The following is a 99,246-nucleotide window of genomic DNA, read 5'->3' as shown; positions in this document are numbered from 1 at the left end:
TGCGAAACATCCTATATTTCTTTTTCGCGAGCATTTAATAATTTAAGTATGCGGCGGACCGAAGTCCGCCGGCACCATCATCAAATGCCCACATTTATCGACTGTTAATTTTTAAAGAACTTGCTCTGTGCTGCTGCGGCTTGGCGACAAAGCGTTTTGTTTGTCAGCCGCGAAGAAGAAAGAGTATGAAGCGTTTCGCTTGTTTCGTCAACCCCTGCTTTTTACCGCGCTTCCATTCTGATCGGCATCCAGTGCCTCTCGTCAGGGAGGCGCACTATAGCCAAACACCCGCCACCTTGGCAAGACCTTTCTGGTGTCAGCGACGGATATCGGTGTGCTATCGTAGCGACGGCTCCACTCCATCCTATTTCGCTCTCTTATGACTATCCCACACATCACTCCGACCCGCGACGACGCCCTGGCAACCCTGCTTGATAAGGCCATCAACAACAAGACCAAGCCGCTCGGCAGTCTGGGCGTGCTGGAAACGGTAGCCAAGCAGATAGGTCTGATCCAGAAGACGGCCCAGGTGGAATTGGCGCAACCGGCCATTCTGGTCTTCGCCGCCGACCACGGCGTTGTCGCCGAAGGCATTTCAGCCTACCCGCAAAGCGTGACCTGGCAGATGGTGGAGAACTTCCTGGCCAAGGGCGCAGCGATCAATGTGTTTGCGCGCCAGAACGATTGCGCCTTATATATAGTAGATGCGGGCGTGAACCACGAATTCGGCCCGCGCGACGGCTTGCTGAGCCGGAAAATCGGCCCGGGCACGCGCAATTTCGCGGCGGAGCCGGCGATGACGGCGGAACAGTGCGGCGCCGCCATCGACGCCGGCATGGCCCTGGTGGCGGAGCTGGACGGCGACGTGATCGGCTTTGGCGAAATGGGCATCGGCAACACCACGGCCGCGGCCGCGCTGATGCACAAGTTGACCGGCATTCCCGTGGCCGAGTGCGTCGGCGCCGGCACCGGACTGACGGCCGACGGCATTTTGCACAAGCAACATGTGATCGAAGCGGCCGTGGCCCGCCACGCCGGCGCCACCGAGCCGCTGGACGTGCTGGCCACCTTCGGCGGCTTCGAAATTGCGATGATAGCCGGGGCCATGCTGCAGGCGGCCGAACGGCGCATGGTGCTGCTGATCGACGGCTTTATCGTCACCAGCGCATTGCTGGTGGCGGCGCGTCTGCAACCGGCGATTCTGGACTACTGCATTTTCTCCCACTGCTCGGACGAGAGCGGCCATCAGCGTCTGCTCGACAATCTGCACGCCCGCCCGCTGCTGCGCCTCGATCTGCGTTTGGGCGAAGGCACCGGTTCGGCGCTGGCCTTGCCGCTGCTGCACGCGGCCGTGAATTTCCTGCGCGAGATGGCCACGTTCGAGTCGGCCCAGGTCAGCGAAAAGTCGGCATAAGGTCCGCCGCATGCCGCGTCCGTTCGCCGCCGTCCTGCATCAGTGCCGCCTGTTCTTTATTGCGCTGCAGTTTTTCACGCGCTTGCCGATTCCCCGCTGGGTCGGGTTCGAGGCCGCCTGGCTGCACCACGCGTCGCGCTATTTCCCGCTCGTCGGCGTCGTCGTGGCAGCCATCGCCGGCGCCGTGTACGCGCTGGCCGCCTGCCTGTGGCCGGCGCCGGTCGCCGCGCTGCTCGCGACGGCGGCCGGCATCTACGCCACCGGCGCCTTCCACGAGGACGGCTTCGCCGATATGTGCGACGGCTTCGGCGGCGGCATGACGCGCGAGCGCGTGCTGGAGATCATGAAGGATTCGCGCATCGGCGCCTATGGCGCGATCGGCATCGGCTGCCTGCTCGCGCTGAAGTGCCTGGTGCTGTCGCTGCTGCCGCCGGCGGCCATGTGCGGCGCGCTGTTCCTGGCCCACCCGCTGTCGCGCCTGGCCGCCTGCGCGCTGATCTGGCGCCTCGACTATGCCCGCGCCGAGGGCAAGGCCAAGCCGCTGGCCGAAGACATGACGACGCCGGAGTTTGCCGTCGCCGCGCTGGGCGCCGCCCTGCCCGCCGCCGTGCTCGGCCTGGCCGGCTTGCTGCCCTGGACGGCAATCCTGGGCGGCGCGCTGGCGGCGGCGCTGGCGGCGCTCTGGCTGGCCCGCAAAATTGTCCGCCGGCTGGGCGGCTACACGGGCGATTGCCTGGGCGCCGTGCAGCAAGTCACGGAGGTCGTGCTGTACCTGGCCGTGCTGGCCGCCCTCGGCCGCGGTGCCTGGCACTGACATGCGCCTGATCCTGGTGCGCCACCCCAAGCCGCTGGTCGCACCCGGCCTGTGCTACGGCCGCACCGACCTGGCCGTCGCGCCGGACGAGCTGGCGCGCGCGCGGGATGCCCTGGCGGCCACCCTGGCGCCCGGACTGCCGCTATTTTCCAGCCCGCTGCGGCGCTGCGCCGAGCTCGCCGCGCAACTGCCCTGCGCCTCGCTCAGCGTCGACGCGCGCCTGGCCGAAATCGACTTCGGCAACTGGGAAATGCGCAGCTGGGACGACATTCCCCGCGCCGAGGTCGACGCCTGGGCCGCCGACGTCGCCCACTACCGGCCAGGCGGCGGCGAAAGCGTGCTGCAGATGGCGGCCCGCGTGGCCGCCTTCCACGACGAGCTGGCGCAACGGCAAACCGCCGCCGCCCTCGTCGTCTGCCACGCCGGCACCATGCGCCTGCTGGCGGCGCGCCACGCCGGTCTGCCGCTGCGGGCGATGGCGCAACAGGCGGCCGGAGCACCGCACCAGATCGCTTACGGCCAATGCCTGATTCTCGATTCCTGAGCCGCGCCCGGCGCCGCCGGCGCTTGCCGCACCGGCGCGAAGCCGTATAATGGCGGGGTTTTGGTGCCCGCGCCCATGTCCATGGACGCAGTTAAACGGGAAACGCGATGCCATTTTTTCCGGCAAACGTGTGCTGCCCCCGCAACGGTAAACAAGTGTCGCCCACGGGCGGCGAGCTGCCTCTGACAACCACTGTGCATCGCATGGGAAGGTGGGGCGGTCCGACTTGTCAGCCCGGATACCGGCCAAAACAGGTGGAAGTGCGGGGCCGCAGCGGCATCGTCCCTTCCGTTGAATCTGACTTGCGGGGACGCAGGCCGGATGTTTTTTCCGATGAAACGACTAACATGACTGCTTCCGTACTGCCCCGCCGCGCCCCGGCAATGACTCCGCGCGCGTGCGCTTCCGCTATTTCCCTGTGCTTCATCGCGGCCGCGCCGGCCCTGGCCCAAGACGCGCCCCGGAGCCAAACCCTGGCCCCGGTCGTCGTCACCGGCGCCCGCTTTACCAGCGATCCGGCCATGTTGCCGATCGGCGCCACCGTCATCACGGCCGACGAAATCCGCCGCGCCGGCGCCGGCAGCGTCGGCGAGGCGATCAACAAAATCGGCGGCGTCTTCGGCCGCAAAAGCCTGACCGGCAGTTCCGACTACGTCTTCGACATGCGCGGCTTCGGCAGCAACAGCAGCAACAACATGGTGGTCGTGGTGGACGGCGTACGCATGTCGGAAAATGAACTGTCCGAGGCTGCGCTGTCGACCATTCAAATCGACAGCGTCGAACGCATCGAGATCACCCGCGGCGGCAGCAGCGTGCTGTACGGCGACGGCGCCACCGGCGGCATCATCAACATCGTCACCAAACACCCGGGCAAACAAGGCGGCCGCGGCACCGTGTACGCCGAAGTGGGCCAGCTCGGCCAGCGCGAACTGCGCGCTTCGGCGACGCAGTCGTGGAACGGTTTCTCGCTCGACGCCGGCATCGGCGCTCAGCGCAGCGACAACTACCGCGACAACAACAAATTCGAGCAAAACAACTACCACATCGGCGCGCAGTGGGCGCTGCAGAACGGCCGCGTCGGCGTGCGCCTCGACCGTGCCAACCAGGACTACCGCCTGGCCGGCGGCTTGTCGTTGGCGGAATTCCATGCCACACCGCGCAAGACCAATTCGCCGAACGATTTTGCCTCGTACGACAGCGACCGCCTGACGGCCTTCATCGAACGCCGCATCGGCGCCTTCGACCTGGCGGCAGAGCTGTCGCACCGCGAAAAGACCGCCAAGTCGACCTATTACCGCAGCAACGGCCCATCGAACTCCGTCTACGAAAGCAAACAGACCCAGTTCTCGCCGCGCCTGCGCCACTTGGGGCAATTCGGCGACCTGCTCAACGAAATGGTGGCAGGTATCGACCTGATCCGCTGGAACCGCACCACCAGCTGGATGGACGACTCGTCGCAGAAATCGCAGGCAATCTATCTGCGCGACGAAATCAAGTTCGACGGCCCTCACCGCGCCCGCGTCGCTGCCGGCGTGCGCCACGAGACGTTCGACAAGGATTCCTTCACGCGCGGGCAGTTTGCGCGCACCAACTACGACTTGAAGCAGAGCCTGAACGCCTGGGACCTGCAGGGCAGCTACGACGTGGCGCCGCTGGTGAACCTGCACGCCAAGGTGGGCCAGAGCTACCGCATCGCCACATCCGACGAGAACGGCTCGACGTCGACCGGCGCGCCGCTGTTGCCGCAAAAATCGCGCGACCTGGAACTCGGCGCCACCGTCGGCGACAGCGCGCACAGCCTGACGGCGCGCTTGTTCCGCCATCGGCTGACGAACGAGATCTACTACGATCCGACCCTGATGCAATATGGCGCCAACACCAACCTGGCCCCGACCAGGCGCGAAGGCATTGAAATCGAAGGCAAAGCCCAACTGGCCGCCAACTGGCGCCTGAGTGGCCACCTGCAGCACGTCAAGGCGACCTTCAGCGAAGGCCCGCACGCCGGAAAAACCATGGTGCTGGTGCCGAAAAACACCGTCTCGATGCGCCTGTCGTGGCTGCCGAACGACGGCCAGAGCGCCGACGTCGGCGTGCAATGGGTCGACAGCCAGCGCTACGGCGGCGACTTCAGCAATACCTGCTCCGGCCAGATTCCCTCATTCACCACGGTCGACGCCCGCTACGCCAGAAAACTGGGCGCCTGGGAATTCGCCCTGAGCGGAAAAAACCTGAGCGACAAAAAGTACTTCAGCAACGCCTACGCCTGCAACGGCGGCATCTATCCTAGCGATGGACGCCAGCTGAAAGTCTCGGCCCGCTACGATTTCTAAGCCGGCCTGAGCCAGGGGAGCGCGGCGCCGCGCCGCGTTCCCCTGCATAATGCAATTCCCAATTCGCCATAAGGCCGTGCATGCATCCTTTTTTCCGCAACATGCGCCACCGGGCCGGCATCCTCCTCGTCGCCCTGCTCGCCCTCGCCCTCGCCAGCCTGATCTTCTCCGGCATGACCGGCTCGATCGCCCTGCCGCTCGCCGACCTGCCCGGCGCCCTCGCCGAGATAGCCAGGGGCCAGAGCGGCTCGCTCGCCGCCACCCTGCTGGAGCTGCGCCTGGGCCGCGCGCTGACCGCCTTCGTCACCGGCGCCGCGCTGTCGCTGGCCGGCGTGATGATGCAGGCGCTGCTGCGCAATCCGCTCGCCGAACCCTACGTGCTGGGCGTCTCGACCGGCGCCTCCGTGGGCGCCCTGGCGGCGCTCATGTTCATGGGCGCGCTGTGGGTGGTCGACGCGGCCGCCTTCGGCGGCGCCGTCGCCGTCTCGACGCTGCTCTACCTGTTCGCCCGCGGCGACCTGCGCGGCGGCCGCGCCGCCGAGGGTGGCGCCGCGCTGCTGTTGCTGACCGGCGCGATCCTGTCGGCGGCCTGCATGGCCGTCGTCACGCTGATGCTGTCGATCGCGCCGGAAAGCCGCCTGCGCAGCATGGTGTTCTGGATGATAGGCGACCTGTCCGGCGCGCCGCTGCGCCTGACCCCGTGGCTGGTGCTGGCGGCGGCGCTGCTGTTCGCGCTGCGCAGCGCGCGCTCGCTGAACGTGCTGGCCCTGCACGCGGACGCCGCCGCCACGCTGGGCATCCGCGTCGGCGCGCTGCGCAAGGGCCTGTTCTTCTGCTCCGGCCTGCTCACCGCCAGCGCCGTCACCAGCGCCGGCAGCATCGGCTTCGTCGGCCTGATCGTGCCGCACGCGCTGCGCTTCGCCTGCGGCCCCGACCACCGCCTGCTGATCCCCGCCGCCACCCTCGCCGGGGGCACCTTCCTGGTGCTGGCCGACACGCTGGCGCGCACCGTGCTGGCGCCGCAGCAATTGCCGGTCGGCGTGGTCACCGCGCTGGTGGGCACGCCGGTCTTCCTCTACCAGTTGCACAGACTGCGGCGCATATGATGCTACAAACCCGACAACTGCGCCTGCAAATCGGCGCGCGCATCCTGGTCGACGGCCTCGACTGGCAGGTCGGCGCCGGCGAGTGCTGGAGCGTCATCGGCCGCAACGGCGCCGGCAAGAGCACGCTGCTGCACACCCTGGCCGGCCTGCGCCAGGCCGATGCCGGCAGCGTCGCCATCCAGGGCCGCGCGCTGGCCGACTGGCCGCTCGACGAACTGGCGCGCCAACGCGCCTTCCTGGCGCAGTCGCGCAGCGACGCCTTTGCCTACCGCGCCATCGAAACGGTGCTGGCGGCGCGCCACCCCTACCACGCCAACCATTATTGGGAGGGCAGCGACGACCACCGCATCGCCCTCGCCGCGCTGGACTCGATGCAGGTGGTCGAACTGGCCGAGCGCGACGTGCGCACGCTGTCCGGCGGCGAGCGCCAGCGCGTCGCCATCGCCGCCATGCTGGCGCAGGACACGCCGCTGCTGCTGCTCGACGAGCCGGCCAACGCCCTCGACCTGGCGCACCAGGTCGGCGTCATGGCCGTGCTGGCGCGCCTGTGCCGCGAACAGGGCAAGAGCGCCGTCATGATCGGCCACGACCTGAACCTGGCCTACAGCGTCTCCAGCCACGCGCTGCTGCTGATGGGCGACGGCCGCTGGCTGGCCGGCCCGGCCGCCGAGGTGATGCAGGCGTCCGTGCTGAGCGACTACCTGGGCCATCCGATCGACATCATCGAACACGGCAAACGCCGGATTTTCATTGCAAAGGAGGAAATAGCATGAGCGATACCAAGGACAACAGCGCCGAAACCCAGGCCATCAACGAGCGCCACCGCGCGCGCATGGAGCGCAAGAAGGCCGTCATCGACTCGAAGATCGCCGAGGCGCAAAAGGAAATCGGCATCATCATCGTCAACACCGGCAACGGCAAGGGCAAGAGTTCCAGCGGCCTGGGCATGGTGATCCGCGCCATGGGCCACGGCATGAAGGTCGGCGTGGTGCAGTTCATCAAGGGCGCGATGTCGACCGGCGAGGAGAAATTCCTGCGCCGCTTCCCCGACGAGGTCAGCTTCCACGCGATGGGCGAAGGCTACACCTGGGACACCCAGGACCGCGAGCGCGACACGGAAAAAGCGCTGCTGGCGTGGCAGCAGGCGAAAGCCTTCATGGCCGATCCCGGCATCGGCCTGGTGCTGCTGGACGAACTCAACATCGCCCTGAAGTACCGCTACCTGGACGTGCACATGGTGATCGCCGACCTGCTGGAGCGGCCCGACATGCAGCACGTCGTCATCACCGGCCGCGGCGCGCCGGCCGAGCTGGTCGCCATCGCCGACACCGTCACCGACATGACCGTCGTCAAGCACGCCTTCAACGCCGGCATCGCCGCGCAGGCCGGCACCGAATGGTAATGGCGCGGCACATCGACGTGCCGGTGCTGCTGGTGGCGGCCGTGTCCTCTGGCCAGGGCAAGACCACGGTGACGGCGGCGCTGGCGCGCAAGCTGGCCAGGCGCGGCCAGCGCGTGCGCGTCTTCAAATGCGGCCCCGACTTCATCGACCCGATGCTGCTGGAACGGGCCAGCGGCGCGCCGGTCAAGTCGCTCGACCTGTGGATGGTCGGCGCCGAGCACTGCCGCAGCCAGCTGGCGCGCGCCGCGCAGGAGGCCGACGTCATCCTGATCGAGGGCGTGATGGGCCTGTACGACGGCACGCCCTCGTCGGCCGATCTGGCGCGCGCCTTCGGCTTCCCGGTGATGGCCGTGATCGATGCCTCGGCGATGGCGCAGACGGCCGGCGCGCTGGTGCACGGCCTGCGCGACTACGGTCCGGTCGAGATGGCTGGCGTCATCGCCAACCGCGTCGCCAGCCCGACCCACGCCGCCATGGTGGCCGCTTCGCTGCGCGATATTCCACTGTTCGCGACCATGCCGCGGCAAAGCCGCTCGATGCCCGAGCGCCACCTCGGCCTGGTGCTGCCGGGCGAGGTGAACGACCTCGACGCCATGCTCGACGAGCTGGCCGAACAACTGGCCTTCGACGAGGCCGCCTGGAGCAGCCTGCGCGGCACGCGCATCGAGGTGCCGCCGGCGGCGCCGGCCCCAGCCGCCGCGCTGCGCGGCAAAACCATCGCCATCGCCCGCGACGCCGCCTTCGCCTTCCTGTATCCGGCCAACCTGGAGACGCTGCGCGAACTGGGCGCGACGCTGCAGTTCTTCTCGCCGCTGGCCGACGAGCCGGTGCCGGACGGCGCCGACGCCGTCTACCTGCCGGGCGGCTATCCGGAACTGCACGCGCAGACGCTGGCGCGGGCGGAGCGCTGGCGGGCCTCGATCCGCGCCGCCCACGCCGCCGACCTGCCCATCGTCGCCGAATGCGGCGGCATGATGGCCCTGGCCGATACGTTGACGGACCAGAAAGGCGAAAGCTGGGCGATGGCCGGCCTGCTGCCGGGGCGCATCGTCATGCAGGCGCGCCTGGCCGGCCTCGGCTCGCAGGGGCTGGCGACGCCGCACGGCACGCTGCGCGGCCACACCTTCCATTATTCGCGCCTCGAAACGGCGCTGGCCCCGGCCGCCCACACCGTCAAGCATCCGTCCGGCGCCGCCGGCGAGGCGCTGTACCGCGCCGGCTCGCTGACGGCCTCGTATTTCCACGCCTACTTCCCGTCCAACCCGGCCGCCGCGGCGGCCCTGTTCCTGCCGGCGGCGGTATGACGCGCACCCTCGTCTTCGGCGGCGCGCGCTCCGGCAAAAGCGCCTATGCGGAAAGGCTCGCCATCGCCTCCGGCAAGGAAGTGGTCTACATCGCCACCGCGCGCGCCGGCGACGATGAAATGGCCACGCGCATCCGCCACCACCGCCAGCAGCGCCCGGCCGAGTGGACCACCGTGGAGGAAACGCTGGCCCTGGCCGACGCCGTGCTGCGCCACTGCGCGCCGACGCGCCTGGTGCTGGTCGACTGTCTGACGCTGTGGTTGTCGAACCTGATGTTTTCCGGCGGCGCCGACTACCCCGACGTCGGCGACATCGCGCTGCCGGCGCAGTTCCACGAGCAGCGCCAGCAATTCCTGGCGGCGCTGGACCAGGTCGCCGGCGACCTGGTGCTGGTGTCGAACGAGGTCGGCATGGGCATCGTTCCCTACGGCGCCATCTCGCGCAGCTTCAGCGACGAGTCCGGCCGCCTCAACCAGGCCGTCGCCGCCGCCTGCGACCGCGCCGTCTTCGTCGCCGCCGGCCTGCCAATGGTGCTGAAGGGCGCGCCATGCTGAGCGGCCTGTCGCTGCCCGCCGTCGCCCTGCTGCTGCTGGCCGGCGTGCTGCTCGACCTGCTGTTCGGCGAGGTGCGCCGCTGGCACCCGCTGGTCGGCTTCGGCAACTGCGCCAACGCGCTCGAACGCCGCCTCAACCGCGGCCGCCGGCGCCTCGGACGCGGCGCGCTGGCCTGGATCGCGGCCGTCGTTCCGCTGACGGCGCTAAGCGCCTGGACCTGCGGCGCGCTCGGACTGGCTGCGCACGCCGTCATGCTGTACTTCTGCATCGGCCTGCGCAGCCTGCGCGAGCACAACCTGCCGATTGCGCAGGCGCTGGCGCAGGGCGAGCTGGCGCGGGCGCGCCTGCTGACGGCGCGCATCGTCAGCCGCGACACCGCGCAGGCCGACGCCGCCGACCTGGCCAAGGCCAGCGCCGAGTCGCTGCTGGAAAACGGCAACGACGCCGTCTTCGGCACGCTGTTCTGGTTCGCCGTCGCCGGCGGCCCCGGCGCCGTGCTGTTCCGGCTGGCGAACACGCTCGACGCCATGTGGGGCTACCGCAACGCCCGCTTCGACTGGTTCGGCTGCTGCGCCGCCCGCATCGACGACGCCCTCAACTATATTCCGGCGCGCCTGACGGCGCTGTCCTATGTCGCGCTGGGCGCGACGCTGGCCGACAAGCGCCGCGCCTGGCGCTGCTGGCGCACGCAGGCGCCGACCTGGGACAGCCCGAACGCCGGCCCGGTGATGTCCAGCGGCGCCGGCGCGCTGGGACTGGCGCTGGGCGGCGCCGCCACCTACGACGGTGTCGTCGAACAGCGCCCCGTGCTGGGCGGCGGACGGCGCGCCGGGGCGGCCGACATCGGCCGCGCCTGGCGCCTGGTCGCCAACACGACGGCGCTGTGGCTGGCCGGCGCCGCGCTGGCGGCAGCCTTCCATTACCTGATCAGGAGTCCACATGCTTGAACACGGCGGCAATTTGCGCGACGCGGCGGCCCGCTTCGGCCGCGCGCCGGAAGACTGGCTCGACCTGTCGACCGGCATCAACCCGCACGGCTATCGGCCGCCCGCGCTGGCCGCCGACGCCTGGCACCGGCTGCCGGAAACCGACCCGGCGCTGGCGCGGGCCGCCGCCGCCTTCTACGGCGCGCCGCTGATGCTGCCGGTGGCCGGCACCCAGGCCGCCATCCAGGCCCTGCCGCGCCTGCGCGCGCCGTCGCGCGTGGTCGTCGCCGCGCCATCCTACGCCGAGCATGCCCACCACTGGGCGCTGCACGGCCACAGCATGCGCCAGGTGGCTTACGCCGACCTCGACGCGGCGGTCGGCGACTGCGACGTGATGGTGGTCTGCAACCCGAACAACCCGACCGGCGCGACGCTAGCGCCGGAGCGCCTGCTGCAATGGGCCGGCCAGTTGGCCGCGCGCGGCGGCTGGCTGGTGGTCGACGAAGCCTTCGGCGACACCGCGCCCCGGCACAACGTGGCCGCGCACAGCGGCCAGCCCGGTTTGATCGTACTGCGCTCGGTCGGCAAATTTTTCGGCCTAGCCGGCGTACGCCTGGGTTTCGTCGCTGCCCACCCGGACCTGCTGCGCGCGCTGGCCGAGCTGCTCGGCCCCTGGGCCGTCAGCGGCCCGGCGCAGCAGATCGCCCTCGCCGCGCTGGGCGACCAGGTCTGGCAGGAGCACACCCGCGAACAGTTGCTGGCCGCCGGCGCGCGCCTGCAGCGGCTGCTGAAACAGCACCGCATCGACGCCAGCGGCAGCGCGCTGTTCCAGTGGTGGCCGGAAGCGCAGCCGGAGGCGTTCTGGCAGCACATGGCCGAACGCGGCATCTGGGTGCGCCTGTTCCGGCACGCCGCGCGCGGCATCCGCCTCGGCCTGCCGCCCGACGAAGCCGGCTGGCGGCGCCTGGAACGGGCATTGGACGAATGGAGCAAGGACCAACAATGAACAAAATCTTATGCGCACTGGCCTGCGCCAGCGCCTGCCAGGCCGGCGCCGCCATCACTGTGCATGACGACGACGGCGCCGCCGTCACGCTGCAAAAACCGGCGCAACGCATCATGGCGCTGGCGCCGCACGTGACGGAACTGCTGTTTGCGGCCGGCGGCGGCGGGCGCATCGTCGGCACCGTCAACTTCAGCGACTATCCAGAGGCGGCCAAGCGCATTCCGCTGGTTGGCGACAACCGCGAGGTCGACATCGAGCGCGTGATCGCCATGAAGCCGGACCTGCTGGTGGTCTGGCGGCACGGCGCCGCGCCGCGCCAGATCGAGATACTGCGCCAGCTCGGCATTCCGATGTTCCACAGCCAGCCGAAAACCCTGGACGGCATCGCCGACAACCTGGTGCAACTGGGCCGCCTGATGGGCACCGACCGCGTGGCGCAGGCGGCCGCGGCCGACCTGCGGCGGCAACTGGCGGCCCTGGCCGCCAGGTACGAGAAGCGTTCGCCGGTGCGCATGTTCTACCAGGTCTGGGACAAGCCGCTGTACACGCTCAACGGCGCGCATATCGTCAGCGACGCGATCCGCCTGTGCGGCGGCGAGAACGTCTTCGCCGCGCTGAAAACCACCGCGCCCGTGCTCAGCCCCGAGGGCGTGCTGCAGGAAGACCCGGAGGCGATCGTCGGCAGCGCCGAAAAAACCGTCTCGGCGGGCGGCGTCAACATGTGGCGCCAGTATCCGTCGATGACGGCTGTGCGCAACGACAACCTGTTCGCGCTCAACGTCGACCTGCTCAACCGCGCCGGCCCGCGCATGATCCCCGGCGCCGCCGCCCTGTGCGAAAAACTGGAGCTGGCGCGCCAGCACCGCAAGAATGGAGCGCCGCCGTGAGCTTCCCCTATTCCACGCTGATGGTGCAGGGCACCACCTCCGACGCCGGCAAGACGACGGTGGTGGCCGCCCTGTGCCGCCTGCTGCAACGCCAGGGCGTGGCGGTGGCGCCGTTCAAGCCGCAGAACATGGCGCTCAACAGCGCCGTCACCGCCGACGGCGGCGAAATCGGCCGCGCCCAGGCGCTGCAAGCCATCGCCGCCGGCCTGGCGCCGCACACCGACATGAACCCGGTGCTGCTGAAGCCCTCCTCCAACACGGGCGCGCAAGTCATCATCCACGGCAAGGTGCGCGCCGAGATGAACGCCCGCGACTACCAGCAGTACAAGAGCGTGGCCATGCAGGCCGTGCTGGAATCGTACCGGCGCCTGGGCCGGCAATACGCGGCCATCATCGTCGAGGGCGCCGGCAGCCCGGCCGAAATCAATCTGCGCGAGCGCGACATCGCCAACATGGGCTTTGCCGAGGCCGTCGACTGCCCGGTGATCCTGGTGGCCGACATCGACCGCGGCGGCGTCTTCGCCCACATCGTCGGCACACTGGCCTGCCTGTCCGACAGCGAGCGCGCGCGCATCGCCGGCTTCGTCATTAACCGCTTCCGCGGCGACCTCTCGCTGCTCGACTCCGGCCTGGAATGGCTGGAGCGGCAAACCGGCAAGCCGGTGCTGGCGGTGCTGCCGTATCTGCAGGGGCTGTTTCTCGACGCCGAGGACGCGGTCGAGTCGACGCAGGCGGCGCGCGGCGCCTTCCGCGTCGTGGTGCCGAAACTGCCGCGCATGAGCAACCACACCGACTTCGACGCGCTGCGCGCGCACCCCGACGTCGACCTGCGCTTCATCGGCCAGGGCGAGGCGATTCCGCCGGCCGATCTGGTGATACTGCCCGGCAGTAAAAACACGCGCGGCGACCTGCAATGGCTGCTGGCCCAGGGCTGGCGCGAACAGCTGTCGAAGCATTTGCGCTACGGCGGCAAGGTCATCGGCATCTGCGGCGGCTTCCAGATGCTGGGGAACAGCGTCGCCGACCCGCACGGCGTAGAGGGCGCGGCGGGCGACTCGCCGGCCCTCGGCCTGCTCGACATGCGCACCGAGCTGACCATGGCAAAGCGTTTGCTGCAGGTCAGCGGGACTTGCACTTTCGCCGACGCCACCGTCAGCGGCTATGAAATCCATATGGGGACGTCGAGCGGCGCCGCGCTGGCGCTGCCGGCGTTCCGCATCGACGGCCGGGCGGAGGGCGCGCGCTCGGCCGACGGGCAGATTCTCGGCACCTATCTGCATGGGCTGTTCGACACGCCGCCGGCCTGCGCCGCGCTGCTGCAATGGGCGGGGCTGGCTTCCGAGGTGCGCATCGACACCGCGCAACTGCGCGAGGACAGCCTGAACCGCATCGCCGACGCCGCCCAGCCGCTGCTGGACGCGCTGCTGCGCCTGCGCCCGCCGGCGGCATAGTCAAGGGCGGAACCGCGCTTGCCGCCGGCGGCAGCCGTGCCTCCGTTTGCCTGGCGTCCTGAGTTTCATGAATAGGGCGAATCTGCGACTCAGGACTGGCACTCGACGATCTTGCGGTTGCCGGCGCCGGCCAGCGTGCGCAGGCTGCGCTCGGTGGCGGCGCTGAACTGGCGGCTGTGCACCGTGTCGACGAAGCGCCAGTCGCAGCGCACCTCGTCACCGCTCGCCGTGACGATCATGTAGCCGCGCTTGCTGGTCTGCGCATAGTACAGGGGCTCGATCAACTGCTCCATCATGCGCGCCACGTCGTCCGGATGGCGCTCCGGGTAGCTGCATTCCAGGCCGGGCGAGGATACCGACGCGGTGGCGAATTCGACGCCGACCTGGCGGCCGCCGCCGTCGCGCAGGTCGCTGGCCCAGGCGTTGTGGGTGTCGCCGGCCAGCACCACCAGATTCTTGCGCTGGCGCTGCATGATGCCGAACAGCTGCTCGCGGTCGTTCTGGTAGCCGTCCCAGGAGTCGAGGTAGCACGGCAGCGTCGGCGCCGCCAGGCAGGCCCGCTCGCTGGCGCTGATGCTGGCCGGGTCGCTACGCGCGCGCGCCTTCAGCGCCACATAGTCGGCACGGCTGATCTTCCCCATGACGACCGGCGCCGGATACTCCATGCGCGCCATCAAGACCTGCTGCCCCAGCACCTGCCAGCGCGCGCGCGAGCCGGCCACCTGCCGCTCCAGCCAGTCGAGCTGCTCGCGTCCCATCATCTGGCGCCGCGGCGACGCCACGTCGTGGCGGTACTTGTCGGCGTCGAAGCTGTCGCCGGCGTCGAAATACGAGGCCACCATCAGTTGCTGATCGCGGCCGATGACGCGGGTGTCGAGCATGTGCAGCGACAGCAGCCGGCCAAAGTCGAAGGAGCGGTAGATGCGCTCGGGCCGCGCCGGCTCGGGCGCGCGGATCGGCAGCCACTCGTGGTAGGCGCGGATGGCCGCGGCCTTGCGCAGCGAAAACGGGCCGGAGCGGCTGCCCTTGTGCTCGGCCGCGCCGTCGCGCCAGGTGTCGTCGGCGATCTCGTGGTCGTCCCAGACGGTGATGAAGGGCAGGCTGGCGTGCAGCGCCTGCAAGTCAGGATCGGAGCGGTATTGGGCGTAGCGGCGGCGGTAGTCGCCCAGCGCCATCAGTTGCTCGCGCGGTTCCGACACCCGCCCCAGCGCGACGGCGTCGGCGCAGGCGTAGCCGGTGCTCTCGTACTCGTAGATGTAGTCGCCGATGTGCAGGGCCGCGTCGAGATCGTGCTGGCGGGCGGCATCGGCGTACACATTGAAATAGCCGGCCGGATAATTCGCGCACGAGAACACCGCCAGCCTGACCTGGCGCACGTCCGCCTTCGGCAGCGTTCGGGTGCGGCCCAGCGGCGACTTCGCCCCCGCCGTGCTGAAACGGTAGAAATACACCTGGCCGGGCAGCAGGCCGCCGGCGTCCACTTTCACCGTGTAGTCCTGCTCCGGGCCGGTGGCGACGCTGCCGCTGGCGAGCAGCTGGCGCATCTCCGGGTCGCCCGCCAGTTGCCACTGCACGGCGACGTCGCGCGTCTCCTGGGCGTTGCGCGGCGTCACGCGGGTCCACAGCACGACGCGGTCGGCCAGCGGATCGCCGCTGGCCACGCCGTGCAGGAAATTGACGTCGTGCCCGTCCGCCATGCCGGCGCCGGTGCTGCTGCAGGCGGTCGCGCCCAGGCCCGTCGCCCCCAGCAGGGCCGTCGAGCACAATTGCCGCATGAAACGGCGCCGCGGCGGCGCGCCGCCATCATTTACCAGCCCCGGAAAAAACGTTTTCATACGCCCGCCGCCTTCCTTCGCCATGCCGATGGCTGCAACTTACCCTGCCTTGATGACGGCAATATGACCTGCGCCAAAAATGCGACAGAAAGGGCGGGCGGCGCCACCCGGGCCGCGAAGCCGGCTCAGGGCATGGCGAAAAACCGCCATGTCTAGACCTGACCCCAATCTTGCCGCAGGGCGGCAGCTTGCACGGACGGGGCGCTTGCCTTAGAATCCCTAGCTCTTGGGCCGCGCGCCGCGCGACCAAGCCCCTCTGGACCGGCGCCGTTTGCAGCGCCCACCAGTTTCCCCACGTAGTTTTCTTGACGGTGACCCCTTGGATACCGTGCCGTTTTGGGCGCAATTGCTGGCGCTCGCACTGCTGATTTTATGTTCGGCGTTCTTCGCCATGGCCGAGACGGCCCTGATGGCCGCTAACCGTCACCGCCTGCGCCATTTGTCACAGCGCGGCAGCCGGCGCGCCACCACCACGCTGTGGCTGCTCGAACGCACCGATAAATTGCTCTCGCTGGTGCTCATCGCTAATACGCTGATCAATGCGATGGCCGCCGCCCTCGTCACGGCGATCGCCATCGCCACCTTCGGCCTCGGCGAGAACGTCGTCGTCGCCTCGACCGGCGCCATCGCCTTCCTGCTGATCGTCTGCGCCGAGATTGCGCCGAAGCTCATCGGCGCCGCCTATCCGGAAAAGATTTCGCTGGCCGCCAGCGTCGTGCTGAAGCCGCTGATGGCGGCCGCCAGGCCGGTGATCTGGTTCGTCAATCTCTTCGTCACGCTGCTGCTCAAGCTGTTCCGCGTCGAGCGCGGCGGCAACCGCCACGACGCCCGCCTGTCGCCCGAGGAGTTGCATGCGATGGTGCTGGAGGGCGGCAATTTCATCCCGCAAAAGCACAAGAGCATCCTGCTCAATCTGTTCGACCTGGAAACCATCTCGGTCGAGGACATCATGACGCCGCGCTCGCAGATCGAGGCCCTGAACCTGGCCGCCGACGTCGCCGACATCCGCCGCCAGCTCACCACCTGCTACCACAACAAGCTGCCCGTGTACGAGGGCGAGATCAACCGCATCGTCGGCATTTTGCACGTGCGCAAGGCGATGGCCCTGCTCAGCCACGAGGACGCGTTGACGGCCGCGCATTTCCGCGCCCTGCTCAGCGAGCCCTATTTCATCCCCCAGGACACGGGCGTGTTCACGCAGTTGCAGTATTTCCAGGAAAACCGCGAGCGTCTCGGCATCATCGTCGACGAGTACGGCGAGGTGCAGGGCCTGGTCACGCTCGACGATATCATCGAGGAAATGATCGGCGAGTTCACGACGTCGACGCCGGGCGCCGCCCGCGCCGACTCCTTCGGCTGGGACGAACACGGCGAGTGCCTGCTCGAAGGCGCCACGGCCTTGCGCGACATCAACAAGCGCCTGGGCCTGGGCTTCCCGCTGGACGGGCCGAAAACCGTCAACGGCATGCTGCTCGAATTGCTGCAGGACATACCCGAGGCCCCCATCAGCATCAAGGTGGGCGGCTGCGTGATCGAGGTCATCCAGACCCAGAACCAGGCCATCAAGGTGGTCAAGCTGCGCCGCCCGGCGCCCGCCCCGGCCGCCTGAGGGATGGGCCGGGCGGCCCTTGCACTTGATCAAACGCCAGCTTTGCCGCTTAGGCAATTGCGTTGTTTCACCGCGTCCCGGGCGCGACAAACCCTTTACAAACATGATACCCGGAGGCATGATCGGGAGCATCTGCGGTCGCCGCGTGTTCTGCACCGGCGCGCCTTTTCGAAACGTCGTTTTCATGACAGCGCTCCCATGGCAGCAGCTCTTCCCAACTCGACCGCAGCGACGTCCATGTCGGGCCTGGCGCGGGCGCTGCTGCAAGCGGGACGCCTGAGCGCGCCCCAGGCCGAGGCGCTGCACAAGAAAGCCGGCGCCGAGAAGCTGCCCTTCATCGACGCCCTGCTGGCCAGCGGCGCCATCGACGCGCCGGGGCTGGCCCTGTTCTGCGCCGAAACCTTCGGCTATCCCTTGCTGGATTTACACAGCGTCGACCTGGAGATGCTGCCGCCGAAAAGCATAGACGGCAAGCTGATGCAGAGTCAGCGCGTGGTCGCCCTGGCGCGCCGCGGCAACAAGATGTCGGTCGCCCTGTCCGACCCGACCAACACCCAGGCCCTGGACCAGATCAAGTTCCAGACCGAGTCCTCGGTCGAGCCCGTGATCGTCCAGCACGATGCCTTGCTGCAACTTCTCGCCAGCCTGAACAAGAGCGCCGAGCAAAGCATCAGCGACATGATAGGCGACGAACAGGAAATCCAGTTCGCCGAGGAGGAAAGCAGCGCCGCGCCTGAGCCGGGCGCGAACGAGATCGAAGACGCGCCCATCGTCAAATTCCTCAACAAGATCCTGATGGACGCCGTCAACATGGGCGCCTCCGACATCCATTTCGAGCCCTTCGAAAAATTCTATCGGATCCGCCTGCGCGTCGACGGCGTGCTGCGCGAGCACGCCCAGCCGCCCGTGTCGATCAAGGAAAAGCTGGTGTCGCGCATCAAGGTGCTGGCGCGCCTGGACATTTCCGAAAAGCGCGTGCCGCAGGACGGCCGCATGCGCCTGATCCTGTCGCCGACGAAGACCATCGACTTCCGCGTCAGCACCCTGCCCACGCTGTTCGGCGAAAAAACCGTGATGCGCATCCTCGACGCCAGCCAGGCGCAGATGGGCATCGACGCGCTCGGCTACGACCCGGAGCAGAAGGAGTTGCTGCTCAACGCCATCGAACGCCCCTACGGCATGGTGCTGGTGACGGGGCCCACCGGCTCGGGCAAGACGGTGTCGCTGTACACCTGCCTGAACGTCATCAACAAGCCCGGCATCAATATTTCGACGGCCGAGGACCCGGCCGAGATCAACCTGCCCGGCGTCAACCAGGTCAACGTCAACGACCGCGCCGGCCTGACCTTCCCCGTGGCCCTGAAGTCCTTCCTGCGCCAGGACCCGGACGTGATCATGGTCGGCGAGATCCGCGACCTGGAGACGGCCGACATCGCGATCAAGGCGGCGCAGACGGGCCATATGGTGTTTTCGACGCTGCACACGAACGACGCGCCGTCGACGCTGACACGGCTGATGAATATGGGCGTGGCGCCGTTCAACATCGCCTCGTCGGTGATCCTGATCACGGCGCAGCGCCTGACGCGCCGCCTGTGCACCTGCAAGCAGCCGGTCGCCATCCTCGACGCCATCCTGCTCAAGGCCGGCTTCCTGGCCGAGGAGCTCGACGGCAGCTGGCAGCCTTACGGCCCGGTCGGCTGCGAACGCTGCAACGGCGGCGGCTACAAGGGCCGGGTGGGGATTTACCAGATCATGCCGATCACCGAGGCGATCGAGAAAATCATCCTGGCGCACGGCAATTCGCTGGAAATCGCCCGCCAGTCCGAGGCCGAGGGCGTCAAGTCGCTGCGCCGCTCCGGCCTGGTCAAGGTGCGCCAGGGGCTGACCAGCCTGGAAGAAGTGTTAGGTTGTACCAACGAATAGGACACGCATCATGGCCACATCTAGCGGCGCCGGCGGGACCCAGGTGAAGGAATCGATCTTCGCCTGGGAGGGCAAGGACAAGTCGGGCAAGACGGTGCGCGGCGAATTGCGCGCCGGCGGCGAGGCCATCGTCAACGTGACGTTGCGGCGCCAGGGCATCATGGTGACCAAGGTCAAGAAGAAAGCCTACCGCAGCGGCAAGAAGATCACCGACAAGGACATTTCCCTGTTCACGCGCCAGCTGGCGACGATGATGAAGGCTGGCGTGCCGCTGCTGCAGTCCTTCGACATCGTCGGCAAGGGACATGCGAATCCCTCCGTGTCGAAGCTGGTGATGGACTTGCGCGCCGACATAGAGACGGGCACCAGCCTGAACCAGGCTTTCCGCAAGTACCCGCTGTACTTCGACCCGCTGTTCTGCAACCTGGTCGGCGCCGGCGAACAGGCCGGCATCCTGGAGGACCTGCTGACGCGGCTCGCCGTCTACAAGGAAAAGACGCTGGCCATCAAGGCCAAGATCAAGTCGGCGCTGATGTATCCCGTGTCCATCCTGGCGATCGCCTTCATCGTCACGGCCGTCATCATGATCTGGGTGGTGCCGGCCTTCAAGGAGGTGTTCCGCAGCTTCGGCGCGGCGCTGCCGGCGCCGACGCTGTTCGTGATGGCGATGTCGGAGTTTTTCGTGCAGTGGTGGTATCTGATCTTCGGCGGCCTGTTCGCCACCATCTACTTCTTTTTCCAGTCGTGGCGGCGCTCGCTGAAGATGCAGCGCTTCATGGACGTGGCCCTGCTCAAGGCGCCCGTGTTCGGCGACGTCATCCGCAAGGCGACGATCGCCCGCTGGACGCGCACGCTGGCCACCATGTTCGCCGCCGGCGTGCCCCTGGTCGAATCGCTGGACTCGGTCGGCGGCGCGGCCGGCAACGCCGTCTACCTGGACGCCACGCGGCGCATCCAGAACGAGGTCAGCACCGGCACCAGCCTGACGGTGGCGATGCAGAACGCCGACGTCTTCCCCAACCTGGTCACGCAGATGGTGTCCATCGGCGAGGAGTCCGGCTCGCTCGACGCGATGCTGGGCAAGGTGGCCGACTTCTACGAGGAGGAGGTCGACGAGGCCGTCTCCGCCCTGTCCTCGCTGATGGAGCCGATGATCATGGTGATCCTGGGCGTGCTCATCGGCGGCCTGGTGATCGCCATGTACCTGCCCATCTTCAAGCTCGGCTCGGTGGTGTGACGCAACAAACTGGATATACTTTACAAACTTGACAAAGCAAGGGGCGCCGCTAGACTATCCATATCCGCTGTCATCGCCGGAGGGGCCGATCATGATGAAACTGGACGAGGAAACAAGCGGCATCACGCGCGCCGACCTGCGGCGCTTCGAGGCGGTCGCGACCATCGACGATCTGGACGGTTTCCGCGACGTCCTGGCCGAGTTTATACGACGGCACGGCGAACGCCATGGCATGGCGCAAACGCCGGCCGGCGGCGGCGAGGTGCTTGCCACGCTGCAAACCAAGGCGGCCGCCCTGTCGCGCGCCACGCCGTGGCAGATGGACCAGGGCGACATCCAGCGCGGCCGGACCCTGATGCTGAAACAGTTTGCCGCGCCCGGCAACCTCAGCGTCGCCCATTTCGCCACCCTGGCCGGCAAATCGCGGGCGCAAATCTATCAGGACATCAAGGCGCGGCGCTATCTGGCGCTCAGCGTGGGCGGACGGGGCTTGCGGCTTCCCGATTTCCAGCTCGACCCGAGCGTGCGGCGCATTGTCCTGGCCTTGCTGGACAGCGCCCCCGACGTGGAGCCGTGGACCATTTACGCGCTGATGAGCGACGCCAACGACGCCCTCGGCGGCAACAGCCCCGCGCAAACCCGCAACAAGCACGACGCCGACCACGTCATCGCCATCCTGCTGGCCCAACTCGGCTGGCATGGCCCGGCGTGACTGAAGCGGGCATTTCCGTCCGCACGATCCGCGCCGCCATCCGATTGCGGCGCCACAGGCGGACCGCCCGGCGCGGCGCAAGCTTTTTTCGCGAAATGCCGCTTAGCACCTCGACGCCGGCGCCGCTCCGATGTTCTAATAGGCGGGGTGCGCAGCCGCCCGACCAACGATCCACCAACCGCAGCGGAAAAAGAAGATGCCCCAAGATACATTGTTGTTTGCCGCCCCCGCGAACCTGGTGGTGAGCCTGGCGGCCGCGCTGTTCGGCCTGCTGTTCGGCAGCTTCCTGAACGTCGTCATCTACCGGGTGCCGAAGATGATGCAGCGCGAATCGGACAATTACGTGGCCGAGGAAAGCGGCAAGGCGCTGCCCCACACGGACCGCTTCAACCTGATGACGCCGCGCTCGTGCTGCCCGCACTGCGGCCACCGCATCACGGCGCTGGAAAACATCCCCGTCCTCAGCTATCTGGCCCTGCGCGGCAAGTGCGGCGCCTGCAAGGCGCCGATCTCGGCGCGCTACCCGGCCATCGAGCTGCTCAGCGCCGTCCTGTCCTTCGTGCTGGTCTGGCATTTCGGCAGCGGCTGGGCCGGCCTGGCCACCCTGTATTTCGCCTACTCGCTGGTGGCCATGACCTTCATCGACGCCGACACCCAGTTGCTGCCCGACGACCTGAGCTATCCGCTGCTGTGGGCCGGCCTGCTGATGAACCTGAACGGCACCTTCGTGCCGCTGCACGATGCCGTCATCGGCGCCGCCGCCGGCTATCTGGCGCTGTGGGCCGTCTACTGGGGCTTCAAGCTGGCGACAGGCAAGGAGGGAATGGGGTATGGTGACTTCAAATTGCTCGCGGCCCTGGGCGCGTGGCTGGGCTGGGCGATGCTGCCGACGATTATCCTGCTGTCCTCGGTGGTCGGCGCGCTGGTCGGCATCGGCCTGATCGTCCTGGCCAAACGCGGGCGCGACAAACCCATCCCCTTCGGCCCCTACCTGGCGGCGGCGGGTCTGATCGCGCTGCTGTACGGCACGCCGATTTCGCATTTCACGCTCGCCCTGCTGGGCTGAGCGGCCGCACCAGGAAGCCCATGGAACAAGCAGCAGCGCACGCCCCCTATTTCAGCGTCGGCCTGACCGGCGGCATCGGTTGCGGCAAAAGCACCGTGGCCGAGCTGTTCGCCGCGCGCGGCGCCAGCATCGTCGACACCGATCTGATCGCCCACAGCCTGACGGCCGCCGGCGGCGCCGCGATGCCGGCCCTGCTGGCCGAATTCGGCGGCGCCTTTGCCGGCGTCGACGGCGCCCTCGACCGCGCCAGGATGCGCGCGCTGGTGTTCGACGACGCCGACGCCAAGCGCCGCCTCGAAGCGATACTGCATCCGCGCATCCGCGCCGCCACGCTGGCCGCGGCGGCGGCCGCCGGCGGCAGTTATGTCATCTTCGCCGTGCCCCTGCTGGTCGAGTCGGGCGGCTGGCGCGAACGGGTCGACCGCGTGCTGGCCATCGACTGCCCGGAAAGCCTGCAAGTCTCCCGCGTCATGGCGCGCAACGGCTTGCCAGAAGCCCAGGTGAAGGCCATCATGGCGACACAGGCGAGCCGCCAGGCGCGCCTGGCGGCGGCCGACGACGTCATCGTCAACGACGGCGACATTGCCGCTCTGGCGCCGCAAGTGGAGCGATTACACAGTATTTACTTGGCATTTTCCAAAAGAATGGCAACAATACCATCGCAACGTTTGTAATTTGCCGACGCTTGGTTCAGAATCACGGGATTCTTTGCCGGTCCATATTTAAAGGGATGTTATTTTGATTGTCTACGAATACCCTTTCAACGAGCGCATACGGACTTTGTTGCGGCTGGAAGACCTGTACGACAAATTCAAGTTCTTTGTCCAACAAGAACATCCAATGCAACACCACGTCGCCCTGGCCACCATTTTCGACATGCTCGAAGTGGCCGGACGCGCCGACCTGAAATCGGACCTGCTGCAAGAGCTGGAACGCCAGCGCCAAAGCCTGCTGGGCTACCGCTCCAACCCCAACGTCGCCGCCGAGATGCTCGACGCGATATTGGCCGAGCTGGACACGGTCAGCGGCGCCCTCGTGGCGGCGCAGGGCAAGACCGGGCAAAACATCCGCGACAATGAATGGCTGATGAGCATACGCGGCCGCACCATCATCCCCGGCGGCGCCTGCGAATTCGACCTGCCCTCGTATTTCGCCTGGCAAAAACGCAGCGCGCAGCAGCGTTACGCCGACATCTCCGCCTGGTTCGCGCCGCTGGCGCCGCTGTTCGACGCGCTGGCGCTGGTACTGCGCCTGCTGCGCGACTCCGGCGGCCCCGTCAAGATGATCGCCAGCGCCGGCAGCTACCAGCAAATGTTGCAGGGCAAGGTCTACCAGATGCTGCGCCTGACGCTGGACCAGGCCCAGGGCGCGATCCCGGAGATTTCCGCCAATAAGTACATGTTGTGGGTGCGTTTCACCAGCCAGGGCGGCGACCTGAAGCCCAAGCCGCTGGAAGACGACGTTCCCTTCGAGCTCACGCTCTGTAATTTTTAACTGTATCGCATGCCATGACCGTCGTAAATTGCCCTACCTGCTCCGCCAAAGTCGAGTGGACCGAAAAAAACAAATTCCGCCCATTTTGCTCGGAGCGCTGCAAACAGATCGACCTGGGCGCCTGGGCCGAGGAAAAATACACCATCCCCGCCGCGAACCCGATCGACGACGCGCTCGACGACGACAGCGCCGCCTAACAGGCTTCGCGCCGCACCACGTCCAGCCATTCCAGTAGCGGAATGGTGGCCGGCAGCAGCGGCTCGACGCCGACCTCGCCCTGCCACGCAAATGCCTGGCCCTCCAGGCTTTGCGGCTCGCCATGCCATTCGCGGCTGATGTAGAAATGCAGGCGCACGTGCGCGTGCGGATAAACGTATTCCACGCCGCACCACGGCTCGGCGCTGACGATGTGCAAACCCAGCTCCTCGACGAATTCGCGCTTCAGCGCGTCGAGAATCGCCTCGCCCGCCTCCACTTTTCCGCCGGGAAACTCCCAGTAACCGTCATAGGGCTTGCCCGCCGGGCGCTGGCCCAGCAGCACGTCGCCGTTCGGCTTCATCAGAATGCCGACGGCGACGTCGACCGGCGTCACCTTAACTTGGCTCATGCGGCATCTTTCCGGCGTAATCCTTGGCGAACTGCCAGGCCACGCGCCCCGAGCGCGAGCCGCGCTGCAAGGCCCAGCGCAACGCGTCGGCGCGGGCCGCGGCGATCTGCGCGGCGCCGCAGCCGAACGAGGCCAGCCAGTGGCCGACGATGTCGAGGTAGTCGTCCTGCTTGAACGGGTAGAAGGACAGCCACAGGCCGAAGCGCTCCGACAGCGAAATCTTCTCCTCCACCGTCTCGCCCGGATGCAGGTCGCCGTCTTCGCCGTGCTGGTAGCCGCTGTTGTCCGACATGCGCTCCGGCAGCAGGTGGCGCCGGTTCGACGTCGCGTAGATGAGCACATTGTCCGACTGCGCCGAAATGCTGCCGTCCAGCGCCACTTTCAGGGCCTTATAGCCGCTCTCGCCCTCCTCGAACGACAGGTCGTCGCAAAAGATGATGAAGCGCTCGGGCCGCCCGGCGACCAGGTCGACGATGTCCGGCAGCTCGGCCAGGTCGGCCTTGTCGACTTCGATCAGGCGCAGGCCGTCCGGGGCGAACTGGTTCAGGCAAGCCTTGATCAGCGAGGACTTGCCGGTGCCGCGCGCGCCCGTCAGCAGCACGTTGTTGGCCGGACGGCCGTCGACGAACTGGCGCGTGTTGCGCTCGATCTGCAGCTTTTGCGGCGCGATATTGTGCAGGTCCGACAGCGCGATCTGCGATGCGTGCGCGACCGCCTGCAGGTAGCTGGCGCCGCCGCTGCGCTTGCGCCAGCGGTAGGCGTAACCGAGCTTCCAGTCCGGCTCGCGCGGCGCCAGCGGCAGCATCGCCTCGACGCGCTGCAGCAGCGCTTCGGCGCGCACCAGGAATTGCTCAAGCGGCGTCATGAGCGGTAGTCGGCGTTGATGCTGACGTAGTCGTGCGACAGGTCGCAGGTCCACAAGGTGGCCGTGGCGTCGCCGCGGGCCAGGTTGACGCGTATCGTGATCTCGCTTTGCTGCATCACGCGCTGGCCGTCCTGCTCCTGGTAGTCGGGATTGCGGCCGCCGTTCTTGGCCACCCAGACGTCGTCCAGGTACAGGTTCAGCGTGCCGACGTTGAGGTCGTCCACGCCGGCGTAACCGATCGCCGCCAGGATGCGGCCCAGGTTGGGGTCGGAGGCGAAGAAGGCCGTTTTGACCAGCGGCGAATGGGCGATCGAGTAGGCGATCTTGCGGCACTCCTCGCTGTTGCGGCCCGCTTCCACGGTGACCGTCATGAACTTGGTGGCGCCCTCGCCGTCGCGCACGATCGCCTGCGCCAGGAAGGTCGACAATTCGGTCACGGCGGCGGCCAGCGCCGCGTACTGCGGCGAGTCGACGGCGTCCACGCGCAGCGTGCCGGCGCCGGTCGCCACGACCATGAAGGAGTCGTTGGTCGAGGTGTCGCCATCGATGGTGATGCAGTTGAACGACTTGTCGGCGGCCTGCTTGACCAGCTGGTCCAGCACCGGCTGGGCGACGCTGGCGTCGAAGGCGAGGAAGCCCAGCATGGTCGCCATGTTCGGCTTGATCATGCCGGCGCCCTTGCTGATGCCGGTCAGCGTCACCGTGTGGCCGTCGATGACGACCGTGCGCGAGGCCGCCTTCGGCTGCGTGTCGGTGGTCATGATGGCCTCGGCGGCGCCGAACCAGTTGTCGGCGGTCAGCGCGGATACGGCTTGCGGCAGGCCGGCCACCAGGCGCTGCAGCGGCAGCGGTTCGAGGATCACGCCGGTCGAAAACGGCAGGATCTGGCCCGGCGCGCAGCCGAGCAGCTGGGCCAGCGCGGCGCAACTGGCCTGGGCGTCGGCCAGGCCGGACTCGCCGGTGCCGGCGTTGGCGTTGCCGGTGTTGACCAGCAGCGCGCGGATAGGCGCGGCGCCGGCCGTCACGGCCGCCAGGTTGGTCTTGCACACTTGCACGGGCGCGGCGCAGAAGCGGTTCAGCGTGAACACGCCCGACACGGTCGCCGTCGGCGCCAGTTTCAACACCAGCAAATCCTTGCGGTTCGGTTTCTTGATACCGGCTTCGGCGACGCCGATGTCGATGCCGGCGACGGCTTTCAAGTCTGCGGCGACGGGTTTGGGGGAGTTGACGGCCATATGTGAATTCTTCTGGTAGGGAAATAGGAGCCGCTATTGTAATCCCTCCGGGCGCGGCGCGAACGGGGCCGCGGCCAAAAAGCGCCGGGCCGGGCGCGCCAAAAACGACTCAAAAAAGCCACAGTTCATTTTGATGTGCATCAACTTCAATATTTACTTCCATGCTACGGAAATTCGCGTTATGTTACGGAACTATCAATTGCGAAGTGACAACTTACGCAAATGAAAGACATCCGATGACGAGAGCACGATGAGACAACGATTCCTGGCGCTGCTGGCGGCCTGCCTGCCAGCCCTGGCCTGGGCCGGCGACGGGCCGGCCGACGGCAAACTGAACCTGAGCGGCTTCGCCACCCTGGGCGTGGCGCGCAGCAATAGCGACGCCGCGCAATTTGTCCGCTACAACCAGGCCGGCGGCGTCGGCACGGCATATGGCACGGGCACCGACAGCAATCTCGGCCTGCAGGCCAGTTATCCATTCAACGCCGACCTGTCGGCGACCGTGCAGTTACTCACCCGCAAGTACACGAGCCCCCACTACACGACCGAACTCAGCTGGGCCTTCCTGAAGGGCCGCCTGGCCGAAGGCGTCAGCGTGCGCGCCGGCCGCATCGTCGTCCCCAGCTTCATGACCTCCGACTACCAGAACGTCGGCTACGCCAACACGATGCTGCGCCCGCCCATTGAAATGTACGGCCAGGCGGCCATCGAAAACGTCGACGGCGCCGACCTGACGGTGCAGCGCTCTTTCGGCGCCAGCACGGTGACGGCCCAGTTGCTTGCAGGGGTCAGCCGCGGCAAGCTGTTCGTCGCCGGCGGCGGCGGCTCCATCGCCACCTACCGCGCGCCGCTGTACGCGTTCAACCTGGCGCTGGAGAACGGCCCCCTGATGCTGCGCCTGAGCCACCTGCGCGCCGAACTCGCCAGCGACGACTTCCGCCTGCTGAATGCCATGACGGCGCGGCTGCAGCGGGCCGGCTTCGCCCAACTGGGGCGCGAACTGACGCTGGTGGGCGGCAAGACCATGGACTTCACCTCGCTCGGCATGACGCTGGACTGGCGCAATCTGGTGCTGCAGGGAGAATACGGCCGGCGCCGCGCCGCCGAGCCGGTCTACATCCCCGACACCGACGCCTACTACCTGATGGCCGGCTACCGCCTCGGCGCCTTCCTGCCCTACTACGCCCACGCATCCATGCGCCAGGCCGGCCGTTCGGTGACGCTGCCGCCCGGCTTTCCCCGCGGCGGGCCGCTGGCGCACGCCGTCGACATGGGCTTCCTGACGTCGGCCGAGCAGCACGCCGACCTGGCCGGCGTGCGCTGGAATGTCGCCCGGGGCTGCGCGCTCAAGGTGCAGGTCGACCGCGTCAGGCCCACCCGCAAGTCCGGCGAGCTGATCTTCGGTCCGCCCGGCGGCCTGCGCCACCCCATCACCGTCGTCGGCCTCGCCCTCGACGCCGTGTTCTGAAGGGGCCGCCATGAGACTGCCCCACATCCAGGCCCTGGCGCCGCTGCTGCTGGCCGCGCTGCTGCCGGCGCCGTGCTGCGCCGCCACCGCCGTCATCGTCAGCCCGCGCAACACCGTCACGCACATGCTGACGGAGCAGGCGGCGCAAATCTTCCTCGGCAAGTCGACGCAACTGACGCCGGTCGACCTGGCCGACAACTCGGCCACGCGCAATGACTTTTACTTGAAACTCGTCGGCAAGGACCAGCACCAGGTGCGCGCGATCTGGTCGAAAATCGTCTTCACGGGACGCGGCTTTCCGCCGCGCGAATACAGCAGCACCGCCGAAGTCAAAAAAGCCATCGCCGCCGACGCCGGCGCCATCGGCTACATCGACAAGGCTGCCGTCGACGACACCGTCAGGGTCATCCTGATCTTGCAGTAGAAGGCAGGGAAAGCCATGTTCAATCTGTCGCTGCGGGCGAAATTCCTGATACTCAGCGCTTTCGTCCAGGCGCTGGTCGTCGGCCTGCTGATCTGGAACAATATGCGCATCATGGACCAGGCCGTCAGCAACAATGCCGACCGCGTCGCCCACGAATACGCCGTGACGCTGAACCTGTCGCTGGGCGCCTACGCCAGCAAGGGGAGGCTGGCCGAGCTGCAATCCTACCTCAACGAGATGCTGTCCGACCCGGCCGACAGCTTCGTGCGCTACATCGTCATCCTCGACCGCGACGAGCGCCCCGTCATCAGCGCCGGCGCGGCGCCGGCCGCGCCGGCCGCGCTGCTGCAACAGGCCGGCGTGCGCACCAACCAGGGCGTGAAGACGGTGCTGGTCGGCGCGATGCTGCACGCGCGCGCGCCGCTGCTCCTCAACGACAACCAGGTCGGCTCGCTCAATTTCGGCCTGTCGACCTCCGACCTGGCGCAGGCGCGCGACGAGGTGCTCAGCCAGGGCAGCCTGATCTCCATCGCCGGCTTCGGCATCGGCCTGCTGCTGTTCTACGCCTTCACGCTGGGCATAGGACGCCGCCTGGACGGCCTGAACGCGCAATCGCAGCGCCTCGTGCAGGGCGACTACGGCACGCTGCTGCCGGAACACGGCGGCGACGAAATCGAGGTGGTGTCGCGCTCGCTGAACACCATGAACCTGGCGCTGCGCGCCCGCATCGCCCAGCTCGAACAAGCCGAGCGCCGCCTGTCGGAGTCGGAGGCGCGCTTCAAGATCCTCTTCGACGTGGCGCCGGTGCCGCTCAGCGTGACCGACCACGACGGCCACATCATCGCCGCCAACCTGGCGCTGGAGCGCACCTTCAACGGCGGCGCCGGCGCCATCGTCGGCAGGAACGCGGCCGACATCGGCTTCTGGGAAGACGCCGGCGAGCCGCACCGCGTCATGGCGCTGCACGCGCGCAACGGCACCGTGCAGGGCGAGATCGCCAAGGTGCGCCTGGCCGACGGCCGCACCGGCAGCGTGGCCATCTGGACCTCCTCGCTGTCGCTGGACGGCGCCAGCGCCATCATCTGGGCCCTGCTCGACCTGACGGAGGAACTCGACGCGAAGGGCGCGCTGAAGGAACTCAACACCTCGCTGGAGAGCCGGGTGCGCGAGCGCTCGGCCGCGCTGGAACGCGCCAACGGCGACTTGAGCGAGGCGCTCGACTCGCTGCAAAAGACCCAGCACGACCTGCTGGCGGCCGAGAAAATGGCCGCGCTGGGCTCCCTCGTGGCCGGCATCGCGCACGAACTCAACACGCCGATCGGCAACAGCCTGCTGGTGTCGACGACGCTGTCGGACCGGGTCGCCGAATTCGACCGGCTCGTCGACGGCGGCGCCCTGAAACGCTCGGCCCTGCTGGCCCACCTGGACGAGGTCAGGCAGGCGGCCGGCCTGATCTCCGGCTCGCTGCAAAAGGCCGCCAATTTGATCGCCTCGTTCAAGCAGGTGGCCGTCGACCAGACCAACGACCAGCGCCGCCGCTACGACCTGCTGCACGTGCTGCAGGACACGCTGGCGACCTATTTGCCGCGGCTGCGCCAGGCCCACTGCGCGGCGCGGCTGGACATGCCGTCCGGGCTGACGATGGACTCCTACCCCGGCAGCCTGTACCAGGTGGTCAACAACCTGATCAACAACGCCCTGATGCACGCCTTCGATGGCCGCGCCGGCGGCACCATCACGCTACGCGCCAGCGACCTCGGCGACGGCATGATCGCGCTGCAATTCAGCGACGACGGCAACGGCATGGACGAGGACGTGCTGCGGCAAGTCTTCGACCCCTTCTTCACCACCAAGATGGGGCGCGGCGGCACCGGCCTGGGCATGAACATCGTCTACAACATCGTCACCGGCGTGCTGGGCGGACGCATCCACATCACCACGGCGCCGGGCCAGGGCACGACGATACGCATCGTCATGCCGAGCGTGGCGCCGCTGCGCGAGGGCGGCAAGAAGAGCCTGCCCGCCGCGCTGGAACACTCCGCCGCCATATAAAAAAAGGGCGGAGAATCCGGATTCTCCGCCCTTCTGTCCAGCTGAGCCGGCGTTTAAGCCAGTTTGCCGTGGCAAGCCTTGAATTTTTTGCCGCTGCCGCAAGGGCAAGGGTCGTTGCGGCCGACCTTCATGCCCGGCGCCGCTTGCGCGTCGCCGCCGGCGGCGGCCGTCGGCGCCAGCAATTCTTCCGGCGCCGCGTTCGGGTTGAAGTCGGCGTGCTGGTAGTGGACGTTTTCCACGTGCGACTGCTGCATCGCCCGCTCGGCCGCGTCGATTTCCTCGCGCGACTGGATGCGCACGGTCATGACCAGCTTCACCACTTCGTTCTTGATCATGTCGAGCATCTGGCCGAACAGTTCGAACGCTTCGCGCTTGTATTCCTGTTTCGGGTTCTTCTGGGCGTAGCCGCGCAGGTGGATACCCTGGCGCAGGTGGTCCAGCGCCGCCAGATGTTCGCGCCAGTGGCTGTCTACGCTTTGCAGCATGACGTTGCGTTCGAAGCCGCCAAACGATTCCTTGCCGACGATGTCGATCTTCGACTGATAGACGGCGTCGGCCGCGCCGACTACGCGTTCGAGCAAGTCTTCGTCGCTCAGATTGGTTTCCGCTTCCATCATCGCCCGCAGCGGCAAGTCGATCTGCCACTCGGCGGACAGGGTCGCTTCCAGCGCCTTGACGTCCCACTGCTCTTCGACCGATTCCTCCGGCACGTTAACGCGCACCAGGTCGGTGAACACGCCGTGGCGCAGCGAGGCGATCAGCTCGGAAATGTCGGTCGTCTCGAGCAGCTCGTTACGCTGCTGGTAGATCACCTTGCGCTGGTCGTTGGCGACGTCGTCGTATTCGAGCAGCTGTTTGCGGATGTCGAAGTTGCGCGCCTCGACCTTGCGCTGGGCCGATTCGATCGAGCGCGAAACGATGCCCGCCTCGATCGGTTCGCCTTCCGGCATTTTCAGGCGGTCCATGATGGCGCGCACGCGGTCGCCGGCGAAGATGCGCAGCAGCGCGTCGTCGAGCGACAGGTAGAAGCGCGACGAACCCGGGTCGCCCTGGCGGCCGGCGCGGCCGCGCAACTGATTGTCGACGCGGCGCGACTCGTGGCGTTCGGTGCCGATGATGTGCAGGCCGCCCGCGCCGACCACGTGGTCGTGCAGCGACTGCCATTCATCGCGCAAGGTCTGCGACTGGGCCGCCTTGTCGGCGTCGCTCAGCCCGGCGTTCGCCTCGATGACCTTGATCTGGTTCTCGACGTTGCCGCCCAAAACGATGTCGGTGCCGCGGCCGGCCATGTTGGTGGCGATGGTGATCGCCTTCGGCCGGCCCGCCTGGGCGATGATTTCCGCTTCGCGCGCATGCTGCTTGGCGTTGAGCACGTTGTGCGGCAGTTTCGCCTTGTCGAGTATGCCCGCCAACAGCTCGGAGTTCTCGATCGACGTCGTGCCGACCAGCACGGGCTGGCCGCGCTCGTAGCAGTCGCGTATATCGTTGAGCATCGCGCCGTATTTCTCGTCGGCCGATTTGTAGACCTGGTCCTGGCGGTCCTTGCGCTGCAAGGGACGGTTTTGCGGAATCACGACCGTTTCCAGGCCGTAGATTTCCTGGAACTCGTACGCTTCCGTGTCGGCCGTGCCGGTCATGCCGGCCAGCTTGCCGTACATGCGGAAGTAGTTCTGGAAAGTGATCGAGGCCAGCGTCTGGTTCTCGTTCTGGATCTTCACGCCCTCTTTCGCCTCGACGGCCTGGTGCAGGCCGTCCGACCAGCGCCGGCCCGTCATCAGGCGGCCGGTGAATTCGTCGACGATCACCACTTCATTGTTCTGCACCACGTAGTGCTGGTCCTTGAAGTACAGCGCGTGCGCGCGCAGCGCCGCGTACAGGTGGTGCACCAGCGTGATGTTGGCCGAGTCGTACAGCGAGGCGCCCTCGGGCAGCAGGCCCATCTTGGTCAGGATGGCCTCGGCCTTTTCGTGGCCGGCTTCCGTCAGCAGCACCTGGTGCGCCTTTTCATCCTTCGTGTAGTCGCCCGGCACCTCGATCTTGCCCTTGCCGTCAGGCGTTTCCTCGCCAAGCTGCAAGGTCAGCATGCGCGGCACTTCATTGATCTTGTGGTACAGGTCGGTGTGGTTCTCCGCCTGGCCGGAAATGATCAGCGGCGTGCGCGCCTCGTCGATCAGGATCGAGTCGACTTCATCGACGATGCCGAAGTTGAGCGCGCGCTGGACGCGGTCGCGCGCCTCGAACACCATATTGTCGCGCAGGTAGTCGAAGCCGAATTCATTGTTGGTGCCGTAGGTGATGTCGGACGCGTAGGCCACTTGCTTGGCGTCGTGCTCCATCTGCGACAGGTTGACGCCCGTCGTCAGGCCCAGCCAGCCGTACAGGCGGCCCATGGTGTCGGCGTCGCGCTGCGCCAGGTAGTCATTGACGGTGACGATGTGCACGCCCTTGCCGGACAAGGCGTTCAGGTAGGCGGCCAGGGTCGCCATCAGCGTTTTGCCCTCGCCCGTGCCCATTTCCGCGATCTTGCCATAATGCAGCACCATGCCGCCGATCAGCTGGACGTCGAAGTGGCGCATGCGCAGCACGCGCCGGCTCGCTTCGCGGCAGACGGCGAAAGCCTCCACCAGCAGCGCGTCGAGCGTCTCGCCCTTGGCCAGACGTTCCTTGAACGCGGGCGTTTTCGCCTGCAGCTCGGCGTCCGACAGCTTTTCGATGAGCGGCTCGAGCGCATTGATCTCGCGTACCGTTTTTTGGTATTGCTTGAGCAGCCGCTGGTTGCGGCTACCGAAAATCTGGGTCAGTAATGACATGCTTGAATTCTTGAAAAAACGCCGTTAAAAAATAAGCTCTGTTGGTGATATCGCGTTACCGCACGGAGTTCGAATATGGCAAAAGACGATGATTTTATCATGCGCTGCCGCCAAGATTGGGATATTGGCCTGTATCACAATAGTGAATTGATAAACAATGCCGTGAAAACCAGGGCTTTCCCCCGTTTCCAGGAAATATTTTCCGGCCGGCCCGCCCGGGCCGCCACGGCGGGGCCAGCTGTGATATGTTTCGGCAAATGCGATCTCACACCTTCTACCAAGCCAGCCGCGGCCGCTCCGGCCCGGCCTTGCCCGGCGCCACCGATTTTCTGCGAGGCAACGCCACGATGGCGTCGTTGATGCCCGCCGTGAACCGCATGGTCGCGCTGCAAAAGGATTGCGCGGCGGCGCTGCCGGCCATGTTCCACAACTGCGACATCCTGCAGTTCGAGGGCGGGCAGCTGCTGCTGGCGACGCCAACGTCCGCGGTCGCGGCCAAGCTCAAGCAGCAATTGCCGAAACTACAGGCGGAACTGGAAAAGCGCGGCTGGCAGATCGCCGCCATCAAACTGAAGGTGCAGGTCACGAAGAGCATCGCGCCGGTGCAGCACACGCGGCAACTGCTGCTGCCGAACATGGCCGTGGCCGCCTTCGATGAACTGAGCAACGCCCTGCCCGAGTCCGCGCAAAACCAGGGCTTGATCGCCGCGCTGCGCGCGATGGTGCAGCGGCGCCGCGAACCGGACTAACTCAGGGCAGGCGCGCCGTTAAGTCAGCGCCCACTCGCGCGCCATCTGGCGCAGATAGGACGGCGGCGCCGCCTCGTTGGTGTCGAAGCAGACCAGCTCGTAGGCGTCCGGCCGCTCCAGCAGCGCCAGCAGCAACTGGTTGTTCAGGGCGTGGCCCGACTTGTGTGCCGTGTAACTGGCCAGCAACGGATGGCCAACCAGATACAGGTCGCCGATGGCGTCGAGTATCTTGTGGCGCACGAACTCGTCCTCGTAGCGCAAGCCGTCGGAATTGAGGATGCGGTATTCATCCATGACGATGGCGTTTTCCAGCGAACCGCCGCGGGCCAGGCCCATGCCGCGCAAGCTTTCGACATCCTGCATGAAGCCGAAGGTGCGCGCGCGCGCCACGTCGTGCACATAGGACACGTCGCCGAAGTCGACCGAGGCGCGCTGGGTCGTGCCGTCGACGGCCGGGTGGTTGAATTCGATGAAGAAGTCGAGCTTGAAGCCGTTGTACGGGCTCAGGCAAGCCCATTTCTCCGCGTCGCCCTTGCCGTGGCGCACTTCCACCGGCTTCAGCACGCGGATGAATTTTTTCGCCGCCTCCTGCTCCTGCACGCCCGCCTGCTGCAGCAAAAACACGAAGGATGAAGCGGAGCCGTCCATGATGGGAATTTCCTCGGCGCTCACGTCGATATACATATTGTCAACGCCGAGACCGGCGGCGGCCGACATCAGGTGCTCGACCGTCGACACGCGCGCGCCGTCCTTGACCAGCACCGAGGCCATGCGCGTGTCGCCGACGGCCATCGCGCTGGCGGGAAACTCGACGACGGGCAGCAGGTCGACGCGGCGGAACACGATGCCGGTGTCCGGCGCGGCCGGGCGCAAGGTCAGTTCCACCTTGGTGCCGGAGTGCAGCCCGACACCGACGGTGCGGACCAATTGCTTGATGGTGCGTTGTTTTAACATCTGTCGATTATATCAATTTGCGGTCAAATCGTTTCGCGGTGGCATCATGTAAGCAGCCCGGCAACGCGGTTTCCGGCGCGGCGGCGCTCAAGGGTGCTCGCTCTCCAGGTGCACGGCCTCGCGCCGTATCAGGTAGATGCCGCTGGCGATGATGATGGCCGCGCCGAGCAGCGTATATTGGTCAGGCAAGGCGCGCCACAACAGCCAATCCAGCCCGATGCCCCAGGCCAGCGCCGAATATTCGAAGGGCGCCACGCTCGACGCCTTGCCGTGGCGGAAAGCCTCGGTGATCGCCAACTGCCCCAGGAAGCCGCTCAGCGACAGGCCCGCCAGCAGCGGCCAGTCGTCGGAACGAATCGCCACCCACTCGTGGGCGGACAGGATGACACCGCCGGCGGCCATCATCACCATCAGCCAGAAGACCATGCTTTCGCTGGCGTCGGTGCGGCTGAGCACACGGCCGGTGATGGCCGAGACGGCGTAGCACGCGGCCGCCGCCAGCACGGCCAGCCCGCCGAGGGAAAAGAAATCGCCGCCGTCCGGGCGCAGCACCACCAGCACGCCGCCCATGCCGACAGCGATCGCGCACCAGCGCGCCGCGTCGACTTTTTCCCGCAGGACGAAGACCGACAGGGCCGTGATCAGCGTCGGCGCGATGAAGAAAATCGAATAAGCCTCGGCCAGCGAGAGTTTTTTCAGGCCATAGGCGAAGGTGGTGATCATGGCGACGCCCAGCGCGCCGCGCAGGATGTGCAAGGGCCAGCGCACCTGGAGCAGGCCCTTGAACGCGCCGCGCCAGGCCAGGTACAGGCACACCAGCGGCAGCGAGGACAGCGCGCGCAGCGCCGTCACCTGCATCGCCGGGTAATGCGCCGACAGCAGCTTCATCGCCGTGTCCATCAGCGAGAACATGGCGACGGCGATCAGCATTGCGTAGATGCTGCGCAGGTTTTGCGATTGGGGGGTCAAATTCAGCTCCTTGCCGGTGTGGCCCGGAGACGGGAGGCATCCGGGATGGGTATGGCCAGCCAGCAACAGCCGCTAGATCAATGTGCACCCTTGTTGTTGGGTAATTATAGCAATGCAAGGCCGGCGCCGTTTGCGGGCCCGGCTTTCCGGCGCCCGCGGCGGCGCACCGCCCCGGGCGAGCAACGGCGCCGTTTCTTTATGCCAGAGAAACTTAAGCCAGCTGGCCCAGCAGCGTTTCCGCGTTCGACACTTCAAACTTGCCGCCCTGCTCGATGTTCAGCTGGGTGACCACGCCGTTGTCGACCAGCAGGGAATAGCGCTGCGAGCGCGTGCCCATGCCGAACTTGCTGAAGTCGGCGTCCAGGCCCAGCAGCTTGCTGTAGGCGGCGTTGCCGTCGGCCATCATGCGGACGATGCCGGTGGCTTTCTGGTCGCGGCCCCAGGCGCCCATGACGAAGGCGTCATTGACGGAGATGCACCAGATTTCATCGACGCCCTTGGCTGTCAATTCTGCCGCGTGCTTGACGTAGCCCGGCACGTGCTGCGCGGAGCAGGTCGGGGTGTAGGCGCCCGGCAGGCCGAAGATGGCGATCTTCTTGCCTTTCACCAGGTCTTCGACCTTGAAAGTGTTCGGTCCCAGTGCGCAACCTTCGCTGGCGGACTCGATGAATTCGGCCAGGGTGCCTTCTGGCAGTGTGTCGCCGATTTTGATGGTCATGTTTGACTCCTTTTATGATGGTAGATGGGTGGCATTATCCAGCCCGGCAACGATGAAAAAAGCCGCGCTGGGCGCGGCTCCTCCAGGCACAGAACAGCAGTATGCCTGAGTCTTGTCGTTTGTGCAGGCGGGCGGCCGAAGGCGCCCACCCGCCGCCGGCTTAGTCGGCCTGCTTGCGCAGGAAGGCTGGAATATCGTAGGTTTCCATGCCGTTCTTTTCCATCGCCCGCACCTGCTCGGAGGCCGATTCGCGGCGCCATACGGCCGGCGCCTTCATGCCGTCGAAAGCCTGCGCCGGCACGGCCATGCCGACCGACACGGCGCCGCCGGCCGCGCCGCCCATAGCCGCCGACGGCGTCAGCGGGCTGTTGTGCGTGCCGGTGCGCAGCATTTGCTGCGGCACCAGCTGGATCGCCTTCTTGGCGCGGCCCAGGCCGGTTGCCACGACGGTCACGCGGATGTCGTCGCCCATCGTGTCGTCGTAGGCGATGCCCTGGGCGATAGACGCGTCCGGCGCCGCAAACGCGCGCACGGCGGCCATGACTTCCTTGATTTCCTTGCCCTTCAGGCCGCGGCTGGCGGTGACGTTGACCAGCACGCCACGGGCGCCGGACAGGTCGATGCCGTCCAGCAGCGGCGACGCCACGGCCTGCTCGGCGGCGATGCGCGCGCGGTCCACGCCGGACGCCGTCGCCGTGCCCATCATGGCCTTGCCCTGCTCGCCCATGATGGTCTTGACGTCGTTGAAGTCGACGTTGATATGGCCGGGCACGTTGATGATCTCGGCGATGCCGGCCACCGCGTTGTTGAGCACGTCGTCGGCGTGCTGCATCCACTCCAGCATGCTTTCGTCTTCGTAGATCTCTTCCAGCTTTTCATTGAGGATGATGATCAGCGAGTCGACGTGCATCGACAACTGCTCCAGGCCCTCGTCGGCGATGTCCATGCACTTCTGGCCTTCGTAGGAGAAGGGCTTGGAGACGACGGCCACGGTCAGCGCGCCCAGCTGCTTGGCGATTTCCGCGACGATGGGCGCGGCGCCGGTGCCGGTGCCGCCGCCCATGCCGGCGGCGATGAAGACCATGTGCGCGCCGCGCAGGGAGTCTTCGATGCGGGCGCGCGACTCTTCGGCCAGCTGGCGGCCGACCTGCGGCTTCATCCCGGCGCCCAGGCCGGTTTCGCCGATCTGGATGATGTTGTCGGCTTTCGAGGTCGACAGGGCCTGGGCATCGGTGTTGGCGGCAATGAACTCCACCCCGGCCATGCCCTTGTTGATCATGTGTTGAACTGCATTGCCACCTGCTCCGCCGACGCCGACGACCTTGATGACCGTGCCTAAAGCTGCGTTATCGACCATATCGAACTCCATGATGTGCTCCTATCAGAATGCGGTTTCCAAGCGCCAGGCCTCATATCGGTAGGAGAGCTGGAGATTGAAAACTGCGGTTAAATATAAAATTGTTGTATGTCCTGCGTTGTTGCCAAACTTGTACAGCCAAAACCGACGACTTAAAAATTCCCCAAGAACCATTCCTTCATGCGCTGCCACACCGCCTTCACCGAGCCGTCCTGGCGCGTCACGATGTGCCCGCGCAGGTATTGCTTTTTCGCCTCCAACAGCAGGCCGAGCACGGTGGCGTAGCGCGGGCTGCGCACCACGTCGGCCAGCTGGCCGCGGTATTCCGGTGTGCCGAGGCGGGCCGGCTTGAGGAAGATGTCCTCGGCCATTTCCACCATGCCCGGCATGATCGAGGTGCCGCCGGTGAGCACGATGCCCGACGAGAGCACGCCCTCGTAGCCGGACTCGCGCACCACCTGGTGCACCATCGCGAACAGTTCCTCGACGCGCGGCTCGATGACGGCGGCCAGCGCCTGGCGCGACAGGTTGCGCGGGCCGCGGTCGCCCAGGCCCGGCACTTCCAGCGACTCGCCCGGGTCGGCCAGCACCTGCTTGGCGACGCCGTAGCGTATCTTGATCTCCTCGGCCTCCGAGGTCGGGGTGCGCAGCGCCATCGCGATGTCGTTGGTGATCTGGTCGCCGGCGATCGGAATCACCGCCGTGTGGCGGATCGCGCCGTCGGAGAACACGGCGACGTCGGTGGTGCCGCCGCCGATGTCGATCAGCACCACGCCCAGCTCCTTCTCGTCGGGCGTCAGCACGGCGTCGGCCGAGGCCATCGGCTGCAGGATCAGGTCCGACACTTCCAGGCCGCAGCGGCGCACGCACTTGACGATGTTCTGCACCGCCGACACGGCGCCGGTGACGATGTGCACCTTCACCTCGAGGCGGATGCCGCTCATGCCGATCGGCTCGCGCACGTCCTCCTGGCTGTCGACGATGAACTCCTGCGGCACCGTGTGGAGCAGTTGCTGGTCGGTCGGGATGTTAACCGCTTTTGCCGTTTCGATGACGCGCGCCACGTCGGTGGCCGTCACTTCCTTGTCCTTGATGGCCACCATGCCGCTGGAATTGAAGCTGCGGATATGGCTGCCGGCGATGCCGGCGTAGACGTTGCGGATCTTGCAGTCGGCCATCAGCTCGGCTTCCTCAAGCGCGCGCTGGATCGACTCGACGGTCGCCTCGATGTTGACGACGACGCCCTTCTTCAAGCCCTTTGATTCGTGCTGACCCAGCCCGATCACTTCGTGGCGCCCGTCGGGCATCACCTCGGCCACCACCGCCACCACTTTCGAGGTACCGATGTCGAGGCCGACGATCAGGTTTTTCGCGTCTTTTGTCATTTCTGTGCCTACTGTGTGTGCCTGCTGATGGGCTTTAAATTATTCGGTTTTTTCTTTGCTGCGATGCCCGGCCTCTTGCCTTCGGCCGGTATCACCAGGCCGGCCGAACTCAGTGCCAGGCCGTTCTGGTAACGCATATCGATCGTGTCGATGTTCTCCAGGCGGCTCGCCAGCTGCGGGTAGATCCCCGCCAGCCGGTCGACCCGCTCCTTCAATGTGGTCTTGCTCTGCTCGCGCCCCAAGGCCACGCTCATGCCGTTGTCGAGCTTGACGGTCCAGGCGTAGCGGCTCGACAGCGACAGCATTTCCGGCACCAGCTTGAGCGGCGCGAACCAGCTGCGCAGCTCGGCGAAGCGGGCGATGACTTCCTTCTCGCTGCCCTCGGGGCCGGAGAACTCCGGCAGCGCGTGGTCGTCCTCCGCCTCGGCCAGGTTGGCGGTGAAGACGTCGCCCTTGACCGACAGCAGGCGGCCGTCCTCGCCCCAGGTGCCGAGCGCCTCGTGCTCTTCGAGGGCGACGATCAGCTGGTTCGGCCACTCGCGCCGCACCGTCGCCCGGCGCACCCACGGCACCGACTCGAAGGCCAGCCGCACCGTGTCCAGGTTGGCCGTGAAAAAATTGCCCTTGACGCGGCCCAGCGTGCCGCTGCGCAGCGTCAGGTGGTTGACGTGGCGCAGCTCGGCCCCGTCCATGCTTTCGATGTTGATCGCGCGCAGCGTGAACATCGGCCGCTGCGACACCCACCAGACGCCGGCCGCCACGCACGCGAGCAGCACCAGGGCAAATATGCCGTTGGCCGTCGCGTTCAAGGTTTTAGCGTCCTGCCACATGTCCTCAGCCCCGCCCTTTGCTCATCTTCAGGCGCGCCGACGCCAGGATTTCCACGCACAGGTCTTCATAGCCGAGGCCGACCGCGCGCGCGCCCATCGGCACCAGCGAGTGGCCCGTCATGCCCGGCGAGGTGTTCGCCTCGATCAGGAACAGCTTGTTGTCGGACGCGCGCAGCAGCATGTCGATGCGGCCCCAGCCTTCGCAGCCGAGGGCGCGGTAAGCCTCGACGGCGATGCGCTCCATCTCGGCGCGGCAAGCCGCGTCCAGCTGCGGCGGGCAGAAGTATTGGGTGGCGTCGCCGAAGTATTTGTTCTGGTAGTCGTAATTGCCCTGCGGCGCGACGATCTCCACCGGCGGCAGCGCGCGCGCGCCGGCGCCCTGGCCCAGCACGGCGACGGTGAACTCGCGGCCCGTGACGAACTCCTCGGCCAGCACGGCATCGTCCAGGGCGGCGGCGGTGTCGTAGGCGGCGCGCAAAGCCGCCGCTTCGCCGACCTTGGTGATGCCGATGCTCGACCCCTCGTGCGGCGGCTTGACGATCAGCGGCAGACCCAGCGCGGCGGCGGCGGCGTCCAGGTCGGAGGCGGCGTCGAGCACCGCGTACTTCGGCGTCGGCAAGCCGTGCATCAGCCAGATCAGCTTGGTGTAAATCTTGTCCATGGCGATCGCGCAAGCCATCACGCCGCTGCCCGTGTAGGGAATGCTCAGCTGCTCCAGCGCGCCCTGCAGGCTGCCGTCCTCGCCGAAGCGGCCGTGCAGCGCGATGAAGACGCGGTCGAATTTTTCGGCGGCCAGCTCGGCCAGGCTGCGCAGGCCGGTGTCGAAGCCGTGGGCGTCGACGCCGCGGCTTTGCAGGGCCTTCAGCACGCCGCCGCCGGACATCAGCGACACTTCGCGCTCGGCCGAGCGGCCGCCGAACAGCACGCCGACCTTGCCGAATGCCGTCACGTCGATGGGGGTAGTCTGGTTCATCTCAGGCCTTTGCAAAGGAGGTCAGTTGGTTCGGCACGCCGCTGATCGAGCCGGCGCCCATCGTGACGACGACGTCGCCGTCGCGCGCCACGCTCATGATCGTGTCGGGCATGTCCTTCATCAGTTCGACGAAGATCGGCTCGATCTTGCCGCGGGCGCGCAGCGCGTGCGCCAGCGCGCGGCCGTCGGCGGCGACGATGGGCGCCTCGCCGGCCGCGTACACCTCGGAGAGCAGCAGCACGTCGACGCTGCCGAGCACCTTGACGAAGTCCTCGAACAGGTCGCGGGTGCGGCTGTAGCGGTGCGGCTGGAAGGCCAGCACCAGGCGCCGGCCCGGGTAGGCGGCGCGCGCGGCGGCCACCGTCACCGCCGTTTCGACCGGATGGTGGCCGAAGTCGTCGACCAGGGCGAAGCTGCCGCCGGCCGGCAGCGCCACGTCGCCGTAGCGGGTGAAGCGGCGGCCGACGCCGGCGAACTCGGCCAGGCCCTGCTGGGTGGCCTTGTCGTCGATGCCGATTTCGCGGGCGATGGCGATCGCCGAGCAGGCGTTCTGCACATTGTGCATGCCGGGCTGGTTCAGCACCACGTCGAGGTCAGGATAGCCGTCCTGCAGCACGGTGAAATGCATTTCCAGGCCGACCGCGCGGGCGTTCACGGCGCGCACCTCGGCGTCCTCGTGGAAGCCGTAGGTGGTGATCGGCTTCGAGATCAGCGCAATGATGTCGCGCACGTGCGGGTCGTCGATGCACAGCATGGCGCGGCCGTAGAACGGCAGGCGCTGGGTGAACTGGACGAAGGCCATCTTCAATTTCTCGAAGTCGTGCCCGTAGGTTTCCATGTGGTCGGCGTCGATGTTGGTGATCACCTCGATCATCGGCGACAGGTTCAGGAAGGACGCGTCGGACTCGTCGGCCTCGGCCACCAGGTAGTCGCCGCCGCCCAGCTTGGCGTTGGCGCCGGCGCTGGTCAGGCGGCCGCCAATGACGAAGGTCGGGTCCATGCCGCCCTGCGCCAGCACCGACGCCACCAGGCTGGTGGTGGTGGTCTTGCCGTGCGTGCCGGCGATGGCGATGCCGCGCTTCAGGCGCATCAACTCGCCCAGCATGACGGCGCGCGGCACCAGCGGGATCTTGCGGCTGCGCGCGGCGAGGACTTCCGGATTGTCCTGCGGCACGGCGCCGGACGTGACGACGGCGTCGGCGGCGCCGACGTTTTCGGCGGCGTGGCCCAGCATGACGGTGGCGCCCAGGCTTTGCAGGCGCTGGGTCGCGGCGTTGCTGCCCAGGTCGGAGCCGGAAACCTGGTAGCCGAGGTTGACCAGCACCTCGGCGATGCCGCTCATGCCGCTACCGCCGATGCCGACGAAATGGATGTTTTTTACTTTGTGCTTCATGTCAGTTTTTCCAGTACTTGTGCTATCGCGTCGTTGGCGTCGCGCTGGCCGACCGCGCGGGCGGCCCGGGCCATGTCCAGGCAAGCCCCGCGCGTCAGGCCCTGCAGCAGCGCCGCCAGGGAGGCCGCGTTCATTTCCGTCTGCGGCAGATGAATCGCCGCGTTTTGCTTCGCCAGCCATTGCGCGTTGTCGCGCTGGTGGCTGGTGGTCGAGGCCACCAGCGGCACCAGCACGCTGGCGACGCCGGCCGCCGTCAATTCCGACAGCGTGATCGCGCCGGCGCGGCAGATTACCAGATCGGCGCGCGCATACGCGTTCGCCATGTCGTCGATGAAGTCGAGCACCTCGGCCTGCACGCCGCACTGCGCGTAGACGGCGCGCAGCGCCTCGATGTTCTTCTTGCCCGACTGGTGCGTCACCACGGGGCGCTGCGCCGCCGGGATCAAGGCCAGCGCCGGCGCCAGCGTGTCGTTGAGCGCCTTGGCGCCCTGGCTGCCGCCGACCACCAGAATGCGCAGCGCGCCCTCGCGGCCCTCGAAGCGCCGCTCCGGAACGGCCAGGTCGAGGATCTCGCTGCGCACCGGGTTGCCGGTGACGCTGGCCTTGCCGGCGGCGCTGCCGAAGTCGGCGGGAAAACCGAAGCAGACCCGGCGCGCCAGCGGCACCAGCGTTTTGTTCGACAGCAGCAGCGCCGCGTCGGCGTTCACCAGCACCAGCGGCACGCCGCTCAGGCGCGCCATCAGGCCGCCCGGCACCGTCACGTAGCCGCCCATGCCCAGCACCACGTCCGGCTTGCGCCGCTTGATGAAGCGCCGGCAGGCGCAGAAGCTGGCCAGCATCTTGAAGGCGCCCGTCAGCGTGTGGCGCAGGCCCTTGCCGCGCATGCCGGAAAACTCGATCGCGTCCATCTCGACGCCGTGTTGCGGCACCAATTGCTGCTCCATGCCGTGCGAGGTGCCCAGCCAGCTCACCTCCCAGCCGCGCGCGCGCATCGTCTGCGCAATCGCCAGGCCGGGGAAAATATGGCCGCCGGTTCCGGCCGCCATGATCATTAATCGTTTCATAATCTGCCACCACGCATCAGAACCCGGTTCTCGTAGTCGATCCGGAGCAGGATCGCGAGTCCGACGCAGTTAATCAAAATCCCCGAGCCGCCGTAACTCATCAGCGGCAGGGTCAAGCCCTTGGTCGGCAGCAGGCCAAGGTTGACGCCCATGTTAATGAAGGTCTGCACGCCGATCCAGATGCCGATGCCCTTCGCCGTCAGGCCGGCGAAGGTCTGGTCGATGGCGATGGCCTGGCGGCCGATGTCGAAGGCGCGCTTGATGATCCAGTAGAACATGGCGATCACCGCCAGCACGCCGACCAGGCCCAGCTCCTCGCCGATCACGGCCAGCAGGAAGTCGGTGTGCGCCTCCGGCAGGTAGTGCAGCTTCTCGACGCTGCCGCCCAGGCCGACGCCGAAAAATTCGCCGCGCCCGAAAGCGATCAGCGAATGCGTCAGCTGGTAAGCCTTGTTCAGCGCGTTGTCCTCCTCCCACGGGTTCAGGTAGGCGAAGTAGCGCTCGCGGCGGAACTTCGAGAGCGCGATGATGGAGACGAAAATCCCCACCAGCATGGCGCCGATGCCGCCGAACCAGACCGCGTTGATCCCGCCGAGGAACAGGATGCCCATGGTGATGCAGACGATGACGCCGAAGGCGCCCAGGTCCGGCTCCAGCAGCAGCAGCAGGCCGACCAGGCCGACCGCGCCGGCCATCGGCATGAAGCCCTTGGTCAGCTTGTGCATGTATTCCTGCTTGCGCACCGTGTAGTCGGCCGCGTACAGCACCGCGACCACCTTCATCACCTCGGACGGCTGCAGGTTGAAGACCTTCAGCGACAGCCAGCGGCGGCCGCCCTTGACCACCACGCCGACGCCCGGCACCAGCACCAGCACCAGCAGCACCAGGGTGCCGATGAACAGGTAGGGCGCGGCCTTCTGCCAGGTCGAGATGCGGATGCGGAACACGAACAGGCCCGCCATCAGCGAAATGCAGATGAAGATCGCCTGGCGTACCAGGAAATAGGAGTTCTTGTAGTTGGCGAACTTGGGCGAGTCCGGCAGCGAGATCGAGGCCGAATACACCATCACCATGCCCATCAGCATCAGCAGCAGCGTGACCCAGACCAGCGGCTGGTCGTACTCCATCATTTTCGACTGCCGCGCGTGACTGTCCATCGACGCGTGCGCCGACGATCCAGAAAAGCGGAATGGCAGTTGAAAGGCCATCAGATATCCTGTCCCTGCGCCAAGGCGATTTCGCGCACCGCGTCGACGAACACCTGGGCGCGGTGGCCGTAGTTCTTGAACATGTCGAAGCTGGCGCAGGCCGGCGACAGCAGCACGGCGTCGCCCTCCAGCGCCAGTTCGCGGGCGCGCTGCACGGCCAGCGGCAGCGTGGCGCAGTCGATCAGGTCGACGCCGGACGCTTCCAGCGCGGCGCGGATGGCCGGCGCGTCGCGGCCGATCAGCAGCACCGCGCGCACATAGCGCGACACCGGCAAGGCCAGCGGCGCGAAGTCCTGGCCCTTGGCCTCGCCGCCGGCGATCAGCAGCAGGCGCTGGTCGGCGCCGCCGAAGCTCTTGCCCAGGCCGTTCAGCGCGGCGGCCGTGGCGCCGACGTTGGTGCCCTTGCTGTCGTCGTAGTATTCGACGCCGTTGATGGCGGCCACCAGTTCGACGCGGTGCGGCTCGCCCTGGTATTCGCGCAGGCCGTACAGCAGCGGCGCGAACGGCAGGCCGATGGCGCGGCACAGGGCCAGCGCGGCCAGCGCGTTGGCGGCGTTGTGCTGGCCGCGGATTTTCAGCGCGTCGGCCGGCATCATGTGCTTGGCGATGAAGGGAATCGGCAGCGGCGCCTCGTTTTTCTTGCGCTTGCGCTCGGGCAGGTCTTCCGCCGGCGCGGCGGCCGTCAGCCAGAACACGCCGCGGGCGTTTTCCAGGCCGAAGCTGTCGACCTCGGTCGGTTCGTCGGTGCCGAAGGTGACCACGGCGGCGGCCGGATCGGCCATGCGCATCACGGCGGCGTCGTCGCGGTTCAGCACGCGCACGGTGTTGGCGCCGAAGATGCGCTCCTTGTCGCGCGCGTAGGCGGCCATGTCGCCGTGCCAGTCGAGGTGGTCCTGCGACAGGTTCAGCACCGTCGCGGCGTCGGCTTGCAGGCTGAAAGTCGTGTGCAACTGGAAGCTGGACAGTTCCAGCACCCAGGCTTGCGGCAGGGCGTCCTGCGCCAGCACCTCAAGCAGCACGTCCAGCGCGGCCGGGCTGATGTTGCCGGCCACGCGCACCGTCAAACCGGCGCGCTGGCACAGCAGGCCGACCAGGCTGGTGACCGTGGTCTTGCCGTTGGTGCCGGTGATGGCGATCACTTTCGGCGCGTAGCCGCGCTCCTCCTTCAGGGCCGCCAGCGCCTGCGCGAACAGCTCGATCTCGCCCCAGACGGGCACGCCCTTGGCGGCGGCGGCCGGAACGATCTCGGCCAGTTCGCGCTGCGGCGCCAGGCCGGGGCTGACGGCGACGAAGTCGACGCCCTCGAGCATGCCGGCGTGGAAGGCGCCGCCGACGAACTCGGCCTGCGGCACGGCCGCGCGCAAGGCCGGCAGGCGGGCCGGCTCGGCGCGCGTGTCGGCCACGCGCACGGACGCGCCCTGGCGCGCCAGCCATTGCGCCATCGCCAGCCCGGATTCGCCGAGCCCCAAAACCAATGCGTGTTTGCCCGAATAGATCATTAGCGTAATTTCAAAGTGGAGAGACCGAACAGGACCAGCATCATCGTGATGATCCAGAAGCGCACGACAACCTGCGTCTCGCGCCAGCCTTTTTGCTCAAAATGGTGGTGCAGCGGCGCCATCAGGAAAATCCGCCGCCCCGTGCCGAAGCGCTTCTTGGTGAACTTGAACCAGCTCACCTGGGCGATCACCGACAGCGTTTCGACGACGAAGATGCCGCCCATGATGAACAGGACGATTTCCTGGCGCACGATGACGGCCAGCGTGCCGAGCGCGCCGCCCAGCGCCAGCGCGCCGACGTCGCCCATGAAGACCTGGGCCGGGTGGGTGTTAAACCACAGGAAGGCCAGGCCGGCGCCGGCCATCGCGCCGCAGAAAATGATCAGTTCGCCCGCGCCCGGAATGTGCGGGATGAACAGGTACTTCGAGTAGGTGGCGCTGCCGGTCAGGTAGGCGAACAGACCCAGCGCGGTGCCGACCATCACGGTCGGCATGATGGCCAGGCCGTCCAGGCCGTCGGTCAGGTTGACGGCGTTGCTGGTGCCGACGATGACGCAATAGGTCAGCGCGATGAAGCCCCAGACGCCGAGCGGATAGCTGATGGTCTTGAAGAAGGGCACGATCAGGTCGGCCTTCGGCGGCAGGTCCATCGAGAAGCCCGACTGCACCCAGGTGAAGATCAGTTCCCACACCTTGGCCGCGTTCGGCTCCGACACGGACACCGAGAACGCCAGGTAGAAGGCGGCGGCCAGGCCGATCAGCGACTGCCAGAAGTATTTTTCGCCCGAGCGCATGCCGTTCGGGTCTTGCCGCACCACCTTGCGGTAGTCGTCGACCCAGCCGACGGCGCCGAAGCCCAGCGTGACCACCAGCACCGGATAGATGAAGCGGTTCGACAGGTCGCACCACAGCAGCGTCGAGATGGCGATGGAGATCAGGATCAGCAGGCCGCCCATGGTGGGCGTGCCGTGTTTTTTCAAATGCGTCTGCGGGCCGTCGGTGCGCACCGCCTGGCCGACCTTCATGCGCGTCAGCATGCGGATCACGGCCGGGCCGGCGCCCAGGCCGATCACCAGCGCCGTGATGGTGGCGAACACGGCGCGGAAGGTGATGAAGTTAAAGACCCGCAGGGGGCCGAGGTCTTGCTGGAAATAGTGGGCGAGCCAGAGCAGCATGATTAGTGAGCTTCCTTATTATTGTTTTGTGATCCAATCAAATGCTGCACGGCCCGTTCCATTTTCATGAAGCGGGAGCCCTTGACCAATATCGTTGCATCCGGACGAGCTGCCAGACGGGCGTCCAAGGCCGCCAGCAAGTCGCCGAACTGTTCAAAATGATCCACGCCGGGACGGCGCAGATGGCGCGCCAGCTCGCCCGTCACCAGCACGTGCTCGATGCCGCTGGCGACGGCGTAGGCCGCGATTTCCTCGTGAAACTGCTGTCCCTGGTCGCCGACTTCGCCCATGTCGCCCAGCACCAGGATGCGCGGCGCGGCGGCCTGCGCCAGCACGTCGATGGCGGCGCGCACCGAATCCGGATTGGCGTTGTAGCTGTCGTCGATGACGGTGGCGCCGTTGGCGGCGCGCTTGCGCTGCAGGCGGCCGTTGACCGGGACAAAGGCTTCCAGGCCGCGCCGGATGGCGTCCAGGCCGACGCCGGCGCCGAAGGCGCAGGCCACCGCCGCCAGCGCGTTGCGCACATTGTGCTCGCCGGCCGCCCGCAGCGCGACGTGGAACTGGCGCAGTTCGGCGCCGTCGCGCACGCTGACCGACAGCTCGCTGCCGAAGTCCGCGGCGGCGCGCTGCGTGCAACTGACGTCGGCGTCCTTGTCGAGGCCGAACGTGATGCAGCGGCGCGCGCCGCTCAGTTCGCGCCAGATGCCGCTGAACTCGTCGCCGTGCGGGAAGACGGCGATGCCGTCGGCCGGCAACGCCGCCAGCACCGCGCCGTTTTCGCGCGCCACCGCTGCCACGGTGTGCATGAATTCCTGGTGCTCGCGCTGGGCGTTGTTGACCAGCGCCAGCGTCGGCGCGGCGATCGCCGCCAGGCGGGCGATTTCGCCGGGATGGTTCATGCCCAGTTCGATGACGGCCGCGCGCTGCGCCGCGTCGAGGCGGAACAGCGTCAGCGGCACGCCGATCTCATTATTCAGGTTGCCGCGCGTGGCCAGGCGGCCGTCCTCGCCGTAGGCCGCGGCCAAAATCGCGGCGAGCATTTCCTTGACGGTGGTCTTGCCGTTGCTGCCGGTGACGCCGATGACGGGCAGCGCAAACTTGCGCCGCCAGACATTGGCGATGCGCCCCAGCGCCGCCAGCGTGTCCGGCACGACGATGGCGGGCAGGGTCCAGCCGTCCGGCAGTTCTTCGACCACCACGGCGGCCGCGCCCTTTTCCGCCACCTGGGCCAGGAAGGCGTGGGCGTCGAAGGTGTCGCCGCGCAGCGCGACGAACAGCGCGCCGGCCTGCACGTTGCGGCTGTCGGTGCCGACCCCGTCGAAGGCCAGTTGCGCGGCGGCGGCCGGAACCACCACCGCGCCCGGTATCGCCGCCGCCAGTTGTGCCAGTGTCGCGCGCATCAGTTCGTCCTCATCATGGTGAGGCGGGCCGACAGCGCCAGCTGGGCGTGGTCGGTGTCGGAGAACGACAGCTTCTTGCCCTTGATTTCCTGGTAAGCCTCGTGGCCCTTGCCGGCCAGCAGGATCACGTCGGCCTTGGCGGCGTTCTTCACCGCCGACAGGATCGCGCCGGCGCGGTTTTCGATGGTTTGCGTGAGCGAAGTCGGATGCCGCGGGTCCATGCCGGCGACGATCTGTTCGATGATGCTGTGCGGTTCCTCGCTGCGCGGATTGTCGCTGGTGACGACGACGTGGTCGGCCATCTGGGCGATCGCGCCCATCTGCGGCCGCTTGCCGGGATCGCGGTCGCCGCCGCAGCCGAACACGCACCACAGCTGGCCGCCGCGCTCCTGCGCCACCTGGCGCAGCGCGGACAGGGTTTTTTCCAGCGCGTCCGGGGTGTGGGCGTAATCGACCACCACCATGGGGGCGTCCTGGCCGCCGACCTGCTGCATGCGCCCGGGCGCCGGCGTCAGCGCCTCGACCGCCTCGATCGCGGCGCGCAGGCCGACGCCCCTGGCCAGCAGCGCGCCCATGACGCCGAGGGCGTTGCTGATGTTGAAGTGGCCGACCAGGCGGGTCTTCACCAGCGCCGAGCCGAACTGGCAGTCCAGGTGGAAATCGGTGCCGGCGTTGCGGCTGCGGAACTGGCTGGCGCGCAGCATCGTCACGCCGTCCAGGTCCGGCTGGGCGGCGGCGTCGCGCAGCGTGTAGCCGATCAGCGGCAGGTCGCCGGCCAGCTTGCCGCGCAGGCGCCGCGCCAGGCGCGCGCCCATCGCGTCGTCGAGGTTGAGCACCGCCGTTTTCAGGCCGGGCCAGTCGAACAGGATGTTCTTGGCTTCCTCGTAGGCGGCCATGTCGCCGTGGTAGTCGAGGTGGTCGCGCGTCAGGTTGGTAAACAGCGCGACGTCGAAATGCATGCCGGCCGTGCGGCCCTGCTGCAGGCCGATCGAGGAGGCCTCGATCGCCACCGCGGCGGCGCCGGCGTCGCGCATCTCGGCCAGCTTGCGCGCCAGCAGAACCGCGTCCGGCGTGGTGTAGCCGGTGACGTCGAAGTCGATGTCGCCGCGCGGCTTCGACAGGCCGACGCCGAGGGTGCCGACAACGGCCGTCGGCAGGCCGACGCGGGCCAGGGCCTGGCCCAGCCAGACGGCGCTGGAGGTCTTGCCGTTGGTGCCGGTGACGGCGACGCTGAACATGGCGGCGTCGGGCATGCCGTAGCGGGCGTGGGCGATCGGGCCGGCGCGGCGCTTCAGATCGGCCACGGCCAGGTGCGGCACGGCCCAGGCCGCGTCCCAGGCGCAGTCGCGCGGATCGTAGACGACGGCGGCGGCGCCCTGGGCGATGGCGGCGGCGATGAAGGCGCGGCCGTCGCCGGCCTCGCCCGGATAGGCGAAGAACACGTCGCCGCCCTGGATGCGGCGCGAATCGGAGGCCAGCTGGCCCTGGGGCGCCGCTTGGGCGATCCACAAACTGATTTCTGGTATGGTCATGTCGGACATTACATTGCCTCCGGTCCGGCGTTGGCCGGGATAACGATTTCGGTAACGGAGGAGTCGGGCGGTATATTCATCGCGCGCAGCGCGTTGGTGGCCACCGCCGCGAAGGTCGGCGCGGCCACCTGGCCGCCGAAGTGGCCGCCGCTGGTCGGTTCGTCGATCATGACGGCGATGATGAAGCGCGGCGAGGACATCGGCACCATGCCGACGAAGGAGCCTATGTACTTGCGCGGCAACGCGTACTTGCCGTTTTCGACCTTGTAGGCGGTGCCGGTCTTGCCGCCGACGCGGTAGCCGGCCACCTGGGCCTGTTTGGCCGTGCCTTTCGGGCCGGACACCACCAGTTCCAGCATCTCGCGCATCTCGCGCGCGGTCTTTTCCTTGATCACCTGCTGCCCGGCCGGCAGCTCGCTGACCTTCTGGAAGGACAGCGGAATGGTGTCGCCGTCGCGGGCGAACATCATGTAGCCGCGCGCCAGCTGGATCAGCGACACGGAGATGCCGTTGCCGTAGCTCATGGTCGCCTGCTCCACGGGGCGCCAGGATTTGTACGGGCGCACGCGGCCGGCGACGGCGCCGGGGAAACCGAACTTCGGCTGCTGGCCGAAGCCGACCTTGGTGAACATTTCCCACATTTCCTGCGGCGGCATGCTCAGCGCAATTTTCGAGGTGCCGATGTTGGACGACTGCTCGATGATCTCGGAGACGCTGATGACGCCGTGCGCCTTGGTGTCGGTGATGGTGCGGTCGGCGATCGTGTAGCGGCCCAAGCCGGTGTCGATCTGCGTGGCCGGCTTGACGCGGCCCGTGTCGAGCGCCAGCGCGACCGTAAACGGCTTCAGGGTCGAGCCGGGCTCGAAGGTGTCGGTCATGACGCGGTTGCGCAACTGCTGGCCGGTCAGCTTGCGCCTGTCGTTCGGGTCGTAGCTGGGGTAGTTCGCCAGCGCCAGCACCTCGCCCGTGTGCACGTCCAGCACGACGGCGGCGCCGGCCTTGGCCTTGAACTTCTCGACCGCCTCCTTCAACTGCGTGAAGGCGATGTACTGGATCTTGCTGTCGACGGCCAGCACCAGGTCCTTGCCGTCGTGCGGTTCGTGGATCGAGCCGATGTCCTCGACGATGTGGCCGAGACGGTCCTTGATGACGCGCCGGCTGCCGGTGCTGCCCACCAGCGTCTTCTGCTGCGCCAGCTCCATGCTTTCCTGGCCGACGTCCTCGACGTTGGTGAAGCCGACGACGTGGGTCATCACCTCGCCCTGCGGGTAGAAGCGCTTGTATTCCTTGCGCGCGTCGATGCCGTCGATGTCCAGCTTGGCGATCTTGTCGGCCACGTCCATCTCGACCTGGCGCTTCAGGTAAACGAAGCTGCGGTCCGAGTCGAGCTTCTTGCGCAGCTCGGCCTCGCTCATCTCCAGCAGGCCGGCGAGGGCGCGCACCTTCTCCGGCGGCGCCTGCAGCACGTCGTCCGGGATGGCCCAGATGGCCTTGACCGGCACCGACGAGGCCAGCACCTGGCCGTTGCGGTCGGTGATCTTGCCGCGCGTGGCCGGCAGCTCCAGCGTGCGGGCGTAGCGGATCTCGCCCTGCTTCTGCAAGAACTGCGTCGACACGCCCTGCAGCCACAGCGCCCGGCCGGCCAGCGCGGCGAAGGCGGCGAACAGCACGAACAGCACGACGCGCGAGCGCCACACCGGCAGGCTGACCGCCAGCATCGGATTCTTCGAGAACGGCACCCCCTTCGATGCCGCCACGCGCGAGCCGGTCGCGCCGCCGCCGCGCTTCATGGCACGCCCTGGGTCAGGTACTGGGTGCGCGCCGCCGTCAGCGGCGTCATGTTCAAGTCGCGCCGGGCGATCGCCTCGATGCGCTCGTGCTTGCCCAGCGTCGACTGGTCCAGCTGCAGCTGGGCCCAGTCGATGTCGAGCTGGCGCGACAGCGCCTGCGCCCGCTCCAACTCGATGAACAGGCGGCGCGCCTGGTACTGCGCGTTCACCAGCGACAGCGCGCAGCCGAGCAGCAGGGCCGTCAGCACGAGGTTGATCTTGCCGCTCATCCGGCCGCTCCCGGCAGGCGCAGCGCGACGCGCATCACGGCCGAGCGGGCGCGCGGGTTGGCGTCGATCTCGGCGTCGGACGGCTTCATCTTGGCGAGCAGCTTCATCTCCGGCTGCGGCAGGTCGGCGGCGCGGATCGGCAGGCGCCGGTCCGGCTGCGCCACATTCGCCTTGGCGGCGAAGAAGCGCTTGACCATGCGGTCTTCCAGCGAATGGAAGCTGATCACGGCCATGCGCCCGCCCGGCGCCAGGCAGGCGTAGGCCTGGCTCAAACCAGTTTCGAGGTCTTCCAGTTCCTTGTTGATGAAGATGCGGATAGCCTGAAAGGTGCGGGTCGCGGGGTCCTTACCCTTCTCACGGGTTTTGACCGCGCCAGCCACGATACCGGCAAGCTGTCGTGTGCTTGAAATCGGCTCGACTGCGCGGCGAGCAACAATCGCCTTTGCAATCTGAAAAGCAAACCGTTCTTCCCCATAATCTCGTATCACCTTTTCTAAAGTCTGCTCGCTCTCGACGGCCAGCCACTCGGCGGCGGAAACGCCGCGCGTGGTGTCCATGCGCATGTCGAGCGGACCGTCGTTGCGGAAACTGAAGCCGCGGCTGGCGTCGTCGACCTGCGGCGAGGATATCCCCAGGTCCAGCAAAATGCCGTCGACCTGGCCGATGCCGCGCTCGGCCAGGCTGGCGCGCATCGTGGCGAAGCTGTCGTGGACGATCTGGAAGCGCGCGTCGGCGATCTGTTCGGCCGTGGCGATCGCCTGCAAATCCTTGTCGAAACCGACCAGGCGCGCGCGCGCGCCCAGGCGCGACAGGATCAGGCGGCTGTGGCCGCCGCGGCCGAAGGTGCCGTCGACATAGATGCCGTCAGCGCGCGGGCCGGCCAGATCGAGGGCGTCGACCGCCTCGTCCAGCAGCACCGTGCGATGCTGAAATTCCGGCACCGGTAAAGTAGTCATCACGGAGCCTCAGAAAGAAAAATTAGATAGGACATCGGGGGCGCCGGCGTCGATCGCCTGCTGCTCTTTTTCGGCCAGCTTGGCCGCGTCCCAGATTTCGAAGTGCGTGCCCATGCCGATCATCATGACCTCGCGCGCCAGGCCGACGGCGCTGCGCAGCTCGGGCGAGATCAGCACGCGGCCGGCCGAGTCGAGCTCGACGTCGCAGGCGTTGCCGAGGAAGATGCGCTGCCAGGCCCGCGCGGCCATCGGCCACGCGGCGATTTGCTGGCGGTGGTTTTCCCAGACGGGGCGGGGAAAGAACAGCAGGCAGCCGTCCGGGTGTTTGGTCAGCGTCAGGCGGCCTTCGCACTGGATCGACAGCGCGTCACGGTGCTTGGCGGGAATTGACATCCTGCCCTTTGCATCGAGATTGATTGCGGACGCGCCTTGAAACACGGAAGACCTTTGACCTCAGAAGATTAATAAGCGGGTGAGCGCGGCGCTTGCGGCGGGAAAATCTCCCACAAAAAGACACTTTTTCACACAGTTGCCCACTTTAGAGGATGCCACGAGGGTGGTCAAGCGCTTTCCGCCTATCGAAACAGTGATTTTATTAATGAAATGAAGGACTTAGCGGATATCCTTGAAGAAGGTCCGCATAAAAATATATCGACAAATTAGATACTTATGAAAGATAGTGAATGTGCTACCTCATCTATTCACATGTGTTTGCTTGAAAAAAACAAGATGGGAAGCCAAGGAAAAAACTTAAAATAAATACATAAAGTTGACATAGAACAACAGTGTAGGCAGAACGCGACCCGTTCCGGCGGGGCGCGCGAGGCCGGCCGGAAAAAGTGATAATTGGATAGATTTGGCTATTTTACAGCTTTTCAAGGGAAGCGGACGGCGCGCGCCGGGCGCGCCTGCGGGGCCGGCCAGGCACGGCGGGCGGCGGCGCGCCCGGACAACATGTATATACAACTTTGGCGCAAATATTTCTTTGCGGATATAAAAAAAGGCCCCGTAAACGGGGCCCGCGGGCGGCGGATAGCGCTATCCGCGCATGCCGGCGCGCTGGGGGGCGCCGACGGAAATTCAAGTGAAGCAGGCCGATAGGCCGGATTTTGTTACGGCGCTGGCCCTTGCGGGTTCGCGCTATGACAGCCATTCCTCTAGGCGCCGGATTACTCCGGCGCTCAAGCTTTCTACCCGCACGCTCCGCGAGCAGCATCATCGCGTGCCTATTTGAAATTGCACCAGGTGGAGGTTACCGCGTTTCACCGTAACTTAATACGCTCGTCTCTGTGGCCCTATTCCTCGCCTTATACCTTGCGGCTTTCAGCGGACGGCCGTTAACCGTCACCCCGCTCTATGGAGTCCGGACCTTCCTCCCGCCGACGCATTGCTGCGCCGGCCAGCGACTGTCTGGCCTGCTTCACCCGCCATTGTACCGCACCGGGAGCGGCGGGGGCGGGGACAGACCACGATTATCGGAAAACGTTTCCCGATAATCGTGGTCTGTCCCCGGTGAAAACTGAAATTCGGTGTCGCCATTTCAAAAGCCGGGCAAAATCGGCTCGCTTAGAATGGCGCATGCCGGCGTGCATCCCGCGCGCCTTTCGCGTTCACTTTTTTGAAGAGTCGACCATGACGCAACAATCCCGCACCGGCGGCCAGATTCTGGTCGACGCCCTGAAAATCCACGGCGTCGATACCTGCTTCGGCGTGCCCGGCGAAAGCTACCTCGATGTGCTCGACGCGCTGCACGACTCGGACATCCGCTTCATCGTCAACCGCCAGGAGGGCGGCGCCGCCTTCATGGCCGAGGCCCACGGCAAGCTGACCGGCCGCCCCGGCGTCTGCTTCGTCACCCGCGGCCCCGGCGCCACCAACGCCTCCATCGGCGTGCATACGGCCTACCAGGATTCGACGCCGATGATCCTGTTCATCGGCCAGGTCGGCAACGACTTCATCGACCGCGAAGCCTTCCAGGAGATCGACTACCGCCGCATGTACGGCCAGATGGCCAAGTGGGTGGCGCAGATCGACCGCGCCGAGCGCATTCCCGAATATCTGGCGCGCGCCTTCCAGGTCGCCACCAGCGGCCGCCCCGGCCCCGTCGTGCTGGCCCTGCCCGAGGATATGCTGACGGCCGTGGCCAGCGTCGCCGACACGCGCCGCTACCAGGCCGTGCAGGCGGCGCCGGCGGCGGCGCAGATCGCCCAGCTGCGCGCCATGCTGGCCGAAGCCAGGCGCCCGCTGCTGCTGCTGGGCGGCGCCACCTGGAGCGCCCAAGCCTGCGCCGACCTGCGCCGCTTCGCCGAGGCCAACGCCCTGCCCGTCGCCTGCGCCTTCCGCTTCCAGGACCTGCTCGACAATGCCCACCCTAACTATATAGGCGACGTCGGCATCGGCATCAATCCGAAGCTGGCCGCGCGCGTCAAGGACGCCGACCTGATTCTGGCGCTCGGCCCACGCCTGGGCGAAATGACCACCGGCGGCTATACGCTGATCGCCTCGCCGGTGCCGCGGCAGCGCCTGGTGCATGTCCACGCCGACGCCGAGGAGCTGGGCAGCGTCTACCAGGCCGAGCTGATGATCAACAGCGGCATGCCGCAGGCTTGCGCGATGCTGGCGGCGATGGCGCCGGTCGACGCCGGCGCCTGGCGCCACACGGTGGCCGAGGCGAAGGCCGAGCTGCTCGCCTTCCAGCGGCAGCCGCCCATCTTCCAGGACGGCAGCGCGCCGCTCGACCTGTGGCAGGTGACCCAGGAGATCATGGCGCAGGCGCCGGCCGACACCATCCTCACCAACGGCGCCGGCAACTACGCGTCGTGGGCGCACCGCTTCTACCGCTACGGCGGGCTGCGCACGCAGCTGGCGCCGACCAACGGCGCGATGGGTTACGGCCTGCCGTCCGGCGTGGCCGCCAAGATCGTCGATCCGCAGCGCACCGTCATCACCTTCGCCGGCGACGGCGAGTTCATGATGAACGGCCAGGAGCTGGCCACGGCCGTGCAGTACCAGGCCGGCGTCGTCGTCATCGTCTTCAACAACCAGATGTTCGGCACGATCCGCATGCACCAGGAACGCGACTATCCCGGCCGCGTCTCCGGCACCGGGCTGCACAACCCGGACTTCGCCGCGCTGGCGCAAGCCTACGGCGCGCACGGCGAGGTGGTCAACACCACCGGGGAGTTCGGCCCGGCGCTGCGGCGCGCGCTGGCGCACGCGGCCGAGAAGCGCCTGCCGGCGCTGATCGAGTTGCGCTATGACGGCAACCTGATCACGCCGAACGCGACGCTGGCGACGATACGCCAGAACGCCGAGGCGGCGCGGGCGGCGAAGTAAAAAAAAAGGGGCGCCCATCGGCGCCCCTTGTTGTATCGGTCTCAGGCGGCCGGCATTTCCGCCGGCGCCGTTTGCGGCGCCTCTTCGGCCGGCTCTTCCGGCGCCGGCTGCGGCCGCGGGCATGGCTTGCAGTTCTTCAGCCTGGCGCCGAAGTCCGTCACCCGCGCCAGCCGCATCGGCATGCTGGCGTCGCCGCCGCAGTAGGCGCCGTCCAGCGTCAGCGTCCGGCCATCCTTCGAGAAGCGGCCGATGAACTTGCGCTCGCCGTCGTCGGCGCCGGCGACGCTGAAGTCGATGGCGCCGCTGCCGGCGTCGATATTGACCTCGCTGGCCACCAGCGGCCAGCTCAGCGCGCCGGCCGTGAATTCATAGAATACGCTATCGCCTTCCGCGAAGCGGTGCAGGCTGACGCGCTGGCCGCCGATTTCGCCGCTGGGCTGCTGTATGCACAGGTCCGAGTACACCATCACGCCGTAGCGCGGCAAGCCGCCGGCGGGGGCTTTCGTCCTGGTCTTGGCGGCGGCAAGGGCCGTGCCGGCGGCGGCGCACAAGAGCACGGCCGCCAGTGCCAGGCGGCCGGATCGAGGGATATTTTTCATGGGAGCCTTCGCGGTGATTGTTGGCGCATTTTAACCTGCGCCGCAGAAATGCAAAACGCGCCGCCAAGCCTGAGCCCGACAGCGCGTTTTGTTGCGCTTCGGGTCCGCGGACGGACCCTAGGCGCTGATTCCAATTCCGCTTAGGGAATTAGAACGAGTGACGCATACCAACGTTGAACGCTTTGTCGCCCGAACCAACTTCGCTGGCGTTACCAACGGTGTAGCCAGCTTTGTTCGTGTTTTTGATTTTAGCGAACGAGGTGTAAGCCGAAGTACGCTTGGACAAAGCGTACGAGTAGCCAACAGCCCATTGCGTAGCGTCAAAGTTCGACGAATCGGTGTCGTTTTTGCGGATGTACGAAGCCATCACGGTGCCAGCTTGGCCAACTGGTGCGCTTACGCCCAGCAGCAGGTTGGTGCTGTTGTCGGTCAGACGGCCAGCGTTTGGCAGGTTTGCCAGGGTCGCTGCAACGTCAATTTTGCCGCCCATGGCGCTGGCGGTACCTTTGTCTTTGCCGTAGGCGAAGAAGGCTTTAGCGACGGTGAAGTCGTAGTTAGCGGCCAGCAAAATGTTGCGTGCCAGGTCGCCGTCGACGTTCAGTGCTGGAACGTCGTTGTTAGCAACGCTGTACACCAGACGTGCGTTCAGTGGGCCGTTAGCGTAAGCAACAGCGGCGCCAACTTGACGGCCCGATTTGTTGCTACCAGCTTGTTCGCCCAGGGTGTAGCTCACTTCGCCGGTGAAGCCGCTGAATGCTGGCGACACGTAAACGATCGAGTTTTTCGCGCGTTGGGTCGATGGGAACAGGTTCGTTGCCGTACCAGCGTAGCCGCCAGCGAACGGATCTGCCACTTCGGTCAGTGCTTTGTAGTACGAAGTGTATTGGTTACCCAGGGTCACGGTGCCCAGGGTGGTGCTTTTCAGACCCAGGAACGTTTGACGACCGAACAGGCCGCCTTCGTTTTGCGTACCGGTGTCAACGTTGAAGCCGGCTTCCAGACCGAACACAGCCGACAGGCCGTTGCCCAGATCTTCGGTGCCGCGGAAACCCAGGCGCGAAGCCGAAGCGATGCCGCTGCTTACTTTGGTGGTCGAACCGACTGCCGCGCCGCGCTCGCTGACGATACCGGCATCGACGACACCGTAGATCGTTACGTTGGATTGGGCGAAGGCCATGTTGCTGGCTGCGGCCAGAACTGCCAGGGAGATGATCGATTTTTTCATTGCGTGTTTCCTTTATTATTAAAGCAAAAGTTAGTACTGACCATGCATCTCGTGCTGCGCTCTTGATGAGCACTTTTTATGAGTGAGGGCAAGGTCTCCACCTGCCATATTGCGGCTCCATTGAGGAAGCGAGCTCACATTCGTCGCGGCGCGCGCGTCGGCGCACCGGCTTCACCAGATCTGTGCGTAATGCACCACGGCCGCACCAGATCGGTGCGCGAGGCACCGGAGGCGGCACTATAACGACCGATTCTGATTCCATCAAGTCTAAATATGTTACGAGGTGTACCAATTACGCCACACTCGTTCCCGCGCGCATAGCGCTGCGGGCGTCGCATCGTGCGCCCGCGACGGGCTGCTTCGGCGCGTCGAGCAACATTGCGCCACGGCAAAAAAATTGCGGTTTAATAACAAAGTCGGACCGCGCGATCAGTCCTTGCCATTGCACCAGTTGAGGGGCCGCCGACGTCGCGCCGGCATGCGCCATCCGTTTGCTGCCCGCACCGGACTGGCCGAGCGGCCCGCCGATTCCAGGGGGAGATGTCACAAACGGGACGAAGCATACACCCCATTGAATAATCCTGCAGAGCGCGCGCACGATTGCCGGCGGCAAGGCCCGCGCCATGCTTGTCACTATACCATTAGTAGGATGGAAAAACACGGCGGCGCAAATGGCGCGTTAAGGAGCCCACCGGCAAGACCACGCGACCGGGCGCGCGATACCCGGGCGGCGGAGCAAGCGGCGACCCCACCAACATTTGCAATATGGAAAGCGGGTAAAATGCAGCTCCCATCCTGGATGGATGACCAGCCCACGATACGAGCAAGACCGCGCGCCCCGACGTGCGCGCCAGGCCGCCACCGCCCCATGGACACTGACAACCCGCCCTTCCCCGTTTGCAGCACGATCAGCGACGTCGAACGCGACACCGGCCTGGCCAAGGAAACATTGCGCGTGTGGGAAAGGCGCTACGCCTTCCCGCAACCGCAGCGCGACGCCTTCGGCGAGCGCCTCTATTCGGCCGAGCAGGTGCGCAAGCTGCGCCTGGTGAAGCGCCTGCTCGACCTGGGCTTTCGCCCCGGGAAAATCATCGGCCACAGCAGCGACGCGCTGCAAGCCCTGGCCGCGCGCCACAGCGCCGCCGCCGCGCCGGACGACCCGCGCCTGCACGCCTGCCTGGCCCTGTGCCAGGCTTACCAGACCGACGCCCTGCGCGCCGCGCTGTCGCAGGCGCTGCTGGAGATGGGTTTGCGCCATTTCGTCACCGATCTGGTGGCGCCGCTGACGACGCGCGTCGGCGCCAGCTGGGCCTGCGGCCAGTTGGCCGTGTACGGCGAGCACCTGTTCACCGAGACGCTGCAGATGGTGTTGCGCACCGCCATTTTTTTGACTCAACAGGCGGACCGGCCCGGCTTGGCCGCGCCACGCATCCTGCTGACGACGCTGCCGCAGGAGCGCCACGGCCTGAGCCTGCTGATGGTCGAAGCGCTGTGCGTGGCCGACGGCGCCCACTGCATCTCGCTGGGCGTGCAAACCCCGCTGCAAGACATCGTCGAGGCCGCCCACACCCTGCGCGCCGACATCGTCGCGCTGTCTTTTTCCAGCTGCAACAACACGCGCCAGGCGCAGGACGGCTTGAACGGGCTGCGCGCCGGCCTGCCGGCGGCCGTCGAACTGTGGGCCGGCGGCGCCGCCATGGCGCCGATGAAGCGCCGGCCCGCCTCCGTCCACGTGCTCGACCTGCCGCAAGTGGCCGGCGCGCTGGCCGACTGGCGCCGGCGCCGGGCGAAAAGTTGCCAAATACCATAGCGAAGGCCGGGGCCGCCGCCCCGCTCTGGTAGAATAGGCCGACCGAATGACCCGCCCGGCGCCGCCGGGCCCCGCTTGAAGCGCCCCCCAACCACACTCCCATGTTTAGTTTCTTCAAGAAAAAACCCGCCATCCCCGAAGTTGCGCCGCAACCCGCCCACACCGCCGCGCCGGCCGTCCCGGCGCCAGCCCCGGCCGCGCCGCCGCCCGCGGCGGCCGCCACGCCCGACGCCGTCAAGAAGCAGTCGTGGGTGGCCCGCCTGAAGGCCGGCCTGTCGAAAACCTCCTCGACGCTGAGCGTGCTGTTCGTCGGCGCCAAGATCGGCGACGAACTCTACGAGGAACTGGAAGCGGCGCTGCTGATGTCGGACGCCGGCATCGACGCCACCGCCTTCCTGCTCGGCGAGCTGAAGAAAAAGGTCAAGGAAGACAAGCTGCTCGACGCCGCCGACGTCAAGGCCGCGCTGAAGGTCTTGCTGACGGAGCTGCTGGCGCCGCTGCAAAAACCGTTCGAGCTGGGCCGCCACCAGCCCCTGGTGATGATGATTTCCGGCGTCAACGGCGCCGGCAAGACCACCTCGATCGGCAAGCTGGCCAAGCACATGCAGGCCAACGGCCAGTCCGTGCTGCTGGCGGCCGGCGACACCTTCCGCGCCGCCGCCCGCGAGCAATTGATGGTCTGGGGCGCGCGCAACAACGTCACCGTCATTTCCCAGGAATCCGGCGATCCGGCCGCCGTCGCCTTCGACGCCGTGCAATCGGCCAAGGCGAAGAAGATCGACGTCGTCATGGTCGACACGGCCGGCCGCCTGCCGACCCAGATGCACCTGATGGAGGAATTGAAGAAGATCAAGCGCGTCATCGGCAAGGGCATGGACGGCGCGCCCCATGAAACCCTGCTCGTCATCGACGGCAACACGGGGCAGAACGCGCTGGCCCAGGTCAAGGCCTTCGACGACGCGCTGCAACTGAGCGGCATCGTGATCACCAAGCTGGACGGCACGGCCAAGGGCGGCGTGCTGGCGGCCATCGCCCGCAGCCGCCCGGTGCCCGTGTACTTCATCGGCGTCGGCGAACAGATCGAGGACTTGCAACCGTTCAACGCCGCCGAATTCGTCGACGCGCTGCTCGGGTAAGCCCATGATGATCGCCTTTGAACACGTCAACAAACAATACTCGGCCGACGCGATGGCCTTGCGCGACATCTCGCTGTCGGTGGCCAAGGGCGAGCTGGTGTTTCTCGCCGGCCCCTCCGGCGCCGGCAAGTCGACGCTGCTGAAAATGATCGCCGCGATGGAGCGCCCGAGCTCGGGCAAGGTCATCGTCAACGGCCAGGACATCGGCAAGATCAAGCCGGCCGGCGTGCCCTTCCTGCGCCGCAACCTCGGCCTGATCTTCCAGCAGCAGCGCCTGCTCACCGACCGCTCCATCCTCGCCAACGTCATGCTGCCGCTGCTGGTGACGGGCGCGCCGAAAGCCCAGGCCGAGCAGCGCGCCCGCGCCGCCCTCGACAAGGTCGGCCTGCTGGAACGCGCGCCGGCCCTGCCGCTGGCCCTGTCCGGCGGCGAGCAGCAGCGCGTCGCCATCGCCCGCGCCATCGTCAACCGGCCGCAGATCATCCTGGCCGACGAACCCACGGCCAACCTCGACCGCGCCAGCGCCGACAAGGTGCTCGACGCCCTGAAAGCCTTCCACTCGGTCGGCGTCACCTGCCTGATTTCGACCCACGACGAACAGATCATCGAATCGGCCGCCCGCGTCATCCACCTGCAACAAGGCCGCATCACCGGCACGGAGAGCCCATGAAAAGCTGGTTCCGCCAACACGGCTTCGCCCTCGGCGCGGCCCTGATCCACCTGCGCAAGGCGCCCGGCAGCTTCCTCTTCAACATCTTCGTCGTCGCCATCGCGCTGGCCCTGCCCTTCGCCGGCGTGACCCTGCTCGACAATGTGCGGCCGATGTCGGCGCAAATGTCGGTGGACCCCGAGCTGAGCCTGTTCCTCAAACCGGACCTGCCGCGCGAGCAGGCGGCGGCGATGGCGCCGGCGCTGCGCCGCGTCCTCGACGACGCCAAGGCCAAGGTCATCTTCGTGCCGCGCGAACAGGCGCTCGACGCGCTGAAAAACAAGAACGGCCTGGCCGACGTGCTCAGCACGCTGGGCGACAACCCCCTGCCCGACAGCTATGTGCTGAAGCTGGACGCGTTCAGGAACGCGGCCGACGCCGGCCGCATCGACGCCGTCGCCGCACAATTGCGCGCCCTGCCGGGCGTCGACACGGTGCAGGTCGACTCGGCCTGGGTCAAGCGCCTGGCGGCGCTGCTGGGCGTGCTGCGCCTGGCCCTGCTGCTGCTGGCCGTCACACTGGGCACCGTCGTCATCGCCGTCGTCTTCAACACGATACGCCTGCAGGTGATGACGCAGCGCGACGAAATCAGCGTCTCCAAGCTGATCGGCGCCACCGACACCTTCATCCACCGTCCGTTCTACTACACCGGCGCCCTGCTCGGCCTGTGCGCCGGCGCCGTCGCCCTGGGCGCCGTCGCGCTGGCGCTGCAACCGCTGAACACGGCCATCGCCGAGTTCGCCCGCCTGTACGCCTCGGAATTCCAGCTGACCCCGCTGGAACCGCTGGCCATGGCCGGCTTGCTGGCCCTCAGCGCCGGCCTCGGCCTGGTCGGCGCCATGCTGTCGGTGCAGCGCCACCTGGCGCGTCTGAACTGAACCGCCCGCGGCCGGGGCCATGGGTGGAACGCCGCGTTCCGCCCATGGCCGCGCGCTTAAGCCAGTCTTCAGTAAGTTCCCCCATACTGTTTACCGTCTATCCACGGAAGAACTATCCCTGCAGCGCGACATCTAAGATTTCAAGGGGCATCAGAGCCGGGCGTTCCCGTATGTTGCCGCGGCGACCCATGACGATTTGATACAGCACAAAAATTACTGAAATGGCATGATTGCCCCGACTATTGCGTAAGGCATTAGGTATGATGGGTTCATAGCATTTATGCTATCAGGGCAATTAGGTGAGCCGATTGGCACTCTCCCCGGGAGAGTGCTAATATACGTCACATCAGTTGCTGCGACATGCTTTTTAGCAACATCCGGCGGCAAGGCACGACAGGTAACAAACCGTAACAGTCCGTGTTTGCATCCGGCCTGCATGGCACATTGGAATCACGCAAGACTATAAGAGCGAGGAATATATATGACTATGATGTCCGCACCGTCCGCATTGGTCACGACCAAGAGTAACGCGCTGGGCCTCGGGTTTACCGGCAATCTGGGTAACCTGGATGCCTATATCTCCGCCGTCAACCGTCTGCCGATGCTGTCCCACGACGAAGAAGTCTCGCTGGCGACGCGTCTGCGCGCCAACAACGATCTGGCCGCCGCGCAGGAACTGGTGCTGTCCCATCTGCGTCTGGTCGTATCGATTGCCCGCGGCTACCTCGGCTACGGCTTGCCGCACGCCGACCTGATCCAGGAAGGCAATATCGGCCTGATGAAAGCCGTCAAGCGTTTCGACCCGGATCAGGGCGTGCGCCTGGTGTCGTACGCGATGCACTGGATCAAGGCCGAGATGCATGAATACATCTTGAAAAACTGGCGCCTCGTGAAAGTGGCGACGACGAAGGCGCAGCGCAAGCTGTTCTTCAATCTGCGCAGCCACAAGCAGGGGCTGGACGCGATGACGCCGACGCAAATCGACGCGCTCGCCAAGCTGCTGGACGTCAAGCGCGAAGAAGTGATCGAAATGGAAACCCGTTTGAGCGGCCGCGACATCGCGCTGGAATCGCCGACGGACGACGAGGACGACAAGTTTTCGCCGATCGCCTACCTGTCGTCGGAGCAAAGCGAGCCGACCAAGGTGCTGGAAGCGGAACAGGTGACGCGTTTGCAATCGGAGGGGCTGGAATCGGCGCTGGGCAAGCTCGACGCGCGCTCCCGCCGCATCGTCGAAGCGCGCTGGCTGGCCAACGACGACGGCTCCGGCGCCACGCTGCACACGCTGGCCAACGAGTTCGGCGTCTCGGCCGAGCGCATCCGCCAAATCGAAACGGCGGCGCTGAAGAAAATGAAGGGTGCGCTGAGCGCCTTCGTTTAAGCCCGCATTGGCTGCAGCAATAACAACAAAGGCGCTTCAGGCGCCTTTGTTGTTATTGCCGCGGGCAATCTGGCTGCGCTTAGGCGGCCAAGCCTTTCGCCAGCAACTCGGCGACCAGTTCGTTGAGCTCGACGCCGCGCTCCTTGGCCTGCGTTTGCAATTGCAGCACGAGGGCGCTGTTGAGCTTGACGGCGAACGGCACCAGGCCCAGCGCCTGGTCCAGCTTGCGCTGTTCGCGGCGGTCCGGCGCGGCCGCGCCGCTCTTACCGAAACCGGCTGCGCCAGGGGCCGCCATTTTCCCCATCAATTTTTTGGCGTCGCTCTTGGCCAAGTCGGTCTTTTTCATTGTGTCTGTCCTTATTATTTCAAAACAGCCATTTTACGCAGTATCGGGCGCGCCATAGACTTTGTTTGCGCGCCCCATGCATGGCATATTTGCTACCATTGCCCTATATGGCGGCGGCCGCGCCGCGCTGCGCCGCCGAAAGGAACAGACATGCAACGACACATCGTGCAACGCTGGCTCGCCCTGCCCCTCCTGTGCGCCGGCCTGGCGGCGCTGGCCGCCTGCGCGCGCTCCGCCGCCACCGAACCGGCGCCGCCCGCCGACTCGACCGTGGTGCTGGCCGTCGGGCAGAGCGTGGCGCTGACGCCGACGGCGACGCTCAGGCTGGACCGCGTCAACGACAGCCGCTGCAAAGTCGGCGCCGTCTGCGTCTGGGCCGGCTACATCAGCTACAGTTTCACCGTCAGCGAGGGCGGCGCGGCGACCGCGTTCACGCTGTCCGATTCGATGCCCGGCGGCGCCCCGAGCAGCAGCGTGCAAGGGCGCACGTTCACGCTCGTCGGCGTCGAACCGGCCGCGCCGCCGGCCCTGCGCGCGCCGGAGCCGGACTACCGCGTCAGCGTCAAGGTAAGCGCCAACTAAAACGCAGCCGGCTGAGATGGTCCGCGCCACATACGGTAATATTGCAAAATAATCATATAAGCGGGGATATGCCATGATCGAATTCCAGGCACTGGCGAAGCGCTACGGCGCCTTCGACGCCGTCAAACCCCTCTCGCTGCGGGTCGGCCGCGGCGAAGTGTTCGGTTTTCTCGGCCCCAACGGCGCCGGCAAGACGACGACGATCCGCATGATGATGGGCATCCTCGTTCCCAGCGCCGGACGGGTGCGCATCGACGGCCTGGACTGCCACGGCGACGCCATCGAGGTCAAGCGCCGCGTCGGCTACCTGCCCGACAACCCGATTTTTTACGACTACCTGCGCGGCCGCGAAATCCTCCAGTTCGTCGGCGAGATGCACGGCTTTTCGCCGGCCGGGGCGGCCGAACGCGGCGCGCGCCTGCTGGCCGAGTTCGGCCTCGACGAAGTCAGCGAGGAATTCGCCGTCAACTATTCGATGGGCATGAAAAAGAAGCTCGGCCTGGCCTGCGCCATGATCCACGAGCCGGCCGTGCTGATCCTCGACGAACCGATCAACGGCCTCGACCCGCGCGCCTCGCGCGAAGTCCAGGAGCGGCTGCTGCGCATCGCCGCGCAGGGCACGACGATCTTCGTCTCCACCCATTTGCTCGACATGGCCGAGCGCCTGTGCGACCGCGTCGGCATCATCCACCGCGGCGCGCTGGTGGCCACCGGCACGCTGGAGCAGATCCGCGACAGCATGTGCGCCGACGGCACGCTGGAGGAAGTCTTCCTGAAGATCACCGACGAAACCGCCGACTGCGCGCCGGCATGATGGCGCACCCCTCCGCGCTGCGCGCGATGTGGCTGCTGGCGCGCTTGCGCCTGCTGCGCCTGCTAAACCAGACCAACAGCGGCATCAGCCAGGGCTTCAAGGCCGGCAAGAAAAGCCGCGCCGCCACGGCCGGCAAGCAACGCGGCCGCTGGATCATCACCACCCTGGCGGTGCTGGTGATGAGCTTCAGCTTCGGCAACATGGCCTTCCAGAGCGTGCGCAACCTGAACTGCGTCCTGGTGCCCGCCAACGCCTGCCCCGCCGGGCAAGCGCCCCAGCACCTGGCGGCGGCCGCCGACGCATTGGCGGCGACGCCCTTCCCGCCCGCGCTGGCCGGCGGCGTCGCGATGCAACTCTCGCTGCTGTTCCTGGTCAGCTTCCTGCTGCCGCTGGCCGCGCGCGAACTGTCCCAGCCCGACTGGGACCTGGAATGGCTGGTCACCTTGCCGGCGTCGCGCCGCACGCTGCTGTGGGGGCGCTTGCTGGAACGCAGCCTGGCCAATCCCGGTGGATTGCTGGCGCTGTTGCCTAGCTGCCTGGCGATCGCCTGGTATTCCGGCCACGTGTGGAGCGCGCCGCTGCTGGCCGCCGTCGCCGCCTTTCCCCTGCTGATGCTGGCGGCGCTGCTGCGCACCCTGGTCGACACCGGCCTGCGCCTGCTGCTGCCGCCGGCCCAATTGCGCAACCTGCAAGCCTTCGTCTCCGTCGTCAGCATACTGCCCATGTACCTGGCGATGTCGCTGGCCCTCACGCCGGGCGCCACGCTAGGCTTCGACCTGGCCGCCGCCTTCCCGGCCTGGGCCGCCTGGACCCCGCCCGGCCTCGTGGTGCAAATGCTCAACGCCCGCGGCATCGCCGCGGCGCTGCCGCCGGCCGCGCTGCTGGCCCTGCAAGTGGCGGCGCTGCTGCAACTGGGCATAGCGCTGCTGCGCCACCAGTTGCGCGACGGCGTCGTCGCGGCCGGCTCGCGCGAGAGCGCGCGCCAGCGCGCACCGGCGCAGGCGCACGCCGCGCGGCGCTGGCGCATCGGCAGCGTCGTGCAACGGCGCGAACTGCGCCTGCTCAGCCGCGACCGCAACTTCCTCGTGCAAAGCCTGTTGCTGCCCGTCGTCATCGTGCTGAGCCAACTGCTGTTCAACGGCCAGCTCCACAGCATCGCCCAACTGGGCGAGAACCCCGCCACGATGGCCGCGCTGGCCTTCGCCATCGGCGCCTACGTGCTGGTGCTGTCGGCCTTCCAGACGCTGAACACGGAGGGCGGCGCGCTGTGGCTGCTGTACACCTTCCCGGCGTCGATCGAGCGCGTGCTGAAGGAAAAGGCGCAACTGTGGGCCATGCTGACGCTGGCCTACCCGCTGGCCGTCTTCGGCATCGGCCTGTACTTTGCGCCGGCGCCGAGCTGGCAACTGTTCGGCCTGCTGCTGGTCGTGCTGGCCGGCATTCCGATCTACTCGCTGATCGCCGTGTCGCTGGGCGTGTTCGCCTGCGACCCGCTGGCCCAGGACGAGCGCGTCAAGGTGCACCCGACCTATCTGTACCTGTACATGCTGCTGGCGACGCTGTACAGCCTCGCCATCTACGCCGGCTCCTGGCCGCAAAAGATCGTCGTCATCGTGCTGACCGCCTCGCTCGCGCTGGCGCTGTGGCAAAAGGCGCGCGACGAACTACCCTACCTGCTCGACCCGGCCGCATCGCCGCCGCCGCGCGTCTCCAGCGCCGACGGACTGATCGCCGCCACGCTGTTTTACCTGCTGCAGGCGGCCTTGCTGGCCGTCCTGGGCGCCGACGGCAGCCGGCCCGACGCCGCCACGTTCGCCCTCGCATTTGGCATCGGCGGCGCGCTGACCTATGCGCTGGTGCGCGTCCACTACTGGCGCAGCAAGACGGCCGGCGTGCCGCGCATAGGCGGCGCCGGCGCGGGCCTGTCGGTGCGCCTGGGCTTGGCCGGCGCCGCCTGCGCCGCCATCTTCGGCCTCGCCTATTTGTACGGGCTGGGCCAGGCGGGCCTGCTGCCGGACGCCGCGCAACTGCCCAACGACACGCCGGCGAACCGCGCCTGGTTTCTCGGCCTGGCCGTGCTGGCCGCGCCGCTGTGCGAGGAGTTCATCTTCCGCGGCCTGATCTTCGGCGGCCTGCGCCGCTCGATGGGCGCGCTGCCGGCGGCCTTGGCCAGCGCCGCGATCTTCGCCATCGTGCATCCGCCGGCGTCGATGCTGCCCGTCTTCGTTGTCGGCCTGTGCACGGCCTGGGCCTACGAGCGCAGCAAGACGCTGCTGGCGCCGATGCTGGCGCACGCCGGCTATAACGCCATCGTCGTCGGCTGCCGGCTGTTGTTCTGAGGCGGGGAAGGCGGGCCGCCATGCCTTAAAATACCGGCTGATGCCATTTCAGCCGCGCCCGATGCCCCTCCCCTCGACCATCCCTCCGGGCTGGCGCCCCGACCTGGCGCGCTGGCAGCAACTGGTGCCGCCGGCCCGGCTGGCGGCGCTGCTGGCGGCCGCGCCGCACTGGCGCCTGTTCGAGGTCGGTTGCGGCGGCGCGGCGCAGTTTTGCGCCGGCCACATCCCCGGCGCGGGCTACCTCGACACCAACGACATGGAGCGGGCGCCGTTGTGGAACAAGGTGCCGGACGCCGAGCTGCTGCAACTGCTGCTGCGGCACGGCGTGCGCCACGACAGCAGCGTCGTGCTGTACGGCCGCAACCCGCTGGCGGCCGCGCGCGCGGCCCAGTTGATGCTGTACGCCGGCGTGGCCGATGTGCGCCTGCTCGACGGCGGCCTGGCCGCGTGGCGCGGCGCCGGCGGCGCGCTGGCGACCGGCGCGCCGCGCCGTTACCGCGCCGCCGCCGCGTTCGGCGCGCCCTTCCCGGCCCGCCCCGACTACCTGATCGACGCGGCGCGCGTGCGCCAACTGTTGCGCCAGCCGGACGCCGCCCTCGTCAGCATCCGCACCTGGCGCGAATTCACCGGCCAGACCTCGGGCTACGGCTATATCGACGCGCGCGGCGACATTCCCGGCGCGCGCTGGGGCCGCGCCGGCGCCGGCGACGACATCAACAGCATGAGCGAATTCCACGACGCGGCCGGGCGCATGCTCCCGGCCGAGGCCATCGGCGCGCTCTGGCGCGGCGCCGGCGTCCACGCCGGCCAGCAGGCCGCGTTTTACTGCGGCACCGGCTGGCGCGCCTCGCTGGCCTTCTACTACGCCTGGCTGATGGGCTGGCCGCGCATCAGCGTCTATGACGGCGGCTGGTGCGAATGGAGCAGCGATCCCGCCAACCCCGTGGTCCGCCGCGCGGCCCCGCCGTGACGCCCTATCTGGCCGCCTCGATCTGCCAGAAACCGTCCTTGCCGGCCGACTTGCGCGCCAACAGGGCCGACGGCAACGCCACGTTCAGCGCCGCCAGGCGCGCCGGGTCGACCAGCACCGTCGGCGTGTCCTGCTTCAGGATGGGCATCACGTCCGGCTTGACATGGCGCTGCAGGATGCGCGCCGCCTGCCTGCCCGACAGCGCGCCGACGTAGCCGAAGTCGGCGCCCACATACAGCGCCGCGCCGGGCACCCGCACCATCGCCAGCGTCACCACCGGAATCCGGTTCTCGACGCCGAAGTCGCCCAGGTCGGTGGCCGGCTCGTATTTGCGCAAGCCGTAATAGGTGTCGAGCGGCACGGCGAACATCTGCACGCCGCCCTGCTGGTGCAACTGCTTCAGCGAGGGCACGATGCTGTCGCTCTTGCCGACCAGCCGCGACGCCACGGCGATGCCCAGCTGCCCGGCGCTGCTGGTGGCCGCCGCCACGTTGGCGACGCCGTTTTCGTCGTCGGTGTGTACCATGCCGATGCGCCGCACGGCCGGGAAAATCTGCTGCACCACCTTCACCGAGTCGCGCATGTCGGTGTACAGCGTGGCGCCGGTGACGCCCTCGCCGCCGTCGACCAGCGAGACGCAACCGGCCTCCACCGGATCGGCCACGGCGGTGAAGACGACGGGAATGCGGGCGTCCTCCAGTATGCCGCGCGCGTAACGGGTCGCCGGCGTGCCGATGGTCAGCACCAGGTCCGGCTTGGCGGCGGCGATGCGGCTGGCCTCCTCGCGTATGCGCATCAGCACCCCGAGGCGGGTCCAGAAACCGCCCTTTTCGAGGTCTAAGTCGATCTTCACGCGGTTCAGGCGCAGGTTCTTGCCCGCCACGATGCCGCTGCTTTGCAAGCCCTCCAGAAAACCCGCCATGGCTTCCTGAAACGGCTCGATGTCGCTCACCTGCAAGACCTCGACCGTGAACACATGCGACTCGTCCATCGCGGCCGGGGCCAGCGCCTCCATCGCCCGCGCGGGCGCGCCGCACGCGAGCAGTACCAGCGTCAACATACCTGCAACTTTGCGCATAATTTTTCCAATCGAGAGATGAAACGCCGCCAGCGACCGTGGCGCGCGGGCGGAGCGTGGGCGCTGCGCCGATGAGATGAATTAGAACAGAAAGCGTGTTTTTCCAGCAAAAAGAATGCTAACCCTGCGAGCCAATTTTCTGCGCCGCCAAGCCACGGCGCGCGCAGTATAATCCGCTGCGCATTTTTCCCGCGCCGCCACATTAAGGAAACAGATGAGTTTAACCGCGCTTGCCCTTCTCGGCTACATTACCTGGACTATCCTGCTGCTGCTGGCCATCGCCGCGCTGCGCCTCGCGCTGGTGCTGGGCGGACGCCGCGGCGCCAACAGCTTCGCCGCCGACGGCGCCGATGTGTCGCCGTTCGCGCAGCGGCTGGCGCGCGCCCACGCGAACTGCTATGAAAGCTTCCCCATCCTGGGCGGCCTGCTGCTGGTTGCGCTGGCGACCTGGCAAACCAGGCTCACCGATCCGCTGGCGCTGATGATGCTGGCCGCGCGCGTGGCGCAATCCTTCACCCATCTGTTGTCCGGCGGCGTGCTGGCCAGCCTGATCCGTTTCTTCTTCTTCGCCATCCAGCTGGGGATTGCGCTGCGCTGGTTGTTCCTGTTTCTCACGCACTGGACAGCTTTCTAGCGGCCGCGAAAAAAAAGGCGGGCCACGGCGGGCGGGGATGCTTTCCCGTCCATCGTGGCCCGCCCCCGCGCCGGCCGGTACCAGCGCGTAGCCGCGCTTACAGGTGCGGCGTGATCTGTGGCATCAGGTCGTCGAAGGTGCGGCCGCTGCCGTTTTCGCCGATCGCGTGCATTTTCCACTCGCCGTTATGGCGGTACAGCTTGGCCATGATCTGCGCCGTGTGGGCGCCCTGCACCGACAGGTTGAAGCGGGCGATTTCCTGGTTGTTGCCCGCATTGACGATGCGGCAGTAGGCGTTTTCCACTTGCGAGAAGTTCTGGCCGGTGAAGCTGTTGACGGTGAACACCAGGCTTTTCACATTGGCCGGCACCTTGCTCAGGTCGACGCCGATTTGCTCGTCGTCGCCGTCGCCGGCGCCGGTGCGGTTGTCGCCCGAGTGGACGATGCTGCCGTCACGGCTTTTCAGCTGGCGGAACCAGACGATGTCGGCCACGCTGTTGTTGTCGTCGAACAGCACGCAGGACGCGTCCAGGTCGATCGACTCGGTCTTCGCGCCGAAGCCGAAGAAACCCTTGGTCTTGATCGAATCCCAGCCCAGGCCCATCGTGATGCGCGTCAGCGCCGTGCCGGCTTCCTTGTCCAGAGAGATTTTCTGGCCCTTGCTTAAATTAACTGACATATAAAACTCCTTGATTGTGTGTAGTTACGACTGCTTGCGCTGGGTCCAGCTCAGGAAGGCGGCGCGGTTGCGCGAGCACACCAGCACCTTGCCCTGGCCGGAAAACTTCAGCACCATGCCCTCGCCGCTGGTCTGGCTGTTCACCAGATTGCCGAGGAAGCCGCCGCTGTTGCCCGTCGTGATGGAAATCTCGTAGTGCAGCCGGCTGTCCCAGCACACCACATGGGAATTGTCGATGACCACGTCCTTGCCGGGCGTGACCTCCAACTCCGACATCGAGCCGAAGCCGGACACGGCGACCTGGCCGCTGCCGGCCGTCTCGGTGATGAAGAAACCGCCGCTCTGCGCGAACAAGGCATTGCCCAGGCTCTGCGTGCGCACCTTCAGTTCGACGCCGGAACTGGCGGCGACGAAGGCGCCGTCGCTGAGCATGTACTGGCGCGCGCCGACGTCGACCACTTGCACCGCGCCCGGCAGCGTCGGCGACAGCAGGCAATCGCCGTCGCCGCGCACGGCCTCGATGTGCTGCTGGAAGAACGATTCGCCGTTGGCGAAGCGGCGCATGATGGCGCTGCCTATGCCGCCGGTCATCTTGCCCTTCAGATCCAGGCTGGCCTCCATCATCACCATCGCGTCCGATTCGCAATAAATCTTCTCGCCCTTCGCAAGCGACACGTGCAGAAACGGGTCCACATCCCCTGTTACGCTAAATACTGGCATTTGACTCTTTCCTTATCGCCTGAAAGCAGGCCTGCGAATTGACCACCGGGCTGCCCGCGGCCCGCCAGGCGGGCCGCGGCAGACTGCTTATTTAGACACCGACGCCGAACGACGCGGCCAAAGGACCCAGGCCGCCTTTGTAACCCTGGCCGATGGCCTTGAACTTCCAATCGGCGCCGTTGCGGTAGATTTCACCGAACACCATCGCCGTCTCGGCCGAGCCGTCTTCGGACAGGTCGAAGCGGGCGATTTCCGTGTTGCCGTTGGCGTTGATGCAACGCACATACGCCTTTTGCACCATGCCGAAGTTTTGCTTGCGCGCTTCGGCGTCGTGGATCGTCACGCAGACGGCGATTTTCTCGACGTCGGCCGGCACCAGGCCCAGGTCGATGGTGACGGTTTCGTCGTCGCCGTCGCCGGCGCCGGTGCGGTTGTCGCCCGAGTGGGTCACCGAGGTGTCGCTGGACTTCAGGTTGTTGTAGAAGATCATGTCGAGGTCGGCGCGCACCTTACCGTCGACCTTGAGCAGGAAAGCGGAGCCGTCGATGTCGAACGCGGCGCCGTCGGTGGCGCGCGCATCCCAACCCAAACCGACGATCATTTTCGACAGGCCCGGAGCTTCTTTGCTCAGATTAACGTTACCGCCTTTTTGCAGACTGATTGCCATGATGTGTTTCTCCTATGTGATATGAAAGTACTGCCGTGCTTCACGAACACCTGGCGCAGCCACCGTTCCGCCCCGCGGAGCCGGCGCTGGCGCCTGGTACTGCCTGCGGCAAACTGGTGCTCAGCGTTTGCCGCCTTATTTCTGTCAGGCCGCCACTTCCAGCGCGCCCTGCTTGCGTTTGTAACGGACCGACGACCACAGCGACGCCAGGATGAAGGCCACGCCGATCAGGCCGGTGAACAGTTCCGGAATGTGGAACTTCATGCTTGCCAACATAATCAAGGCCAGGATACCGATCGCATAGTGGGCGCCGTGCTCCAGGAAAACGAACTCGTCGAGTGTACCCTTCTGCACCAGGAACACCGTCATCGAGCGCACGAACATCGCGCCGATTGCCAGGCCCAGCATGATGATCACGACATCCTTGGTGATCGCAAACGCGCCGATCACGCCGTCGAAGGAGAACGATGCGTCCAGCACCTCCAGGTACAGGAAGCCGCCGATACCGCCGCGCTTGACCAGATCGCCGACATTCGTGCCATTCTCTTCTTTTTCCAGCAAACCGCTCACCACGTCCACGCCGACATACGTCAGTACACCCCACAGACCCGCCGTCAGCACGACCAGCTTCTGGCCCTCGTCCACCATCGTCAGGCTGGCCATCAGCGTACCCAGCGCGACCATCACGGACACCGAGGAAATCTTGCCCAGCGCGCCAAGCTTTTCTTCCAGGTGGCCCAGCCAGTGCATCTCTTTTTCGGCGTCAAGCAGGAAGTTCAGGAAAACCAGCAGCAGGAAAATACCGCCGAAGGCCGCCACTTCCGCGTGGTGGTTGGTCAGGTGCATCGAGTAGGCTTCGGGATTGTTCAAGGCCAGGTTCCACACTTCCACCAGTCCCAGGTCGGCGGCCTGCGCCACGATCACCAGCGGGAACAGCAAACGCATGCCGAACACGGCGATGATGATGCCGACGCCAAGGAATAAGGACTGCCAGAACTTGTCCCAGGTCTTCAAGACCGAGGCGTTGACCACCGCGTTGTCAAACGACAGCGACACTTCCATGACGCCGAGGATGACGGCGATGCCGACGGCCGACAGCAGGCCGGACATGCCGCTGTGGCTGTAGCCCCACCAGCCGGCGCCGGCCAGGCATAGCGCCGTGACCAGAAACGACACTCTGAAATGTTTCATTCGATTCCCCTTTTATATGTAATGCGATGAAGGCCAGTGTAACCAACATCCAAACATTTAAAAATAGGAGATAATGGAAGAATTACTTCGTAAAAGCAGAAGATGAAAACCACCGGACTAAACTTTCGCCATCTATATTTCTTTTGGGTCGTCGCCAAGGAGGGCGGCGTCACGCGCGCGGCCGAGCGCCTGGGGCTGGCGGTGCAGACCATCAGCAGCCAGCTGGCCCTGCTGGAACAGGCGGTGGGGAAATCCCTGCTGGCGCCGCAGGGGCGGCGCCTGGTGCCGACCGAGGCGGGGCGCATGGCGCTCGGCTACGCCGACCAGATCTTCCTGCTCGGCGAGCAGTTGCAGGACGCGCTGATCGAAACGGATGCCGAAAAGATGCGCCTGACGGTGGGCATTTCCGACTCGCTGCCCAAGCTGATCGCCTACCGCCTGCTGGAGGCGACCCGCACGCTGCCGGTGCAGGTGAAGCTGGCCTGCTACGAGCACGAATTCGAATCGCTGCTGGCCGACCTGGCCATGCACAAGCTCGACGTCGTGCTGACGGACCGCTCGGTGCGGGCCGGCGCCAGCCTGCGCGTGTTCAGCCACCTGCTGGGGGAAAGCGCGATGAAGCTGTTCGGCGTGGCGGCGCTGGCCGAGCGCTACCGCGACGGCTTTCCGGGCAGCCTGAACGGCGCGCCGCTGCTGCTGCCGACGCGCAACAACGCGCTGCGCGGCCGCATCGACGAATGGCTGGTGCAGCACGGCGTGCGTCCCGACGTGGTCGGGGAATTCGAGGACAACGCCATGCTCAACACCTTCGGCCGCAACGGCCTGGGCCTGTTTTTCGCGCCGGCGGCGCTGGAATCGGACATCAAGGAGCAGTTCAATGCCGAGCTGGTGGGCGACGTGCCGGAACTGCGCGAGCAGTTCTACGCGATATCGGCCGAACGCAAGATCAAGCACCCGGCCGTCGAGGCCATCCTGGCGACCGTGCACAAGGGCCTGTTCGCCGTCGCCAGCCGCGATTGAGGCGCCGCGCGCCGGCGCGCAGAGCGGCCGGCGCCGCCATTCACAAGAAAAACTAATAAATCCATTCGAAAATAACGTTTGAATAATAGATAAAACTGGACTTTAATGAACGACTGGAAAGCGGGCGCCGGCCGCCCGACCGACCAGCGCAAACCAATAAAAACCAGGAGTCAGCAACATGAGTAAAACGATCGACATTCCCGATCTCATCAACAACAACAACATCGGCGGCTTCCAGATCGGCATGCTGATCCTGTGCGGCCTGTGCGTCATCATGGACGGTTTCGACGTGCAGGCGATGGGTTACGTGGCCCCGGCCATCATCCAGGACTGGCACGTCAGCAAAGCCAACCTCGGCCCCGTGTTCGGCGCCGGCCTGCTGGGCATGTTGGTCGGCTCGCTGCTGTTCAGCATCGCCGCCGACAAGGTCGGGCGCCGCCCCGTGCTGATCGGCGCGACGCTGTTCTTCTCGGTCTGCATGCTGCTGACGCCGCTGGCCACCAGCATCGAGCAATTGCAGATCATCCGCTTCATCACCGGCCTGGGCCTGGGCGCCGTGATGCCGAACGCGATGGCGCTGGCCGGCGAGTACAGCCCGCTGCGCAAAAGGGTCACCCTGATGATGCTCGTCTCCTGCGGCTTCACCGTCGGCGCCGTGCTCGGCGGCCTGCTGTCGGCGGCCTTGATCCCCACGTTCGGCTGGCAATCCGTGTTCTACGTCGGCGGCATCGTGCCGCTGGTGATCGGCATCCTGATGTTCTTCCTGCTGCCGGAATCCATGCAATTCCTCGTGCTGCGCAAGAAGAACCTCGACAAGGTGGCGCGCTGGCTGAAGCGCATCGCCCCCGACACCGTCATCGACCGCGACAGCCAGTTCATCGTCCATGAAAAAGAGCACAAGGGCGCGCCGGTGCTGCAACTGTTCAAGGACGGCCGCGCCAAGATGACGGTGCTGCTGTGGGTCATCAACTTCATGAACCTGCTGAACCTGTACTTCCTGTCGAACTGGCTGCCGACCATCGCCAAGGACGCCGGCCTGTCCACGGCCAACGCGGTGCTGGCCGGCACCGCGCTGCAAGTGGGCGGCACCATCGGCACCGTCGTCATGGGCCAGTTGATCGACCGCTCCAGCTTCCGCCGCGTGCTGCTGCCCTGCTTCGCCGTGGCGGCCGTGGCGATCGCCCTGATCGGCCGCCCCGACGTCTCGCTGGCCTTCCTGTTCACGGCCATCTGCATCGCCGGCTTTTGCGTGGTCGGCGGCCAGCCCGCCGTCAACGCCCTGGCCGCCAGCTACTACCCGACCACGCTGCGCTCGACCGGCATCGGCTGGAGCCTGGGCGTGGGGCGCATCGGCTCCATCGTCGGCCCGGTGCTGGGCGGCGAACTGATACGCCTGAACTGGCCCAACAGCACCATCTTCCTCGTCGTGGCGATTCCCGCCGTCGTCTCGACCCTGATGGTGTGGGGCATGCGGCGTCCGCCGGCCGGCAAGGCCGGCGGCGACGCCAGGCTGGGCACGGCCGCGTAAACCCGGGCTTGCCGTGCGCTGTACCGCGCGGCAATTTCCGCTTTCCCCCGGAAATATTGAGGGTATAATTTTCGCATCGGCATTCAGGATGACGGGGGCGGCGATGGCGGCGCGGACACGGAGACGGCTCATGTCGATCTGCCTGGGCGCGCTCGCCCTGCTGGGCGCCGCCCCGGCCGCGCGCGCGACGGAGCTGCGCATCCTCACCGAGGAAAACCCGCCGATCTCCTTCAGCGAGCAAGGCAAGGCGGCCGGCCTCGGCGTCGACCTCGTCGACGACATCCAGCGGCGCCTGAAAAGCCATCAGGCGGTGCAGGTGCTGCCTTGGGCGCGCGCCTACGCCATGCTGCAGCAGGAGCCGAATATCGCGCTGTTCGCGACCATGCGCACCGCCGAGCGCGAAGCGCAATTCAAATGGGTAGGCCCGATCGCCACCGTGAAAACCAGCTTCTACGCCAGGCGCGGCGACGGCGTGCACCTGGCCAACCTGGCCGAGGCGAAGGCGGCCGGCGTCATCCTGGTGCCCCGCGAATACTATTCCCACCAGGTGCTGAACCACCTCGGCTTCGTCAATCTGCAAGCCGTGTCGCGCCCCGACATCATGGTGCGCATGCTGATGGCGGGCCGGCGCGGCCTGATGGTCGGCGACAACCTGACCATAGCCGCGCTGCTGCAGAATGTCGGCGCCAAGGCCGGCGACGCCGAGCCCGTGTACACCTTCATGGAGTCGCAGTACTACATCGCCTTCTCGCGCCAGAGCGCCGACGCGCTGGTGCAGCAATGGCAGGCCAGCCTGGACGAGATGAAACGCGACGGCCGCTTCGCCGCCATCTACGCCAAATGGCTGCCCGGCGAAACGCCGCCGGGCCTGCGGCCGAACGCGCCCGCCGAGCCGGGCGCCGCCGGCAAATAGGCGGCGCCGGCCTTGCCGCGGCGCGGCGGCGCGGCTGAAAATCCGCGCCGCCGCGCCAACGTCGTTTATGATGCTTGTTTTAACAGCCTTACGGCACATATGCATAACGTCTTGCTAGTCCTGCTCGCCCTGTTCCTGGTCGCGCTCAACGGTTTTTTCGTGGCGGCCGAATTCGGCATCGTCACCCTGCGGCGCACCCGCATCCGCGCCATCGCCAAGACCCAGGGCCTGCGCGGACGCACCCTGGCCAAGGTCCACGGCGAACTCGATTCCTACCTGTCGGCCTGCCAGCTCGGCATCACCCTGGCCTCGCTGGGCCTGGGCTGGGTCGGCGAACCGGCCTTCGCCGGCCTGCTCGAACCGCTCTTCGCGGCCCTCGGCGTGAGCTCGCCGCAACTGATCCACGGCGTCTCGTTCGCCTTCGCCTTCCTCGTCATCTCCTTCCTGCACATCGTCGTCGGCGAACTGGCGCCGAAGTCGCTGGCCATCCGCAACCCGGAAGTGATCGGCCTGTGGAGCTCGGTTCCGCTGTACGGCTTCTACTGGACCATGTATCCGGCCATCTGGCTGCTGAACGCCAGCGCCAACGCCGTGCTGCGCCTGGTCGGCCTGTCCGGCGGCGGCGGCCACGATGCGCACTACTCGACCGAGGAGTTGAAGCTGATCCTGCGCACCAGCCAGCCGGGCGAGAAGTTCACCCGCGACGAGCGCAACATCCTCGCCCAGTCGCTGGAATTCGAGCAGTTGACGGTGTCCGACCTGATGCGCCCGATTAACGAGGTGATCGCCCTGCACGCCACCAAATCGCTCGACGAGAACCTGCAGACGGTGCTGCGCAACCGCTTCAGCCGCTACCCGTATTTCGACGAGAACGGCGACGACGTGCTCGGCGTGATCCACCTGAAGGACTTGTTTTTCGCCCAGCAGGCCGGCAAACCGATCACCTCGCTGCGGCCCTTCCTGCGCCCCGTCGACGTGATTTCCGCGCGCACCCCGGCGCTGGAGCTGTTCCGCCGCTTCCGCGACGGCGCGCCGCACTTCGCGCTGATCGGCGAAAAGGGCAAGCGCCCGCTCGGCTTCATCACGCTCGACAACCTGCTCGGCGCCATGGTCGGCGAAATCCGCGACGAATTCCGCCCCAACGAGAACGACTGGCTGCGCCAGAGCGACGGCACGCTGGTCGGCAAGGCCAGCCTGCCGATCTTCTCGCTCGAACGCATCCTCGGCATCGACATCGAGAACGAGGAGCTGGGGCTGGAGGACGTGGAATCCGTCGGCGGCCTGATCATGGTCAAGCTGGGCGACATCCCGAAGCAGGGGCAGCGCATCACCTTCGCCGACTTCGATATTGTTGTAAAGAAAATGAACGGTCCGCGCATTGTCCTCATCAAGGTGATACCGAAGCTGGAGCGCCACATGGGGCCGGACGAACAGGACTGAGGACGGCCGGCTAAACCGCTTGGTCCGCGCCGCCGTATCTGCTAGAGTGAGAACAACCTCTGGGGGAAACGGCCGTGCTGACCCGCCTCATCCTGTGCTGCTTGCTGCTCGGCGCCGGCGCCGAAGCGGCCGCGCGCCAGCCCGGCCCGGCCGGCTGCGCCGCCATCAGCGTCGCCTTCTACGACCACGGCGCCCTGTACTACCGCAGCGGCGGCGCCTGGAGCGGCATCGACAAGGACCTCGTCACCGAACTGGGGCGGCGCAGCGGCTGCCGCTTCCGCTACCTGACCGACTCGCGCGTGCGCATCTGGGCGATGATACAGACAGGCACCCTGGACATGTCGGTGTCGGCCATTCCCACCACCGAACGCAAGAAATTCGCCCGCTTCGTGCCGTATATGGCGACCCGCAACTACGTCTTGCTCCCCAAGAGCCTCGCCGTCAAGGTGCGCAGCCTGGACGAGTTCCTCGCTGAGCCGTCCTACAAGATCGCCGTCGTCAAAAGCTTCAAGCACGGCCCCACCTATGACGCCTGGCTCGACAAGCTGCGCGCCCAGGGCCGCGTCTACGACACGGCCGACTACACGGCCCTGGTCCACCTGCTGAAGATAGGCCGCGTGCAGGCCGTGCTGAGCCTGCCCACGAGTTGGATGCCGCTGTTCAAGAACGGCGAGCTGAACGATGATTTCCGGCCGATGGACTGGGCGCCCAGGGACGTCGTCGTCGGCGCGCTGGTGCTGTCGCGCCAGACCGTGCCGGCGGCGACGGTGCAACTGTTCGAGCGGACGATGCGGGAAATGCGCGCCGACGGCACGCTGAAAGCCATCTTCGAGCGCCACGTCAGCGCCGACATCGCCGCCGGCATGCTGGCCTACCCGGGCGAACCGGAGGGCGAACAGCGCAACTAGGCTACGCGCCGGCCGTTCACGGCGTCTCCGGCGGCGTGCCGGTCCAGTTGCGCAGCAGCCCGTACAGCACCGCCAGCAGGGTCGGGCCGATGAACAAGCCGACGAAACCGAAGGCCAGCACGCCGCCCAGCACGCCCAGCAGCACGAGCAGGAAAGGCAGGCTGCTGCCGCGGCTGATCAACATGGGTTTGACGATGTTGTCGACGCCGCTGATGAGGAAGAAACCCCAGACCAGCATGAAGACGCCCCAGCCCGTGTCGCCCTGGTTGAACAGCCAGACGGCGGCGCCGCCCCAGATCAGGGGCGGGCCGACGGGGATCAGCGAAAACAGGAAGGTGCCGATGCCGAGCAGCGCGACGGCCGGCACGCCGGCGATCAGGAAACCGAGCACGGCCACCAGCGCCTGCGCCAGCGCCGTGCCGAGCAGGCCGTACATGACGCCGCGCACGGTGCGGCTGACCGTCAGCGCCAGTTGCGCCGCGTTGTCGCCGAGGATGCGCTGCATGCCGGCCAACAGCGCCGCCAGCAGGGCCTGGCCGTCGCGGTACAGGAAGAAGCTGACGAACACGGCCAGGCTGGTCTGCGCCACGCCGCTGCCGAGCAGCAAGCCGCCGGCCAACAGGAAGCGGCGCGCCGGCTCCAGCAGGTTCTTCAGCAGCTCCAGCATTTCCGCCTTGCTGCCGATGAGGCGCCGCACATAGCCGTCCAGCGTCTCGCCGACCACGGGCAGCTCCTTGAGCCAGGCCGGCGCCGCCAGCGCGCCGGCGTCGAGGGCCAGCTTGATCTGGTCGTAGATGCGCGCGACGTTGTCGGCCAGGTTATAGGTCACCAGCGTCAGCGGCACGACGATCAGCAACACCAGCGACAGCGTCATGATGGCGGCGGCCAGATTGCGCCGCCCCTTCAGGCGCGCCAGCAGCATCAGGTAGAGCGGCCAGCTGGAGATGCTGACGCAGGCGGCGAACAGCATCGCCGCCAGGAAGGGCTTGAGGACGAAGAAACAGCCGACCAGCAAAAATACGATGGCGGCCATGCGCGCCAGCATTTCGAAACGTTTTTCCATGCCTTGCAAGCCTTCCACCGGGGTCGGGCGCGCGCCGCGCGCCAAAGGTCAGGACAGCAGTTGTTTCAGATCGTGGACGATGGGCGCGGCGCCCTGGCCGTGGCGCAGGAACAGGCGGATCTTGCCGTTGCGGTCGAACACATAGCTGCCGGCCGTGTGGTCGACCGTGTAGCTGCCGGCGCTCTTGCCCGGCACCTTGGCGAAGAACACCTTGAAGTCCTTGCTGACCTTGGCGGTGGCGGCGGCGTCGCCGTACAGGCCGATGAAGCGCTTGTCGAAGGCCGGCACGTATTCGGCCAGCAGGGCCTGGGTGTCGCGCTCCGGGTCGACCGTCACGAACGCCACCTGCACCTGCTCGGCCAGCGGCCCCAGCTCCTTCATCACGCCGGCCATCTCGACCATCGTCGTCGGGCACACGTCCGGGCACTGGGTGTAGCCGAAGAACATCACCACCACCTTGCCCTTGAAGTCGGCCAGCGTGCGCGGCTTGCCCGTGTGGTCGGTCAGCGCGAAGTCCTGGGCGTAATCGAGGCCGCTCAGGTCGGTGTTCTTAAATTCCAGCTTGGGGGCCGACTGCTGGCCGCAGGCGGCCAGCACGACGCTCAATACCAGCAGGGAGAGGAGTTTTTTCATGGCGTTTAAAATTTAAAGTAATGGTCGACCAGCAGCGCCGCGAACAGCAGCGACAGGTAGATGATCGACCAGGTGAAGGCCTTGCGCGCGATCAGGTCCGTGTAATGGCGGTAAATCTTCCAGGCGTGGTGCAGGAACACGCCGTTCAGCAGCACCGCCGACACCAGGTAGATCATCCCGCTCATGTGCACGGCGAACGGCAGCAAGGTGGTGGCGGCCAGCGCGATCGAGTACAGCAAGACGTGGAACTGGGTGAACGGCAGGCCGTGGGTGACCGGCAGCATCGGCAGGCCGGATTTCGCGTAGTCGTCGCGGCGGTACATCGCCAGCGCCCAGAAGTGCGGCGGGGTCCAGACGAAAATGATCAGCACCAGCAGCCAGGCTTGCATCGGCACGTCGTTGGCGACGGCGGCCCAGCCCAGCGCCGGCGGCATGGCGCCGGACAGGCCGCCGATGACGATGTTTTGCGGCGTCGCCGGCTTCAGCAGCATGGTGTAGATGACGGCGTAGCCGACGAAGGTGACGAAGGTCAGCCACATCGTCAGCGGATTCACCATCGTGTACAAAATCCACATGCCGGCGCCGCCGATGACGGCCGAGAACACCATGGTTTGCTTGACGCTGATGTCGCCCATGGCCATCGGGCGGCGCGCCGTGCGCGCCATGCGCGCGTCGATTTCGCGCTCGGCCAGGCAGTTCACGGCGAAGGCCGCGCCGGCCAGCAGCCAGATGCCGAGGGTGGCGGCGATGACGACGCGCCACTCGGGCATCTCGTCGGAAGCGAGGAACATGCCGATCACGGCGCAGAACACGGCCAGTTGGGTCACGCGTGGTTTGGTCAGCGCCCAGTACTGGGCGATGCGGTTGCTCGATTTGCGGGGTGTGGTCTGGGTCGTCATTGGTGGTGTTTCACAGGCGAAAATTGCGTGGATGCCGCGCCGGACGCGGCGAGTCGGGCAATCTCGAATTGCTGCTTGGCTTGGTAGTTTAACATGGTCAGGAACAGCACCAGCAGGGCGGCGCCGCCGTTGTGCAGCACGGCGATGGCCAGCGGCCAGTTGAAGTAAATCGTCGCCAGCCCCGTGCACGCCTGCAGCAGCAGCACGACGGCGATGGCGCGCGCGCTGCGCCGCAGCGCCGCGTGGCCCCAGGCGCGGTAAGCCGTGTAGCCGAGGACGGCGACCACCACCAGGGCGAAGCTGCGGTGCACCCAGTGGATCGCCGTCAGCGCCGAGAACGGCAGGTAGTGGCCGGCCGCCGTCTTGCCCAGCTCGCGCCACAGCGTGAAGCCGTGCTCGAAGTCCATGGGCGGCAGCAGCTGGCCGTCGCACAGCGGGAAGTCGGTGCAGGCGAGCGTCGCGTAGTTGGTGCTGACCCAGCCGCCCAGCGCGATCTGCACCAGCAGCAGCAGCGCCGAGCCCAGGGCCAGCAGGCGGATGCGGCGCATCACCGGCAGCGGGCCGGTGCGCGGCGGCGGCGGCGGCGCCAGCGCCGCGTCCTGGCGCGCGCCCAGCCAGACCAGCATCGCCAGCAGGCCCATGCCGAACAGCAGGTGCAGCGTGACGATCGCCGGCTGCAGCTTGAGCGTCACGGTCAAGGCGCCGAAACCGCCCTGCACGCAGAGGAACAGGAACAGGGCCGTCGGCAGCGCCGGCGCGAATTCGTCGCGCCGGTGCTGGCGCCACTGGCGCCTGGCCTGCGCCATCATCGCCATGCCCAGCACGCCGATCGCCATCGCCAGGTAGCGGTGCGTCATCTCGATCCAGGCCTTGAACAGCGTCACCGGGCCGCTCGGCATCAGGGCCTCGGCGGCGCTGATCTCGGCGTGCGCCAGGAAGGGGTTGGCCAGGCCGTAGCAGCCGGGCCAGTCGGGGCAGCCGAGGCCGGAGTCGGTCAGGCGCGTGAAGGCGCCGAACATGATCAGGTCGAAGGTCAGGAACACCGCCACCCACACCAGTTTGCGGTATTTGTTCGCGTCCGCCGAGATCCACACCATCGTCAGCGGCACCAGTGCGATCAGCAGGCCGGTGATGGCCAGTTGGGCCAGGGTCAGATGCATCGCTTAACCTATCGCCGACGCTTTAAGCAGCTTGCCGATGTCCTTCTTCACCTTGGACGGGTCGGCGTCCTTGGGGAAGCGCATCATCAAGTGGCCCAGCGGGTCGATCAGATACATGTGCTCGGCGGCGTTGCCGCCCGCCTCCACCGGCAGCCAGGAGCGCAGCGCCGCCGCCGGTACGCGCAGCATGTGGGTGCCGTCGAACTCGCGCATCAGCGCCGTGTCGAGCGGCTCGGCGTCGGTGATCAGCCAGACGCGCTCCAGGCGCTCCATTTCCTTGCCCTGCATCAAGCGCAACTGGCGCATCGCGAACAACTGCTTCTTGCACGCCTCGCGGCAGTCGGAGGGGCCGCTCTGCAGCATCACCCACTTGCCCTTGAACGCCTCCAGGCCGCCCGGCTTGCCTTCCAGCGTAGTCACGCCCAGCGCCGGAATCGGGTAGGCGCGCGGGTCGAGCAGCGCGCCGTAGTTGCTGCGCCCGGAAGGCTTGATGATGTAATACGTGAAGTAGGAGGCGATGATGGGAAAGGCGCACACGGCCACCACCATCAGGAGCTTCAGGCGCCCGGCGCGTTGCTGTTGCTGGTCCTGCTGCTGCGCTGTCGGCTGTTTAGTTGGTTCCACGTCGAAATCCTGTAAAGACAAAAAATAAAATGGCCATCAGTGCCAGGGCGTACCACTGGAACGCGTAGCCGCGGTGTTTATCCACGCCCAGCGCGGGCGCCGGCCAGTCGCGCACCAGCGCCTCGCCGGGCGCGGCGGCGCCGCTTTGCTGCAGCACGACCGGTTGCAGCCGCAAGCCGCTGGCCGCGGCCAGTTCGGCGATGTCGGCGTTTTGCACGATGGCGTCCGGGCGCAGCGGCGGCGCGCTGCCCAATTGCATCACATGGCCCGTGTTGAGCCGGGCCACGCCCTGTATCGTCACGCTGCCCGCCGGCGTCGCGTAGGCCGGCAGGCGCATGCGGTCGGCGCCGTCGCGCGGCAGCCAGCCGCGCTCGACCAGCACATGCATGTCCGAGCCGGCGATGCGGAAAGGCATCAACAGATAAAAGCCGGCGCGGCCCTGGTAGGGCCGGTTGTCCAGGTACAGCGCCCAGCCCGGCACGAACTGGCCGGTCACGGCGACGCGGCGGAACTCGACGTCGGCCGGCACGACCGGCTGCGGCCCCAGCGGCAGCGGCGCGGCCGCGTTGCCGGCGGCCAGCCTGGCCTCCTGCGCCACCTTCTGCGCGGCGCGCCGGTCCTGCCACTGGCCCAGCGACACGCCCAGCGCCACCAGCAGCACGGTGGCGAGCAGCGCTATCGGCCTAAAGCGGAAACGGATACGCATTACAATGTAGCCTCACTCAAAACAATACGGTCAACCGCCATGAAAATCGTCGTCGCCATCGCCTTCATCCTGATCCTCGGCAGCCTGGGATCGGCGCTCTTCTACCTGATGCGCGACAAGGGCAAAAGCAACCGCACCGTGCACGCGCTGGCGCTGCGGGTGGGCTTCTCGATCACGCTGTTCCTGCTGATCCTGCTCGGCTACAAACTCGGCTACATCACCCCGACCGGCATCCGCTGAGTCGATGCTGTTGACTTAACAACAAATCAGCCCGCCACGAAAAAAGCCGCACGCAGGGTTTCCCGCGTGCGGCTTTTTCGCGTGGCGGTTACCCGCCGCGGATTATAACCAATATACGACGACGTACAGGCCGAGCCAGACGACGTCGACGAAGTGCCAGTACCAGGCCGCGCCCTCGAAGCCGAAATGCTGCTCGGGCGTGAAGTGGCCCTTCATGACGCGGTACAGGATCACCGACAGCATGATCGCACCCAGCGTCACGTGGAAGCCGTGGAAGCCGGTCAGCATGAAGAAGGTGGAACCGTAGATGCCCGACGTCAGTTTCAGGTTCAGCTCGCTATAAGCGTGCATGTATTCGTAGACCTGGAAGCCCATGAAGATGGCGCCCAGCAGCACGGTGGCGGCGAGGAACAGCGCCGTCTTGGCGCGCTGGCCTTCGCGCAGCGCGTGGTGCGAGATCGTCAGCGTCACGCCGGACAGCAACAGCAGCGCCGTGTTGATGGTCGGAATGGGGAAAGGCCCCATGGTCTTGAATTCCTGCACGGTGCCGGCCGGGCCGGTGTTGCCCCAGTGCGCGGCGAAGTCGGGCCAGATGAACTTGTGGTCCAGGTCGCCCAACCACGGCATCGAGATGCTGCGGGCGTAGAACAGGGCGCCGAAGAAGGCGCCGAAGAACATCACCTCGGAGAAGATGAACCAGCTCATGCTCCAGCGGTAGGAGTGGTCGATGCGCTGGCTGTACAAGCCTTTTTCCGATTCGCCGATGGCGTCGCCGAACCAGAAGTACAGGACGGCGATGATGCCGAACAGGCCGACAAAATTCAGGTAGGGGCCCCAGGCGATGTCGTTGACCCAGGCCGAGGCGCCGATCATCGTCAAGAGCAGGGTCAGGCCGCCCAGCATGGGCCACTTGGATGGGCCAGGCACGAAGTAATACGGTGCGGCGGCGTGTGTTGAACTCATCTTCATCTCCTCAATCAATCTGTATTCGGTGAATTGCTAATATTTACTTTAAGGCGACAAACTTGACGATGCTGAGCAGCAGGCCGATCAGGCAGGCCACGGCCAGCAGGCCGGCCAGGACGACGTGGACCGGGTTGATCTTCACGTTGTCGCTGTCGAAGTCGCTCTTGCGGCGCAGGCCGGTGAACGACCACACGACGGCCTTCAGGGAATACAAAAACGAGGCTTGTTTCGGTTCGCTTTTCAATTCGCTCATGCTGTCATCCTTGTCTATTCCGCCTGGCTGAGGCCGGCGATTTCAAAAAACGTATACGACAGGGTGATGTTTTTCACGTCCTTCGGCAGCGCCGGGTCGATGAAGAACACCACCGGCATCTGCCGCGCCTCGTTCGGTTTCAGCGTCTGCTGCTTGAAGCAGAAGCACTCGACCTTCTTGAAGTGCGGCGTCGCGCTTTGCGGCGTGTAGCTGGGGATCGCTTGCGCGTTCACCGTGCGCGCCTGGGTGTTGACCACTTCGTACATCACGGTGGCCAGTTCGCCCGGATGCACCTGCATGCTGTTGACGACGGGGCGGAAACGCCACGGGCCCTGCGCGTTGCCGTCGAAATCGACGGTGATCGTGCGGCTCTTGTCGACCTGGGTGTTCTTGTCGAACTCCACCGTGCCGTCCTTCTGCGTCAGCACGTTGATCCCCATCACTTCGCAGATCTGCTTGTAGACGGGGATCAGCGCGTAGCCGAAGCCGAACATCAGCACGGCGATGACGAGCAGCTTGCCCAGCATCTGCCGGTTGAGGCCCTTGACCTCCTGGGTATCGTCGCTCACGTCAGCCCAGCAGCGTGTGGCGGACGAACACGGAGATGAAAAACACCAGGGCGATCGAGGCGAGTATCAAGCCGGTCTTCAGGTTATTCGGTTTTTTCTGTTCTGACATAGCAAGCAGTCTGGTTACATCGGATGCGGGCCGGCTGACACGCCGGCCCGGCCACGCCATTATTTTACTGTCGGCGGTGTTTCAAACGTGTGGAACGGGGCTGGGCTAGGCACAGTCCATTCCAGGCCCTCGGCGCCGTCCCAAGGTTTCGCCTCGGCTTTTTTGCCGCCGCGGATGGTCGGGATCACGACGAAGAACAGGAAGTACACCTGGGTCAGACCGAAGCCCATCGCGCCGATCGAGGCCAGCATGTTGAAGTCGGTGAACTGCGCCGGGTAGTCGGCGTAGCGGCGCGGCATGCCGGCCAGGCCCAGGAAGTGCATCGGGAAGAAGGTGACGTTGAACGTGACCAGCGACAGCCAGAAGTGCACCTTGCCGCGGAATTCGCTGTACATATGGCCGGTCCACTTCGGGCTCCAGTAGTAGAAGCCGGCGAACAGGGCGAACAGCGAGCCGGCCACCAGCACGTAGTGGAAGTGGGCCACCACGTAGTAGGTGTCCTGCAGCTGGATGTCGATCGGCGTCACGGCCAGGATCAGGCCGGTGAAGCCGCCCATGGTGAACACGAAGATGAAGCCGACGGTGAACAGCATCGGGGTTTCGAAGGTCATCGAACCGCGCCACATCGTGGCGATCCAGTTGAACACCTTGACGCCGGTCGGCACGGCGATCAGCATCGTCGCGTACATGAAGAACAGCTGGCTCGTCACCGGCATGCCGGTGGTGAACATGTGGTGGGCCCAGACGATGAACGACAGGATGGCGATCGAGGCGGTGGCGTAGACCATCGAGGCGTAGCCGAACAGCGGCTTGCGGGCGAAGGCCGGCAGGATCTGCGAGACGATGCCGAAAGCGGGCAAGATCATGATGTAGACCTCGGGATGGCCGAAGAACCAGAAGATGTGCTGGTACATGACCGGATCGCCGCCGCCGGCGGCGTTGAAGAACGAGGTGCCGAAGTGGCGGTCGGTCAGGGTCATCGTGATCGCGCCGGCCAGCACTGGCATCACGGCGATCAGCAGGTAGGCGGTGATCAGCCAGGTCCAGCAGAACATCGGCATCTTCATCAGGGTCATGCCAGGGCAGCGCATGTTCAGGATGGTGACGATGATGTTGATCGAACCCATGATCGACGAGGCGCCCATCAGGTGCATGGCGAAAATCGCCATGTCCATGCCGGGTCCCATTTGCGTCGACAGCGGCGCGTACAGCGTCCAGCCGGCGGCGGTGGCGCCGCCGGGCACCAGGAAGGAGGCGGCCAGCAGGATCGCCGCCGGCGGCAGCAGCCAGAACGAGAAGTTGTTCATGCGCGCGAAGGCCATGTCGGAGGCGCCCACTTGCAGCGGGATCATCCAGTTGGCGTAGCCGACGAAGGCCGGCATGATCGCGCCGAACACCATCACCAGGCCGTGCATGGTGGTCAGCTGGTTGAAGAACTCAGGCTGGAAGAACTGCAGGCCGGGCTGGAACAGCTCGCTGCGTATCATCAGCGCCAGTACGCCGCCCGACATCAACATGACGAAGGAGAACCACAGGTACAAGGTACCGATATCTTTATGGTTGGTTGCGAACAACCAGCGTTGCCAACCGTGCGGGTGATCGTGTGCGTGATCGTGGCCGTGGTCGTGCGCGTGATCCACTGTGCTTGTGCTCATATGAAGCTCCTAATTACTTGCGTGCAGCCAGAACTTCGGCTGGTTGAACGATGTTTTCTTCGGCCTTGTTCGACCAGTTATTGCGGGTGTAAGTGATGACCGCGGCAATGTCCGTATCCGACAACTGCTTCCATGCTGGCATTTCCGAAGGGAAGGCGCCAGTCTTCTGGCCGTGCAACAGCACCTTGATTTGCTCCGCCTTAGGACCATTCACCACTTTCGAGCCGTCCAGGGCGGCAAACGCGCCCGGCAAGCCCTTGCCGTTTGCCTGATGGCAGACGATACAGTTGGTAGTGTAGACCTTTTCGCCCTTGGTTTTCAATTCGTCAATAGTCCAGGTCTTGCTTGGATCGTCGGCCAGGGCGGCCATTTTTTTCTTCTCGCCGGCCACCCAGACTTTATAGTCTTCCGCGGAAACCACTTTGACGACGATGGGCATGAAGGCGTGTTCTTTGCCGCACAGCTCGGCGCAATTGCCGCGGTAGGTGCCGATGTGGTCGGCCTTGAACCAGGTGTCGCGCACGAAGCCGGGAATGGCGTCTTGCTTGACGGCGAAGGCGGGAATCGACCAGGCGTGGATGACGTCGTTGGCGGTCAATACTATGCGGATTTTCTTGTTGACCGGAACGACAACCTCGTTGTCGACTTCGATCAGGTAGTTGTCGCCGCGCTTTTCGCTCGGCGCCACGCCGGGGCCGCCCACTTGCGAGCGCGGCGTCGACAGGTTCGACAGGAAGGCAATGCCCTCGCCCTCGCCCTTCAGGTAGTCGTAGCCCCATTTCCACTGCATGCCGGTGGCCTTGATCGTGATGTCGGCGTTCGAGGTGTCCTTCATGCCGACGACGGTGCGGGTGGCCGGCAGGGCCATGCCGATGACGATCAGGAAAGGCACGACGGTCCAGGCGATTTCCACGGTGGTGCTTTCGTGGAAGCTGGCCGGCTTGTGGCCCAGCGACTTGCGGTGCTTGAAGATCGAATAAAACATCACGCCGAACACGGCGACGAAGATCACCATGCAGATGATCATCATCCAGGTGTGCAGATCGTAGACTTCGTGGGCGATTTGCGTCGCCGGAGGTTGCAGATTCATTTCAAACGGCACCGGGCCGCCAGTGCCTGCATACTTGCCCGCCGCCGCGGCGGTATCGGCCGCCCACGCCGGGACGCCGGCCACTGTCAACGACAGCCCGAGCATCAACGATTGAAGTCGCTTTGCATGTTTCATGTTTTCCCCAACCACCCAAAAATAAAAATATTTTTTTAAACGGCGCCGGGATTCGTCAGCTTATAACGCTGACTGAACCGCCGCCGCTCCTCCTTGACCCGCGCCACGGCCGTGTTGCCGCCCGCGCCAAACACCTACAGGTCCCATGCCGGCCCCGCGCGACAGCATTACACTCGCACAAAAAGTCCAGCTGGAACCTTGGCATCGGCACCGGCAAACCCACTCACCGATGCCCGTTGACTTAAATCTTGCCCTTTGGCGACCCTGTTTCCCCCAATATTTCCGGGCTGCAATCAGTGTCGACAAAATTAGTCAACGATTATAATCAAGAATTCGACAGTTCATCAAGGGAAAATCCACTTTCCAGGGCGGTAAGTGCGCCCTTTCACGCCCTTTGCCACGGATACGACTTCCTTGCCGCCAAGCCTACACCCTTATTTGGGCTTGCGCGGCAAATCGAAGCGGATGATGGCCTCGCCGGCCTGCGTCAGACGCGGCGCCGGACGGAAGGCGTGGCCGTACAGCACCTCGAAACTCAGGCCCAGCTTGCCGTCGGGGCGGCGCATTTTCTCCAGCGCCGCCAGCATGCGGCCCCAGGCCGCTTTGCCCATCAGGCCGCGGCGCCGCGTCGTCAGCGGATTGCCGCCCCAGGCCCGCACGTCGGCCAGCAGCGCCTGCGCCGTCGCATAGGTGACGGTGACGGTTTCCATGTCCAGCACCGGCGTGGCGAAGCCGGTGTTGACCAGCATGTCGCCGAAATCGTGCATGTCGACGAAGGGCAGCGCGTGCGGCGCCAGGTCGGCCTCGGCGAAGGCCGCCTTCAACTCCTTGAACGTGTCCGGGCCGAAACAGGAAAACATCAGCAAACCGTCCGTGCGCAGCGTCCGGTGCCATTCGGCGAAGACGCGGTCCGGCTGCGGGTGCCAGTGCAGCGCCAGGTTGGACCAGACCAGGTCGAGCGTGCCCGGCCCCAGCGGCAGTTCGGAAAAATCGCCGCACAGCAGGTCGATGCCGGCCTTGGCCGGCAGCAGCTTGCTGAGGAACTGGTTCAGCGCGGCCAGCGTCGAGGCCGGCGCCTGGGCCGCCTTGATCATCGCCGGCGCCGCGTCGAGGCCGACGATTTGCGCCGCCGGAAAGTCTTTTTGCAGCAGCGCCAGGTCCAGGCCCGGCCCGCAGCCGGCGTCGAGCACGCGGCGCGGCGCGATTTTTACCAGTTGCAGGCGCTCGTGCATGCGCGCGGCGATCTCGCGGCGCAGGAAATCGGACGGCTGCACGCGCGCCGGCCGCGAAAAGAAGTCACGCACATGCACCGGGTCGATAGGCGCACTCAATTTAGGCGGGGTCATAATGGCATTCGATGAAGGTGAGATAATGCCGGCAGTGTACATCGAAGAGGGACTGGCGATGCGGGAGCGAGCGCCGGCGCGCTGGCGCGCCCTGGGACCGGCCCTGCTGGGCGCGCTGCTGCCGGCCGCGTGCGCGCTGTGCGGCGCGCGCGGCGCCGCCATGCTGTGCGCGCCCTGCCGCGACCAGTATCTGGGGCGGCGCACGCCGCGCTGCCCACAATGCGCGAACCGCCTGCCGGACGGCGCCGCCGGCCTGTGCGGCCGCTGTCTGCGCGCGCCGCCGGCCTTCGACGCGACGCTGGTGGCGGCCGACTACGCGGCGCCCGTCGACCAGTTGCTGCTGCAATTGAAATTCGGCGCGCGCCTGGGCCTGGCGCCGCTGCTGGCGCGCCTGCTGCGCGACGCCGTGCTGGAGCGGCCCGACTTCGCGCTGCCCGCCCTGCTGTGCCCGGTGCCGCTGGGGCCGCGCCGGCTGGCCGAGCGCGGCTTCAACCAGGCGCTGGAAATCGCCCGGCCGCTGGCGCGCGCACTCGGCGTCGCCCTGCACCCGGCGCTGGCGGCCAGGGTCCGCGAGACGCGCGCGCAAACGCGGGTCGCGCCGCACGAGCGCGGCCGCAACCTCGAAGGGGCGTTCGCGCTGACGGCGGACGCGGCGGCGCTGCTGCGCGGGCGCCACGTCGGCGTCGTCGACGACGTCGTCACCAGCGGCCAGACGCTGGGCGAACTGGCCGCCACATTCAAGCGCCACGGCGCGGCGCGCGTGAGCAATCTGGTCTTCGCGCGCACGCCGCCGCGCTAGGCAACATATTTATATATAAGGAGAACACTCTTGTTCCACGTCGTACTGGTAGAACCCGAAATCCCGCCCAACACGGGCAACGTCATCCGCTTGTGCGCCAACACGGGCGCCCAGTTGCACCTGATCGAGCCGCTCGGCTTTCCCCTCGACGACGCCAAGATGAAGCGCGCCGGCCTCGACTACCACGACTACGCGACGATGCGGGTGCACGCCAACTGGGACGCCTTCCTCGCCGCCGTGCGGCCGGACCCGGCGCGCATGTTCGCCATGACGACGCACGGCTCCGCGCCGTTCGGCCAGGCCAGCTTCCAGCCCGGCGACGTCTTCGTGTTCGGCTCGGAAACGAAGGGCCTGGACCCGGCGCTGCGCGCCTCGTTCCCGCCGGCCCAGCGCATCCGCCTGCCGATGCGCCCGGACAACCGCAGCCTGAACCTGTCGAACACGGTCGCCGTCGTCGTCTTCGAGGCCTGGCGCCAGAACGGCTACGCCGGCGGCGCCTGAGCCCGGTGGCGGGCGCACGCTAGCCCCAGGCAATATCAAAACGCCATGCTATTCTGGCCGGACGCCGTCGCCCCGGCATCCCGCCGAGTCCGCCGGCACGATCCGGAGGGCTGAATCATGGGAATTACTTTTAATTTGGCGGCATGGCATGACTATGAGCGCCCGGACCCGAACTCGCCCATCGTCGCGTGTTTCGGCGACTCATGGCTGCAATACCCGATTCCGGGCATCGGCAATCTGGCCAACCGCTTTCTCGACTTCGGCAAATACCAGGCGCTCGACATCGCCGTACTCGGCGAGATCGGCTTGGAGATCGCCCGGCCGGGGAAAAGCCAGATGATGGCGCTGACCACCTTCCTGCAATGGGAGGGCAAAAGCGTCGACATGCTCGTCATCAGCGGCGGCGGCAACGATTTCGCCGGCGCGGACGACCTGTTCCCCCTGCTGCAACGAGGCGACGACAACGACGCCCGCAGTTGGTTCAAGCCGGCCGAGACGAAGAAGCTGTTCGACGGCATCGCCAACGGCTACCAGAACATCCTGCACCTGCGCAACATTTTCTGCCCCCAAGTTCCCATCGTCGCGCATTGCTACGACTATCCGCAGATCAGCGGCAAAGGCTTGCTCTGGTTTTCCCCGTGGATACTGCCGTCGCTGCAGCAAATCGGCATGCCGGTGGCGCTGCACGTCGCCGCCGGCCGCTACATCATCGACGAACTGGCGCGCTTGCACCTGGCCCTGCAGGGGGCCGACCCGGCGCAGTCGCACTACCATTTCATCGACACGCGCAATACGCTCACGCCCGTCGACTGGTCTAATGAGTTGCACCCGAGCCGAGGCGGCTTCAACAAGCTGGCGATGAAATTTTTCCCGCTGTTCCAGGCATCGTTCCCAGACTGGGTGCGTCCGCCGAAATGGTCGACGGCGCCGCAGCAGCAGCCACGGTAAAACAGGCCGGCGCCTTGCGCGTCGCGGGGCGGCATTCACTCCAGGGAGATGAGCATGGGCGAGATTTTGTTCAAATTGGGCGATCGCGGCAATGAAATCAAGGACATCCACCGCAAACTGGCCAGCGGAAACGTCGATCTGGGCCAGGACGTGCAGGCGTTTTTGTGCGGCCCCGTCAGCGAGCACTACAACAAAGACACGGCCAGGGCCATCCGTGCCTTCCAGGCCAGCCAGCAGTTGACGCCGACCGGCATCTGCGACGACGCCACCTGGCATCTGCTGGACCGCGAAGCCGGCAGCGTGTACGCGGAAACCCTGCAATTCGAACTCGACGCCTTGCGCGGGGAGCGCGTGCCGGACGGCGTGCGGCCGGCCGATGAAGATCAGGTCATGCGCGCCGCGCACGAGGCCAAGCTGGCGGGGCTGGCCTTTTCCGGCGGCGGCATCCGCAGTGCCACCTTCAACCTGGGCATCCTGCAGGCGCTGGCCGAAAGCCGCCTGCTGCACGCCTTCGACTACCTGTCCTCGGTTTCCGGCGGCGGCTATATTGCCGCCCATTTTACAAAATGGCTGCACCGCCTCGGCGGCGACATCGGGGCGATGGAAGAACAACTGGCGCCCGGCGCGCACCAGAAGGCGGAAGCGAAGGAAATCCGCTTTTTACGCCAGTACAGCAACTACCTGACGCCGCAAACCGGCTTCTTCAGCGTCGACACCTGGTCCGTGCTGGCCACGTACATCCGCAACACGGCCTTGAACATGGCCATCCTCGTCGCCATGCTGGGCGCGGTCCTGATGCTGCCGCACCTGCTGGTGCGCCTGCATGCCTACCTCGACAGCAGCTTCCCGGCCACCTATCCGCTATGGTGCGCCATCGTCGCCGCCCTCGCCTTCGCCTGTGCGGTGTTCTTCATCGCACTCAGCATTTCCACGATTCCCGACCCGGCCCGGCCGGGGCGCATTTACGGCCAAACACAGAGCAGCGTGATGATCTTCATCGTCGCCCCGCTGATGCTGGCCGGGCTCGCCGGCAGCATTGCCTTGTGGCATTACCGTACCCACATCGGCGCGCTGTGGCGGCAGCGCGCCCTGCCTCCCGATGCCGGCGCCGCGGTCATTCCGTGGCTGCTGCTGCCCGGCCTGGGGTTTTTCATCTGCTGGGCCGCGGGCTGGTACACGGCACAGTGGTACAACCGGCGGCTCGGCAATACCGGGGACGCGGCGCTCGACTGGCGCCATGTCCGCAACGAAGGCGTCGGCCACCTGCTCTGCGCCCTCGTCGCCCTCGGCACCGGCACGCTATTGCTGTTCAAGGTGCTCAGCGATATCGGCGGCTGGACCGGGCAGGCCGCGGCGCGCCCCCCCACCGACTTCATCCACGTGCTGGTCTTCGGCATGCCTTTCATGCTGAGCATATTCGGCATCTCGATGATCCTCTCGGTCGGCCTGGTGGGCAGGATGTACAAGGAAAAGAGCCGCGAGTGGTGGAGCCGGCAAGGCGCCTGGACCAGCATCTGCACGCTGGCCTGGCTGGGCCTGATGGCGGTAAGCCTGTACGGGCCGGCGCTGGTGGACTACGCCGGCAACCATCTGGATGAATGGGGCACCCGGCTCCTCGCCGGCGGCTGGGTGGGCGCCACGCTGGCCGGCGTCGTGCTGGGCCGCAGCTCCGCCACCGACAAGCGCAGTCCCAATCGCTATCTGGAACTGCTTGCCTGCGTCGCCCCCTACGTCTTCGCCGTGGGCACCCTGCTGCTGATCGCGGCGCTGGTGCAGATGCTGGCCGTGCCGGCGCAGCTCCAGCCGCATGCGCGGGCCGGCGACACGCCGCTGTCCTACCTCGCCCTATCGCTGCACAATACGGCGCAAAGCCGGGCCCCCGACCTCATGTGGCCGCTCCTGATCCTGGCGGCGAGCGGCGTCATACTGTCGCGCCGCGTCGACATCAACAAATTTTCCCTGTACACGATGTACCGCAACCGCCTGGTGCGCGCCTATCTCGGCGCCAGCAACGAGCAGCGTCACGCCCACCCGTTCAGCGGCTTCGACGAAAACGACGATTTGAACCTGAACGACATGCTGAAGACGGCCGCCGGCCAGTTGCAGCGCCCCTACCACATCATCAATACGGCCTTGAACCTGGTGAACGGCAAGGAACTGGCCTGGCAAACCCGCAAGGCGGCCGGCTTCACGTTCACGCCGGCCTTCTGCGGCTTCGAAATGCCCAGCATGGCCGCGCCCGGCATGCTGCAACTGCAACAGGAAGCGGCGCGCGGCTGCTTTCGCGGCACCGCCGCGTATCGCCGGCGCCACCAGATCGGCGGCTGCGAGAGCGGCATCAAGCTGGGCATGGCGATGGCCACGTCGGGCGCCGCCACCAGCCCCAATATGGGTTACCACTCGTCGCCGCCGCTGGCATTTCTGATGACCATGTTCAATGTCCGGCTGGGCCGCTGGTTTGCCAATCCGCGCAAAGCGAACTGGCAAACCACGTCGCCCAAATTCGGCTTGCGCAGCCTGCTCAGCGAACTGTTCGGCTACACCGACGCCGACGCCGACTATATCTACCTGTCCGACGGCGGACATTTTGAGAACCTCGGCATTTACGAGCTGGTGCGGCGGCGCTGCCGGCTGATCGTCGCGGTCGACGCCAGCGCCGACGGCGTACTCGATTTCGAAGACCTGGGCAACGCGATCCGCAAATGCGGCACCGACCTGCACATCGAGATCAATATCAACGTCGGCAAGATCGACTTGCTCAAAGGCAGCGACTTCAGCACCTCGCACTGCGTGACGGGGACAATTTTGTACGGGAAAGTCGACAAGGGGGGCCCCAACGGCACGCTGCTGTACATCAAACCTTCGCTGATCGGCAAGGAATTCGCCGATGTCTTGAACTATCGCAAAACCCACCGCGATTTTCCGCACCAGACCACGGCCGACCAGTGGTTTGACGAAACCCAGTTTGAAAGCTACCGCTCGCTGGGTTACCACATCGGCACGCTGGCGCTGAAGGACGCCGCCGCCCGCGCCGGCGCGGGTGCCGGTGGGGAAAGCCACGATATCGCAGGGCTATGCAAGGAATTGGAGAAGCTGTGGGGGCCGCCGCCCGACACCCCGCTGGCCGGCGCCGTGGCGTCTGTTACCAGCCACGACGAGGGCCGGCGACGCCGCCAGGAGCGGCGCCAATCCTGACGCGGCGCCGGCGCTCAGCCGGCGCGCACCTTGCTCAGCAGCTTGGTCGTCGAGCGGTCGTGGGCGAAGTCGATCGCCACGGCCTGGCCGCCGTAGGCCAGCACAGCCTTGCCCTCGGGAATGGCCGTCATATCGTAGTCGCCGCCCTTGGCGTAAACCTGCGGCCGCGTTTCCTGCACCACTTCCAGCGCGCTGTCTTCCGAAAACGGCACCACCAGGCTGACCGACTCCAGGGCCGCCAGCACAGCCATGCGGTCCTCGCAGGCGTTCAGCGGCCGGTCGTCGCCCTTGCCCAGGCGCTTCACGGAAGCGTCGGTGTTGATCGCCACCACCAGCGAGGCGCCCAGCGCGCGCGCCTGCGCCAGATAGGTCACGTGGCCGCGGTGCAGGATGTCGAACACGCCGTTGGTGACGACCACCGGCTTCGGCAAGGCGGCAACGCGTTCGGCCAGGTCGTCGCGGCTGCAAATCTTCGTTTCAAATTGTGGCATGGTAAATTGTGTGGGGTTGATGGCGGCAACGGCGAACCGTCAGGACTCGGGTTCGCTCTCTTCGTCGATCTGCATGCTGAACTGGCCCGCGGCCGCGGCCGCGCCGCCCGGCTCCTTGCGGTCGCCGCGCAGCTTGATCTGCAGCCGCAAACCATTGGCCGAATCGGCATTGCGGATCGCCTCGTCGTAAGCGATATACCCCTTATTATAGAGTTCATACAGGGCCTGGTCGAAAGTGCACATGCCCAATTCCCGCGATTTGTGCATGATTTCCTTGATCGCCTGGAAATTCCCCTTCAACACCATCTCGGCGATCGTCGGCGTGTTCAGCAGTATTTCGATGGCGGCCTTGCGGCCCTGGCCGTCCTCGGTGCGCACCAGGCGCTGCGAGACGATGGCGCGCAGGTTAGACGACAAGTCCATCAGCAACTGGCCGCGCCGCTCCTCGGGGAAGAAATTGATGATGCGGTCCATGGTCTGGTTCGAGTTGTTCGCGTGCAGGGTGCCCAGGCACAGATGGCCCGTTTCGGCGAAGGCGATGGCGTGCTCCATCGTCTCCGTGTCGCGGATTTCGCCGATCAAGATCACGTCCGGCGCCTGGCGCAGCGTGTTCTTCAGCGCGTTGTGCCAGGACAGCGTGTCGACGCCGACCTCGCGGTGGGTGATCAGGCAACCCTTGTTCTTGTGCACGTACTCGACCGGGTCCTCGACCGTGATGATGTGGCCGGCCGAGTGGGCGTTGCGGTAATCGATCATCGCCGCCAGCGTCGTCGACTTGCCCGAGCCGGTGCCGCCGACGACGAGCACCAGGCCCCGCTTGGTCATGATGACGTCCTTGAGCACCTCGGGCAGGTCGAGCTTCTCGAAGTTCGGGATTTCCGAGGCGATCGTGCGGATCACCATCGCCACGTTTTGCTGCTGCACATAGACGTTGACGCGGAAACGGCACACCTCGGGCAGGGAGACGGCGAAATTGCACTCCATCTCTTGCTCGAACTCGCGTTGCTGCTTGGCGTTCATCAGCGCCAGCGCCAGCGCCCGGGTCACCTCGCCGCTGAGCCTTTGCTGGCTCAGCGCCTTCATCGCGCCCTGCGCCTTGATGCTGGGCGGGAAATCGGCGGAAATGAACAAGTCCGAACCGCCCACATGGTGCATCGCCTTGAGCAGCTTGTGGATATACGCTAGTGCCTCGTCGGGGCCGAAGGTGGTGGACATGGGCGCCTTTCCTGGAGGGGCAGCGGAGGGGCGGGCGCCGGCCTCCCCCCCGCTGCGGCGGGCGCCCCACCCCGCTACAATACGCCATCTGCGCCACAGTTTGGCGTTTTCGGCGGATGCCGGGCATTGCACATCGGCGTTGCCTGTGTTTCAATACAATGATGACACTGACTGAACTCAAATACATTGTTGCAGTCGCGCGCGCCAAACACTTCGGCCACGCCGCCGAAGCCTGTTACGTGGCGCAGCCGACGCTGTCGGTCGCCATCAAAAAACTCGAAGACGAACTGGGCGTTGTCCTGTTCGAGCGGGGCGGCGCGGAAATCTCCGTCACGCCGCTGGGCGCGCAAATCATCGCCCAGGCCGAACGCGTGCTGGAACAGACGGCCGCCATCAAGGAATTGGCCAAGCAAAACAAAGACCCGCTGGCCGGCCCGCTGCGCCTGGGCG

93 protein-coding genes, 1 other RNA gene and 1 riboswitch (1 of these 95 cut by a window edge) are annotated in these 99,246 nt (G+C 66.4%); of the genes, 47 read left to right on the top strand and 47 right to left on the bottom strand.

The window, feature by feature from the left end; all coding sequences use genetic code 11:
• The first annotated feature begins 379 nt into the window (after positions 1-379).
• From cobT to OIK44_RS19900, 13 genes are all read left to right on the top strand, one after another.
• Positions 380-1,414, top strand: a complete 1,035-nt coding sequence (cobT, locus tag OIK44_RS19960; protein ID WP_273673289.1) for a nicotinate-nucleotide--dimethylbenzimidazole phosphoribosyltransferase — start codon at positions 380-382, stop codon at positions 1,412-1,414.
• 10 nt (positions 1,415-1,424) lie between these two features.
• Positions 1,425-2,228: an adenosylcobinamide-GDP ribazoletransferase gene (locus OIK44_RS19955; protein WP_273673287.1), complete on the top strand. Its 804-nt coding sequence runs from the start codon at positions 1,425-1,427 to the stop codon at positions 2,226-2,228.
• Position 2,229: 1 nt separating this feature from the next.
• Positions 2,230-2,772: a histidine phosphatase family protein gene (locus tag OIK44_RS19950; protein WP_273673285.1), complete on the top strand. Its 543-nt coding sequence runs from the start codon at positions 2,230-2,232 to the stop codon at positions 2,770-2,772.
• 44 nt (positions 2,773-2,816) lie between these two features.
• Positions 2,817-3,036, top strand: a riboswitch (cobalamin riboswitch).
• A gap of 119 nt (positions 3,037-3,155) precedes the next feature.
• Entirely contained in the window at positions 3,156-5,102 is a 1,947-nt protein-coding gene (locus OIK44_RS19945) for a TonB-dependent receptor (protein ID WP_273673284.1), read from the top strand.
• A gap of 80 nt (positions 5,103-5,182) precedes the next feature.
• Entirely contained in the window at positions 5,183-6,208 is a 1,026-nt protein-coding gene (locus OIK44_RS19940) for a FecCD family ABC transporter permease (RefSeq protein WP_273673283.1), read from the top strand.
• On the top strand, positions 6,208-6,981 hold the full coding sequence (locus tag OIK44_RS19935; RefSeq protein ID WP_273673309.1) for an ABC transporter ATP-binding protein: 774 nt from the start codon (positions 6,208-6,210) through the stop codon (positions 6,979-6,981). Before OIK44_RS19940 ends, OIK44_RS19935 begins: the two co-directional genes overlap by 1 nt.
• The gene (cobO, locus tag OIK44_RS19930) at positions 6,978-7,610 is read left to right on the top strand and encodes a cob(I)yrinic acid a,c-diamide adenosyltransferase (RefSeq protein ID WP_273673282.1); all 633 of its coding nucleotides are present in this window, start codon (positions 6,978-6,980) and stop codon (positions 7,608-7,610) included. Before OIK44_RS19935 ends, cobO begins: the two co-directional genes overlap by 4 nt.
• Complete coding sequence (locus OIK44_RS19925; RefSeq protein WP_273673280.1) at positions 7,610-8,914, top strand: cobyrinic acid a,c-diamide synthase CobB; 1,305 nt, start codon at positions 7,610-7,612, stop codon at positions 8,912-8,914. Before cobO ends, OIK44_RS19925 begins: the two co-directional genes overlap by 1 nt.
• The gene (cobU, locus tag OIK44_RS19920; RefSeq protein ID WP_273673278.1) at positions 8,911-9,468 is read left to right on the top strand and encodes a bifunctional adenosylcobinamide kinase/adenosylcobinamide-phosphate guanylyltransferase; all 558 of its coding nucleotides are present in this window, start codon (positions 8,911-8,913) and stop codon (positions 9,466-9,468) included. The genes OIK44_RS19925 and cobU overlap by 4 nt, the downstream gene beginning before the upstream one ends.
• On the top strand, positions 9,462-10,415 hold the full coding sequence (locus OIK44_RS19915; protein WP_273673276.1) for a CobD/CbiB family cobalamin biosynthesis protein: 954 nt from the start codon (positions 9,462-9,464) through the stop codon (positions 10,413-10,415). The genes cobU and OIK44_RS19915 overlap by 7 nt, the downstream gene beginning before the upstream one ends.
• Positions 10,408-11,400 (top strand): threonine-phosphate decarboxylase CobD, encoded by a 993-nt coding sequence (cobD, locus tag OIK44_RS19910; protein WP_273673274.1) that lies wholly within the window; start codon positions 10,408-10,410, stop codon positions 11,398-11,400. The genes OIK44_RS19915 and cobD overlap by 8 nt, the downstream gene beginning before the upstream one ends.
• The gene (locus OIK44_RS19905) at positions 11,397-12,287 is read left to right on the top strand and encodes a cobalamin-binding protein (protein ID WP_273673272.1); all 891 of its coding nucleotides are present in this window, start codon (positions 11,397-11,399) and stop codon (positions 12,285-12,287) included. The genes cobD and OIK44_RS19905 overlap by 4 nt, the downstream gene beginning before the upstream one ends.
• Positions 12,288-12,307: 20 nt before the next feature.
• Positions 12,308-13,738, top strand: a complete 1,431-nt coding sequence (locus OIK44_RS19900; protein ID WP_420213872.1) for a cobyric acid synthase — start codon at positions 12,308-12,310, stop codon at positions 13,736-13,738.
• Between the two features lie 89 nt (positions 13,739-13,827).
• On the opposite strand, the gene OIK44_RS19895 is transcribed toward OIK44_RS19900, so the two are convergent.
• The gene (locus tag OIK44_RS19895) at positions 13,828-15,573 is read right to left on the bottom strand and encodes an alkaline phosphatase D family protein (RefSeq protein WP_273673268.1); all 1,746 of its coding nucleotides are present in this window, start codon (positions 15,571-15,573) and stop codon (positions 13,828-13,830) included.
• 319 nt (positions 15,574-15,892) lie between these two features.
• On the opposite strand from OIK44_RS19895, the gene OIK44_RS19890 reads away from it, so the two are divergent.
• From OIK44_RS19890 to yacG, 8 genes are all read left to right on the top strand, one after another.
• Positions 15,893-17,182: an HlyC/CorC family transporter gene (locus tag OIK44_RS19890; RefSeq protein ID WP_273673266.1), complete on the top strand. Its 1,290-nt coding sequence runs from the start codon at positions 15,893-15,895 to the stop codon at positions 17,180-17,182.
• Positions 17,183-17,380: 198 nt separating this feature from the next.
• On the top strand, positions 17,381-19,105 hold the full coding sequence (gene pilB, locus OIK44_RS19885) for a type IV-A pilus assembly ATPase PilB (protein WP_273673265.1): 1,725 nt from the start codon (positions 17,381-17,383) through the stop codon (positions 19,103-19,105).
• A 10-nt stretch (positions 19,106-19,115) separates the two neighbouring features.
• Complete coding sequence (locus OIK44_RS19880) at positions 19,116-20,342, top strand: type II secretion system F family protein (protein ID WP_273673264.1); 1,227 nt, start codon at positions 19,116-19,118, stop codon at positions 20,340-20,342.
• A gap of 91 nt (positions 20,343-20,433) precedes the next feature.
• The gene (locus OIK44_RS19875; RefSeq protein WP_273673263.1) at positions 20,434-21,054 is read left to right on the top strand and encodes an integrase; all 621 of its coding nucleotides are present in this window, start codon (positions 20,434-20,436) and stop codon (positions 21,052-21,054) included.
• A gap of 196 nt (positions 21,055-21,250) precedes the next feature.
• Positions 21,251-22,120: a prepilin peptidase gene (locus tag OIK44_RS19870; protein ID WP_273673261.1), complete on the top strand. Its 870-nt coding sequence runs from the start codon at positions 21,251-21,253 to the stop codon at positions 22,118-22,120.
• A 20-nt stretch (positions 22,121-22,140) separates the two neighbouring features.
• The gene (gene coaE, locus OIK44_RS19865; protein WP_273673259.1) at positions 22,141-22,794 is read left to right on the top strand and encodes a dephospho-CoA kinase; all 654 of its coding nucleotides are present in this window, start codon (positions 22,141-22,143) and stop codon (positions 22,792-22,794) included.
• A gap of 64 nt (positions 22,795-22,858) precedes the next feature.
• Complete coding sequence (gene zapD / locus OIK44_RS19860) at positions 22,859-23,614, top strand: cell division protein ZapD (RefSeq protein WP_273673258.1); 756 nt, start codon at positions 22,859-22,861, stop codon at positions 23,612-23,614.
• Positions 23,615-23,628: 14 nt separating this feature from the next.
• Positions 23,629-23,811, top strand: coding sequence for a DNA gyrase inhibitor YacG (gene yacG / locus OIK44_RS19855; protein ID WP_273673256.1), 183 nt, complete (start codon positions 23,629-23,631; stop codon positions 23,809-23,811).
• Here yacG and OIK44_RS19850 read toward each other — a convergent pair.
• Genes OIK44_RS19850 through argJ form a run of 3 tightly spaced genes read right to left on the bottom strand, consistent with a single transcriptional unit; the run spans position 23,808 to position 26,321 of the window.
• Positions 23,808-24,221 (bottom strand): NUDIX domain-containing protein, encoded by a 414-nt coding sequence (locus OIK44_RS19850; RefSeq protein ID WP_273673255.1) that lies wholly within the window; start codon positions 24,219-24,221, stop codon positions 23,808-23,810. The two genes, yacG and OIK44_RS19850, sit on opposite strands and share 4 nt — an antisense overlap.
• A complete protein-coding gene (locus tag OIK44_RS19845; protein ID WP_273673254.1) occupies positions 24,208-25,086 on the bottom strand; it encodes an ATP-binding protein in 879 nt (292 codons plus the stop codon). Before OIK44_RS19845 ends, OIK44_RS19850 begins: the two co-directional genes overlap by 14 nt.
• Positions 25,083-26,321, bottom strand: coding sequence for a bifunctional glutamate N-acetyltransferase/amino-acid acetyltransferase ArgJ (argJ, locus tag OIK44_RS19840; RefSeq protein ID WP_273673253.1), 1,239 nt, complete (start codon positions 26,319-26,321; stop codon positions 25,083-25,085). Before argJ ends, OIK44_RS19845 begins: the two co-directional genes overlap by 4 nt.
• Before the next feature lie 250 nt (positions 26,322-26,571).
• On the opposite strand from argJ, the gene OIK44_RS19835 reads away from it, so the two are divergent.
• The 3 genes from OIK44_RS19835 to OIK44_RS19825 are packed head-to-tail and all read left to right on the top strand — an operon-like array spanning position 26,572 to position 30,265.
• Complete coding sequence (locus OIK44_RS19835; protein ID WP_273673252.1) at positions 26,572-27,789, top strand: hypothetical protein; 1,218 nt, start codon at positions 26,572-26,574, stop codon at positions 27,787-27,789.
• 10 nt (positions 27,790-27,799) lie between these two features.
• Entirely contained in the window at positions 27,800-28,213 is a 414-nt protein-coding gene (locus OIK44_RS19830; protein ID WP_273673251.1) for a hypothetical protein, read from the top strand.
• A 15-nt stretch (positions 28,214-28,228) separates the two neighbouring features.
• Complete coding sequence (locus tag OIK44_RS19825; protein ID WP_273673249.1) at positions 28,229-30,265, top strand: ATP-binding protein; 2,037 nt, start codon at positions 28,229-28,231, stop codon at positions 30,263-30,265.
• Positions 30,266-30,318: 53 nt separating this feature from the next.
• On the opposite strand, the gene secA is transcribed toward OIK44_RS19825, so the two are convergent.
• On the bottom strand, positions 30,319-33,075 hold the full coding sequence (gene secA, locus OIK44_RS19820; RefSeq protein WP_273673248.1) for a preprotein translocase subunit SecA: 2,757 nt from the start codon (positions 33,073-33,075) through the stop codon (positions 30,319-30,321).
• Between the two features lie 257 nt (positions 33,076-33,332).
• Here secA and OIK44_RS19815 point away from each other — a divergent pair, with 257 nt between their 5' ends.
• Positions 33,333-33,824 (top strand): DciA family protein, encoded by a 492-nt coding sequence (locus OIK44_RS19815; protein ID WP_273673247.1) that lies wholly within the window; start codon positions 33,333-33,335, stop codon positions 33,822-33,824.
• 18 nt (positions 33,825-33,842) lie between these two features.
• On the opposite strand, the gene lpxC is transcribed toward OIK44_RS19815, so the two are convergent.
• From lpxC to rnpB, 19 genes are all read right to left on the bottom strand, one after another.
• Positions 33,843-34,778 carry a UDP-3-O-acyl-N-acetylglucosamine deacetylase gene (gene lpxC / locus OIK44_RS19810; RefSeq protein WP_273673246.1) on the bottom strand — a complete coding sequence of 312 codons (936 nt, stop codon included), beginning with the start codon at positions 34,776-34,778 and terminating at the stop codon, positions 33,843-33,845.
• Positions 34,779-34,865: 87 nt separating this feature from the next.
• Positions 34,866-35,708 (bottom strand): DMT family transporter, encoded by an 843-nt coding sequence (locus OIK44_RS19805; RefSeq protein ID WP_273673305.1) that lies wholly within the window; start codon positions 35,706-35,708, stop codon positions 34,866-34,868.
• Between the two features lie 250 nt (positions 35,709-35,958).
• A complete protein-coding gene (locus OIK44_RS19800) occupies positions 35,959-36,465 on the bottom strand; it encodes a peroxiredoxin (RefSeq protein WP_273673245.1) in 507 nt (168 codons plus the stop codon).
• A 160-nt stretch (positions 36,466-36,625) separates the two neighbouring features.
• Positions 36,626-37,834, bottom strand: a complete 1,209-nt coding sequence (ftsZ, locus tag OIK44_RS19795; protein ID WP_273673243.1) for a cell division protein FtsZ — start codon at positions 37,832-37,834, stop codon at positions 36,626-36,628.
• Between the two features lie 140 nt (positions 37,835-37,974).
• Entirely contained in the window at positions 37,975-39,207 is a 1,233-nt protein-coding gene (gene ftsA, locus OIK44_RS19790) for a cell division protein FtsA (RefSeq protein ID WP_273673241.1), read from the bottom strand.
• 8 nt (positions 39,208-39,215) lie between these two features.
• On the bottom strand, positions 39,216-40,037 hold the full coding sequence (locus OIK44_RS19785) for a cell division protein FtsQ/DivIB (RefSeq protein WP_273673239.1): 822 nt from the start codon (positions 40,035-40,037) through the stop codon (positions 39,216-39,218).
• Between the two features lie 4 nt (positions 40,038-40,041).
• On the bottom strand, positions 40,042-41,010 hold the full coding sequence (locus OIK44_RS19780) for a D-alanine--D-alanine ligase (protein WP_273673237.1): 969 nt from the start codon (positions 41,008-41,010) through the stop codon (positions 40,042-40,044).
• 1 nt (position 41,011) lies between these two features.
• On the bottom strand, positions 41,012-42,403 hold the full coding sequence (gene murC, locus OIK44_RS19775) for a UDP-N-acetylmuramate--L-alanine ligase (protein WP_273673234.1): 1,392 nt from the start codon (positions 42,401-42,403) through the stop codon (positions 41,012-41,014).
• Positions 42,400-43,467: an undecaprenyldiphospho-muramoylpentapeptide beta-N-acetylglucosaminyltransferase gene (murG, locus tag OIK44_RS19770; protein ID WP_273673232.1), complete on the bottom strand. Its 1,068-nt coding sequence runs from the start codon at positions 43,465-43,467 to the stop codon at positions 42,400-42,402. The genes murC and murG overlap by 4 nt, the downstream gene beginning before the upstream one ends.
• Entirely contained in the window at positions 43,464-44,675 is a 1,212-nt protein-coding gene (ftsW, locus tag OIK44_RS19765; protein WP_273673230.1) for a putative lipid II flippase FtsW, read from the bottom strand. Before ftsW ends, murG begins: the two co-directional genes overlap by 4 nt.
• Positions 44,675-46,174 carry a UDP-N-acetylmuramoyl-L-alanine--D-glutamate ligase gene (gene murD / locus OIK44_RS19760; RefSeq protein WP_273673227.1) on the bottom strand — a complete coding sequence of 500 codons (1,500 nt, stop codon included), beginning with the start codon at positions 46,172-46,174 and terminating at the stop codon, positions 44,675-44,677. Before murD ends, ftsW begins: the two co-directional genes overlap by 1 nt.
• On the bottom strand, positions 46,174-47,349 hold the full coding sequence (mraY, locus tag OIK44_RS19755; RefSeq protein ID WP_273673226.1) for a phospho-N-acetylmuramoyl-pentapeptide-transferase: 1,176 nt from the start codon (positions 47,347-47,349) through the stop codon (positions 46,174-46,176). Before mraY ends, murD begins: the two co-directional genes overlap by 1 nt.
• 2 nt (positions 47,350-47,351) lie before the next feature.
• The gene (locus tag OIK44_RS19750; RefSeq protein ID WP_273673224.1) at positions 47,352-48,749 is read right to left on the bottom strand and encodes a UDP-N-acetylmuramoyl-tripeptide--D-alanyl-D-alanine ligase; all 1,398 of its coding nucleotides are present in this window, start codon (positions 48,747-48,749) and stop codon (positions 47,352-47,354) included.
• Positions 48,749-50,290 carry a UDP-N-acetylmuramoyl-L-alanyl-D-glutamate--2,6-diaminopimelate ligase gene (locus OIK44_RS19745; protein WP_273673222.1) on the bottom strand — a complete coding sequence of 514 codons (1,542 nt, stop codon included), beginning with the start codon at positions 50,288-50,290 and terminating at the stop codon, positions 48,749-48,751. Before OIK44_RS19745 ends, OIK44_RS19750 begins: the two co-directional genes overlap by 1 nt.
• Entirely contained in the window at positions 50,290-52,071 is a 1,782-nt protein-coding gene (locus tag OIK44_RS19740) for a peptidoglycan D,D-transpeptidase FtsI family protein (RefSeq protein WP_273673221.1), read from the bottom strand. The genes OIK44_RS19745 and OIK44_RS19740 overlap by 1 nt, the downstream gene beginning before the upstream one ends.
• On the bottom strand, positions 52,068-52,340 hold the full coding sequence (gene ftsL, locus OIK44_RS19735; protein ID WP_273673219.1) for a cell division protein FtsL: 273 nt from the start codon (positions 52,338-52,340) through the stop codon (positions 52,068-52,070). The genes OIK44_RS19740 and ftsL overlap by 4 nt, the downstream gene beginning before the upstream one ends.
• Complete coding sequence (rsmH, locus tag OIK44_RS19730) at positions 52,337-53,296, bottom strand: 16S rRNA (cytosine(1402)-N(4))-methyltransferase RsmH (protein ID WP_273673217.1); 960 nt, start codon at positions 53,294-53,296, stop codon at positions 52,337-52,339. Before rsmH ends, ftsL begins: the two co-directional genes overlap by 4 nt.
• A 9-nt stretch (positions 53,297-53,305) precedes the next feature.
• Positions 53,306-53,734 (bottom strand): division/cell wall cluster transcriptional repressor MraZ, encoded by a 429-nt coding sequence (mraZ, locus tag OIK44_RS19725; protein WP_273673215.1) that lies wholly within the window; start codon positions 53,732-53,734, stop codon positions 53,306-53,308.
• Between the two features lie 644 nt (positions 53,735-54,378).
• Positions 54,379-54,718: RNase P RNA component class A (rnpB, locus tag OIK44_RS19720), an RNA gene on the bottom strand.
• 210 nt (positions 54,719-54,928) lie between these two features.
• On the opposite strand from rnpB, the gene OIK44_RS19715 reads away from it, so the two are divergent.
• Complete coding sequence (locus OIK44_RS19715) at positions 54,929-56,632, top strand: thiamine pyrophosphate-binding protein (protein ID WP_273673213.1); 1,704 nt, start codon at positions 54,929-54,931, stop codon at positions 56,630-56,632.
• A 41-nt stretch (positions 56,633-56,673) separates the two neighbouring features.
• Here the strand turns inward: OIK44_RS19715 and OIK44_RS19710 are convergent, their stop codons facing one another.
• Positions 56,674-57,231 (bottom strand): hypothetical protein, encoded by a 558-nt coding sequence (locus tag OIK44_RS19710; protein WP_273673211.1) that lies wholly within the window; start codon positions 57,229-57,231, stop codon positions 56,674-56,676.
• A 148-nt stretch (positions 57,232-57,379) separates the two neighbouring features.
• Positions 57,380-58,456 (bottom strand): porin, encoded by a 1,077-nt coding sequence (locus OIK44_RS19705; protein ID WP_273673209.1) that lies wholly within the window; start codon positions 58,454-58,456, stop codon positions 57,380-57,382.
• Between the two features lie 868 nt (positions 58,457-59,324).
• Here OIK44_RS19705 and OIK44_RS19700 point away from each other — a divergent pair.
• From OIK44_RS19700 to rpoH, 5 genes are all read left to right on the top strand, one after another.
• Positions 59,325-60,266, top strand: a complete 942-nt coding sequence (locus OIK44_RS19700; RefSeq protein WP_273673207.1) for a MerR family transcriptional regulator — start codon at positions 59,325-59,327, stop codon at positions 60,264-60,266.
• A 101-nt stretch (positions 60,267-60,367) separates the two neighbouring features.
• Positions 60,368-61,402, top strand: a complete 1,035-nt coding sequence (gene ftsY, locus OIK44_RS19695) for a signal recognition particle-docking protein FtsY (RefSeq protein ID WP_273673206.1) — start codon at positions 60,368-60,370, stop codon at positions 61,400-61,402.
• A 7-nt stretch (positions 61,403-61,409) separates the two neighbouring features.
• Positions 61,410-62,072, top strand: coding sequence for a cell division ATP-binding protein FtsE (locus tag OIK44_RS19690; RefSeq protein ID WP_273673303.1), 663 nt, complete (start codon positions 61,410-61,412; stop codon positions 62,070-62,072).
• Entirely contained in the window at positions 62,069-62,989 is a 921-nt protein-coding gene (ftsX, locus tag OIK44_RS19685; RefSeq protein ID WP_273673205.1) for a permease-like cell division protein FtsX, read from the top strand. Before OIK44_RS19690 ends, ftsX begins: the two co-directional genes overlap by 4 nt.
• Before the next feature lie 487 nt (positions 62,990-63,476).
• A complete protein-coding gene (gene rpoH, locus OIK44_RS19680) occupies positions 63,477-64,370 on the top strand; it encodes an RNA polymerase sigma factor RpoH (protein ID WP_273673302.1) in 894 nt (297 codons plus the stop codon).
• Between the two features lie 79 nt (positions 64,371-64,449).
• Here the strand turns inward: rpoH and OIK44_RS19675 are convergent, their stop codons facing one another.
• Positions 64,450-64,716, bottom strand: a complete 267-nt coding sequence (locus OIK44_RS19675; protein ID WP_273673204.1) for a hypothetical protein — start codon at positions 64,714-64,716, stop codon at positions 64,450-64,452.
• A gap of 150 nt (positions 64,717-64,866) precedes the next feature.
• Between OIK44_RS19675 and OIK44_RS19670 the strand changes: the two genes are divergently transcribed.
• From OIK44_RS19670 to OIK44_RS19655, 4 genes are all read left to right on the top strand, one after another.
• Positions 64,867-65,298 carry a hypothetical protein gene (locus tag OIK44_RS19670; RefSeq protein ID WP_273673203.1) on the top strand — a complete coding sequence of 144 codons (432 nt, stop codon included), beginning with the start codon at positions 64,867-64,869 and terminating at the stop codon, positions 65,296-65,298.
• 73 nt (positions 65,299-65,371) lie between these two features.
• The gene (locus OIK44_RS19665; RefSeq protein ID WP_273673201.1) at positions 65,372-66,112 is read left to right on the top strand and encodes an ABC transporter ATP-binding protein; all 741 of its coding nucleotides are present in this window, start codon (positions 65,372-65,374) and stop codon (positions 66,110-66,112) included.
• The gene (locus OIK44_RS19660) at positions 66,109-68,451 is read left to right on the top strand and encodes a CPBP family intramembrane glutamic endopeptidase (RefSeq protein WP_273673200.1); all 2,343 of its coding nucleotides are present in this window, start codon (positions 66,109-66,111) and stop codon (positions 68,449-68,451) included. Before OIK44_RS19665 ends, OIK44_RS19660 begins: the two co-directional genes overlap by 4 nt.
• Before the next feature lie 61 nt (positions 68,452-68,512).
• Positions 68,513-69,421 carry a sulfurtransferase gene (locus OIK44_RS19655; RefSeq protein ID WP_273673198.1) on the top strand — a complete coding sequence of 303 codons (909 nt, stop codon included), beginning with the start codon at positions 68,513-68,515 and terminating at the stop codon, positions 69,419-69,421.
• Positions 69,422-69,425: 4 nt separating this feature from the next.
• On the opposite strand, the gene OIK44_RS19650 is transcribed toward OIK44_RS19655, so the two are convergent.
• Positions 69,426-70,499 carry an ABC transporter substrate-binding protein gene (locus OIK44_RS19650; RefSeq protein ID WP_273673196.1) on the bottom strand — a complete coding sequence of 358 codons (1,074 nt, stop codon included), beginning with the start codon at positions 70,497-70,499 and terminating at the stop codon, positions 69,426-69,428.
• 214 nt (positions 70,500-70,713) lie between these two features.
• On the opposite strand from OIK44_RS19650, the gene OIK44_RS19645 reads away from it, so the two are divergent.
• The gene (locus OIK44_RS19645; RefSeq protein WP_273673194.1) at positions 70,714-71,133 is read left to right on the top strand and encodes an MAPEG family protein; all 420 of its coding nucleotides are present in this window, start codon (positions 70,714-70,716) and stop codon (positions 71,131-71,133) included.
• Between the two features lie 97 nt (positions 71,134-71,230).
• Here OIK44_RS19645 and OIK44_RS19640 read toward each other — a convergent pair whose 3' ends face one another.
• The 4 genes from OIK44_RS19640 to OIK44_RS19625 all read right to left on the bottom strand — a co-directional run bounded on the left by OIK44_RS19640 (position 71,231) and on the right by OIK44_RS19625 (position 74,390).
• The gene (locus tag OIK44_RS19640; RefSeq protein WP_273673193.1) at positions 71,231-71,812 is read right to left on the bottom strand and encodes a TerD family protein; all 582 of its coding nucleotides are present in this window, start codon (positions 71,810-71,812) and stop codon (positions 71,231-71,233) included.
• A 24-nt stretch (positions 71,813-71,836) separates the two neighbouring features.
• A complete protein-coding gene (locus OIK44_RS19635) occupies positions 71,837-72,532 on the bottom strand; it encodes a TIGR00266 family protein (protein WP_273673191.1) in 696 nt (231 codons plus the stop codon).
• 91 nt (positions 72,533-72,623) lie between these two features.
• Positions 72,624-73,199: a TerD family protein gene (locus OIK44_RS19630; RefSeq protein ID WP_273673190.1), complete on the bottom strand. Its 576-nt coding sequence runs from the start codon at positions 73,197-73,199 to the stop codon at positions 72,624-72,626.
• A gap of 144 nt (positions 73,200-73,343) precedes the next feature.
• Positions 73,344-74,390 (bottom strand): DUF475 domain-containing protein, encoded by a 1,047-nt coding sequence (locus OIK44_RS19625; RefSeq protein ID WP_273673188.1) that lies wholly within the window; start codon positions 74,388-74,390, stop codon positions 73,344-73,346.
• Between the two features lie 102 nt (positions 74,391-74,492).
• On the opposite strand from OIK44_RS19625, the gene nhaR reads away from it, so the two are divergent.
• The 5 genes from nhaR (at position 74,493) to OIK44_RS19600 (ending at position 80,199) form a co-directional block, all read left to right on the top strand.
• The gene (gene nhaR, locus OIK44_RS19620) at positions 74,493-75,410 is read left to right on the top strand and encodes a transcriptional activator NhaR (protein ID WP_273673186.1); all 918 of its coding nucleotides are present in this window, start codon (positions 74,493-74,495) and stop codon (positions 75,408-75,410) included.
• A 178-nt stretch (positions 75,411-75,588) separates the two neighbouring features.
• Positions 75,589-76,938, top strand: a complete 1,350-nt coding sequence (locus tag OIK44_RS19615) for an MFS transporter (RefSeq protein ID WP_273673184.1) — start codon at positions 75,589-75,591, stop codon at positions 76,936-76,938.
• Between the two features lie 130 nt (positions 76,939-77,068).
• On the top strand, positions 77,069-77,851 hold the full coding sequence (locus OIK44_RS19610) for a substrate-binding periplasmic protein (protein WP_273673183.1): 783 nt from the start codon (positions 77,069-77,071) through the stop codon (positions 77,849-77,851).
• 99 nt (positions 77,852-77,950) lie between these two features.
• Positions 77,951-79,291: a hemolysin family protein gene (locus OIK44_RS19605; RefSeq protein WP_273673182.1), complete on the top strand. Its 1,341-nt coding sequence runs from the start codon at positions 77,951-77,953 to the stop codon at positions 79,289-79,291.
• A 74-nt stretch (positions 79,292-79,365) separates the two neighbouring features.
• Positions 79,366-80,199, top strand: a complete 834-nt coding sequence (locus OIK44_RS19600; protein WP_273673180.1) for a substrate-binding periplasmic protein — start codon at positions 79,366-79,368, stop codon at positions 80,197-80,199.
• A 16-nt stretch (positions 80,200-80,215) separates the two neighbouring features.
• Here OIK44_RS19600 and OIK44_RS19595 read toward each other — a convergent pair whose 3' ends face one another.
• The 6 genes from OIK44_RS19595 to OIK44_RS19570 all read right to left on the bottom strand — a co-directional run bounded on the left by OIK44_RS19595 (position 80,216) and on the right by OIK44_RS19570 (position 85,284).
• A complete protein-coding gene (locus tag OIK44_RS19595) occupies positions 80,216-81,262 on the bottom strand; it encodes an AI-2E family transporter (protein WP_273673178.1) in 1,047 nt (348 codons plus the stop codon).
• Positions 81,263-81,310: 48 nt separating this feature from the next.
• Positions 81,311-81,895, bottom strand: coding sequence for an SCO family protein (locus tag OIK44_RS19590; RefSeq protein WP_273673177.1), 585 nt, complete (start codon positions 81,893-81,895; stop codon positions 81,311-81,313).
• Positions 81,896-81,900: 5 nt separating this feature from the next.
• Positions 81,901-82,794 (bottom strand): heme o synthase, encoded by an 894-nt coding sequence (gene cyoE, locus OIK44_RS19585; protein WP_273673175.1) that lies wholly within the window; start codon positions 82,792-82,794, stop codon positions 81,901-81,903.
• Positions 82,791-83,954: a COX15/CtaA family protein gene (locus tag OIK44_RS19580; protein ID WP_273673173.1), complete on the bottom strand. Its 1,164-nt coding sequence runs from the start codon at positions 83,952-83,954 to the stop codon at positions 82,791-82,793. Before OIK44_RS19580 ends, cyoE begins: the two co-directional genes overlap by 4 nt.
• 3 nt (positions 83,955-83,957) lie before the next feature.
• Complete coding sequence (locus tag OIK44_RS19575) at positions 83,958-84,503, bottom strand: SCO family protein (protein ID WP_273673301.1); 546 nt, start codon at positions 84,501-84,503, stop codon at positions 83,958-83,960.
• Positions 84,504-84,564: 61 nt separating this feature from the next.
• A complete protein-coding gene (locus OIK44_RS19570) occupies positions 84,565-85,284 on the bottom strand; it encodes an SURF1 family protein (protein ID WP_273673171.1) in 720 nt (239 codons plus the stop codon).
• Positions 85,285-85,323: 39 nt separating this feature from the next.
• Between OIK44_RS19570 and OIK44_RS19565 the strand changes: the two genes are divergently transcribed.
• Positions 85,324-85,524 (top strand): twin transmembrane helix small protein, encoded by a 201-nt coding sequence (locus OIK44_RS19565; RefSeq protein ID WP_273673168.1) that lies wholly within the window; start codon positions 85,324-85,326, stop codon positions 85,522-85,524.
• A gap of 102 nt (positions 85,525-85,626) precedes the next feature.
• Here the strand turns inward: OIK44_RS19565 and OIK44_RS19560 are convergent, their stop codons facing one another.
• The 7 genes from OIK44_RS19560 to OIK44_RS19530 form a co-directional block, all read right to left on the bottom strand.
• A complete protein-coding gene (locus OIK44_RS19560; protein ID WP_273673166.1) occupies positions 85,627-86,487 on the bottom strand; it encodes a cytochrome c oxidase subunit 3 in 861 nt (286 codons plus the stop codon).
• 43 nt (positions 86,488-86,530) lie between these two features.
• Complete coding sequence (locus OIK44_RS19555; RefSeq protein ID WP_273673164.1) at positions 86,531-86,743, bottom strand: DUF2970 domain-containing protein; 213 nt, start codon at positions 86,741-86,743, stop codon at positions 86,531-86,533.
• A gap of 14 nt (positions 86,744-86,757) precedes the next feature.
• Positions 86,758-87,312, bottom strand: coding sequence for a cytochrome c oxidase assembly protein (locus tag OIK44_RS19550; RefSeq protein WP_273673162.1), 555 nt, complete (start codon positions 87,310-87,312; stop codon positions 86,758-86,760).
• Between the two features lies 1 nt (position 87,313).
• Positions 87,314-87,421 carry a cytochrome oxidase small assembly protein gene (locus OIK44_RS19545; protein ID WP_273673159.1) on the bottom strand — a complete coding sequence of 36 codons (108 nt, stop codon included), beginning with the start codon at positions 87,419-87,421 and terminating at the stop codon, positions 87,314-87,316.
• A 59-nt stretch (positions 87,422-87,480) separates the two neighbouring features.
• Positions 87,481-89,076, bottom strand: a complete 1,596-nt coding sequence (gene ctaD, locus OIK44_RS19540) for a cytochrome c oxidase subunit I (protein ID WP_273673157.1) — start codon at positions 89,074-89,076, stop codon at positions 87,481-87,483.
• A gap of 13 nt (positions 89,077-89,089) precedes the next feature.
• Entirely contained in the window at positions 89,090-90,271 is a 1,182-nt protein-coding gene (gene coxB, locus OIK44_RS19535; RefSeq protein ID WP_420213871.1) for a cytochrome c oxidase subunit II, read from the bottom strand.
• Between the two features lie 464 nt (positions 90,272-90,735).
• Positions 90,736-91,647 carry a methyltransferase domain-containing protein gene (locus OIK44_RS19530; RefSeq protein WP_273673153.1) on the bottom strand — a complete coding sequence of 304 codons (912 nt, stop codon included), beginning with the start codon at positions 91,645-91,647 and terminating at the stop codon, positions 90,736-90,738.
• A 58-nt stretch (positions 91,648-91,705) separates the two neighbouring features.
• Between OIK44_RS19530 and OIK44_RS19525 the strand changes: the two genes are divergently transcribed.
• The 4 genes from OIK44_RS19525 to OIK44_RS19510 all read left to right on the top strand — a co-directional run bounded on the left by OIK44_RS19525 (position 91,706) and on the right by OIK44_RS19510 (position 97,090).
• Positions 91,706-92,446 (top strand): ComF family protein, encoded by a 741-nt coding sequence (locus OIK44_RS19525; protein ID WP_273673300.1) that lies wholly within the window; start codon positions 91,706-91,708, stop codon positions 92,444-92,446.
• Positions 92,447-92,476: 30 nt separating this feature from the next.
• On the top strand, positions 92,477-92,947 hold the full coding sequence (gene trmL / locus OIK44_RS19520) for a tRNA (uridine(34)/cytosine(34)/5-carboxymethylaminomethyluridine(34)-2'-O)-methyltransferase TrmL (protein ID WP_273673152.1): 471 nt from the start codon (positions 92,477-92,479) through the stop codon (positions 92,945-92,947).
• A gap of 117 nt (positions 92,948-93,064) precedes the next feature.
• A complete protein-coding gene (locus tag OIK44_RS19515) occupies positions 93,065-93,895 on the top strand; it encodes a hypothetical protein (protein ID WP_273673151.1) in 831 nt (276 codons plus the stop codon).
• A 54-nt stretch (positions 93,896-93,949) separates the two neighbouring features.
• On the top strand, positions 93,950-97,090 hold the full coding sequence (locus OIK44_RS19510; RefSeq protein ID WP_273673149.1) for a peptidoglycan-binding protein: 3,141 nt from the start codon (positions 93,950-93,952) through the stop codon (positions 97,088-97,090).
• Positions 97,091-97,104: 14 nt separating this feature from the next.
• Here OIK44_RS19510 and OIK44_RS19505 read toward each other — a convergent pair whose 3' ends face one another.
• Complete coding sequence (locus OIK44_RS19505; protein WP_273673148.1) at positions 97,105-97,581, bottom strand: adenylyltransferase/cytidyltransferase family protein; 477 nt, start codon at positions 97,579-97,581, stop codon at positions 97,105-97,107.
• A gap of 39 nt (positions 97,582-97,620) precedes the next feature.
• Entirely contained in the window at positions 97,621-98,796 is a 1,176-nt protein-coding gene (locus OIK44_RS19500) for a PilT/PilU family type 4a pilus ATPase (protein WP_273673147.1), read from the bottom strand.
• A gap of 161 nt (positions 98,797-98,957) precedes the next feature.
• On the opposite strand from OIK44_RS19500, the gene OIK44_RS19495 reads away from it, so the two are divergent.
• Positions 98,958-99,246, top strand: partial view of a hydrogen peroxide-inducible genes activator gene (locus tag OIK44_RS19495; RefSeq protein WP_273673297.1) — the beginning only. 650 nt of this gene lie beyond the right edge of the window; the window shows 289 of its 939 coding nt (coding positions 1-289); it begins with the start codon at positions 98,958-98,960; the stop codon falls past the right edge of the window.

Origin of the sequence: Janthinobacterium fluminis, from assembly GCF_028595325.1 — a bacterium.
GTDB classification, from domain to species: Bacteria; Pseudomonadota; Gammaproteobacteria; order Burkholderiales; family Burkholderiaceae_D; genus Janthinobacterium; species Janthinobacterium fluminis.
Note: the sequence above shows the minus strand (reverse complement) of the source record. Positions and strands in the feature narration are given on the sequence as shown.

What these genes read in the sequence shown, in the direction of transcription:
- OIK44_RS19615 (WP_273673184.1), top strand. Translation starts at nt 75,589, where the DNA reads ATGAGTAAAACGATCGACATTCCCGATCTCATCAACAACAACAACATC.
- OIK44_RS19940 (WP_273673283.1), top strand. Translation starts at nt 5,183, where the DNA reads ATGCATCCTTTTTTCCGCAACATGCGCCACCGGGCCGGCATCCTCCTC.
- mraY (WP_273673226.1), bottom strand. Translation starts at nt 47,349, where the DNA reads ATGCTGCTCTGGCTCGCCCACTATTTCCAGCAAGACCTCGGCCCCCTG.
- cobD (WP_273673274.1), top strand. Translation starts at nt 10,408, where the DNA reads ATGCTTGAACACGGCGGCAATTTGCGCGACGCGGCGGCCCGCTTCGGC.
- murD (WP_273673227.1), bottom strand. Translation starts at nt 46,174, where the DNA reads ATGATCTATTCGGGCAAACACGCATTGGTTTTGGGGCTCGGCGAATCC.
- cyoE (WP_273673175.1), bottom strand. Translation starts at nt 82,794, where the DNA reads ATGACGACCCAGACCACACCCCGCAAATCGAGCAACCGCATCGCCCAG.
- OIK44_RS19590 (WP_273673177.1), bottom strand. Translation starts at nt 81,895, where the DNA reads ATGAAAAAACTCCTCTCCCTGCTGGTATTGAGCGTCGTGCTGGCCGCC.
- OIK44_RS19635 (WP_273673191.1), bottom strand. Translation starts at nt 72,532, where the DNA reads ATGCCAGTATTTAGCGTAACAGGGGATGTGGACCCGTTTCTGCACGTG.
- OIK44_RS19675 (WP_273673204.1), bottom strand. Translation starts at nt 64,716, where the DNA reads ATGAAAAAGACCGACTTGGCCAAGAGCGACGCCAAAAAATTGATGGGG.
- ftsX (WP_273673205.1), top strand. Translation starts at nt 62,069, where the DNA reads ATGAAAAGCTGGTTCCGCCAACACGGCTTCGCCCTCGGCGCGGCCCTG.
- OIK44_RS19945 (WP_273673284.1), top strand. Translation starts at nt 3,156, where the DNA reads ATGACTCCGCGCGCGTGCGCTTCCGCTATTTCCCTGTGCTTCATCGCG.
- murG (WP_273673232.1), bottom strand. Translation starts at nt 43,467, where the DNA reads ATGAAACGATTAATGATCATGGCGGCCGGAACCGGCGGCCATATTTTC.
- OIK44_RS19905 (WP_273673272.1), top strand. Translation starts at nt 11,397, where the DNA reads ATGAACAAAATCTTATGCGCACTGGCCTGCGCCAGCGCCTGCCAGGCC.
- OIK44_RS19650 (WP_273673196.1), bottom strand. Translation starts at nt 70,499, where the DNA reads ATGCGCAAAGTTGCAGGTATGTTGACGCTGGTACTGCTCGCGTGCGGC.
- ftsA (WP_273673241.1), bottom strand. Translation starts at nt 39,207, where the DNA reads ATGACAAAAGACGCGAAAAACCTGATCGTCGGCCTCGACATCGGTACC.
- OIK44_RS19670 (WP_273673203.1), top strand. Translation starts at nt 64,867, where the DNA reads ATGCAACGACACATCGTGCAACGCTGGCTCGCCCTGCCCCTCCTGTGC.
- coxB (WP_420213871.1), bottom strand. Translation starts at nt 90,271, where the DNA reads ATGCTCGGGCTGTCGTTGACAGTGGCCGGCGTCCCGGCGTGGGCGGCC.
- OIK44_RS19575 (WP_273673301.1), bottom strand. Translation starts at nt 84,503, where the DNA reads ATGGTGGTGGCCGTGTGCGCCTTTCCCATCATCGCCTCCTACTTCACG.
- OIK44_RS19570 (WP_273673171.1), bottom strand. Translation starts at nt 85,284, where the DNA reads ATGCGTATCCGTTTCCGCTTTAGGCCGATAGCGCTGCTCGCCACCGTG.
- secA (WP_273673248.1), bottom strand. Translation starts at nt 33,075, where the DNA reads ATGTCATTACTGACCCAGATTTTCGGTAGCCGCAACCAGCGGCTGCTC.
- OIK44_RS19545 (WP_273673159.1), bottom strand. Translation starts at nt 87,421, where the DNA reads ATGTCAGAACAGAAAAAACCGAATAACCTGAAGACCGGCTTGATACTC.
- OIK44_RS19830 (WP_273673251.1), top strand. Translation starts at nt 27,800, where the DNA reads ATGAGACTGCCCCACATCCAGGCCCTGGCGCCGCTGCTGCTGGCCGCG.
- nhaR (WP_273673186.1), top strand. Translation starts at nt 74,493, where the DNA reads ATGAAAACCACCGGACTAAACTTTCGCCATCTATATTTCTTTTGGGTC.
- OIK44_RS19895 (WP_273673268.1), bottom strand. Translation starts at nt 15,573, where the DNA reads ATGAAAACGTTTTTTCCGGGGCTGGTAAATGATGGCGGCGCGCCGCCG.
- OIK44_RS19950 (WP_273673285.1), top strand. Translation starts at nt 2,230, where the DNA reads ATGCGCCTGATCCTGGTGCGCCACCCCAAGCCGCTGGTCGCACCCGGC.
- OIK44_RS19705 (WP_273673209.1), bottom strand. Translation starts at nt 58,456, where the DNA reads ATGAAAAAATCGATCATCTCCCTGGCAGTTCTGGCCGCAGCCAGCAAC.
- OIK44_RS19505 (WP_273673148.1), bottom strand. Translation starts at nt 97,581, where the DNA reads ATGCCACAATTTGAAACGAAGATTTGCAGCCGCGACGACCTGGCCGAA.
- cobU (WP_273673278.1), top strand. Translation starts at nt 8,911, where the DNA reads ATGACGCGCACCCTCGTCTTCGGCGGCGCGCGCTCCGGCAAAAGCGCC.
- OIK44_RS19715 (WP_273673213.1), top strand. Translation starts at nt 54,929, where the DNA reads ATGACGCAACAATCCCGCACCGGCGGCCAGATTCTGGTCGACGCCCTG.
- OIK44_RS19690 (WP_273673303.1), top strand. Translation starts at nt 61,410, where the DNA reads ATGATCGCCTTTGAACACGTCAACAAACAATACTCGGCCGACGCGATG.
- ftsZ (WP_273673243.1), bottom strand. Translation starts at nt 37,834, where the DNA reads ATGGAGTTCGATATGGTCGATAACGCAGCTTTAGGCACGGTCATCAAG.
- ftsY (WP_273673206.1), top strand. Translation starts at nt 60,368, where the DNA reads ATGTTTAGTTTCTTCAAGAAAAAACCCGCCATCCCCGAAGTTGCGCCG.
- OIK44_RS19750 (WP_273673224.1), bottom strand. Translation starts at nt 48,749, where the DNA reads ATGCGCGCGACACTGGCACAACTGGCGGCGGCGATACCGGGCGCGGTG.
- OIK44_RS19530 (WP_273673153.1), bottom strand. Translation starts at nt 91,647, where the DNA reads ATGACCCCGCCTAAATTGAGTGCGCCTATCGACCCGGTGCATGTGCGT.
- coaE (WP_273673259.1), top strand. Translation starts at nt 22,141, where the DNA reads ATGGAACAAGCAGCAGCGCACGCCCCCTATTTCAGCGTCGGCCTGACC.
- OIK44_RS19625 (WP_273673188.1), bottom strand. Translation starts at nt 74,390, where the DNA reads ATGAAACATTTCAGAGTGTCGTTTCTGGTCACGGCGCTATGCCTGGCC.
- OIK44_RS19515 (WP_273673151.1), top strand. Translation starts at nt 93,065, where the DNA reads ATGGGAATTACTTTTAATTTGGCGGCATGGCATGACTATGAGCGCCCG.
- lpxC (WP_273673246.1), bottom strand. Translation starts at nt 34,778, where the DNA reads ATGTTAAAACAACGCACCATCAAGCAATTGGTCCGCACCGTCGGTGTC.
- ftsW (WP_273673230.1), bottom strand. Translation starts at nt 44,675, where the DNA reads ATGGCCTTTCAACTGCCATTCCGCTTTTCTGGATCGTCGGCGCACGCG.
- OIK44_RS19525 (WP_273673300.1), top strand. Translation starts at nt 91,706, where the DNA reads ATGCGGGAGCGAGCGCCGGCGCGCTGGCGCGCCCTGGGACCGGCCCTG.
- pilB (WP_273673265.1), top strand. Translation starts at nt 17,381, where the DNA reads ATGGCAGCAGCTCTTCCCAACTCGACCGCAGCGACGTCCATGTCGGGC.
- OIK44_RS19780 (WP_273673237.1), bottom strand. Translation starts at nt 41,010, where the DNA reads ATGAACCAGACTACCCCCATCGACGTGACGGCATTCGGCAAGGTCGGC.
- OIK44_RS19500 (WP_273673147.1), bottom strand. Translation starts at nt 98,796, where the DNA reads ATGTCCACCACCTTCGGCCCCGACGAGGCACTAGCGTATATCCACAAG.
- ctaD (WP_273673157.1), bottom strand. Translation starts at nt 89,076, where the DNA reads ATGAGCACAAGCACAGTGGATCACGCGCACGACCACGGCCACGATCAC.
- OIK44_RS19850 (WP_273673255.1), bottom strand. Translation starts at nt 24,221, where the DNA reads ATGAGCCAAGTTAAGGTGACGCCGGTCGACGTCGCCGTCGGCATTCTG.
- OIK44_RS19660 (WP_273673200.1), top strand. Translation starts at nt 66,109, where the DNA reads ATGATGGCGCACCCCTCCGCGCTGCGCGCGATGTGGCTGCTGGCGCGC.
- cobO (WP_273673282.1), top strand. Translation starts at nt 6,978, where the DNA reads ATGAGCGATACCAAGGACAACAGCGCCGAAACCCAGGCCATCAACGAG.
- OIK44_RS19655 (WP_273673198.1), top strand. Translation starts at nt 68,513, where the DNA reads ATGCCCCTCCCCTCGACCATCCCTCCGGGCTGGCGCCCCGACCTGGCG.
- OIK44_RS19935 (WP_273673309.1), top strand. Translation starts at nt 6,208, where the DNA reads ATGCTACAAACCCGACAACTGCGCCTGCAAATCGGCGCGCGCATCCTG.
- OIK44_RS19560 (WP_273673166.1), bottom strand. Translation starts at nt 86,487, where the DNA reads ATGAGTTCAACACACGCCGCCGCACCGTATTACTTCGTGCCTGGCCCA.
- OIK44_RS19875 (WP_273673263.1), top strand. Translation starts at nt 20,434, where the DNA reads ATGATGAAACTGGACGAGGAAACAAGCGGCATCACGCGCGCCGACCTG.
- OIK44_RS19915 (WP_273673276.1), top strand. Translation starts at nt 9,462, where the DNA reads ATGCTGAGCGGCCTGTCGCTGCCCGCCGTCGCCCTGCTGCTGCTGGCC.
- argJ (WP_273673253.1), bottom strand. Translation starts at nt 26,321, where the DNA reads ATGGCCGTCAACTCCCCCAAACCCGTCGCCGCAGACTTGAAAGCCGTC.
- OIK44_RS19630 (WP_273673190.1), bottom strand. Translation starts at nt 73,199, where the DNA reads ATGGCAATCAGTCTGCAAAAAGGCGGTAACGTTAATCTGAGCAAAGAA.
- OIK44_RS19700 (WP_273673207.1), top strand. Translation starts at nt 59,325, where the DNA reads ATGGACACTGACAACCCGCCCTTCCCCGTTTGCAGCACGATCAGCGAC.
- OIK44_RS19870 (WP_273673261.1), top strand. Translation starts at nt 21,251, where the DNA reads ATGCCCCAAGATACATTGTTGTTTGCCGCCCCCGCGAACCTGGTGGTG.
- OIK44_RS19565 (WP_273673168.1), top strand. Translation starts at nt 85,324, where the DNA reads ATGAAAATCGTCGTCGCCATCGCCTTCATCCTGATCCTCGGCAGCCTG.
- OIK44_RS19745 (WP_273673222.1), bottom strand. Translation starts at nt 50,290, where the DNA reads ATGTCCGACATGACCATACCAGAAATCAGTTTGTGGATCGCCCAAGCG.
- OIK44_RS19880 (WP_273673264.1), top strand. Translation starts at nt 19,116, where the DNA reads ATGGCCACATCTAGCGGCGCCGGCGGGACCCAGGTGAAGGAATCGATC.
- OIK44_RS19800 (WP_273673245.1), bottom strand. Translation starts at nt 36,465, where the DNA reads ATGACCATCAAAATCGGCGACACACTGCCAGAAGGCACCCTGGCCGAA.
- OIK44_RS19815 (WP_273673247.1), top strand. Translation starts at nt 33,333, where the DNA reads ATGCGATCTCACACCTTCTACCAAGCCAGCCGCGGCCGCTCCGGCCCG.
- OIK44_RS19595 (WP_273673178.1), bottom strand. Translation starts at nt 81,262, where the DNA reads ATGGAAAAACGTTTCGAAATGCTGGCGCGCATGGCCGCCATCGTATTT.
- OIK44_RS19580 (WP_273673173.1), bottom strand. Translation starts at nt 83,954, where the DNA reads ATGCATCTGACCCTGGCCCAACTGGCCATCACCGGCCTGCTGATCGCA.
- OIK44_RS19955 (WP_273673287.1), top strand. Translation starts at nt 1,425, where the DNA reads ATGCCGCGTCCGTTCGCCGCCGTCCTGCATCAGTGCCGCCTGTTCTTT.
- OIK44_RS19640 (WP_273673193.1), bottom strand. Translation starts at nt 71,812, where the DNA reads ATGTCAGTTAATTTAAGCAAGGGCCAGAAAATCTCTCTGGACAAGGAA.
- cobT (WP_273673289.1), top strand. Translation starts at nt 380, where the DNA reads ATGACTATCCCACACATCACTCCGACCCGCGACGACGCCCTGGCAACC.
- OIK44_RS19785 (WP_273673239.1), bottom strand. Translation starts at nt 40,037, where the DNA reads ATGTGGCAGGACGCTAAAACCTTGAACGCGACGGCCAACGGCATATTT.
- OIK44_RS19605 (WP_273673182.1), top strand. Translation starts at nt 77,951, where the DNA reads ATGCATAACGTCTTGCTAGTCCTGCTCGCCCTGTTCCTGGTCGCGCTC.
- OIK44_RS19510 (WP_273673149.1), top strand. Translation starts at nt 93,950, where the DNA reads ATGGGCGAGATTTTGTTCAAATTGGGCGATCGCGGCAATGAAATCAAG.
- ftsL (WP_273673219.1), bottom strand. Translation starts at nt 52,340, where the DNA reads ATGAGCGGCAAGATCAACCTCGTGCTGACGGCCCTGCTGCTCGGCTGC.
- OIK44_RS19710 (WP_273673211.1), bottom strand. Translation starts at nt 57,231, where the DNA reads ATGAAAAATATCCCTCGATCCGGCCGCCTGGCACTGGCGGCCGTGCTC.
- OIK44_RS19555 (WP_273673164.1), bottom strand. Translation starts at nt 86,743, where the DNA reads ATGAGCGAATTGAAAAGCGAACCGAAACAAGCCTCGTTTTTGTATTCC.
- OIK44_RS19835 (WP_273673252.1), top strand. Translation starts at nt 26,572, where the DNA reads ATGAGACAACGATTCCTGGCGCTGCTGGCGGCCTGCCTGCCAGCCCTG.
- OIK44_RS19645 (WP_273673194.1), top strand. Translation starts at nt 70,714, where the DNA reads ATGAGTTTAACCGCGCTTGCCCTTCTCGGCTACATTACCTGGACTATC.
- OIK44_RS19925 (WP_273673280.1), top strand. Translation starts at nt 7,610, where the DNA reads ATGGCGCGGCACATCGACGTGCCGGTGCTGCTGGTGGCGGCCGTGTCC.
- OIK44_RS19665 (WP_273673201.1), top strand. Translation starts at nt 65,372, where the DNA reads ATGATCGAATTCCAGGCACTGGCGAAGCGCTACGGCGCCTTCGACGCC.
- OIK44_RS19740 (WP_273673221.1), bottom strand. Translation starts at nt 52,071, where the DNA reads ATGAAGCGCGGCGGCGGCGCGACCGGCTCGCGCGTGGCGGCATCGAAG.
- yacG (WP_273673256.1), top strand. Translation starts at nt 23,629, where the DNA reads ATGACCGTCGTAAATTGCCCTACCTGCTCCGCCAAAGTCGAGTGGACC.
- OIK44_RS19845 (WP_273673254.1), bottom strand. Translation starts at nt 25,086, where the DNA reads ATGACGCCGCTTGAGCAATTCCTGGTGCGCGCCGAAGCGCTGCTGCAG.
- murC (WP_273673234.1), bottom strand. Translation starts at nt 42,403, where the DNA reads ATGAAGCACAAAGTAAAAAACATCCATTTCGTCGGCATCGGCGGTAGC.
- OIK44_RS19610 (WP_273673183.1), top strand. Translation starts at nt 77,069, where the DNA reads ATGTCGATCTGCCTGGGCGCGCTCGCCCTGCTGGGCGCCGCCCCGGCC.
- rpoH (WP_273673302.1), top strand. Translation starts at nt 63,477, where the DNA reads ATGATGTCCGCACCGTCCGCATTGGTCACGACCAAGAGTAACGCGCTG.
- OIK44_RS19825 (WP_273673249.1), top strand. Translation starts at nt 28,229, where the DNA reads ATGTTCAATCTGTCGCTGCGGGCGAAATTCCTGATACTCAGCGCTTTC.
- rsmH (WP_273673217.1), bottom strand. Translation starts at nt 53,296, where the DNA reads ATGACTACTTTACCGGTGCCGGAATTTCAGCATCGCACGGTGCTGCTG.
- OIK44_RS19900 (WP_420213872.1), top strand. Translation starts at nt 12,308, where the DNA reads ATGGTGCAGGGCACCACCTCCGACGCCGGCAAGACGACGGTGGTGGCC.
- OIK44_RS19805 (WP_273673305.1), bottom strand. Translation starts at nt 35,708, where the DNA reads ATGCTGATCGCCGTCGCCATGTTCTCGCTGATGGACACGGCGATGAAG.